This is a genomic window from Chryseobacterium sp. MIQD13 (genome assembly GCF_050496705.1).
Taxonomy (GTDB): domain Bacteria; phylum Bacteroidota; class Bacteroidia; order Flavobacteriales; family Weeksellaceae; genus Chryseobacterium.
In genome coordinates this window covers 1-115,343 of record NZ_JBNWAF010000001.1, presented here as the reverse complement: position 1 = coordinate 115,343, position 115,343 = coordinate 1, and the positions used below count along the sequence as shown (strand labels likewise).

The 115,343-nt window shown below is 35.8% G+C and carries 105 protein-coding genes, 1 tRNA gene and 2 pseudogenes (1 of these 108 running past the window's edge); 42 read left to right on the top strand and 66 right to left on the bottom strand.

Translation table 11 applies throughout. The features are described from left to right. From ACQWU4_RS00540 to ACQWU4_RS00510, 7 genes are all read right to left on the bottom strand, one after another. Positions 1-1,234, bottom strand: the 5' portion of a protein-coding gene (locus ACQWU4_RS00540) for a glycoside hydrolase family 30 protein (protein WP_429933819.1). The gene continues 206 nt to the left of window position 1, outside the view; the window shows 1,234 of its 1,440 coding nt (coding positions 1-1,234); it begins with the start codon at positions 1,232-1,234; its stop codon lies off the left edge, out of view. Positions 1,235-1,276: 42 nt separating this feature from the next. Beyond that, positions 1,277-2,080: a glycoside hydrolase family 16 protein gene (locus tag ACQWU4_RS00535; RefSeq protein ID WP_429933818.1), complete on the bottom strand. Its 804-nt coding sequence runs from the start codon at positions 2,078-2,080 to the stop codon at positions 1,277-1,279. Between the two features lie 75 nt (positions 2,081-2,155). Continuing rightward, the gene (locus ACQWU4_RS00530) at positions 2,156-2,407 is read right to left on the bottom strand and encodes a hypothetical protein (RefSeq protein WP_429933817.1); all 252 of its coding nucleotides are present in this window, start codon (positions 2,405-2,407) and stop codon (positions 2,156-2,158) included. 3 nt (positions 2,408-2,410) lie between these two features. Then, positions 2,411-4,633, bottom strand: a complete 2,223-nt coding sequence (gene bglX / locus ACQWU4_RS00525) for a beta-glucosidase BglX (protein ID WP_429933816.1) — start codon at positions 4,631-4,633, stop codon at positions 2,411-2,413. A gap of 9 nt (positions 4,634-4,642) precedes the next feature. After that, positions 4,643-6,070 carry a glycoside hydrolase family 30 protein gene (locus ACQWU4_RS00520; RefSeq protein WP_429933815.1) on the bottom strand — a complete coding sequence of 476 codons (1,428 nt, stop codon included), beginning with the start codon at positions 6,068-6,070 and terminating at the stop codon, positions 4,643-4,645. 3 nt (positions 6,071-6,073) lie between these two features. Beyond that, entirely contained in the window at positions 6,074-7,513 is a 1,440-nt protein-coding gene (locus ACQWU4_RS00515; protein ID WP_429933814.1) for a RagB/SusD family nutrient uptake outer membrane protein, read from the bottom strand. Positions 7,514-7,523: 10 nt separating this feature from the next. After that, positions 7,524-10,364, bottom strand: coding sequence for a SusC/RagA family TonB-linked outer membrane protein (locus ACQWU4_RS00510; protein ID WP_429933813.1), 2,841 nt, complete (start codon positions 10,362-10,364; stop codon positions 7,524-7,526). A 175-nt stretch (positions 10,365-10,539) separates the two neighbouring features. Between ACQWU4_RS00510 and ACQWU4_RS00505 the strand changes: the two genes are divergently transcribed. The 4 genes from ACQWU4_RS00505 to ACQWU4_RS00490 all read left to right on the top strand — a co-directional run bounded on the left by ACQWU4_RS00505 (position 10,540) and on the right by ACQWU4_RS00490 (position 15,953). Further along, entirely contained in the window at positions 10,540-11,727 is a 1,188-nt protein-coding gene (locus tag ACQWU4_RS00505; protein ID WP_429933812.1) for an MFS transporter, read from the top strand. A 23-nt stretch (positions 11,728-11,750) separates the two neighbouring features. Next, entirely contained in the window at positions 11,751-12,539 is a 789-nt protein-coding gene (locus ACQWU4_RS00500) for an NUDIX hydrolase (protein ID WP_429933811.1), read from the top strand. A gap of 126 nt (positions 12,540-12,665) precedes the next feature. Then, positions 12,666-13,844 carry an acyl-CoA dehydrogenase family protein gene (locus tag ACQWU4_RS00495; RefSeq protein WP_429933810.1) on the top strand — a complete coding sequence of 393 codons (1,179 nt, stop codon included), beginning with the start codon at positions 12,666-12,668 and terminating at the stop codon, positions 13,842-13,844. Positions 13,845-14,006: 162 nt separating this feature from the next. After that, positions 14,007-15,953: a T9SS type A sorting domain-containing protein gene (locus ACQWU4_RS00490; RefSeq protein WP_429933809.1), complete on the top strand. Its 1,947-nt coding sequence runs from the start codon at positions 14,007-14,009 to the stop codon at positions 15,951-15,953. Positions 15,954-16,016: 63 nt separating this feature from the next. Here ACQWU4_RS00490 and ACQWU4_RS00485 read toward each other — a convergent pair whose 3' ends face one another. From ACQWU4_RS00485 to ACQWU4_RS00460, 6 genes are all read right to left on the bottom strand, one after another. Continuing rightward, complete coding sequence (locus ACQWU4_RS00485) at positions 16,017-18,710, bottom strand: PD-(D/E)XK nuclease family protein (RefSeq protein ID WP_429933808.1); 2,694 nt, start codon at positions 18,708-18,710, stop codon at positions 16,017-16,019. After that, a complete protein-coding gene (locus ACQWU4_RS00480; protein ID WP_429933807.1) occupies positions 18,707-19,243 on the bottom strand; it encodes a DUF922 domain-containing protein in 537 nt (178 codons plus the stop codon). Before ACQWU4_RS00480 ends, ACQWU4_RS00485 begins: the two co-directional genes overlap by 4 nt. A gap of 2 nt (positions 19,244-19,245) precedes the next feature. Then, positions 19,246-19,650 carry a hypothetical protein gene (locus ACQWU4_RS00475; RefSeq protein WP_429933806.1) on the bottom strand — a complete coding sequence of 135 codons (405 nt, stop codon included), beginning with the start codon at positions 19,648-19,650 and terminating at the stop codon, positions 19,246-19,248. A 62-nt stretch (positions 19,651-19,712) separates the two neighbouring features. Further along, positions 19,713-20,348 carry a 16S rRNA (guanine(527)-N(7))-methyltransferase RsmG gene (gene rsmG / locus ACQWU4_RS00470; protein WP_429933805.1) on the bottom strand — a complete coding sequence of 212 codons (636 nt, stop codon included), beginning with the start codon at positions 20,346-20,348 and terminating at the stop codon, positions 19,713-19,715. Between the two features lie 98 nt (positions 20,349-20,446). Beyond that, the gene (locus tag ACQWU4_RS00465; RefSeq protein WP_429933804.1) at positions 20,447-21,784 is read right to left on the bottom strand and encodes a M28 family metallopeptidase; all 1,338 of its coding nucleotides are present in this window, start codon (positions 21,782-21,784) and stop codon (positions 20,447-20,449) included. 96 nt (positions 21,785-21,880) lie between these two features. Beyond that, positions 21,881-22,708: a GLPGLI family protein gene (locus tag ACQWU4_RS00460; protein WP_429933803.1), complete on the bottom strand. Its 828-nt coding sequence runs from the start codon at positions 22,706-22,708 to the stop codon at positions 21,881-21,883. Between the two features lie 166 nt (positions 22,709-22,874). Here ACQWU4_RS00460 and ACQWU4_RS00455 point away from each other — a divergent pair, with 166 nt between their 5' ends. The 4 genes from ACQWU4_RS00455 to ACQWU4_RS00440 all read left to right on the top strand — a co-directional run bounded on the left by ACQWU4_RS00455 (position 22,875) and on the right by ACQWU4_RS00440 (position 25,581). Next, on the top strand, positions 22,875-24,068 hold the full coding sequence (locus ACQWU4_RS00455; protein ID WP_429933802.1) for a pyridoxal phosphate-dependent aminotransferase: 1,194 nt from the start codon (positions 22,875-22,877) through the stop codon (positions 24,066-24,068). 175 nt (positions 24,069-24,243) lie between these two features. Then, positions 24,244-24,876, top strand: coding sequence for a peroxiredoxin (locus tag ACQWU4_RS00450; protein WP_260545155.1), 633 nt, complete (start codon positions 24,244-24,246; stop codon positions 24,874-24,876). A gap of 148 nt (positions 24,877-25,024) precedes the next feature. Beyond that, positions 25,025-25,333 (top strand): thioredoxin family protein, encoded by a 309-nt coding sequence (locus ACQWU4_RS00445; RefSeq protein WP_034707328.1) that lies wholly within the window; start codon positions 25,025-25,027, stop codon positions 25,331-25,333. Next, on the top strand, positions 25,333-25,581 hold the full coding sequence (locus ACQWU4_RS00440) for a DUF6952 family protein (protein ID WP_002980002.1): 249 nt from the start codon (positions 25,333-25,335) through the stop codon (positions 25,579-25,581). Before ACQWU4_RS00445 ends, ACQWU4_RS00440 begins: the two co-directional genes overlap by 1 nt. A 445-nt stretch (positions 25,582-26,026) precedes the next feature. On the opposite strand, the gene ACQWU4_RS00435 is transcribed toward ACQWU4_RS00440, so the two are convergent. Genes ACQWU4_RS00435 through ACQWU4_RS00425 form a run of 3 tightly spaced genes read right to left on the bottom strand, consistent with a single transcriptional unit; the run spans position 26,027 to position 28,264 of the window. Next, positions 26,027-26,716: a Bax inhibitor-1/YccA family protein gene (locus ACQWU4_RS00435; RefSeq protein ID WP_429933801.1), complete on the bottom strand. Its 690-nt coding sequence runs from the start codon at positions 26,714-26,716 to the stop codon at positions 26,027-26,029. A gap of 32 nt (positions 26,717-26,748) precedes the next feature. Continuing rightward, positions 26,749-27,186, bottom strand: a complete 438-nt coding sequence (locus tag ACQWU4_RS00430; protein ID WP_429933800.1) for a peptidylprolyl isomerase — start codon at positions 27,184-27,186, stop codon at positions 26,749-26,751. 43 nt (positions 27,187-27,229) lie between these two features. Beyond that, positions 27,230-28,264: an acyl-CoA reductase gene (locus ACQWU4_RS00425; protein ID WP_429933799.1), complete on the bottom strand. Its 1,035-nt coding sequence runs from the start codon at positions 28,262-28,264 to the stop codon at positions 27,230-27,232. Positions 28,265-28,323: 59 nt separating this feature from the next. Between ACQWU4_RS00425 and ACQWU4_RS00420 the strand changes: the two genes are divergently transcribed. The 8 genes from ACQWU4_RS00420 (at position 28,324) to ACQWU4_RS00385 (ending at position 37,487) form a co-directional block, all read left to right on the top strand. Then, positions 28,324-28,674: a 4Fe-4S binding protein gene (locus ACQWU4_RS00420; RefSeq protein WP_429933798.1), complete on the top strand. Its 351-nt coding sequence runs from the start codon at positions 28,324-28,326 to the stop codon at positions 28,672-28,674. Positions 28,675-28,798: 124 nt separating this feature from the next. Beyond that, positions 28,799-29,863, top strand: coding sequence for a 3-phosphoserine/phosphohydroxythreonine transaminase (serC, locus tag ACQWU4_RS00415; protein ID WP_429933797.1), 1,065 nt, complete (start codon positions 28,799-28,801; stop codon positions 29,861-29,863). A gap of 123 nt (positions 29,864-29,986) precedes the next feature. Then, positions 29,987-30,952 carry a D-2-hydroxyacid dehydrogenase gene (locus tag ACQWU4_RS00410; RefSeq protein WP_429933796.1) on the top strand — a complete coding sequence of 322 codons (966 nt, stop codon included), beginning with the start codon at positions 29,987-29,989 and terminating at the stop codon, positions 30,950-30,952. Positions 30,953-30,955: 3 nt separating this feature from the next. Further along, entirely contained in the window at positions 30,956-32,200 is a 1,245-nt protein-coding gene (locus ACQWU4_RS00405; protein WP_429933795.1) for a DUF1015 domain-containing protein, read from the top strand. A gap of 55 nt (positions 32,201-32,255) precedes the next feature. After that, a complete protein-coding gene (locus ACQWU4_RS00400; protein WP_429933794.1) occupies positions 32,256-33,659 on the top strand; it encodes a M20/M25/M40 family metallo-hydrolase in 1,404 nt (467 codons plus the stop codon). Between the two features lies 1 nt (position 33,660). After that, positions 33,661-35,019, top strand: coding sequence for a M20/M25/M40 family metallo-hydrolase (locus tag ACQWU4_RS00395; RefSeq protein WP_429933793.1), 1,359 nt, complete (start codon positions 33,661-33,663; stop codon positions 35,017-35,019). Positions 35,020-35,022: 3 nt separating this feature from the next. Then, positions 35,023-36,381: a M20/M25/M40 family metallo-hydrolase gene (locus tag ACQWU4_RS00390; protein ID WP_429933792.1), complete on the top strand. Its 1,359-nt coding sequence runs from the start codon at positions 35,023-35,025 to the stop codon at positions 36,379-36,381. An 842-nt stretch (positions 36,382-37,223) separates the two neighbouring features. Continuing rightward, the gene (locus tag ACQWU4_RS00385) at positions 37,224-37,487 is read left to right on the top strand and encodes a hypothetical protein (RefSeq protein WP_429933791.1); all 264 of its coding nucleotides are present in this window, start codon (positions 37,224-37,226) and stop codon (positions 37,485-37,487) included. 110 nt (positions 37,488-37,597) lie between these two features. Here ACQWU4_RS00385 and ACQWU4_RS00380 read toward each other — a convergent pair whose 3' ends face one another. The 5 genes from ACQWU4_RS00380 to ACQWU4_RS00360 all read right to left on the bottom strand — a co-directional run bounded on the left by ACQWU4_RS00380 (position 37,598) and on the right by ACQWU4_RS00360 (position 43,351). Continuing rightward, positions 37,598-38,770 (bottom strand): retropepsin-like aspartic protease, encoded by a 1,173-nt coding sequence (locus tag ACQWU4_RS00380; protein ID WP_429933790.1) that lies wholly within the window; start codon positions 38,768-38,770, stop codon positions 37,598-37,600. 141 nt (positions 38,771-38,911) lie between these two features. Further along, entirely contained in the window at positions 38,912-39,949 is a 1,038-nt protein-coding gene (locus tag ACQWU4_RS00375) for a peptidylprolyl isomerase (protein WP_429935062.1), read from the bottom strand. 81 nt (positions 39,950-40,030) lie between these two features. Then, positions 40,031-40,543 carry an FKBP-type peptidyl-prolyl cis-trans isomerase gene (locus ACQWU4_RS00370; RefSeq protein WP_429933789.1) on the bottom strand — a complete coding sequence of 171 codons (513 nt, stop codon included), beginning with the start codon at positions 40,541-40,543 and terminating at the stop codon, positions 40,031-40,033. Between the two features lie 345 nt (positions 40,544-40,888). Further along, a complete protein-coding gene (locus ACQWU4_RS00365) occupies positions 40,889-42,172 on the bottom strand; it encodes a spondin domain-containing protein (protein ID WP_429933788.1) in 1,284 nt (427 codons plus the stop codon). A gap of 105 nt (positions 42,173-42,277) precedes the next feature. Next, positions 42,278-43,351, bottom strand: coding sequence for a branched-chain amino acid aminotransferase (locus tag ACQWU4_RS00360; protein WP_429933787.1), 1,074 nt, complete (start codon positions 43,349-43,351; stop codon positions 42,278-42,280). Between the two features lie 85 nt (positions 43,352-43,436). Between ACQWU4_RS00360 and mnmD the strand changes: the two genes are divergently transcribed. Further along, on the top strand, positions 43,437-44,120 hold the full coding sequence (mnmD, locus tag ACQWU4_RS00355; protein ID WP_429933786.1) for a tRNA (5-methylaminomethyl-2-thiouridine)(34)-methyltransferase MnmD: 684 nt from the start codon (positions 43,437-43,439) through the stop codon (positions 44,118-44,120). Positions 44,121-44,220: 100 nt separating this feature from the next. Then, entirely contained in the window at positions 44,221-44,637 is a 417-nt protein-coding gene (locus ACQWU4_RS00350; RefSeq protein ID WP_429933785.1) for an NUDIX domain-containing protein, read from the top strand. 33 nt (positions 44,638-44,670) lie between these two features. Here ACQWU4_RS00350 and ACQWU4_RS00345 read toward each other — a convergent pair whose 3' ends face one another. Continuing rightward, positions 44,671-45,375 carry a DUF4294 domain-containing protein gene (locus tag ACQWU4_RS00345; RefSeq protein ID WP_429933784.1) on the bottom strand — a complete coding sequence of 235 codons (705 nt, stop codon included), beginning with the start codon at positions 45,373-45,375 and terminating at the stop codon, positions 44,671-44,673. Between the two features lie 51 nt (positions 45,376-45,426). Here ACQWU4_RS00345 and chrP point away from each other — a divergent pair, with 51 nt between their 5' ends. Further along, positions 45,427-46,500: a chryseobasin maturation metalloprotease ChrP gene (chrP, locus tag ACQWU4_RS00340; RefSeq protein ID WP_429933783.1), complete on the top strand. Its 1,074-nt coding sequence runs from the start codon at positions 45,427-45,429 to the stop codon at positions 46,498-46,500. A 326-nt stretch (positions 46,501-46,826) separates the two neighbouring features. After that, entirely contained in the window at positions 46,827-47,477 is a 651-nt protein-coding gene (rpe, locus tag ACQWU4_RS00335) for a ribulose-phosphate 3-epimerase (RefSeq protein WP_429933782.1), read from the top strand. Between the two features lie 72 nt (positions 47,478-47,549). Here rpe and ACQWU4_RS00330 read toward each other — a convergent pair whose 3' ends face one another. The 4 genes from ACQWU4_RS00330 to chrA all read right to left on the bottom strand — a co-directional run bounded on the left by ACQWU4_RS00330 (position 47,550) and on the right by chrA (position 50,343). Continuing rightward, positions 47,550-48,179 carry a hypothetical protein gene (locus ACQWU4_RS00330; protein WP_429933781.1) on the bottom strand — a complete coding sequence of 210 codons (630 nt, stop codon included), beginning with the start codon at positions 48,177-48,179 and terminating at the stop codon, positions 47,550-47,552. Positions 48,180-48,498: 319 nt separating this feature from the next. Next, positions 48,499-48,996: a chryseobasin maturation helper ChrI gene (gene chrI / locus ACQWU4_RS00325; protein WP_429933780.1), complete on the bottom strand. Its 498-nt coding sequence runs from the start codon at positions 48,994-48,996 to the stop codon at positions 48,499-48,501. 34 nt (positions 48,997-49,030) lie between these two features. Beyond that, positions 49,031-50,125, bottom strand: a complete 1,095-nt coding sequence (gene chrH, locus ACQWU4_RS00320) for an MNIO family chryseobactin maturase (RefSeq protein ID WP_429933779.1) — start codon at positions 50,123-50,125, stop codon at positions 49,031-49,033. A 2-nt stretch (positions 50,126-50,127) separates the two neighbouring features. Further along, positions 50,128-50,343 (bottom strand): MNIO class RiPP chryseobasin precursor ChrA, encoded by a 216-nt coding sequence (gene chrA, locus ACQWU4_RS00315; protein ID WP_429933778.1) that lies wholly within the window; start codon positions 50,341-50,343, stop codon positions 50,128-50,130. 189 nt (positions 50,344-50,532) lie between these two features. Here chrA and ACQWU4_RS00310 point away from each other — a divergent pair, with 189 nt between their 5' ends. Further along, entirely contained in the window at positions 50,533-52,377 is a 1,845-nt protein-coding gene (locus ACQWU4_RS00310) for an alpha-L-fucosidase (RefSeq protein WP_429933777.1), read from the top strand. A gap of 79 nt (positions 52,378-52,456) precedes the next feature. Here ACQWU4_RS00310 and ACQWU4_RS00305 read toward each other — a convergent pair whose 3' ends face one another. The 9 genes from ACQWU4_RS00305 to ACQWU4_RS00265 all read right to left on the bottom strand — a co-directional run bounded on the left by ACQWU4_RS00305 (position 52,457) and on the right by ACQWU4_RS00265 (position 61,444). Then, entirely contained in the window at positions 52,457-52,873 is a 417-nt protein-coding gene (locus ACQWU4_RS00305) for a nucleoside-diphosphate kinase (RefSeq protein WP_048507564.1), read from the bottom strand. 731 nt (positions 52,874-53,604) lie between these two features. Then, positions 53,605-54,531, bottom strand: a complete 927-nt coding sequence (gene rsgA / locus ACQWU4_RS00300) for a ribosome small subunit-dependent GTPase A (RefSeq protein ID WP_429933776.1) — start codon at positions 54,529-54,531, stop codon at positions 53,605-53,607. Positions 54,532-54,635: 104 nt separating this feature from the next. Further along, positions 54,636-55,715, bottom strand: a complete 1,080-nt coding sequence (locus tag ACQWU4_RS00295; protein ID WP_429933775.1) for a chorismate mutase — start codon at positions 55,713-55,715, stop codon at positions 54,636-54,638. Positions 55,716-56,142: 427 nt separating this feature from the next. Further along, a complete protein-coding gene (locus ACQWU4_RS00290) occupies positions 56,143-56,721 on the bottom strand; it encodes a hypothetical protein (protein ID WP_429933774.1) in 579 nt (192 codons plus the stop codon). A gap of 32 nt (positions 56,722-56,753) precedes the next feature. Beyond that, positions 56,754-57,839, bottom strand: a complete 1,086-nt coding sequence (gene dnaX / locus ACQWU4_RS00285; protein ID WP_429933773.1) for a DNA polymerase III subunit gamma/tau — start codon at positions 57,837-57,839, stop codon at positions 56,754-56,756. Positions 57,840-57,938: 99 nt separating this feature from the next. Then, the gene (locus ACQWU4_RS00280; protein ID WP_429933772.1) at positions 57,939-58,580 is read right to left on the bottom strand and encodes a TetR/AcrR family transcriptional regulator; all 642 of its coding nucleotides are present in this window, start codon (positions 58,578-58,580) and stop codon (positions 57,939-57,941) included. Positions 58,581-58,586: 6 nt separating this feature from the next. After that, positions 58,587-59,843 (bottom strand): aminotransferase class I/II-fold pyridoxal phosphate-dependent enzyme, encoded by a 1,257-nt coding sequence (locus ACQWU4_RS00275; RefSeq protein ID WP_429933771.1) that lies wholly within the window; start codon positions 59,841-59,843, stop codon positions 58,587-58,589. 406 nt (positions 59,844-60,249) lie between these two features. After that, positions 60,250-60,609, bottom strand: a complete 360-nt coding sequence (locus ACQWU4_RS00270) for a helix-turn-helix domain-containing protein (RefSeq protein ID WP_429933770.1) — start codon at positions 60,607-60,609, stop codon at positions 60,250-60,252. Positions 60,610-60,700: 91 nt separating this feature from the next. Next, the gene (locus ACQWU4_RS00265) at positions 60,701-61,444 is read right to left on the bottom strand and encodes a response regulator transcription factor (protein WP_429933769.1); all 744 of its coding nucleotides are present in this window, start codon (positions 61,442-61,444) and stop codon (positions 60,701-60,703) included. A gap of 82 nt (positions 61,445-61,526) precedes the next feature. Between ACQWU4_RS00265 and ACQWU4_RS00260 the strand changes: the two genes are divergently transcribed. The 5 genes from ACQWU4_RS00260 to ACQWU4_RS00240 all read left to right on the top strand — a co-directional run bounded on the left by ACQWU4_RS00260 (position 61,527) and on the right by ACQWU4_RS00240 (position 66,864). Beyond that, on the top strand, positions 61,527-62,174 hold the full coding sequence (locus tag ACQWU4_RS00260) for a DUF1349 domain-containing protein (RefSeq protein WP_429933768.1): 648 nt from the start codon (positions 61,527-61,529) through the stop codon (positions 62,172-62,174). Positions 62,175-62,948: 774 nt separating this feature from the next. After that, positions 62,949-63,560 (top strand): response regulator, encoded by a 612-nt coding sequence (locus tag ACQWU4_RS00255; RefSeq protein ID WP_429933767.1) that lies wholly within the window; start codon positions 62,949-62,951, stop codon positions 63,558-63,560. 383 nt (positions 63,561-63,943) lie between these two features. After that, positions 63,944-64,906 (top strand): helix-turn-helix domain-containing protein, encoded by a 963-nt coding sequence (locus ACQWU4_RS00250; protein ID WP_429933766.1) that lies wholly within the window; start codon positions 63,944-63,946, stop codon positions 64,904-64,906. Between the two features lie 113 nt (positions 64,907-65,019). Then, complete coding sequence (locus ACQWU4_RS00245) at positions 65,020-66,201, top strand: MFS transporter (protein WP_429933765.1); 1,182 nt, start codon at positions 65,020-65,022, stop codon at positions 66,199-66,201. Positions 66,202-66,447: 246 nt separating this feature from the next. Beyond that, positions 66,448-66,864 carry a hypothetical protein gene (locus ACQWU4_RS00240; protein WP_429933764.1) on the top strand — a complete coding sequence of 139 codons (417 nt, stop codon included), beginning with the start codon at positions 66,448-66,450 and terminating at the stop codon, positions 66,862-66,864. A 64-nt stretch (positions 66,865-66,928) separates the two neighbouring features. Here ACQWU4_RS00240 and ACQWU4_RS00235 read toward each other — a convergent pair whose 3' ends face one another. The 4 genes from ACQWU4_RS00235 to ACQWU4_RS00220 all read right to left on the bottom strand — a co-directional run bounded on the left by ACQWU4_RS00235 (position 66,929) and on the right by ACQWU4_RS00220 (position 71,819). Then, on the bottom strand, positions 66,929-67,438 hold the full coding sequence (locus tag ACQWU4_RS00235) for a thermonuclease family protein (protein ID WP_429933763.1): 510 nt from the start codon (positions 67,436-67,438) through the stop codon (positions 66,929-66,931). 184 nt (positions 67,439-67,622) lie between these two features. Beyond that, positions 67,623-67,751 carry a hypothetical protein gene (locus tag ACQWU4_RS00230; protein ID WP_429933762.1) on the bottom strand — a complete coding sequence of 43 codons (129 nt, stop codon included), beginning with the start codon at positions 67,749-67,751 and terminating at the stop codon, positions 67,623-67,625. A gap of 1,699 nt (positions 67,752-69,450) precedes the next feature. After that, positions 69,451-70,104, bottom strand: coding sequence for a response regulator (locus ACQWU4_RS00225; protein ID WP_429933761.1), 654 nt, complete (start codon positions 70,102-70,104; stop codon positions 69,451-69,453). Further along, positions 70,104-71,819, bottom strand: a complete 1,716-nt coding sequence (locus ACQWU4_RS00220; protein ID WP_429933760.1) for a sensor histidine kinase — start codon at positions 71,817-71,819, stop codon at positions 70,104-70,106. The genes ACQWU4_RS00225 and ACQWU4_RS00220 overlap by 1 nt, the downstream gene beginning before the upstream one ends. Before the next feature lie 487 nt (positions 71,820-72,306). Here ACQWU4_RS00220 and ACQWU4_RS00215 point away from each other — a divergent pair, with 487 nt between their 5' ends. The 6 genes from ACQWU4_RS00215 to ACQWU4_RS00190 all read left to right on the top strand — a co-directional run bounded on the left by ACQWU4_RS00215 (position 72,307) and on the right by ACQWU4_RS00190 (position 80,960). Beyond that, positions 72,307-72,723, top strand: a complete 417-nt coding sequence (locus ACQWU4_RS00215; protein WP_429933759.1) for a hypothetical protein — start codon at positions 72,307-72,309, stop codon at positions 72,721-72,723. 132 nt (positions 72,724-72,855) lie between these two features. Beyond that, a complete protein-coding gene (locus ACQWU4_RS00210) occupies positions 72,856-75,867 on the top strand; it encodes a ligand-binding sensor domain-containing protein (protein WP_429933758.1) in 3,012 nt (1,003 codons plus the stop codon). Further along, entirely contained in the window at positions 75,860-76,474 is a 615-nt protein-coding gene (locus ACQWU4_RS00205) for a response regulator (protein WP_429933757.1), read from the top strand. The genes ACQWU4_RS00210 and ACQWU4_RS00205 overlap by 8 nt, the downstream gene beginning before the upstream one ends. Before the next feature lie 273 nt (positions 76,475-76,747). Next, complete coding sequence (locus ACQWU4_RS00200) at positions 76,748-78,325, top strand: hypothetical protein (protein WP_429933756.1); 1,578 nt, start codon at positions 76,748-76,750, stop codon at positions 78,323-78,325. A gap of 488 nt (positions 78,326-78,813) precedes the next feature. Next, positions 78,814-79,392: a hypothetical protein gene (locus tag ACQWU4_RS00195; RefSeq protein WP_429933755.1), complete on the top strand. Its 579-nt coding sequence runs from the start codon at positions 78,814-78,816 to the stop codon at positions 79,390-79,392. A gap of 263 nt (positions 79,393-79,655) precedes the next feature. Beyond that, on the top strand, positions 79,656-80,960 hold the full coding sequence (locus tag ACQWU4_RS00190; RefSeq protein ID WP_429933754.1) for a T9SS type A sorting domain-containing protein: 1,305 nt from the start codon (positions 79,656-79,658) through the stop codon (positions 80,958-80,960). Between the two features lie 84 nt (positions 80,961-81,044). Here ACQWU4_RS00190 and ACQWU4_RS00185 read toward each other — a convergent pair whose 3' ends face one another. From ACQWU4_RS00185 to ACQWU4_RS00135, 11 genes are all read right to left on the bottom strand, one after another. Continuing rightward, a complete protein-coding gene (locus tag ACQWU4_RS00185; RefSeq protein ID WP_429933753.1) occupies positions 81,045-81,779 on the bottom strand; it encodes a hypothetical protein in 735 nt (244 codons plus the stop codon). A gap of 19 nt (positions 81,780-81,798) precedes the next feature. Continuing rightward, the gene (locus ACQWU4_RS00180; protein WP_429933752.1) at positions 81,799-82,815 is read right to left on the bottom strand and encodes a bestrophin family protein; all 1,017 of its coding nucleotides are present in this window, start codon (positions 82,813-82,815) and stop codon (positions 81,799-81,801) included. Between the two features lie 8 nt (positions 82,816-82,823). Beyond that, positions 82,824-83,483, bottom strand: coding sequence for a potassium channel family protein (locus ACQWU4_RS00175; RefSeq protein WP_429933751.1), 660 nt, complete (start codon positions 83,481-83,483; stop codon positions 82,824-82,826). Positions 83,484-83,517: 34 nt separating this feature from the next. Next, positions 83,518-84,894 carry an aldehyde dehydrogenase family protein gene (locus tag ACQWU4_RS00170; RefSeq protein ID WP_429933750.1) on the bottom strand — a complete coding sequence of 459 codons (1,377 nt, stop codon included), beginning with the start codon at positions 84,892-84,894 and terminating at the stop codon, positions 83,518-83,520. 15 nt (positions 84,895-84,909) lie between these two features. Next, positions 84,910-85,341 carry a nuclear transport factor 2 family protein gene (locus tag ACQWU4_RS00165; RefSeq protein ID WP_429933749.1) on the bottom strand — a complete coding sequence of 144 codons (432 nt, stop codon included), beginning with the start codon at positions 85,339-85,341 and terminating at the stop codon, positions 84,910-84,912. Further along, complete coding sequence (locus ACQWU4_RS00160) at positions 85,341-85,691, bottom strand: DoxX family protein (RefSeq protein ID WP_429933748.1); 351 nt, start codon at positions 85,689-85,691, stop codon at positions 85,341-85,343. Before ACQWU4_RS00160 ends, ACQWU4_RS00165 begins: the two co-directional genes overlap by 1 nt. Positions 85,692-85,785: 94 nt before the next feature. Next, complete coding sequence (locus ACQWU4_RS00155; RefSeq protein ID WP_429933747.1) at positions 85,786-86,541, bottom strand: SDR family oxidoreductase; 756 nt, start codon at positions 86,539-86,541, stop codon at positions 85,786-85,788. A gap of 239 nt (positions 86,542-86,780) precedes the next feature. Next, positions 86,781-87,989 carry a Ca2+-dependent phosphoinositide-specific phospholipase C gene (locus tag ACQWU4_RS00150; RefSeq protein ID WP_429933746.1) on the bottom strand — a complete coding sequence of 403 codons (1,209 nt, stop codon included), beginning with the start codon at positions 87,987-87,989 and terminating at the stop codon, positions 86,781-86,783. Positions 87,990-88,004: 15 nt separating this feature from the next. Continuing rightward, on the bottom strand, positions 88,005-90,851 hold the full coding sequence (locus ACQWU4_RS00145; RefSeq protein ID WP_429933745.1) for a TonB-dependent receptor: 2,847 nt from the start codon (positions 90,849-90,851) through the stop codon (positions 88,005-88,007). Positions 90,852-91,013: 162 nt separating this feature from the next. Next, a complete protein-coding gene (locus ACQWU4_RS00140) occupies positions 91,014-92,117 on the bottom strand; it encodes a helix-turn-helix domain-containing protein (RefSeq protein ID WP_429933744.1) in 1,104 nt (367 codons plus the stop codon). A 207-nt stretch (positions 92,118-92,324) separates the two neighbouring features. Beyond that, positions 92,325-93,197, bottom strand: a complete 873-nt coding sequence (locus tag ACQWU4_RS00135; RefSeq protein WP_429933743.1) for an alpha/beta fold hydrolase — start codon at positions 93,195-93,197, stop codon at positions 92,325-92,327. A gap of 254 nt (positions 93,198-93,451) precedes the next feature. Here ACQWU4_RS00135 and ACQWU4_RS00130 point away from each other — a divergent pair, with 254 nt between their 5' ends. After that, positions 93,452-93,595, top strand: a complete 144-nt coding sequence (locus ACQWU4_RS00130) for a bacteriocin-like protein (protein WP_429933742.1) — start codon at positions 93,452-93,454, stop codon at positions 93,593-93,595. 28 nt (positions 93,596-93,623) lie between these two features. Continuing rightward, positions 93,624-93,770, top strand: coding sequence for a bacteriocin-like protein (locus tag ACQWU4_RS00125; protein WP_429933741.1), 147 nt, complete (start codon positions 93,624-93,626; stop codon positions 93,768-93,770). 186 nt (positions 93,771-93,956) lie between these two features. On the opposite strand, the gene ACQWU4_RS00120 is transcribed toward ACQWU4_RS00125, so the two are convergent. Then, entirely contained in the window at positions 93,957-94,544 is a 588-nt protein-coding gene (locus ACQWU4_RS00120) for a hypothetical protein (protein WP_429933740.1), read from the bottom strand. A 235-nt stretch (positions 94,545-94,779) separates the two neighbouring features. Here ACQWU4_RS00120 and ACQWU4_RS00115 point away from each other — a divergent pair, with 235 nt between their 5' ends. Both ACQWU4_RS00115 and ACQWU4_RS00110 read left to right on the top strand, forming a co-directional pair. Next, positions 94,780-95,532, top strand: coding sequence for a type 1 glutamine amidotransferase domain-containing protein (locus tag ACQWU4_RS00115; RefSeq protein WP_429933739.1), 753 nt, complete (start codon positions 94,780-94,782; stop codon positions 95,530-95,532). Positions 95,533-96,986: 1,454 nt separating this feature from the next. Further along, positions 96,987-98,009, top strand: coding sequence for a terpene synthase family protein (locus ACQWU4_RS00110; protein WP_429933738.1), 1,023 nt, complete (start codon positions 96,987-96,989; stop codon positions 98,007-98,009). A 547-nt stretch (positions 98,010-98,556) separates the two neighbouring features. Here ACQWU4_RS00110 and ACQWU4_RS00105 read toward each other — a convergent pair. The 4 genes from ACQWU4_RS00105 to ACQWU4_RS00090 all read right to left on the bottom strand — a co-directional run bounded on the left by ACQWU4_RS00105 (position 98,557) and on the right by ACQWU4_RS00090 (position 100,884). Next, positions 98,557-98,641: transfer RNA gene (locus ACQWU4_RS00105), tRNA-Ser, on the bottom strand. 129 nt (positions 98,642-98,770) lie between these two features. Then, positions 98,771-99,340 carry a DUF6624 domain-containing protein gene (locus ACQWU4_RS00100; RefSeq protein WP_429933737.1) on the bottom strand — a complete coding sequence of 190 codons (570 nt, stop codon included), beginning with the start codon at positions 99,338-99,340 and terminating at the stop codon, positions 98,771-98,773. Positions 99,341-99,350: 10 nt separating this feature from the next. Then, positions 99,351-99,986 carry an ATP-binding cassette domain-containing protein gene (locus tag ACQWU4_RS00095; RefSeq protein WP_429933736.1) on the bottom strand — a complete coding sequence of 212 codons (636 nt, stop codon included), beginning with the start codon at positions 99,984-99,986 and terminating at the stop codon, positions 99,351-99,353. Then, positions 99,973-100,884: a hypothetical protein gene (locus ACQWU4_RS00090; protein ID WP_429933735.1), complete on the bottom strand. Its 912-nt coding sequence runs from the start codon at positions 100,882-100,884 to the stop codon at positions 99,973-99,975. The genes ACQWU4_RS00095 and ACQWU4_RS00090 overlap by 14 nt, the downstream gene beginning before the upstream one ends. A 141-nt stretch (positions 100,885-101,025) precedes the next feature. Between ACQWU4_RS00090 and ACQWU4_RS00085 the strand changes: the two genes are divergently transcribed. From ACQWU4_RS00085 to ACQWU4_RS00075, 3 genes are all read left to right on the top strand, one after another. Continuing rightward, positions 101,026-101,856 (top strand): sigma-70 family RNA polymerase sigma factor, encoded by an 831-nt coding sequence (locus ACQWU4_RS00085; RefSeq protein WP_429933734.1) that lies wholly within the window; start codon positions 101,026-101,028, stop codon positions 101,854-101,856. Positions 101,857-101,926: 70 nt separating this feature from the next. Then, complete coding sequence (locus tag ACQWU4_RS00080) at positions 101,927-102,511, top strand: FMN-dependent NADH-azoreductase (protein ID WP_429933733.1); 585 nt, start codon at positions 101,927-101,929, stop codon at positions 102,509-102,511. 2 nt (positions 102,512-102,513) lie between these two features. Then, positions 102,514-102,870 carry a nuclear transport factor 2 family protein gene (locus ACQWU4_RS00075; protein ID WP_429933732.1) on the top strand — a complete coding sequence of 119 codons (357 nt, stop codon included), beginning with the start codon at positions 102,514-102,516 and terminating at the stop codon, positions 102,868-102,870. A gap of 63 nt (positions 102,871-102,933) precedes the next feature. Here the strand turns inward: ACQWU4_RS00075 and ACQWU4_RS00070 are convergent, their stop codons facing one another. Continuing rightward, positions 102,934-103,512 (bottom strand): hypothetical protein, encoded by a 579-nt coding sequence (locus ACQWU4_RS00070; RefSeq protein ID WP_429933731.1) that lies wholly within the window; start codon positions 103,510-103,512, stop codon positions 102,934-102,936. A 160-nt stretch (positions 103,513-103,672) separates the two neighbouring features. On the opposite strand from ACQWU4_RS00070, the gene ACQWU4_RS00065 reads away from it, so the two are divergent. Both ACQWU4_RS00065 and ACQWU4_RS00060 read left to right on the top strand, forming a co-directional pair. Next, positions 103,673-106,483, top strand: a complete 2,811-nt coding sequence (locus ACQWU4_RS00065) for a TonB-dependent receptor (protein WP_429933730.1) — start codon at positions 103,673-103,675, stop codon at positions 106,481-106,483. Positions 106,484-106,487: 4 nt separating this feature from the next. Next, the gene (locus ACQWU4_RS00060) at positions 106,488-107,519 is read left to right on the top strand and encodes a phytase (RefSeq protein ID WP_429933729.1); all 1,032 of its coding nucleotides are present in this window, start codon (positions 106,488-106,490) and stop codon (positions 107,517-107,519) included. 131 nt (positions 107,520-107,650) lie between these two features. Here ACQWU4_RS00060 and ACQWU4_RS00055 read toward each other — a convergent pair whose 3' ends face one another. After that, complete coding sequence (locus tag ACQWU4_RS00055) at positions 107,651-107,941, bottom strand: hypothetical protein (protein WP_429933728.1); 291 nt, start codon at positions 107,939-107,941, stop codon at positions 107,651-107,653. 319 nt (positions 107,942-108,260) lie between these two features. Between ACQWU4_RS00055 and ACQWU4_RS00050 the strand changes: the two are divergent. After that, a pseudogene (locus tag ACQWU4_RS00050) lies at positions 108,261-108,500 on the top strand (XRE family transcriptional regulator); the annotation flags it as partial. 461 nt (positions 108,501-108,961) lie between these two features. On the opposite strand, the gene ACQWU4_RS00045 reads toward ACQWU4_RS00050, so the two are convergent. The 9 genes and pseudogenes from ACQWU4_RS00045 to ACQWU4_RS00005 all read right to left on the bottom strand — a co-directional run. Beyond that, entirely contained in the window at positions 108,962-109,267 is a 306-nt protein-coding gene (locus ACQWU4_RS00045) for a hypothetical protein (RefSeq protein WP_429933727.1), read from the bottom strand. 114 nt (positions 109,268-109,381) lie between these two features. After that, positions 109,382-109,711, bottom strand: a pseudogene (locus tag ACQWU4_RS00040) (hypothetical protein); the annotation flags it as partial. Positions 109,712-109,723: 12 nt separating this feature from the next. Further along, positions 109,724-110,164 carry a hypothetical protein gene (locus ACQWU4_RS00035; protein WP_429933726.1) on the bottom strand — a complete coding sequence of 147 codons (441 nt, stop codon included), beginning with the start codon at positions 110,162-110,164 and terminating at the stop codon, positions 109,724-109,726. A gap of 79 nt (positions 110,165-110,243) precedes the next feature. After that, on the bottom strand, positions 110,244-110,378 hold the full coding sequence (locus ACQWU4_RS00030; protein ID WP_429933725.1) for a hypothetical protein: 135 nt from the start codon (positions 110,376-110,378) through the stop codon (positions 110,244-110,246). Between the two features lie 119 nt (positions 110,379-110,497). Then, positions 110,498-111,049 (bottom strand): hypothetical protein, encoded by a 552-nt coding sequence (locus ACQWU4_RS00025; RefSeq protein WP_429933724.1) that lies wholly within the window; start codon positions 111,047-111,049, stop codon positions 110,498-110,500. Continuing rightward, a complete protein-coding gene (locus ACQWU4_RS00020) occupies positions 111,036-112,172 on the bottom strand; it encodes an RHS repeat domain-containing protein (RefSeq protein ID WP_429933723.1) in 1,137 nt (378 codons plus the stop codon). Before ACQWU4_RS00020 ends, ACQWU4_RS00025 begins: the two co-directional genes overlap by 14 nt. A gap of 141 nt (positions 112,173-112,313) precedes the next feature. After that, positions 112,314-112,994 (bottom strand): hypothetical protein, encoded by a 681-nt coding sequence (locus ACQWU4_RS00015; RefSeq protein WP_429933722.1) that lies wholly within the window; start codon positions 112,992-112,994, stop codon positions 112,314-112,316. Between the two features lie 13 nt (positions 112,995-113,007). Beyond that, positions 113,008-114,108, bottom strand: coding sequence for an RHS repeat-associated core domain-containing protein (locus ACQWU4_RS00010; RefSeq protein ID WP_429933721.1), 1,101 nt, complete (start codon positions 114,106-114,108; stop codon positions 113,008-113,010). 364 nt (positions 114,109-114,472) lie between these two features. After that, positions 114,473-115,343: RHS repeat-associated core domain-containing protein (locus ACQWU4_RS00005; protein WP_429933720.1), on the bottom strand; the 871-nt coding region annotated here is incomplete at its 5' end.

Here is a 115,343-nt window from a genome sequence, read left to right as displayed (position 1 = left end):
TTGAAACATGACCTACATAATAGTATTCGTAGGTATAGTGTAATTCTCCGGTTTTGGTATCAGCAATAATTGGCGCAAAGCAGAAGTTTCCGACATGGTTCGGGCCGCCGGTTTCATCCAGCAATACATTCCAGTCTGTCCATAAAGCCGTTCCTTTATTGAAATCATTCAGCATATTTCTTCCGTATAATTCTCCAAGGCTCACGTCATTTATTTTTGACAGATCAAACTGTTCTTTACAACCTTCTGTAAATGCCAGGAATTTATCCGGGAAAGCTCTCTGGGTTTCTGCTAAATTATCAAAAAGCTGGGTTTTATTATTCCATGTTTCATACCAATGATAACCAATTCCTGATGCATATTTTGAAGTTTCGGGATCGCTTAAAGTAGTCGTTGCTCTCTGGTAGATCAGGTCTCTGTTGTGATCCCAGATCATTACTTTTTTATCTTTGTAACCATTTTTCCAGAGTGTTGGACCTAAATTGTTTTTAAGAAACTCTCCTTCTTCTTCAGCCGAATAAATACAGGACTCCCATTTCTGTGTAGCCATCGGTTCGTTCTGGATGGTCAGTCCCCAGATATTGATTCCTCTTTTTTCGTATTCTTTGATGAATTTAATATAATAATCTGCCCAGGTCTGGTAATATTGATTTTCCAGTCTTCCTCCTTTTAGCAGGCTGTTATTTGACTTCATCCATGCCGGCGGGCTCCACGGAGAGAAATAAAACGTAAAATCTTTTCCTATGGTTTTTTGGGCTTCTTTGATCATCGGGATCTTGTACTTTTCATCATGGGCAACATTGAACGTCTTCAAAGCCGTATCATTATCTGCCACATACGTATAAGAATCGCTGGAGAAATCACAGGAATTCATATTGGTGCGGACCACAGTATAGCCCAGTCCATTTTTTCCATAATAAGCCTCGATAATTTCTTTCTGCTTGTTCTTCGGCATCTTATAAAAAGTTTCGGCAGAAGCATCAGTGATGGCCCCTCCTATTCCGATCAGTTTCTGGTATTTAAAATCCGGATCCACAAAAATGCAGGCATCCGTTTCTTTAGGCTGTCCGAATTTCTCAAATTTAATGGTTCCTTTATCTACAAGTTTTTCATTGGTCTTTGAGCCCGTAAAAATGACCTTTGCTGTTTTCCCTTCATTCTTTTTCCAATAGTTCTGTGCATTAGCATTCAGAAACAATCCTACTGTCAGACAGCTTACAATTAGTTTTTTCATAATCTTTTCTTTCTGTTTTTGGACGAAACTGCCCTCTCTTCATTATTTATTTTGATAAACCCTTACATAGTCTATATAATATTTTTGCGGAAATATACTGTCATCTATTCCTTCTTTTCCGCCCCAGAAGCCGCCTACCGCCTGATTTAAAATAATAAAATAAGGCTGATCGAAAGGCCATGCTTCATAGGTTTTTTCTTTATTTTCATAAGTGAAAAACTTCTGCTCATCAATGTAAACATCTATTTTCTCCGGTGTCCAGTCCACTTTATACACATGGAATTTTTCACTTACATCCTTTATGATCAGGGTATCTGTTTTCTGTGTTCCCTGAATATGATTGTATTTCTTCGTATGAACTGAAGCATGAATATATCCCTGATTAAAACCGACATGTTCCATGATATCCAGCTCACCATCATCCGGCCATTCCTTCATATTTTCGCTCATCATCCATATGGCAGGCCAGGTTCCGCGGCCTTTGGGTAGTTTTGCCCTTACTTCCACCGTTCCGTACTGAAAAGAGAATTTTCCTCTGGTTAAAAGTCTGGCAGAAGTATATTTATTCTTTTCCCAGTTTTCTTTTCTGGCTTCAATAACAAGGTTTCCGTCTTCCATCCTGGCATTTTCAAGCCTGTCTTTTGTATAAAACTGAGCTTCCTGATTTCCATAGCCGTCTCCTCCTACCTCATAATTCCATTTTGAGGAATCCGGAAGGCCTCTACCGTTAAACTCATCACTCCAGATCAGTTTTTTGCCGGAGCTTATTTTATTTGAGGTACAGCCAGCAGCAGAAAAAATCAAAATTCCCCCTATTAAAAAGTAAATACTGTTACTGATCTTCATTCTGATTTTTAAATTTTCTAATTTCTATATTCAATATTTTATATCATGCATTGATTCGGTATCGTCAAAAATCTTTCAGTCGTTTTCAAAAATAAAATCCGGATTTACTCTGAAAGTATAATCATTTTCATTAAGTTCCAGAAAACCAATTTTCGACAACTCTAACAGCATGTTTGACAGTGCTTTACTTTTCTCAGTATCTGTCCAATAACAAGATTTAAACTTTGGAAAATTATCCTCAGATATCATTCCCAATTGTAATGCTAATTGGTGCATTGCAATATCAACATCGGTCCATTCTTTCATTCGATCTTTTAATATTCCCATAACTTATTTTATCCAATTAATTCTTTTAGTCTGTACATCCTGAGAATTGGTTCCCACCATAATATCAAATTCTCCTCCTTCCCAGTCATAATTCAGGTCATTATCGAAAAACTTCAGGTCTTCCGGAGTCAGTTTAAAATCAACTTTTTTATTTTCCCCTTTTTTGATGAATATTTTCTGGAAACCTTTCAGTTCTTTTACCGGTCTTACCACTTTTCCGAAAAGATCCCTGATATACAGCTGTACAACTTCTTCGCCATCATATTTCCCGTTGTTGGTAACCATAACACTGATATTTAAAGCCTGATTTCCTTTAAGATTTGTAGCATTTAAAATCATATCAGAATATTTAAAATCCGTATAACTTAAACCATACCCGAATGGAAATTTCGGGTCATTATCAAGGTCAGTGTAAGCTGAAACATAATTTCGTTCTGTAGAATTTTTTGCAGGTCTTCCTGTATTGTAATGATTGTAATAAATCGGGATCTGTCCTTCAGTTCTTGGAAAGCTCATCGGAAGTTTTCCTCCCGGATTTACTGTACCGAACAGAACATCAGCGATAGAATTTCCAGCTTCAGTTCCCAGCCACCACGTATAAGCTATTGCAGGAATATTATCAGCCGCCCAGTTGAAGATCAAAGGTCTTCCCGCATTGATCATTAAAATGATTGGCTTTCCTGTTTTAGCTATTTCTTTCAACAAATCTTCCTGTACACCGGAAAAACCGATATTACTTCTGCTTTTTGCCTCACCACTCATCGATGGACCTTCACCTAAAGTCATGATGACTACATCAGCTTTTTTGGCAGTTTCTACAGCTTCCGCAAACATCGACCTGTCCTGATCGTCCACATTACAGCCCTTTGCATATAGTAAGGTTGAATTTTTATCAAGCTGGTTTTTAATTCCGTCAAACTGGGAAACTATTCTTTGGTTATCGTCTTTAAATGCAATCGACCAGAATCCGTGGTTGGCTACTGTTTCTTTACCAAAAGGGCCGATCAGCGCTACTGTTTTTACTGTTTTTGAAAGAGGAAGCATATTCCCTTTATTTTTTAAAAGAACAATACTTTTGGAACCAAATTCTCTTCCGAATCTCCTGTTTTCCAGATTATCCGTCTGCTCTTTCTGTCTTTTTTCGTCACTGAACCTGTAAGGATCATCGAAAAGCCCCATCTCGAATTTCTTGGTCAAGATTCTGCCTGCTGCATCATTTACCAGTTTTACATCAACTTTTCCTTCTTTTACTAATTTTGGAAGTTCTGCAATATAAACACGGCTTTCCATATCCATATCACTTCCACCCAGAATAGCTTTTTCAGCAGCTTCATTTGCATCTTTGGCATAGCCGTGAGGGATCATTTCCCCGATACTTCCCCAGTCTGAAACCACGAAACCTTTATAATTCCACTTTCCTTTTAAAAGCTCTCTTTGAATGTATTTATTGGCTGTAGCAGGAATTCCGCTTATATCATTAAATGAATTCATGAACGTCGCCACCCCCGCCGCCGCTGCTGCTTTAAACGGAGGCAGATAGGTTTCATTCAATTGTCTTAAGCTCATATCCACGGAATTGTAATCTCTTCCGCCGACAGCTGCTCCATACGCCGCAAAATGCTTAGCACAGGCCATTACAGCATCAAGATTCCCCAATCCTTTTCCCTGAAACCCTTTAATTCTAGCCAGCCCAATCTGGGTTCCCAGATAAGTGTCCTCTCCTGAACCTTCCATTACTCTTCCCCATCTCGGATCTCTTGCAACATCCACCATAGGTGCAAAGGTCCAGTGGATACCATAAGCTGAGGCTTCTGTAGCTGCAATTCTTTCTGATCTTTCTATCATTGCCAGATCCCAGCTTGATGCCTGACCTAAATTGACAGGGAAAGTTGTCCGGTAGCCATGAATAACATCCTGTCCGAAGAGTAAAGGAATTTTCAGTCTTGACTGCTGGGCCAATTTCTGGAAAGCCCTGGTTTCTTCAGCTCCGGCTACATTAAGCATAGAACCTACTTTTCCCTTTTTTATTTCTTCTAAAACTGCAGCAGAATTGGACTGCTGTGGTCCTGTAGCATATTCAAATCCGCTGTACTGGACCATCTGCCCTACTTTTTCTTCAAGCGTCATTTTAGATAACAGTTCTGCTACTTTCTGATCAACTGTTTTCTGCCCTTGGACATTCATTCCCAATGCTGCAATTGCAAGTAAGAAATAAGTTTTTTTCATGGTACTGAATTAAAATACATAAGTCGCTGCCGAATTACCTGAAAGGGTTACGGGAGCCGTTTTTCCATTATATTTGATATTGAAACTTTCATCTGTACTGTTTCCGTTCTGGATGATGAGTACTGTTTTTCCTGCAGGTGTTTTAAAAGCTGCCGTAGAAAGTGTTTCTGTCTGTGTAGAAGCTACGCGCTGTGAACCCGCAGGTACAAATTTGGAAGCGTGTGCAATGATGTAGTAGGAAACATTTCTGGTGAAATTTTCACTGTCGGAAACCGTTATTGCTCCTTTACATTCTGTACAACCTCCATCTGTGTGTGGTTTGTACTGTGGATCATTAGCTACATTCCATTCTAAAGCAATGCTGCTCCAGTTTCTCATGGTTCCGATAATAACGTTTTTAACGTGCCAATTCAAGTCTTCATTAAAAGTTCCCTGTGATCCGGTCCACTGCTCGGTAAAATATAAATTTTTATCCGGAAATGCATTGTGTACAGTTCCTAAAGCTGATACATCCCCTTCATATAAATGGAAAGCTGAACCGTCAATATATTTGTAGGCTTCAGGATCTTTCAGAATATCAAGGGCATATTCGGGTTTGTTGCAGTTATGATCATAAACTACAATTTTTGTTTTGATATTGTTTGCTTTAAAGACAGGACCTAAATGTCCTTTGATGAAATCTCTCTGCTGCTCAGATGGCATATACAGACTTGGATTATTTCCCGGGTGAAGAGGTTCATTTTGAGGTGTAATTGCATCAATGGTAATTCCTTCCTTTTTCATTCCCTGAATATATTTCACAAAATATTCTGCATAGGTTTTATAAAATTCAGGCTTTAAGCTTCCCCCTTTTGATTTTCCGTTATCCTTCATCCAGACTGGTGCCGACCAGGGAGCAGCAATGATCTTAATATTTGGATTTATAGCTAAAATTTCTTTCAGCATGGCAATGAGATCCTTGTCTTTTGCCAAACTAAATTTCAAAAGTGCAGGATCTGTCTGCCCCTCGGGAAGATCATCATAAGAGAAAACCTGGCTATCAAGATCAGATGCTCCGATACTTAACCGCAGATAGCTTATGGAAATTGAATTTTTGTCTTTTCCGAAAAGTTCATTCAGAAGTGCTTTTCTTTTTGAAGGGGAAAGTCTGTTGATTACCTCAACACTTCCTCCTGTTAATGTATATCCAAAACCGTCAACATATTGAAATTTTTGAGTGTCATCAATTTCAATATTCTGCCAGTTATTGGAATTGTTTACAAACTTAACGGGAGCCTGCTGCTGTAATTTTACACTTTCATTGCCTTTGGTAAGCCAATACTGAACATCATTTCCTTTATCCATCGAAACAGAGGTGCACGATAAAGGAAAAAGTACCACGCCGCCAAGCAGCGCGGTACCTTTAAAAAAGAAACTATATAAGTTTTGAAACTTCATATTTTAATAACCTGGGTTTTGGGTTAAATTCTGATTATTATCTCTCTGTCCCTGAGGAATAGGCCATAACAATCTGTTTTGGTTAATGCTCGCTGCATAAGGAAGTACGTTTCCGCTTCCGTCTTTTTGTTGGGAAAGAACTGAAACAGCTGTTCCCGTTCTTTTCAGATCGAACCAACGCTGACCTTCAAAAGCCAATTCCTGTTTTCTTTCTGCCAAAACTTTAGTAATTCCGTCTGTTTCAGAGGAAACTGCCACAGGAGATAAACCTACTCTGGATCTCACCTGATTAATATATCCTGCTGCGCCTGTATAATCTGCCGTTCTTACCGCTGCTTCTGCCTGAAGTAAAACGATATCTGCATATCTCATGATATAGAAATTCTGTGTTCCATCCATTTTACGCATCTTGTACATGAACGGATAGTTATTGCTTGGCCAGTAATTATCGGACCATGCTACCGGTGAAAATTTCACAGAACTGTTTAATCTCTGGGTATCTCCGGCATCTGTAAAAGTTTTAACCAAATCATTAGAAGGAACATTGAATTTTTTCCAGTCAGTCCCCAGGAACATAGAAGATCCCCATGCCCATACGCTTCCTGCATTTCCATCAGCTTCAAAAATAGATTCTGCGTTGGCTTCATGCAGTCCGTCGAAAAGATTATCATAAACAGGAAGTAAATTTACTCCTGAAATATTGGAGGCATTTTGTTTTACTTTTGCCCAATCGGGATTTGGTTTTGAAGCATATGCTTTAGCCAGTAACCCGTAAGCAAAGTTTTTATTGGCTCTATATTTTTCACTTCCAGCAGGGGCATTCGTAATAGCGCCTTCAAGATCGGCAATAATCATGTCATATGCCTCCTGAACCGTTTTTCTTGCAGGATAAACCTGGCTGTATACTTCATCAAAGTTAGCTGAGTTTACTCCTATTACAGCCTTTGTTACCAACGGAATATCTCCCCATAACTGTACGGCATGGAAATAATATAATGCCCGTAAAATAGAAGCTTCAGACTTCATTTCAGCCTTTCTGGCTGAGGTAAGTGCCGGATCATTAATTTCATCTACATAATTGAGGATCATATTACAGTCATTGACGAAACCGTAAAGATATTTCCAGTCTCTCTCTACGTTTGAATTTGTAGCGATAATTCTATATTCATCTTGTTGAAAGTTTTGAACATTATCTGCGCCTGCATAGGAAATATCAGTTTGTGAGTCACCGTTCATTGCATAATCCAGCTGCCAGTATTCATTTCCAAATGCAGAATAAATAGTACTCATCCTCTTTTCTGCATCATCGGCCGTTTTTAATGGATTGATGATAGGAATGCCCTGTTCAGTAATAGGTTCGGTATCTAAAAAGTCATTACAGGAAATAGCTGTAATAAGAACTGATGCTCCGAATAAATAATATATAGCTTTATTAATTTTCATTGTAAATAATTTAGAAATTAGCTTTTAATCCGATAATAAATGTTCTTACCTGGGGATAAGTTCCGTAGTCAATTCCAAAAACAGCTCTTTCTGCACCGGTAGTACCATTATTAGGGCTGAAGGCATTTACTTCAGGATCCATCCCCGAATAATTCGTGATAGTGAAAATATTCTGTCCTGTTAGGTATACATTAAGCTTGCTTACACCTTTGAAAGGGTTTGTAAAATTGTATCCCAAAGTGACAGCTTTTAGTTTCAGATAGGATCCGTTTTCTATAAACCTGTCGGAGATAAACTGTGCAGAAGGTGAATATGCCCTTGGTACATCCGTAATCTGCCCAGCTGTTGTCCACCGGTCTAGTACTGTTGTAGACTGATTTTTATAGTCATTCATCATTTCAAGATCAAATTTTGTTGCATTGAAAATGTCATTTCCTACTGATCCGGTGATCAACATATCCAGATACCAGTTCTTAAGTTTGAAATTATTGGTGAAACCAAATGTAAAGTCAGGATTAGGATTTCCGATATATCTTCTGTCTTCAGGTTTCAAATCTTTATATTCCACAACATTTCCGCTTGCATTCACATACATTAAATCTCCATTGGCAGGGTTGACTCCTGAAGTTTGGTATCCATAGAACATGCCTAATGGCTGCCCTTCTTCAAATCTCACCAAACTGCCCATTCCTTCTACAGTTGCAGCTGGAATTGTTTTAAGAAATGAACTGATTTCTGTTATCTTATTTTTAGCAAATGAAATATTAAATGACGTATTCCATGTGAAATTCTGGTTCTTAAAGTTTATTGTATTCAGAGCCAATTCCAATCCCTTATTCTCAAGTGAGCCCATATTTCTGTAGATCAGGAAATCATAGGTCCCCATTCTAATTTGGGATACAAGATTATCTGTTTTTCTCTGATAGGCATCTACGCTAAGTCTGATCCTGTTGTCTAATACTCCAAGATCCAATCCTACGTTAGTATCCGTTGTAGTTTCCCAAGTTAAATCACCACTGTCCGATTGTGAATTGACATAGACTGGAACACCATTATTCCAAAACGGATTATAAAGATTGAAATGAGAATAGGCCGGAATAGCTGATGCATTACCTGTTTTCCCCCAGCCTCCTCGCAATTTTAATTCACTGATCAATTTGCTCTCAGCTAAGAAGTTTTCTTTGGAAATCAACCATGAAGCCGAAAGTCCCGGAAAGAAGCCCCATTTGTTTCCCGGAGCCAGAGCGGAGTTTGCATTTTCCCTGAAAACACCCATCAAAGTATATTTACCATTGAATGTATATAATGCTCTTCCAAAAAATGAAACCTGTCTCAGAATCTCTTTACGGATATCATAACCCTGGTTTTTTGCAAGGTCATAATTAAAATTGAATGTACCTTCCGGGAAATTATCTCCACTATAGTAATTGCTTTGAAAGTTTCTTTCATTAATCTGTAATCCTCCAAGCAAAGAGAAATCATGAACAGATCTTTTCAAGGTATAGTTAAGAGTATTTTCGAAATTATATTCTTGGAATGTATTGAATTCCTGAGAACCTATCCCAAATTTAGATCTTCCATAACTGGTTTGAAAACCGTCTGTAAACTTGGTATTTCTCGAATCTATCATATCAAAAGAAATGGCTGGTTTCCAGGTAAGGTCTTTAAACAGCCTTACTTCAAGTCCCAAATTACTTAAAAATCTCTGGGTAAGAGTTTTATCTTTTCTAGATTGGTAAGCTACAGGATTTTCCCATGACGACTGATAAGGATTGGGAGCAAACTGTCCTGGCTTATAGCCATCTTTTATTGCTCCTGTTGTCTGGTCATATATTTCCGGGTCTGCTGGATTCAAAATAACCTGATTTCCGTACACGGGTAAGAAATTAGGTGTATTAAATGCACTTAGAACTACTCCTCCTCTTGCTGTGCTCAGGTTATCATTTGTATTCGTAAGATTAGTCAGGAAATAGTTTACGGATGAATTTAATTTTAACCACGGAAGAATCACCGCATCCAGATTCAGTTTTGCAGAAGTTCTCTGGAACCTTGAAGGTTTTATAATACCATCAATATCCTGATAGCCCAATGCAGCATACGCTTTGATGTTTTCATTTCCGAAAGAATAATTGATGTTATAGTTTTGATCAAAACCTGTCTGGAAAACCTCTTTAGTCCAATCCGTATTAATACCTGCATACCGCGGGTTATTGGCTGTAGAAAGATAATCTCCACCCCCGTTCAGTTTAATGTCAGCTAATAAAGATTTATACTGATCTTGATTCAAGACATCGATATTTTTCATAGCTTTTGAGAATCCCCAATACGCATTGAAATTAAGCTGTGGCTTTCCAATTTTTCCTCTTTTCGTAGTAATGATTACCACTCCGGAAGAGCCATTGATCCCATAAATGGCAGTGGATGAAGCATCTTTCAGAATAGTCATATCTACGATGTCATCCGTATTAATTCCGCTGATATCATTGGTCTGTATACCATCAATCACATAAAGAGGAGTTACCGATGACGAAATAGAATTATTTCCCCTGATCTTGATGTCAATATTTGCGCCCGGTTTTCCCGATGCTTGAACAACACTCACTCCGGCAGCCTGGCCCTGCATTGCCTGACCTACATTATATAGTGGTCTGTTATCGAAAGCATCTGCTTTTACAACAGAAGCCGCACTGGTAAGATTCTGCTTTTTTACTGATCCGTATCCTACAAGAACAACTTCTTCTATAGCCTTCTCTTTCGGAACGGTGTCTTTTACCTTGGTCTGTGCACTGAAATTAGCTGTAAAGTACAGCACAGCAACCACTCCCAGGCTTCTTGATATTTTTAAATTCATATACAGTTAGTTTTTAATTCTCAAATTGAGACAATAAAAATATATTTTTTTTTAATTAATTAACATTCTATTCATAATTATTTTAATTTTTCGTTTATTTTTGGGAGTTGAAAGCCCTATATCTTCTTAATAATTCGTAAAATAATCATAAAAAATCAATAAAAAAATCCCCAAAATGACAGCCAAGCTTTCCAGGATCTCCCTTCCCTTAAAAATGACCTTCCTTATTTTTTCAATGGTCTTGAACTGCATGGGTATTGTGATTCTTCAACTTTCGGAGGCAAAAATCACTTATGAAAAGTTAGGCTTTTTAGAATCATTCAAGGACCTGCCTATTGCATTTATTTCTCTTTTTGCTGTAAATTTTATAAGCAAGACTGGTACTAAAAAGGCATTAATCTCTGCTCTGGTCATTGTCGGAATCTGTTCATGCCTCCTTCCTTTTGTAGAGGATTTTTGGTTTTATAAGGTATGGTTTGCCATTATCGGGACTTGTTTTGCTGTTGGAAAGATATGTGTTTTCGGAATTATCCGGAATAATATTTCAGATGAGAAATCGCTTGCTAAAATGATGAACAGCGTAGAAGCATCATTTATGATTGGAATTTTTGTCGTGAATACCGGTTTCGGCTGGCTGATCTCAAGCCGTTATTCCGAATACTGGAAATTCGGATTTCTATCAATATCAATACTTTGTGCAATAGCCATATTCCTGTTTTCAAAGCTAAATATTTCAGAAGCTAAAAAAACAGAAAATAAAAGTCTTATTTCTGAACTTTCAACATTTGCAAAGCCTGCAACAATTGTATTTCTTGCTGTAATTTTCTTTATTGTTTTTGTAGAGCAGGGATTTAATTCATGGTTACCATCTTTTTACAAAAACCACTTGAAAGTCAATTCATTTTTTGCGTTACAGGCTTCCTCCTTCCTTGCCCTTTTTTCATATGCAGGCAGAACACTTACAGCTAATATTATCCAGAGATTTTCATTATCAAAGTATTATATTTTATGTATTTTTCTAATTATCACGGTGTTGTTAATCATTTTAGGAGTTCAGTATTTTAATTCTCTGAATTCCGGCATTATTTTGTTTTTATTTCCGGTGATCGGGCTTTTTCTGTCACCACTCTACCCTGTTATCAATTCAAAAATGATTGCACAGGTTGATAAAGAAAAAATCAACTTATTTACATCTCTGATTGTAATTTTTTCATCACTCGGCAGCTCTGTCAGTTCAATCATTATGGCCGTCTTGTTCGGAAAACAACTGCTAAATTACTATCCGTTGTATATATTACTTGCTGTGTCTGTGCTTTTTACAGTGAGTTTGATATATTTTAAGCTTGCAGGAAAGAAATTATAGAAAATAATTTTATTTTTACTCCCATGAAAATCAAAGACACCAAAAACAAAGAAACCCTTCAGGAACTTATTGATACAAAAGATTTTGTAGCACACGTATCTGTCGACTGCACGATATTTGGTTTTCACAATAACATTTTGAAGGTTTTGCTTTTAAAGTATCACGATCTGGATCTGTGGTCATTGCCGGGAGGTTTTGTATTTAATGATGAAGATCTGCGTGAAGCTGCTGCGAGAGTGCTTTATGAGAGAACCCATCTTCAGGACCTTTTCCTGAAACAGTTCCATACTTTCGGGAGAATAGACCGTACAGAGAATAATGTGCATCAGATCCTTCTCAACAATAAAGGAATTGAAGTTCCAAAAGACCACTGGATCTTTCAGAGATTCATTACGGTAGGTTACTGCAGCCTTATTGATTTCTCTATTGCCAATACTTTTCCGGATGCATTCAACGAAAGCTGCGAATGGTTTGAAGTAAATAAATTGCCCAAGATGGCTTTTGATCATGACAGAGTGATAGAAACCGGCCTTGAATATCTGCGGATGAATATTAATACCGAAGTGGCTGCAAGTAATCTTCTTCCTGAAAAATTTACCATGAAAGATCTACAGTCACTGTATGAAACTATTCTGGGACAGAAATTCAGGAGAAATAATTTCCAGCGCAAAATATTAAGCTTAAATATTCTGGACAGGCTTGAGAAGTTTTACGACGGCTCTGCAAACAAAGCTCCTTATCTGTATAAGTTCAAAAGCAAGGTACACAATGCTGTCAACCAGTATCCTATCTCTAATGATGAGGAATCTTAGGATGCCGTATTTTTATTAAAACCCGTAAAATCCTCTTTATCTTATTGATAATCAAAGGTAATAAAGATTCATAAAAAAATTTTCCAAACCAGCTAAAAGTATTACTTTTAGACAAATCAAAAAATCATGTCATATTATCCTCTTACAAGCATTCCAGACTACTACGGAATTGATGCTTTACTTACTGAAGAACATAAACTGATCCGCCAATCGGTAAGAGATTGGGTGGAAAGTTTTGTAATGCCGCAGATTGATCAGGCCGCACAAAATCATACCGATATTCCCAATTTAATGAAAGAACTGGGAAAAATCGGAGCTTTAGGCCCTTATATTCCGGTTGAATACGGCGGTTCAGGGTTGGATCAGATTTCTTATGGTCTTATTATGCAGGAACTGGAAAGAGGAGATTCTGCAGTACGTTCTGCTGCTTCTGTACAGAGCTCACTGGTAATGTTCCCTATCAATGAATTTGGTTCTGAAGAACAGAAGAAAAAATATCTTCCTAAACTTGCTGCAGGAGAAATGATAGGTTCATTTGGATTGACTGAGCCTAATCATGGTTCTGATCCAAGCTCTATGGAAACCTATTTCAAAGATATGGGTGATCATTATCTGCTGAATGGTGCTAAAATGTGGATCACCAATTCTCCGCTGTGCGATATTGCAGTAGTTTGGGCGAAAAATGAAGAAGGTAAAATACAGGGGCTGATCGTTGAAAGAGGAATGGAAGGCTTCACCACCCCTGAAACTCATAATAAATGGAGCTTAAGAGCATCGAAAACCGGAGAACTTGTATTCAATAATGTAAAAGTTCCTAAAGAAAATTTACTTCCGGGTGTAACAGGATTGAAAGGGCCATTATCTTGTTTAAATTCAGCAAGATATGGAATTTCATGGGGCGTAATTGGTGCAGCAATTGACTGTTACTGTACAGCTGTTCAGTACTCTAAAGAAAGAAAGCAGTTTGGTAAACCAATCGGTTCTTACCAGCTTCAGCAGAAAAAACTGGCTGAATTCTTAACTGAAATTACCAAAGCTCAGTTATTATGTCTACAGCTAGGAAATCTTAAAAATGCTCATAAAGCAAGTCCTGCACAGATCTCAATGGCTAAGCGTAACAACGTGAAAATGGCTATTGATATCGCAAGAGAATCCAGACAAATTCTTGGCGGTATGGGAATCATGGGTGAATTCCCGATGATGAGACATGCAGCTAATCTGGAATCTGTGATTACTTATGAAGGAACGCATGATGTACATTTACTGATCACTGGTTTAGATATTACAGGAATCAATGCTTTTTAAATAAAAGCTAAAAATATACTAAGTGGAGTCCGGCCGAATGGCCGGACTCTTTATTTTACTCACTTTGCAGGGAACTTATATTCAGTGAATAATTATTGATGTACTAATATTATTAACATTTTGTTAAAAATATTTAATTTAATATCATTAAAAAATATTGATATGAGAAAATTATCTGCTCTTTTATTAAGTTTCACTGCTCCATTCTTTTTTGCCCAACAGGCAGGAGATGTTGCTAATTTTGAACAAAAGCTGGATCTGACTCCGCAGGGTGTTGCCAATTTCATTGCCAATAATCTTGGAGAACAAAATGCTCCGGATTTTGTCAGCTACCTCAATGGATTCAACGTAGGGCTTAAAGGTTACAAAATCACTTACTACACCAAAAATGAAAAAAATGTTCTGGTAAAGGCTACAGGGCTTCTGATGTATCCTAATGTCAATTTTAAGCTTTCTACGGTAGTATCTGACCATGGAACTACTGACAGCAGAGATAATGTCCCTTCTAATTTTAAAGGAGCTTTAACAGCCGGATTTGTAGTGGAACTGTCGTATGTACTCAACGGCTACATTCTGATGGCCCCGGATTATGTAGGAATGGGAAGCGGAGACGGAGTTCATCCTTATGTAGATGCTGCTACAGAAGCCGGCGCAACAATAGATTTTGTAACTGCTGCCAATAAAGTTCTTAGTCAGCTGGGAATAAAACGATATGATGAATACTTTCTGGCAGGCTATTCCCAAGGTGCTCATGCTGCTATGTCAACTCTAAAAAGCCTGAATACCTCCAACCCTACCAATCTGAAATTCAAATATGCTTATATGGGAGACGGACCGTATGATTTTTCAGGGGTGACTTTGAACAAAGGAGTTCTGGAAAAAGATTTCTATCCGTTCACTTCTTTCCTCGCCAATGTTCTTCATACCTGTAACAATACCGGCTATAAAACCTATAATACCAGCATTTCAGAAGTTATTTCACCGGAGTATCTGGATAAGTACAATTATCATGTGGTACAGGACAATGGAGGCCTTCTTTGGGGACCTGTCATCTGGAGAAATCTTTTCACTCAAAGCTTCGTTAATGATGTCACCAATAATCCGAATAACAATCTCAGACGATGTATGAAGCCTAAGGATGTATATGACTGGTACAACAAAACACCTATTACTTTAGGGCATTCTACTGTAGATTTGGCTATTCCGCCTGAAAATACGTCTAAAACCATTGATGTACAGCGTGGATATTACTCGTGGTGGGATCTGAACAAATACAAGCTTGAAGCCTTCTATTGGGGACCTTTGGGCCATGTGGGAGGAATTGTACCTTTTACTCTGGCCTCTAATGCAAAATTCAATACACTTAGAAGCGGAGGGCTTCTGAATCAATGGGCTATACTGACTTCAAAACAGCAGGGAAACAGCCAGTCTGAAACTAATACACTTTACTCTTCCCAATTAAAACCGGATCTTGGCAATATGCAGCTGGTGGGAATTACAGATTTCAATCAGGAGAAAGCAGTAAGCAGATCAGGGACAGAAAGCAGCCTATCTACCTTAAAAGACGGTGTTTATCTCTTAAAAGTACAGGAAAATAATGATCAGAAATTAGTTCCGTATGTTAAAAATACGCCTGTAGAAGTTCCTGAAAATGAGATCATACAGTCTGAAAACAATAATATTTTAAAGCTAAAAATTCCTCAGGAAGAACTTGTCACTGTGAATATTTTTGATGAAAACAGAAATCTCTTAAAAGCTGTTTCTCAGAAAGAGTATGCAGAAAATGGCGGAATCAATATAAAAGACATTGATAATCAAAACAATACTTTTGAAATTGTTACCCAATTTTACAATCTGCAGTTCAAGAAAGCACTGACAGGTGGTTCATCTGCCAACAAAGCTGAAATATTCACCCAAAATCATCAGATCGGTGCAAAAGCAGACAATGGTATCAAAAATATCAGTATTTATAATATTTCCGGAGCATTGATACTTCAACAGGAAATTAACAAACCTGAATTCAAATCAAACAATTTGGAATCAGGAGTTTATATCGTTCAACTGATTACTGCCGATGGAAAAACAATTAATAAGAAAGTAAAATTATAAAAGAAATTCCTCAATATATTCTTCATTTCAAATTGAATGCACTTCAGCAACGGAGTGCATTTTTTAATTGGAATAAGGCTTGATATTCTCAATAAAACTAAGATCCGGATTCAGGATTTCCAGAATCAGGTTCTTTACAGACTGCATTGCATCATCAATATTTCCTTTATCAAACTGCAAGGAAACCACTCCTTTTTTAGCTTCAGCAAAGCTCCAGATTCCTGTTTCTATAGGCAATCCCCAGAATTCAGGAAGATTCTGAACCACATAATGGTAAATGCAGAGCTGAAGAGCCTGTTTTCTATCACTGTTATGGAAATATTCAGCCACATTATCCTCATCTATTTTCACCGTGAGATTTTTGATCTTCGCTGTTTTATAGTCAATAATTCTTAAAGTTCCGTTCAGTCGGTCTATCCGGTCAATAAATCCAAAGAAAGAAATTTTATCATTGCTGTCAAGATAAAAATCTACATTTTCAAACCTTTTTTCAATGTCTAAAATCTCCAGTACATTACCCGATTTTACCAACTCAAGATCATGGTTGAGAACATTTTCAATCACTTTTTTGGCAATGGCCCTGTGAATAAAATTCATCCCTTTTTCATAGAATTCAGGTTGGTGTTTCAGCTTCTCAATAGCAATATTAATATATTGATCTATTTTTTTAATTGAATTCTGTAAATCTTTTTCTTTTAAAGCTTTACCTTTAAGTACTTCATAAACTTCTTGAAGTGAATAGTGGACTAAATTTCCGTAATTTTTAACCGAAAGTTCCTCTTCTATTTCATCCGTTTCGGAGGTCTTTAATATCTTGGAAAGATAAAAATCTATCGGATTGTAGAGATAGCTGGTAAGGTGTGAGGCAGATACTTTTTCTTTCCATTTCTGAAGCCTTTCCAGTACAATCGGAGTCTTTAGGATTTCTATCGGTTGTGAAGCAATCGGCTCAGAAGAGTTCTCAATAATGAGGTGTTCTATCTTATGCGAACTCTCCATTTCAATCTGTGTGATAAATCTGCTTTTCTCGCCGGTATTCACCCCAGAACTGAGTGCATTATAAAGCAGATGAACATTTCTGGAATCCTGGATCAGCCTGTAAAAGTGATAAGCATAAATACTGTCATTTTCCAGGAACGTATGCAGATCAAAATACCTTCTGATATCAAACGGAATATAAGTGTTCTGTGAATTTCCCAAAGGAAGTTTTCCCTCATTCACAGAAAGCATGATCACATTTTCAAAGTTCAGAAGACGGGTTTCCAGAAGTCCCATGATCTGAAGTCCGCGAAGCGGCTCCCCCTGAAAATCTATACTTTCGGAATTAACATGCTGGTTGATAAGAATCTCCAGCGTTTCCATTTTAATCTCAAAATCATAAGGACTGAGCTGGTTTTTAATAATTCTGAATGCATTCTCAAAGTGGGAAACGTTTTCATACTGAATATCATCTATATCCAGCCATTTGATCCGCCTGCAGAATTCAATAAGCATATCCAGGTAAACACCTGTATGATCGGCTTTTTTAAGAAGTCCGTAATAAGAAAGACCGCTCAGAAGTTCTTCCAAAAGTTTTTTGGATATATAAACAATGTTCCTCTCCTCTACTTTGGTTCTGAAATTACTGATAATATGCTCATCCTCAGCAGATTTCGGAAGCTCTTCAAGGATCGGGAAGATATCCCTGTAGTAATAAGAAGATTTATTTTTTTCCAGCTGTTTCTGAAGATAAAAAAGCTGTTTTACAGCATTGGAAAATGAAAGATTCTTCAATGGAAATCCCATCGTAATGTTAAGGTTTTCAACACCGTACATTACATCTAAACTTGCAGGAAGAAGATTTTCATCCAATAACACAACTGCAGTATTGGAATAGGTCTTGTTTTCAATTTCTTTGAATATTTCAGGCAATACTTTGGTCTGCGTCACATTTCCGGAAACTTCATATACCTTGATATTTTTAGGCTGGTTAAAATCATCTTCTATCCATTGAAATGCCCTGTTATCATCAAATTCCTTCCACATTTTGTGATTCCTGAGGAATTTTCCCGCCTCTTGTCTTTCATCATCGAAATAATAATGATCCGCCTGAAAGAAACACTGTGCTTTATTCCAACGCAGCAGGCTTCTTACCAGCTTTTCTTCTACCGGAGTGAAAGCATTGAAACCACAGAATACAAAGTTTTCAGAAGTATTTTCTGCAAAATCTAAGATCTTTAATTTAGCAGTTTCATGAATCATTCCCGAGGTTGCCCAATTCTTTTCCCGGAGTTTTTTCTTTAGAATTGGAAGAAAAACATTCATATTCTGCCAGAAATTAAGGAATTTCTTACGCGGAACATCATCATCTTCTCCTAAATCCTGAGCCCATTCTTTAATGCGTTCTTCATCAAACATATACTGCAGAACAGCTTCATCGCTTTCAGAGAACTTCAATATATCGTCCCAGTCTTTCTGAAGAGTCGGAAACCATTTTAAAAAGTCTGCAAAATCATCTTTTGGGATAAGACCAAGGCTCCTGTAGACATCAAATGCAAAAAGCCACAGAGAAATCCCCTGAACCGGCTGCTTATCTGCAATCCTGTCGATCAGTTCCTCTATGGTAAAAAAATTAGGGAGAAACCCTGAGTAATTATTTTCTTCCAGGATCTGCCTGATGAATACAATGGGACGTTTTCCCGGAAGAACGATATTGAACTCCGAGAGGTCTGTATTTTGGGCCAGCAGCTCGTGGATGATTTTATTGAGAAATTTCAAGGGGCTTTATAGCTTTTTAAGTTGTCCAGTTCTTCAGCAATGAGGGTATTGTATTCTGCCTGTTTTTCTTTATTCATCCCATGCTCCGTAACTTTGTCATAGGAAATCTGAAAGTTTTCGTAATCGTTTGATATCTTGCTGTAAACTGCTTTAAATTTTTTATCGTAATCCCCGGAAGTTTTAATATTTTCTGCTATTTCTTTCCTGAATTGGCGTACAAACAGTTCCGCAATGTCAAAATGTTTTTGCTCATGCAGCAAAATATAATCATTTGTCCTTTTGACATCTTTCCAGGATCTGTCCTCGTTAAAAATAGCAGCTATTTCAATTTTAACAGGAGATTTCGGATTGGAAGATTTTACTACGGAATATTCCCAGCCACAATGGGTGTAGGCTATCACATCAGAATTGTTTTTTGTCCTTACAGCGCTTTTAAAATTATCCCAAACCAGCTTGTGATCTTCCTTCCAGATTATTTTTTGTCCGAAAAGAGTATTAATAAAGAGAAAAAAACAGAGTGAAATCAATTTCATTATTATTCAACTACAATTGTTTTGGTGATCCAGCTGTTGCCACCGTTCCAGAATTTAAAAGTATAAGTTCCTGCCTCCCGCGGACTGAATTTGATCTGGTTGATTCCTGTGTGAGTTTCCTGAGTACAGGGACCATCTGTAGTATATTTATAAGCAGTAACTGATCTTTGCAGACTGCTGTCATGAATATAATCATATCCGTAAAACCCTTCGCATTGGGACGAATATGTAGAATACGTCTTAATGCTCTGTATTGAATATACATCCATAGTATCTTTCGTAATCTTTACACTGTCGATTTTGATTTTTCCTATAGACTGCACGGTCTGATAATCATCATCTTCACAGGAGATAAAAACCAACCCTAAAAATAATGCAGAACATCCAATATTTAAAAGTTTTTTCATACCCTTAAATTTACTGATTATTAATAATAATTCAGCAAAAATTATCACTTAATTTTAAAAAATCAAGAGTTAAAATTGCCTTTTGATACATAAATCACTTTTTTAGTATCAAAAAATTCTTCATCAAAATAGTTTTTAAGGTTGAAGATTTCACATTTAATTCCGGCTAATTCTTCAGCAAGATCGCCGCCCTTTAAATACAAAACTCCGTTATGTTTGGGATTAAACTGTTCTTTTTCAAACTTTCCTTTCAGCCATCTCAGGAATTCCGGCATCTGTGTTACAGCACGGCTTACCACGAAATGGAATTTTTCTTTTACTTTTTCTGCCCTGCCATGAATAGCCGTTAAATTTGTCAGCCCGATTCCTTCTGCAACAGCTTTCACAACAGTAATCTTCTTTCCGATAGAGTCCACTAAAGTAAACTCTGTATCCGGAAACAGGATCGCCAGGGGAATTCCCGGAAAACCTCCTCCGGTTCCGATGTCCAGAACCTTTGTACCGGGTGCAAATTCCATTGTTTTCGCAATTCCCAAAGAATGCAGAACATGCTTCTCATACAGCGATTCCATATCTTTTCTTGAGATCACATTGATTTTTTCATTCCATTCATTATACAGCTTTTCCAATTGGGAAAACTGCTCGATCTGCTTCTCTGTAAGATCAGGAAAGTATTTTAATAGTAACGATGCTGCCATATGAAATATTATAATCTGCAAAAATAAGTTTTATTTCTGTTGTATTCAAATGAAGTTGATTTCGGTAAGGCTTTAAATTTAAGCTTACATAAAAGATATTATCTGGCAATACCCGGAATAACGGCAACACTTAAATTTCCGTTTTGATTAACTGCCTGAACCGCAAAAATATAATTGTCTTTAGAAAGCGGAACTTTAACGGAAAGTTCTTTCGTAAATATTTTTTTCTGCCACATTGCACTGTCAGTCTCTCTTACAAGAACATAATATCCTGCTACCGTTCCTGTTTTTGGCTTTTCCCACTGTAATTCTGTAGAATTGGTAAGTTCTTTAACCTTTACTTCTACGTGTTCCGGTTTTGAGGGAGCTTTGGCAAGACTGGCCAGAACGGAAATATTGGCAGCAACATTTCTTTTCAGGTAGTCATAATCTATAAATTCAGGAAGGTCTCCGTATTTTTTATTGTTTTCCGTTCTGATATCCTGATGCTGATGATCGTAATTTTCATAATACTCGGTAAGCCTTACGGAAGGAAATCCCTGACCGACAAAACTGGAATGATCACCTCCGCGCAGAAACCTGTCATTTCTGTAAATCAGTTTTATTTCAAGGTCTTTCACGTATTCTTCTGCAGTTTCTTTTATATATCGGGCCAGCTGCCGGGATTCACTGTCATTTTCAAGCCCCATATTTCTTATAGTCATAGCTTTTTTATCCAGATCTGCATAAGACAGACCTTCACTGAAAACTCTCAGTGTACGGTTATTAACCTCTCCCGTTTCTCCTGCTTCAGGGTTTCCGATCATATCATTATTGAGGACTGCTTCTATCTGGAGATTTTCTTTTTTAGCTTTATCTGCCATAAGTTTAGATCCGAGCAAAGACTGTTCTTCCCCGGAAAAAGTAACGAAAATAACAGATGCAGGAAAGGATGATTTACTTAAAATTCTTGCTGCTTCCATCACGGCACCTACTCCGCTTCCGTCATCATTGGCACCCGGTGCAAATGAGGTTCTGTTCATTACATCAGTAACTCTTGAATCCAGATGTGCAGAAATAAGAAAAATTCTTTTATCATTGGGATCTGTTCCTTTTAAAAAAGCTACCGGATTTCCAAGATTAGTAACCTTGTCTACCCTTTTTCCATCAGGTTGAATGTCTTCCTGCTGCAGGTAAACATCCATTCTTCCGCCTGAATTTTTCGAATATTCTTTAAACTTTCCTAACACCCAGCTTCTCGCAGCTCCTATCCCTTGGTTTTTATCATCCACTGAACTTAAAGTATGTCTGGTATGAAAGCCAACAAGTTTACCAATATAAGATTTTAAAGAATCTGAACTTACTTCAGAAACATATTTCTTTATTTCATTATCTTTTGTCTGAACCTGGGAAAAAGCAACAAAAGGAGCCAGTATTAAAAGGAGGGAATATTTCATACAATCAGTCTTAGATTGTTTAAATATACAAAACATAAATATTTTCGAAACCTTGCTGAGATAAAAAACGACTGCCCGTTGCAATCTTTTTTGTTTTTATTCTTTTTCAATAGGATTATTAGACAGCCTGAGTTTGTTGGCAATCACAGCATCCATATTGGCTCCGCTCTTTTTTAGCTCGTTATAATCGAATTGTGTGATATAGCCGTCTTTCAGCTGCATTTCCATTTTTCCTGCTTTGGAATCAATACTCATTCCGGCAATATCTTCGCCTGAAGAAAATGTATAACCTTTGAGAAGTTTTCTATATGCTTCATTAGTTATCAGCTTATTATTTTTAGGTACAAAATTGGCTAAAGCATTTATTTTTTTAATCTGGATCAGATCGAAAGTATGATCGTTTTCAGAGTCTTTTATCATCACAACAAGCCCCGGAAGCCCGCTGAATTTATATGGTCCGTCATTCACCGGAAAATCTTTACTGAACCAAGCTTCCCATTTTCTCCCTTTGTAATCGGCTATAGCTTTCTGGCAGTTCATATTGTTGATTTTTTTGAATTCATTTTCAATGATCCAGTTTGGAGTGCTATTATCCTTTATAACAAGACTTGCATTTTTAAACCGGTCATAGAAACTGATGGTTTTCTTGGCATAATCTTTTTCAATTGTATAATTCAAATTACGGTCATAGCGTTTACCTTTCAGAAGGGCAGAATAGCTTTTATCAGTAAGATAGGCAGAATCTCTCTCGTATTTTACCGCATTATAGAAATAAGACTTTTTTCCGTCCGTATCCAGATTCATATAGTCTGTCACTACAGAATCTTTTTTCCCTGCATCCGGCTTCATTTTGTATTCGTAAACAAAGCGGTAAGTCTGGGCTGAAATAAAGGACGCACATAATAAAAATAAGAGCCTGTACATTTTTGGGGTGATATGGTTATAAATATTGTTTTAAATAAGACAGCAATCAAGTATTTCCAAATCTAGTGATTAAATTAAAACCTGACAAAAATCTTTTTTCTGGGCCGACTTTTATTTCATTGAAAAACGTTTTTATTATATATTTGTTAAAATTCAAAAAGAGCATATGGATAAACTTTCAGACAGAGTAAAAAGATTAGGTTACTCACAGACTTTCGTAATGTCCAACAAAGCAAGAGAAATGAAGGCCGCCGGCATTGACGTGATTAGTCTTACTCTTGGCGAACCGGATTTTGATGTTCCGGATAATATCAAACAGGCCGCTTTTGATGCGATCAATGAGAATTACAGCCACTACTCTCCTGTTCCCGGGTTTCTTGAACTTCGTGAAGCCGTAGCTTATAAACTGAAAAGAGATAATAATCTTGAATATAAACCAACACAGATCTGTGTTTCCAACGGAGCTAAACAGGCTATTTTAAATGTTCTTGCCTCTATAATCAATGGCGGTGATGAAGTCCTGCTTCCTGCACCTTACTGGGTAAGCTATGATGAAATGGTGAAAATGATGGGAGGAACTTCTGTGATGCTTCCGACGTCTTATGTCACAGATTTTAAAATAACTGCTGAACAGCTTGAAGAAGCTATTACAGATAAAACAAAAGCTATCCTTTTCAGTTCTCCATGTAATCCTTCAGGTGGATATTATACATATGATGAGCTGAAATCTATGGCAAAAGTTATTGCAAAATATCCTCATGTGACGATTATCTCTGATGAGATTTATGAGTTTATCAATTACGAGACGAAAACAACATCCATTGCCCAATTCCCTGAAGTATATGAGCAGACTGCCGTAATCAACGGAATGTCCAAGGCATTTGCCATGACGGGATGGAGAATCGGATATTCCGCCTGTCCTGAATGGCTGGCAAAGGCTTGTGAAAAGATCCAGGGACAGATGACCAGCGGAGCGAATACAGTGGCACAGAGGGCTTCTATTACTGCCTTGAAAACAGATCCTTCCGAATATAAATACATGATTGATGCTTTCCAGAAAAGAAGAGACCTTGTTTATGATCTGATGAAAGAAATTCCTGGATTCAAAGTAGTGCTTCCAAAGGCGGCATTCTATTTCTTCCCGGATATTTCGCATTATATTGGAAAAAACCTGAATGGTACAGAAATCAAAGATTCTGATGATTTTGCCATGTTCTTACTGGAAAATGCTCATGTAGGTTCTGTAGGTGGTGTTTCTTTCGGAAGTCCGGAATGTATCAGATTTTCTTATGCAGCTTCTGAAGAAGACCTGAGAGAAGCAATGAAAAGAATCAAAGATATTTTGGCTCCATTCAACTGATAAATTAGACTGAATAAAAATTAGTATAAAGTAAACAAAAAGCTCTGATTTCAGGGCTTTTTTCCTTTAAATCCATTAAAAACAATTATAGATTTTATTTATCAATGTTGATTTGTTCGATAGATAAAATATTTATATATTTGCACAAGAAAATTTAATATAAAAACAGAAAATTATGTCTTTAGTAGGAAAAAAATTCCCAAATGTAACAATCGATGCTATGTCTGAAATGGGTGACGATCTTAGAATCAACATCCTTGAAGAAGCAACTTCCAACCAGCAAAAAGTAATCTTATTCTGGTATCCTAAAGATTTCACTTTCGTATGTCCTACAGAGCTTCACGCTTTCCAGGATGCTTTAGGTGAATTCGAGAAAAGAAACACTAAAGTAATCGGTGCTTCTTGTGATACCAACGAGGTACACTTCGCATGGCTGAACACAGCAAAAGATAACGGAGGTATCGAAGGAGTAACTTACCCGCTTTTAGCTGATACTCACAGACAACTGGCAAACATTTTAGGAATTGTAGATCAGGATTTCGAATACAATGAAGAAGGAGAAGAAACTTTCACAGGTTCTAACGTAACTTACAGAGCAACTTATCTTATCGACGAAACAGGAAAAATCTTCCACGAGTCTGTAAACGATATGCCTTTGGGAAGAAACGTGAAAGAATATTTAAGACTGATCGACGCTTACACTCACGTTCAGAAACATGGTGAAGTATGTCCTGCAAACTGGGAAGAAGGAAAGGATGCAATGAAAGCAGACAGAAATTCTACAGCAGAATACTTGGCTAAGAACTAATTAAAACTTATATAACAATGTAGTAATTTGAATAATGTAACAATATAACAGTGTAACAATTTACCAATATCTGAAAATTCACTATTTCTTAATTGTTACATTGGTAAATTATCAGATTGCTACATTGTTAAATTTTAAAATTTAACTTATGTACACAGAATTAACAGAAGATACATTACAGAATATCGTAAACGACAATGAAAAAGTAGTTGTTCAGTACGGAGCAACATGGTGCGGAAACTGCAGAATCATGAAGCCGAAATTCAAAAAACTGGCATCAGAAAATGAAGAAATTCCATTCTTATATGTAGATGCTGAAAAGCTTCCTGAAAGCAGAAAATTAGCAACTGTTGACAACCTTCCTACTTTCGCAGTTTTTAAAAACGGTGAATTGGTAAATCAGGTACAGAGCAACCAGGCAGAAAGTTTAATCAATCTTTTTAAAGAAATACAGTAATGAAGTTACCCGTAATCAGACAGTTTTACCAGAATCAGACTCCTGAGAATCTTGAAAAGACGTTAGAGGTTTTGGAAAGCTTCTGCGAATTCAGAGGAACGAGTGAAGAAGACTTAAATGTAGCAGGTGAACTGATCACCAATATCTGTGGTGCTTTGGAAGTACACGCCAATGTTCAGAACGGAATGAGCGAAAAAGACGCTTTAAATTCTTTTGCTCAAAAGGTCTTAGGATCTATTGATAAGTAGTTTTTATTGAATCATCTGAAGATTTAACAGTTAAAAATTACAAAGCACAATACTACTGAGGCTTTCCTCGATACAATATTTTCTCAATTCTTTAATTCCAACTTAAATACACGCTTTAAAGCTTCTGTAGTATACCGTTGCCGATGCTGCTATTTATATTGGTTAAAGAATCCAATTAAAATCCCGGTGATATTTTCATCAGGATTTTTTGGATTAAAGAATATTTCTCTTCATAAGATCAATTCAAACACTAATTTCACGAACATTTTGCACTAATGACGCAAATAACATTAACCTGTAAACAGTGGTATTTGTGAAAGTATTCGTGCTATTTGTATTTAAAAAATAAAAAAATCCCGATGAAAATATCATCAGGATTATTATTTATAAAAGATTGAAATCAAGATTTACAATTCTTCATTTTCCACTTTTCACTCTCATTAAATTAGCTTCTTCTGCTCATTAAAATTCTCAGAATATACCAGAACAAAAGCATAACAGAAGCAAAAAGCTGTAATGAAGCTCCTACATACTGTCCAGTTGTATAAGTGTTTTTAAGCTTGCTTGTTTCATACAGAATACTTGCAGAAGCTAAAAGTACCATTCCTACAGAAAACCAAAGCCCTAAATTGAACCCGAAGATAGCTCCGGCCACAATCAGTCCAATGGAAAGAAAACCTCCGATAATAATGATATTTCTCAAAAATGAAAAATCTCTTTTAGAAGTAAATGCCACCGCAGAAAGTCCGGCAAACATAGCAATAGTAAGCATTGCAGCCTGGAAAATGATATTTCCACCGCCCTGCATTCCTGCTGCGATATAAATCATAGGCATAAAGATCAGCGCTTCCAGAATAATATAGAATCCTAATCCGAAATACTGCGTAGATCTGCTCTGTGAAAGCGACCATTTGGAAGCCAGCATGGAAGCCAGCCAGAATACACCAATGATCAGCAACCATGTGTATTTCTGCCCGAACATCATTGCGATAACCTCTACCGGAACTGTTTTCAGTAAAATAGTTTCAACCCCGATAAACGCAAGGATTGATAAAGCAACATGTAAGTAAGTTTTTCTGTAAAAAGCTGCTTTTTCCACGTCTGAGGAATGAGCAACCAAGACATCTGTCATCATAGTTAGTATTTTTTAATTTGTTTTTGAATACATTATTTTGTTTTTTTCGCCGGCATCACTCCAACAATCTTTCCATCTTCTTCGAATACAGCCATTATCACCTCTTTTGATTCTCCTGCGTATTTGTATTTAATACTCGGAAGGCTGGAACCATCCATCAGTTTATGATACCCTGTCTGCAAAATTTCCAGCTTCTTATTTACATCAAAGCCTTCTTTCACTTTTTTAAGAACATCATCTGTTACGATTGCCTTTACTTTATCAGACAAAAGTGCATCAATAGCTGCACGGTCTGAAGTTTTAAGCCCTTCAACGAACTTAAGAAAATTATCGTTATAAATATTGATTTTTTCTTTATTCAACTGCGCCGGAATGTCTTTCTGAACTTTTTCAACCTTCACTCCCGTCACTTTCTGGGCAAACATCAGCTGTGCGGCAAGAATTGTAAGTCCTAAAAATATTTTTTTCATGATCTTTTGGTATTTAGTGATATAATAAGTTAAGATACGAAAATCAGACCACTTCCAAAAATTTCATCGTATCTACATTATCCGCATAAGTATCCAAACCAGGGTGCTGCGCCTCTCCGAAAGGAATAGAGTTTATTCCAAGCTCATTTTTAGCAACAATACACTGGATATTTTCTTCATTTTCAGCTATGAAATTTTTAACAACCTCCAATGATGAATATCTGCTGAAATTGATTACAGAAAGCGGACTGAAAAGCTTCTCATCTTCTTTCAGCATCACAAAATTATTATCCCAGAACTTATCCTGATTCAAAAGGTAAACCGCTCTGTTATAATCATAATTGTTAGCATACTTATTATGATTGATGATATCCTGAAAACCTAAAAAACTTTCAAACAGCCTGTCGATCACAAAACCTTCCGGAATAAAAATTCTCGTTACATTTCTGCATCCAAGCCCGAAATACCTAAAAATATCTTCGGCCAGAAGCTGAAGTTCTTCAGGTGTTTCATCACCCTTCAATACTGCAACGGAAGTTCTGTTTTTACGGATAATACTTAAATGATCTTTAAAATAATATTCCAGATATCTTGCCGTATTATTACTTCCTGTTGCGATAACCGCATCAAAGTTCTCCAGCTTTTCTACAATTTCAAACTGAACAGTTCCATCTGAAAACTCATTCCATTTTTTTAACAGAAACGGAACCATCTGCTTATCTTTTGAAGATAGCTTAATTAACGGAATATGACCGCTTAAAACAACAGATATCACGTCATGAAGCCCAACCAGAGGAATATTTCCGGCCAGAATCAGCCCTACTCTTTTTGAAGTATGGGAAACGGAATAGTTTCTGAGCCAGTTATTTATATTTTCCTGTGTAAGCAAATTTGTCCACTCTGTAAGAGCAAATTTCTGATTCTCAATGGTAAACCAAGGATTTTCTATTTCAGACCTTTTCAGCAATAATTCAAACGCGTTATCATCCTCATTATAATCCTTTTGATCTTTTGCCAAAAACTCTCTTATATACTCACTTAACTTAATAAGTCCTAAAACTTGATTTTCGATACTCATAATTACTTTTAAATTGGGGAATATTTTGTAATTTTGTGCAAATTTAAAAAAAATTAGCGATGGCTATTAAAATAACTGATGAATGCATTAATTGCGGGGCCTGCGAGCCGGAATGCCCAAATAATGCAATATATGAAGGGGCCGTAGACTGGAAAGCTTCTGAAGGTACTACTCTTACAGGTACCGTAACTATGCCGTCAGGACTTACTGTAGACGCAGATTCTCCTCAGGAACCAGTGAGTGACGATGTCTATTTCATTGTAACAGATAAATGTACCGAATGTAAAGGATTCCATGAAGAACCTCAGTGTGCAGCTGTCTGCCCGGTAGACTGCTGCGTTCCGGATGAAGACCATGTAGAATCTGAAGAAGCGCTGCTTAACAAAAAAGCGTTCTTACACGGTGAATGATAAAACACTCCGTCTCAGCATATTGAGGCGGTTTTTTTAACTATAAATCTGAAATAATCTAGTAAAAAATAAATAATAAACTGCAAGTCCATAAAATTCTTGCACAACCAAAAAAAGTAAAAATATGAGCAAAAAACACAACTTCAGCGCAGGACCATGCATCTTACCACAAGAGGTATTTGAAAAATCAGCAGCAGCTATTTTGGATTTTAACGGAATTGGCTTATCTCTCCTTGAAATTTCGCACAGAAGCAAAGACTTCGTTCCTGTAATGGATGAAGCCCGTGCCATTGTGAAAAGGCTGATGAATCTTGGTGATGATTATGAAGTACTTTATTTAGGAGGGGGTGCAAGCCTTCAGTTTGCAATGGTTCCTTACAATCTTTTGAAAGTTGGTGGTAAAGCAGCTTATTTGGATACAGGAACATGGGCGGCAGGAGCTGTTAAAGAAGCAAAAAAACTAGGAAATGTAGATGTGGTAGGCTCTTCCAAAGAAGAAAACTATTCTTTCATTCCTAAAAATTATACGGTAGGTTCAGAATATGATTATTTCCACTGTACCTCAAACAACACAATCTACGGAACCCAGATGAAATCTTTCCCTGATGTGGATACTTTGATGGTTTGTGATATGAGTTCTGATATTTTCTCAAGACAGCTGGATTTCTCCAAGTTTGACCTGATTTACGCAGGAGCTCAGAAAAATATGGGACCTGCAGGAGTTACTTTAGTGGTAATCAAAAAAGAAATTCTTGGAAAAACAGGAAGAGAAAATATGCTTTCTATGCTTGACTATTCTCAGCATATTTCAAAAGAATCTATGTACAATACACCACCTGTTTTCCCTGTGTATGCTTCCCTTCTTACTTTACAGCATCTTGAAAACAACGGTGGAATTGCAGCTGCAGAAGCAAGAAATGAAGCTAAAGCAAAACTATTATACGATGAGATCGACAGTAACCCTCTTTTTGAAACTTTCTGTGTAAAAGAAGACCGTTCTTTGATGAATGTATCTTTCAAGCTTACAGACGAGAACAAAAAAGAAGAATTTGACAATGCATGGAAAGCTGCGGGAATCAGCGGACTGAACGGACACAGAAGTCTGGGAGGTTACAGAGCAAGTTTATACAATGCTTTACCTATTGAAAGCGTGCAGGTTCTGGTAGATGTAATGAGATCAATCAAGTAATTAAAACAGTAAAAAACTCAAAGATTGAAAAATTTAGAGCAGTTAATTAAAATTTATTAATTTGCGACCCGATTTAAAATTTTTAAATATCTGAATTTTTCAATCTTTAAATCTAAATAACTGATGAAAGTTTTAGCAAACGACGGAATCTCAAAAACAGGAGAACTGGCCCTTACGGAAGCAGGATTTGAAGTCCTGCCGAACAGAGTGGCACAGGATCACGTTATCAATTTCATTAATGAGAATAACGTGGATATTCTTTTGGTAAGAAGTGCGACGAAAGTAAGAAAGGACATGATTGATGCATGCCCTGGTCTGAAAATCATCGGACGCGGAGGAATCGGGATGGACAATATTGATGTAGATTATGCTAAAAGCAAAGGCATAAAAGTAATCAATACCCCTAATGCATCTTCAAAATCAGTAGCTGAACTTGTTTTCGGACATTTTTTTGCTCTGGCAAGATTCCTTCATGAATCGAACCGACTGATGCCTTTGGAAGGAGAAACCCACTTCGATGCCATGAAGAAGTCATTCAGCAAAGCGTATGAACTTTCAGGAAAAACCCTCGGAGTGATTGGCTTTGGAAGTATCGGGCAGGAAGTTGTGAAAATGGGGATAGCATTGGGAATGAAAATCAAAGTGTTGACGAGAAGCCCTAAAACAAAAGTTCTTACCCTGGACTTTTTTGACGGGCAGAGTCTGAATTTTGAAATCACTTCCACCAATGATATGGATGCTTTCCTTAAAGATACAGATTTCATCAGCATCAATACGCCAAAAACGAACGAATATATTATAGACACGCCTCAGTTTGAAAAAATGAAAGACGGAGTCTACATAGTGAATACTGCAAGAGGCGGTGTTATCAATGAAGTAACCCTCATAGATTTCATCGAATCTGAAAAAGTAGCGGGAGCCGCACTGGATGTGTTCGAAAACGAACCTAGTCCGGAACTTCCTTTACTGATGAACCCTGCATTATCCCTTTCTCCCCATGTAGGTGGAAACACCATAGATGCACAGGAGAAAATTGGTGCAGAACTTGCAGAACAAATTATTAAGCTACAAAAAGAAACTATAAGATAAACTATGCCTGTTTTTAAACCTTTCCGTGGAATAAGACCTCATAAAGACTTTGAGAGCACTTTCCCTACCCATCCGCTGGACAATTTCACACAAGAGGAAATTGCAGAGAAAGCTCAAGTTGAAAATACTTATATCAACATGATTAAACCCTATGTTGTAAGTAAATCCAAAGATATTGACCGGAATTTAAGGAAGATCCGTTCAACGTTTGAAGAGCTTCTGGACGAAAAAAAACTGATCCAGGACAGTTCGGCGTATTATCTTTATGAGCAGATCTATCCCAATAAACAGGTTTTCAGAGGATTGCTGGGATTGGCAAGCATTGAAGACTTCTGGAACGGCAAGATCAAAAGACATGAAAGTACCATTCCTCAGAAAAAGGAAAAACTGGCTCATTATCTGGATAAGGTAAGTCTTCAGGCTGAACCTGTACTTCTTACCTACCCTTCCAATTCCAAGATCGAGCTTCTGATGAATCATGAAGAAAAGAATGTCCCTATCTTCAATCATGTAGATTCTATCGGGATCAGACATAAAATCTGGAGAATAGACAACCGTCTTAAGCTTCAGCAGTTCAAAGAAGTAATCGACCAGATCGACTCTTTCTACATTGCGGACGGACACCACAGAATAGGTTCTACTGCATTAAATGCTAAGCACCATAAAGAGAAAAATAAGAGACACAACGGTACTGAAGCCTATAACTTTGTATACAGCTTTATTGTATCCAACCAATCAATCAAAATTCATGATTACAACAGGATTTTAACCGATCTTAATGGTTTTTCAAGCGAAGAATTTTTAAAAGAACTCGGTCAGTATTTCCTTATTCACGAAAAAGGTGAAACCTCTTATTTCCCGTCACAGAAATTCCACATTTCCATGTATCTGGATGGCAAATTCTACTCTCTTCACGTAAAACATGATCTCCGTTCACCGGAAATGTCGCTGGATAATCTGGATCATCACCTTTTAGATAAATATATCTTTAAAGACATCCTGAAAATAGAAAATTCTGACAGTTCTGAAAAGATTTCCTATGTGAAAGGAACTTCCAACCTTCAGGGAATTAATGCATTAAAAGAAAGAATAGATAATGGTGAAGGAAAAGTAGGGTTCGGGATTTACCCTGTGAGTTTCAATGATATGATTAAAATTTCAGATCTGAAACTCAGCATGCCTCCAAAATGTACATTTATTGAACCGAAATTGGTTACAGCACTGTTAATGTACGATATGAAACCTTAATAATTTCCTAATTTTTCCCTACTTTTATCATTGGAAAAAGAAAGGTAAATAAAAAATGAAAAAAATCTTCATTATACTTCCACTCTTTTTGAGTGGATTTTTATTTTCTCAAAAAAAACCGCAGAAAAAAACTGCAAAAAAAACTACTGTAGCCAAGTTCAATTACAACGATGAATTCCGGAGAATCTCAGACGAGATTATGACCAACGGTACAGCCTATGAAAATCTTGGAGAGCTTACCAAAGGTATCGGCCCGCGTTTCAGCGCAACTCCCGGCTATATGAAAGCCGTGGAATGGGCAGAAAAAGAACTCAAATCTATCGGCATTGAAATGATCTGGAGAATGGAAGCCAAAGCTCCGGTCTGGATAAGAGGAAAAGAATCTTTGCAGATAAAAACCGCAAATGGAGACTGGAAAAATATCAGAATGCTGTCCTTCGGGAATTCTGAAGGAACCAGCGGGAAAGATCTCACAGGCGAAATTGTTTTAATCAATTCAACTTCTGAGCTTAATGCCATGTCTGTAGGACAATTGAAAGATAAAATTGTTTTCGTAAATCTTCCAATGGATCCGAAAATCATTAATACAAATGATTCTTATTTAATCACCGCAAAATCTAAATTAATTTCTGCTTCCGTAATTGCCAAAACAGGAGCAAAAGCTTTAATTATAAGATCTTTAACAACAGCTACGGATGATACACCGCATGCAAAAATGGTGTATTACGAACCCGATGACAAGATAAGGATTCCTGCCCTGTCCATTGGAGTAAGATCCGCTGATGAATTGGAAAAATTACTAAAAGGGCAAAAAGTTACTGCCAAACTGAATATGACCGCGCAGTCAAAAGGTGACACTACCAATCCGAATATTATTGCTGAAATTCAGGGTAAAAAAGATTCTAAAGTGATTGTTTTGGGAGCTCAGCTAGATTCGTGGGATTTCGGGGAAGGAGCTATTGATGACGGAACCGGGGTTGCGCAATGCATTGAAGTTTTAAGAACATTCAAGGCTCTTGGTATTGAAAATAATCATACGATAAGGGTTGTTTTTTATGCGAACAGCGAAAACGGAGGACAGGGACGCGAAATGTATGCTGCATATGTGAAAAAGAAAGATGAAAAACATGTTTTTGCCTTAGGAACAGACGCAGGAGGATATTCACCGAGAGGATTTTCCTTAGATATGCCGCCACAAAGAAGAAGACAGGTCTTTGAATGGAAAAATTATTTCCTTCCTTATGGTATTTATGATTTTGACCAGACTGAAGCTATCCAGGATATTTCCCCACTGAAAAAGCTGGATATTCCCTTAGCTGAACTGGTTGTAGACACTCAAAGATACTTCGATTACCACCACTCTGAACAGGATACTTTCGATAAAGTGAATAAAAGAGAACTGCTTTTGGGTGCGGTTGCCATGACACAGCTTATTTTCATGATTGATAAAAACTGGTAATATGAAAAAGACTATCACCCTTTCACTATTAATCTTAAGCATGATTGCTTCCGGGCAGTCTAAAGAAGATTCGATACAGTTCAATAAAATTTCCACGGAAATACTGAACAACGGAAAAGGTTACAATGAATTGAAAGAGCTTACCAAAAACATTGGAAACCGTTTAAGCGGAAGTGAAGCTTATGAAAAGTCTGTAAAATGGGCAGAACAGAAACTCCGTGAAGCCGGAGCTGATAAAGTGTGGCTTCAGGAGGTAATGATTCCTGTTTGGGTCAGAGGAAAAGAATCACTGCAGATTAAAACGGCAGACGGCCAGTGGAAAAAACTGAAAATGCTTTCCCTTGGAAACTCTGAAGGTACAGGCGGAAAAGATGTCTCCGGTGAGATCATCATGGTTAAATCTTTAGAGGAATACGACAAGCTTCCTGCAGATCAAGTAAAGGATAAGATCGTGTTCTTTAACTACCCTTTTAATCAGTCACATGTGCAAACTTTTCTTTCCTACCGTGAGGCCGGAGCCTACAGACGTTCTGCAGCCAATTTAACAGCTCAGAAAGGTGGAAAATATGCTATCATCAGGTCATTATCTTCCGCATTTGATGATGTTCCTCATACGGGCAATATGAAATATGATGATAATATTTCCAAAGTACCTGCGGTGACCATCGGAAATACAACTGCAGATGAACTGGAAGCATTATTAAAAAACAAAAAAGTAACAGCAAAGCTCAATTCCAACTGCGGCATGAAAGGTGAAAAACTTTCTCACTCTGTTATTGGTGAAATTACGGGTAAAAAAGACCAGAGCGTAATTGTAGTTGGAGGACATCTTGATTCATGGGATATAGGCGAAGGTGCCCATGACGATGGAGCCGGAATTGTACAAAGTATAGAAGTACTGAGAACCTTTAAAAATTTGGGGATCAAAAACAATCATACGATCCGCGCTGTATGCTTTGCCAATGAAGAAAACGGAACTAAAGGCGGAAAACAATACGGAAAAACAGCAAAAGAAAAGAATGAAAAACATCTTTTTGCCATAGAATCTGATGCAGGAGGATTTTCTCCGAGAGGAATTTCCCTTGAAATGGATGATAAAAACAGAACACAGATCCAAAGCTGGGTCAGTCTGTTCCTGCCTTATGGAGTTTATAATTTTGAAGGAAAATATTCGGGATCGGATATTGCTCCATTACATGAAATGGGTGTTCCTGCTGCAGAATTAGTTCCCGACCCACAACGTTATTTTGATATTCACCATACGGAAGAAGATACTTTTGAAAAAGTAAACCGCAGAGAACTGCTTCTTGGTGCTTCGGTGATGACACAGCTTATTTATATGATCGATAAAAATTGGTAAACTATGAAAAAGATAATCGGAACTTCATTATTATTCCTTGGAATAGCTGCTTTTGGTCAGTCTAAGGAAGATTCTATACAGTTCAGCAAAATTTCTACAGAAATCCTGAACAACGGAAAAGGTTATACAGACCTTAAAGATTTAACTAAAAATATTGGTCACCGCCTCAGTGGTTCTCCGGCTTATGAAAAATCTGTAAAATGGGCAGAACAGAAGCTACGGGATGCAGGTGCTGATAAGGTATGGCTTCAGGAAGTTATGGTTCCCGTTTGGACCAGAGGAAAGGAATCCCTGCAGATGAAAACAGCGGACGGCAAATGGAAAAATCTGAAGATGCTTTCTCTTGGAAATTCTGAAGGTACAGGCGGAAAAGATATCTCCGGCGAGATCATCATCGTAAAATCTATGGAGGAATATGACAAACTTCCTGCAGATCAAGTAAAGGATAAGATCGTGTTCTTTAACTACCCTTTCAGTCAGTCTTTTGTGGAAACATTCAGAGGGTACGGTGACGCTGCAAAATACAGGGTAACTGCTGCTTCACTAACTGCTAAAAAAGGCGGAAAATTTGCGATCATCAGATCCCTGTCTTCAGCTTTTGACGATGTTCCACACACAGGAGCAATGCGATATGAAGATAAAGTTTCAAAAATCCCTGCCGTAGCCATCGGAGCAACAACGGCTGATGAGCTTGAAGCTATTTTAAAAACACAGAAAATTACGGCAAAACTCAATTCCAACTGTGGTATGAAAGGAGAGAAACTCTCCCACTCTGTCATTGGTGAAATTACGGGTAAAAAAGACCAGAGCGTAATCGTAGTCGGAGGACATCTTGATTCATGGGATGTAGGTGAAGGTGCTCATGACGACGGAGCCGGAATTGTACAAAGCATTGAAGTACTGAGAACATTCAAAAAATTAGGAATTCAAAATAATCATACCATTCGGGTGGTCTGTTTCGCTAATGAAGAAAATGGTGTAAAAGGTGGTATTCAATATGGAAAAACAGCTAAAGAAAAGAATGAGAAACATCTTTTTGCCATAGAATCTGATGCGGGAGGCTTTGCTCCAAGAGGAATTGCCCTTGAAATGGATGATGACAAGAGAAAGCAGATCAAAAGCTGGACGGGCTTATTTTTCCCATATGGGGTTTATAATTTTGAAGGAAAATATTCCGGAACCGATATCTATCCTCTCCATGATATGGGCGTCCCTACGGCTGAACTGGTACCGGATTCCCAAAGGTATTTTGATATTCACCATACAGAGGAAGACACTTTTGATAAAGTGAACAGGAGGGAGCTTCTTTTAGGTGCTACAGCCATGACCCAGATTATTTATATGATTGATAAGAATTGGTAATTTCTTATCTCTTTTAACGCAAAGTTTTACACACACAACATCTTTGATTTTAGAAGTCAAAGATTTCGTCAACAAGTTGACTCTTATGAAGCTATTGGATAAGCTTTTCGCTTTATACAATACGATAACTTCCTTGAATCAACTTGTTGGCTTTTTTGTTGCTTATTTTCTTTATTTTTTTCAAATTCTCTTGCAGATTGAGCACATTTTTATGGAGGTAATTTAATTTTTCTCTAAGCTTAAGCGTTTGAAAATTTTTGTCCATTTTGTAGTTAAATAAACTTCTTCAAAATTTAATTTTATAAGTTTTACAGCAAATTCCTGTATTCCACTTTTCAGGTTTTCACGATCTATTTACAACAAACTTAAAATTACTTATTTATAAAAATACGTTATAAAACTCACTTTGGCATGAAATTCGCAAGCTAAATCACTGAAAAAAAATTATTTAAAGCACAGACGATGAGAAAAGGTTACCGCGGAATCTTCAGTTTCCGCTGAGCCGGATAAAGGCTGTTTCATATTTTTATATGATCCTTTTTCTTTAGATACCGTATGCAACGGAAAAGATAATCCTCTTATCAATTCCATTTACGATGATGATTGTGTACGGTGTCATAAAGCTCATGAATTCCTTTTCAGGATTCAATACTGCTTTTTTTAATTGAAATTTTCTGGGTATTTAAAGCATACCCTGATGTAAAACAATCAAACGGCCATAAGATCATAACCTTAGCCAAAGTTTAACTGTGATCTATTAGCTATTTAATTTATAACGGAAAAATTCCGGACCGCTCTATTGAAGAACGGAAAACAGATGTATAACCCTTAAAAAGTGATTTATGATGAGAGACTTTTTTGAAATGATTTTTAAGAGAAATGAAGATGCCGCAAAAATGAATATCTGGAGCCTGATGCTCTTGTTAAGTTTTGCTGTCTTTTCCGTGCTGGTATATTTTTCATATACCTCGAACCCTGATTTTAACAGCTTAATAGTATACCTTACCGCATTTGCTGCCTACATCGGCTTTGGAATCGTATTTATCAGCTCCCTTACAGGAAAAATGAATTCTTCCCATATGAGGAGGAAGTCAAGAAACATATAACTTTGATTTCTACTTTACTAGAAAGCCGTTCAATATATTGAACGGCTTTTTTATTTATTATATGTCTCTTAATTTTTTAAAAACTATCCCAGTCTCAAGCACTCAAGCTCCTAAACCCCTATTCCTAAAAACTCCTTCTTCTCTAATTTTACCTGCATTTCTTTCCCATCTCTCTTAATTTTAAGATTAATTGCATTCTTTCCATTCTCTACTCTGTTGAGAAAATAATGACAGGCACCATCTTTATCAAGGCCATCGAGATTAATGTCGTTAATACTGATAATAGAATCCCCTACCTTTAATGGAAAGTTTTCTTCCCGGAACACGAAGGCAACCGTTGGTCTTGCATCTATAAAACGGTATCCGAAGCCGAAAGATTCCAATTTTGCAGGCTCATTCCTGATCCGTTTCATATAGATTTTGTTTCCGGACCAATCAAGGATGAAAATAAAGTTTTTAAAGAAATCATTTCCAATAAGGCTTGCATTTCCGGTAGCGATTATTTCATTTGAAAAATTTTTATTGCCCAGAGACAAAGATGCAGTTCTGAAAATATATCCCGGCGCAGGTTTTCCAGCCCCATAAGCGCCCACAGAGTTCGTTCCATAGACTTCTACACTCTTCAGTGCTTTTTGGGCATTATATGCATTATCTGCAATCTTTAACCTTCCTGAAAAACCTGTATCGAAGGTGAGATCTATTTTTTCCCCCTGCAGATCGGTTTCTACAACAGGAGTTTTTTGTGGCCTTGGACTGAATGGAATCACAATATCATAATCTGCAGGATTAAACCGGGCAAGATCTTTTGAGGCTTCAAGTGAATTTTCAGCATAATTAATCTTCCAGAATAATTTTGCCATTTGATTGGCCCCTAGAATTCCGTCAATTTTGAAGCAGCTTAATTCAGACACACTGAAATCCATTACCACAACACCTACATCTTTAAAAATAGCCTTATCAACAATCATTTCCGGCAGAATGGTAAAGATCTGTTCCTGTTTATTTTTCTGGGAATCTTTTACTTTTCCTTTATGTTTTTTTTCCAATCCCAGTTCGGTGTATACTGCCGTAGAGATTACAGTTGGTGCGCCCGTATCAAACAAAAAGTTGTAAGATTTTCCATTGATATTTACCTGTACAAAAGGCAGGTCATTCGCATATCTTAAATTGATCTTCTCCACAGGGTTCTGCAGTTGTACTTCTCCGCTTTTGAAGAATTTCTTTCCCTGAGCAGAAAGGGAAACTGCAGAGACCAGCAGAATTGAGTAAAAGATTTTTTTCATATGAATACTTTATACGAAAATAAGGATTTTACAATAAATTAAAAATATATGTTTTTTACTTTACCTGAAATTAATTTCTAGATGTATAGCAACAAAAAAAGCCATCCTTCCGGACGGCTTTTATATTATAAACAGTTTCAATTACTGTACTTTCACAAGCTCAACATCGAAAACCAACCAAGCGTTTGGCGGGATAACACCTCCTGCTCCTCTTTCTCCGTAAGCCATTGCCGGCGGGATCAATAATGTAGCAGTTTCACCTTCTTTAAGTAACAGGATACCTTCATCCCATCCTTTGATCACTCTTCCCATTCCGATTGGAATTTCAATTGGCTCATTTCTCTTGAATGAAGAATCGAATTCCGTGCCGTCGATCAATTTACCTGCATAGTGTACAGATACATTGTCACCTGCTTTAGGAGCTTTTCCCGCAGATGTTTTTGTGATCTTGTAGTATAATCCTGATTCGGTTTTCTGCATTCCGGCTTTAAGGTTTTCAACCATTTTTTCCTGGTTAGCTTTGAATTCCTCTTCCTTTTTCTTTTTTTCAGCTTCTTCTTTAGCGATATAAGCTTTATTATTTTCTGCGATCTTAGCTTTTCCTTCTGTGAAAGTTTTTGCCGGATCGTAGTTCTTGTACTCATCACCTTTACTAAAAACGGAAACTTTCTCTAAAACGATATCTGTTTTAGGTTTATCCTGAGCTCCTTTTTCTACGTTAGCAATGGCATCAATCACGTCATTTCCTTTCACCACTTTTCCGAAGATCGTATGTCTTCCATCCAACCAAGGTGTAGCCACTTCAGTGATGAAGAACTGGGAACCGTTTGTATTAGGTCCAGAGTTTGCCATAGAAAGGATACCTTTTCCTGTATGTTTAAGGTCGTTTCTCTCATCCTCGAATTTATATCCCGGATCTCCCATTCCTGTTCCCTGAGGATCACCTCCCTGGATCATGAAATCTTTGATCACTCTGTGGAAAATAGTTCCGTCATAATAAGGAACTCCTTTCGCCTTAGCTTTGTTATCTATTTTTCCTTCTGCAAGACCAATAAAATTGGCTACAGTTACCGGTGCTTTTTTGTCTTCGAACTGCACGATCAGGTTTCCTTTAGAGGTCTGAAGGTTTGCATAAAGTCCATCATGAAGACCTTCGTAAGTTTCTTTGTCTACGTTCATTTTTTTATAGATTGGGGTACAATTCATCAGCGAGATACTTGCCGCTGCCAGAATTATATTCTTGTTAAACAATTTCATTATTTATAATGCTTTTAATTTTATGATTAATGGTATGTCGTTGTCTATGTTCTTTTCGTCTCCAAAAGTCCCGTAGGCCAGTGAAGAAGGTACCAAAAGCGTTACTTCCTCTCCATCATGCATAAAACGCAAAGCATTCTCTACCGCTTTCAGCTCATCAAAATGCCCGAATCTGGCATCTCTTCTTTCAAAAGGTTTGTCATAGATCTTGGTTTCATCAAAATCATACAGCTCATAAGAATAAGAAATCGGTGTATTATCCGCTCTTCTTTCTCTCTGATCAAAACCTTCAACAGTTACCCAGTAATTAAGCTGTGTAGGATAATACTTCACAGGCTGGCCACTGATCCATTCCTGAATCTGTCTTCTTTCCAGGGTATTAAGATTTCTCATCCTTTCTTTAGAAACATCCAGGTCTTTCTGGCTCAATACTCCACCTACCGGAGGATGTGCCGTGGGCGCATTTCTGTTACAGCTTAACAGACTTACTATTGATATGAAGAGTATTTTTTTCATAAACTTTTGCGAAAATACGCATTTCGGGGAAATATTGTTCAATAGGTTCTAAAAAATTTAGCAGATATGATGAAGTATATTATATAAATAAGTTTGGGAGAGATTAAAAGATTTAAAAATTAAAGGATTAAAAGATTGTGAAATTGAGTGACTAAGGATTTATCTTATTATAAATGTGGGGGAATTAAAATAAATTCCGCATAAAAACCGCACGGATTTCACGGATTACACAGATATTTTTATTAGAATTTTGAATTTATTAAAGAGGTTAAGAAGCTGAGTAATGGTTTAAAACAAAAAATCACCTCATTTATGAGGTGATATTATATATTTATACTAAAAATTCTATTGAATAGTTACTTTAACCATCTGTGGAAGTGATGGAAGCGTATTGAACTGATTGGGGTTAGCCAGCTGCTGTACCGGCTGGCTTTCAGCCTGCGCCGGCTCCGATCCGATATGGGCACCCGGAAAAGAACTCTCCAGGGTTCCATTATCAAAAAGCCCCATGATTGAAGAGATATCCCCTCTCGTTGCACCGGCTACTCCATTATTTGTCGCAGCAATAAACCAATCATTGGATTGTGCGTACATCATTGCCAATGCAATACGGTCTCCTTTTTGGGCAGATATTACCTGTGAAGCTTTCCCGCCATCATTACCATTTATTCTAGGCAGTAAAACAGCTGTAGCCGGGTCTTTAAGAACAAATACTTCTTTTACTCCGGGTTTTGTTTTAAGAAAAGCAGCTAAAATATCGGCATTTCCTTGCTGGGACAATTCTTTCAGGCCTTGTCCACGATCATTCTCTCCAGTTTTAAAGACAGGATTATCGTTTCCGTTGTATACTACTACCAGTACAGGTGAAAGTGCAGAATTAGAACCTGTAATACCCGTAAGATATTGTTCAAGAGGTGTTGTCTTTCCGGTTTCAGCAAGATCCGTCAAACCATTGGCTGATAATTTTCCCGGCGAAAAAATAGGATCTTCTTTCAAAAGTGTTGTTCCTGAAATATGGGAGACAGCCCAGATTCCGGCACTGACAGGTGTCTCATTGGCTGTACCTCCTGAGGTATTGGTTAGTTTTAAAGTAAATTTAGTTCCGCCATCATGAGTTAGTTCAGCTTTTAACAGTTGGGAAGCAGGAGTAGCTAATGTTATTTCAGTAATATTCTTTGTCACAAGTTCTGCCTCACCCGGGTGAGTAACAGTAGGACCCGGTGTTTGATTGATACGTGTTCCGTTATCCCAAAGCCTGATCTGGGAAGATACATCTCCCGTTACCGGATTGCCACTATTATCGTAAAGTTTTATACCCGGGTTGGAAGGAGCAAAAAACAGGTCATTGCTATTTCCATACATTGCTGCAAAACTTATGGCCTGGCCTTTTCCTGCATAAAACGTAAAAGAAGTCGATTCTCCCGGATTAATGACAGGTGATGATCCAGCATTCATAAAGGTTCCGAACTGTGTCAGCGGTTTGCTTTCAATTACATTTTCGACAGTTATAGTTGCCCTATCATTTACCGCCATTTCATCATCATCATCATCCTTACTGCATGAGGAAACAGCCAAAACACTGATTACAGAAAGCAGACTAAAAGGTAATTTGAACTTTACAAATTGCATAGATTCTAAATTTTCTGAAAAATTACCAATAATTAGCGAGAAAATAAAAAAACCGGCAGAAATTTATTCCGCCGGTCCTATTATTGAATCAAATAAAGTTTAAAATTAAACAGTTTCCAGAACATCTTTTTCAACCACAACTCTCCATCCGAAAGGATCTTCGCTAAGGTTGTTCTGAAGATCTGTAAGGTCTTTTTTAAGAATAGCTGCATAGCTTTCCTCGTCTGACAGTTTTGGAAGCTCCAGTTTTGTTCCCTCATATCCTAAAGCCTGGAATACAGTAGTTACAACTGCTGTACCTACTCCCCAAACTTCTTTCAGAGTTCCGTTCTTCTGAGCTTCTATAACAGTTTTAACAGCTACCGGCTCTATTTTTACCTCGATTCCTCTTTTCTTGGCAAGTTGGATGAAACTGTCTCTTGTTACTCCGTCAAGGATTTTCTCAGAAGTTGGCGGCGTGTAGATCGTATCATTAATTCTTACAAATACGTTCATTGTTCCACTCTCTTCAAAATATTCGTGAGTTGCATCATCTGTCCAGATGATCTGTTCATAACCTTCTTCAATGGCAAGTTGTGTAGGATAGAAAGAAGCTGCATAGTTACCTGCTGCTTTAGCAGAACCTACCCCTCCGTTTGCTGCTCTTGAATAGTGATCTGAAATTTTTACAGAAACAGGTTCTGCATAATAGCTTTTCGCTGGTGTTGCAACGATTGCAAACATATATTTATTGGCAACTCTTGCTTTCAGAGCTTCCTCTGTAGCAAAAATCAACGGTCTGATATATAATGACATTCCTTCACCCTGCGGGATCCAGTTTCTGTCTATATCAACTAATGCTTTCAGTCCGTCTAAAAACATTTCTTCAGTTACTTCCGGCATTGCCAGACGTTTTGCGGACTTATTGATACGTTCAAAATTCTTTTCCGGCCTGAAAAGGAAAACCTGGCCGTCTTTGTCTTTATAGGCTTTCATACCTTCAAAACAAGCTTGTCCGTAGTTTACACCCATCATAGCTGGCGTAAATGGTATAGGACCATAAGGAACCAATTTTACATCACCCCATTTTCCATTCTCATACTCACATATAACCATGTGGTCAATAAAAGTACTTCCAAATGAAAAGTTATTCGGATCAAAGTCCGAAAGTCTGGAGTTCTCCGTTTTTTGAATTATCATTTTTTAAAATTTTTACGATGTTCTACAAATTTAACATAATTTTCTAAATATAAAAATTTTAGAGTAAATTTGACAAAAAAATAGCTTGAAAAGAGAAATTAAGACTACAAACGACGGAAGTAAAACATTGTTTATCAATAATTTAAATGAAAACTATCATTCTCATCACGGAGCGCTTCAGGAAGCAGAACATGTGTTTATCAAAAATGGACTAAATCAGATAAATGATTACGAAATTAATATTTTAGAACTCGGTTTTGGAACAGGTTTGAATGTTTTGGTAACAATTAATGAATATTTAAAAACTGACAAAAATCATGTCATCAACTACTTTTCTCTTGAAAAATACCCGATAAATGAATCCGAAATTAATGATCTTGCCTATTTTGAACATTTTGATAACCCGGAATTCAAAAATATTTATCAAAAAATTCATCAGGCAGACTGGGGAAAATCATCAGAAATCATTAAAGGTTTTAATCTAAAAAAGATTGAATGTGACTTCTTTGACCTGAAAGACATAGACTTACCTAAAATCAACCTTGTCTATTACGATTGCTTTGGTGCGAGAGTACAGCCCGATTTGTGGGAAAAACCACTGTTTGAAATGGTTTCCGACAAAATGTCCGTTAACGGATTATTAACAACCTACTCTTCTAAAGGAAGTGTAAGGCGGATTCTTCAGGAACTGAATTTTAAAGTGGAGAAAAAACAGGGCCCTCCCGGAAAGAGGGAAATGATTAATGCTGTAAAGATGGAATCGGAATAAAAAACAGGAAAGAAAGCAGACCATATAAAAGGTAAATTAACAAATCCGTTATAGGCTTTTTCCACTTATTTCCTTATTTTAGCTATACAAAATATTATATATGATTGATAAGATCAACATTAGAGTATATGCGTGTGCGGTAAAGGATAAAAAAGTACTGACACTGTTTGAAGAATATGCCGGTGAACCTTTAATGAAATTTCCGGGAGGAGGTTTGGAATTCGGTGAAGGACTTATAGATTGTCTTCACCGCGAATTTGATGAAGAACTGAACGTAAAGATAGAGGTTGTAGAACATTTTTATACCCAGGAAGATTTTCTTGTCTCGCGTTTCAGGGAGAATGAGCAGCTGCTTACCATATATTATATAGTAAACATTACTACTGAGGAAGATTTCCTTATCCTCGATCCATGTATTGAGAAAACAGAGTGGATCGACATCGACAGACCGGATAACCCTTTTCCGCTTCCAATAGACAAAATTGTGTTTGATAAATTAAAAGAAAAATTCCTGTAAGCTGTTTACAGGAATTTATATTTATTATCTATTCTATTTTTTGACTTTAAAATCTGATGCTCCGGGATAAGGCTGTAAATAGCCGGAGTTCCAGTTGGACTGAAGCAGGGATTCTATAAACTCATCTGTTCTGTTCTTATGTGGATCATACTGGTCTTTCAGATCAATGTCAGCCATTTTTCCTTTTACATTCCACCAGAAAGCGCTCCATCCGCCTCTCATTTCTTTAATGATCTCGTAGACATTTTTTCCGGTTGCTCTGTTCATCAGTTTGGCAAAAACCTGGCCTTCGGTAGTTGTAAGATCTCTTAATTGTTTTTCATATTGATCAGCAAGCATATTCTGTCTGTCTTTTACAAATTTTCTTTTGGCTTTGCTGTCCATATCTGTCATGTCAGCCTGAATGTCTCTGTATTGCTGAAGCGCAGTGACAAATAACGGATAAACCCTGTTTAGCTTTTTATTAAGGAAGTAATAGTAATTTTTGTCCAGCTGATTATTAAATCGCGGTTTATTGATCAGAACCAGCTCATCCAGTACAACTACAGGCTCGCCGTTAATTTCATAAACCTTCATCTTCTGACGTTCGTCGTAATAGTATTTATTACCGAACTCATCTGTTTTTAAAGATTCAGCGGGATATTGATTAAGAGGTTTTGCAATGATAGAATCCTTCTGACCAAAAACACTGACTCCAAAAAAGAAGATAAAAAGGCAGACAATCTTACTAAAATTCATTATTTTTACACTTATAATAACAAAAATTACACGCAAAAATCATTCCTTTTTATGAAATTTGAAAAGAAATCTTTGAAATTTTTAGAAAAATACTTAAACACTTCTTCTCCAACAGGTTACGAACATAAAGGCCAGGAAGTCTGGATGGACTACATCAGACCTTATGTAGATAAAATAGAAGTGGATCATTACGGAACCTGCTATGGAATAATTAATCCCGATGCTGAATTCAAAGTAGTAATTGAAGCCCATGCAGATGAGATCTCCTGGTATGTCAATTATATTACAGATGACGGATTGATCTATGTAATCAGAAATGGAGGCTCGGATCAGACGATTGCTCCTTCAAAAGTTGTCCATATCCATGGTGAAAAAGGAATTGTAAAAGGGGTATTCGGATGGCCTGCAATTCATACCAGAACCAATCAGAACGAACCAACTCCGAAAATTGAAAATATTTTCATCGACTGTGGCGCCATTTCCAAGAAAGAAGTTGAAGAAATGGGAATCTATGTAGGTTGTATGATCACCTACCCCGATGAGTTCTTTGAAATGAATGACAGATATTTCGTCTGCCGAGCTTTGGATAACAGAATCGGAGGTTTTATGATTGCGGAAGTGGCAAGACTTTTAAAAGAGAACAAAAAAGCACTTCCTTTCGGGCTATATATCACCAATTCTGTACAGGAAGAAGTAGGACTTTACGGTGCAGATATGATTGCCGATACCATTAAACCGAATATCGCTATTGTAACAGACGTTACTCACGACACTACCACCCCTATGATCGAAAAGAAAAAAGAAGGCGATCAGAAATGTGGTGACGGACCTGTGATATTCTTTGCACCAATCATTCACCACACCATCAGACAGCTGATTATTGATACTGCAAAAGCTAAAAAGATTCCTTTTCAGAGAGCAGCTGCAAGCAGATCCACAGGAACAGATACCGATGCTTTTGCCCATTCTAACGGCGGGGTACCAAGTGCATTAATTTCCCTACCTTTGCGCTACATGCATACAACAGTGGAAATGGTATCTAAAGAAGATGTAGGAAACGTGATCCAATTGATCTACGAGACACTTCTGAAGATTAAACCTGATATGAAACTGAAGTATCACTAAAAAATGAACCTTTTTTATGACTTAATCAAGAAACCAACCTTCCTTACCATTGTGAGCATTGCACTATTTGGACTAGGTATTCCACTGATTATTTATCAATTATTCACGGTAAGTTCAAGTGGAAGTTTAGGAATAACTGTAGAGATAATTTTTCTACTTGTTGTGTTTGGGCTATTGGTTATTGACAGGTTTTTAGTTAAAAAAATTGATCATATAAAATTATCTATCATAGAAGTAATTTTGATAACTGCTTATATGGCCTATTATTACACTCATGATCAATCATTTTCAGTAGGATAATAAAAAGTAAAGTATAAAAAGTAAAAATGAAAACGAAGCTTATTGCTCCATCCCTTTTATCCGCAGACTTCGGGAATCTGCAAAGAGACATTGAAATGCTGAACAATTCCCAGGCAGACTGGTTCCACATCGACGTGATGGACGGAAGATTTGTACCCAACATTTCATTCGGGTTTCCTGTGATGAAGACTGTACAGCAGCATGCCAAAAAATTTGTTGATGTTCATCTGATGATTGTAGAACCTGAAAAGTATGTGGATGAATTCATCAATCATGGTGCAGATCTTATTTCCGTGCATTATGAAGCATGTACCCATCTTCACAGAACAATCCACCATATCCAGAGCAGAGGAGCAAAGGCTGGTGTTGTTTTAAACCCTTCCACTCCGGTACTGATGCTTGAAGACATTATTGCTGATGTGGATCTTGTTCTTTTGATGAGTGTAAATCCCGGATTCGGAGGACAGAAATTCATTGAAAATACTTATAAGAAAATTGCTGAGACTAAAGATCTTATCCTGAGCAACAACTCCACTGCCCTTATCGAAATAGACGGTGGGGTTAATCTTGATAATGCTGCCAAACTCTTTGAAGCAGGAGCAGATGTTCTTGTGGCCGGAAATGCAGTTTTCTCCGCAGAGAGCCCTGAAAGAACAATCGAATTGCTTAAGATTTAAGAAAGTTCCGAACTCATTCATATAAAAAGGCAGCCTGACAGGCTGCCTTTCCTCATAAAAATATATTGGTTATTAGTCTACCTGCTGAAAATTAAAGCTCAGATCACCTCCATTATAATTCAGTGAGACGTTGGTAGGAAAAGCCTGAGCTGAAGTACTCATCCATCGGTATTCCAAAAACTTAATGTTCCCTGCAGTAATTGGATATACCGCATCACTATTATCAGGCTTTGTTCTTTTATACCAGTCATTGGAATTCATTGTGATCATATACTTTTTATCTTTCTCCAGAGCCAGTTCCTCTATAGCTTTCGTCATTAGAGTATTTGCAGCCGAAACATTTACCATCTCTGTTCTCAATACTGTTTTAGCTGTATAATCCCAGATTGTTATTTTCAGATTAGGATTTGCATCGGGTAATTTTATGGTAATTGCATTGATTTTTCCTTTTACATTAGGATAAAACGCCAGACCAAATTCATAATTACCGGAATTTATAAAATTCGTTGTCGTATCAAACCCTGCATTTTCATGATATTTATTTAACGGATTTTCTTCCGCATATACGATAGGTTCCGGAACCTGTTCATCATCATCCTTACTGCAGCTTGTTATCAGGAATACTGAATTCAGGATTATTATTGTACAAAGACTTTTAAGAGATAAAGATCTCAAAGTGAAAAAAACTTCTAAATGTTTCATTGGTTTTAATTTTAATAATTGCTGAGACAAAGATTAAAATAACCGGAAAGTAAAACATCAGGAAAAACCCCTTTTTGGTGTGAGTTATTGCACCATTTTTTGGCAGAATACCTAAAAAAAGAAAAAGGCAGCACTTGGGGAGCTGCCTTTCTTCTTGTGGAATTTGAGCTTATGTGGTTATTAGTTTTTTGTCGTAAGACTTTAAATGCTTAAGATTCCATTGGGCTGTTACTGATGTAAATTTCCAAATAAAACCACATATAATGCATCCGTATAAATACTGAATTTATCATTAAGTATTTATACGTAATTAACAAAATTATTCAGGTAACGTCTTATTCCAGATGCACGCACAGATGACCAGAGCAATACTTATGACTGAAAATATAGTCCTGACATCATTTAAAAGATTCCACCTGTTTTCGAAACGATCCCTCATCTGCTTCACCGTTTCCGCTGTAGATCCTCCGATATCAAATTTATCAAGCATATCATTCAAAGGAACATTCCCAGCAACCGTTACTCCAAAAACACCTATCAGGTAAGCAGCAGTTGCCAGCAGAAGGAAAAGAAAAACCGGCTGTTCTCCCCGGAACAGAAAAGCTGTTACCGGAAGAAGCACCGCAGTACCCATAAAGCTCATGAAAAATACAGGATTAAGGATTTCCCTGTTGATACTCTGCATGGATTTCAGATATTCCGTATCGGAAAGCTTTCCCAACCCCAGCACTACAGAGCATGAATAGGCATAGAACAGCCCGGCAATCAAAGCCGTAAGTACGGCAGTAATTAATAAAAAAACCGTTGTCATTTTCATATATTTTGATTTGTGATATATAACAAAAGAAACCCTAGTAAGGATTCCATTTTTTGATAATCTGCTGTGCTGTTGAGATCATTTCTTCATCCCAATTCCCGGGTTTAAAATAATGAAACATCTGATTTTTAACCGAGTCAATATTCGTTTCTTCAAACAACATTTTCGTCAGTTTGGTCTGTTCATCATACAACAGCAGATCTTCTACAGGTGTTGAATATTCTCCGTTCTTTTTATTCCATCCTCTTTTATTTCCGGCATGAAAATCTGAAATCTCAATAATCTTTTTTACACGGTTAAAATCATCAAAAAAGACCTGCTTTTTTATATCTGTATCCAATGTATGCCCTAATCTTTCAATAATGGTATATTCGAGGTTATGACACTGGGATAAAACTTCAGGAAATGTATTTAAAATCTCTTCAGGAATTTTATCATCATGGGTATCTCTTCTCACAGGACTTTTCCCATAAGCACTCTCCTGCCAGCTTCCTCCTGAAAGATGGATTTCTTTTACTTTTTCCAGTGGATACAGGCTGATGATTTCCTGCATGGCAATTTCAAAATTACAGGACTGACAGTAGATATTATGAAGATCGAGAATAAGAAAACCGTCGATATCTTCTACAAGTTTATTGAGAAATTCTCCCTGCTCTTTCACATCATCTACAGAAAATGAAAAGGCAAGGTTTTCAAGTCCTACAGGAACTTCTACAGCATCCTGAAGCCTTTTAAGCCTGTCTTTCCCTATCTGAAGTGTTTTAGAGTGAAGCGGAACAGGCAGAGGAACACCCTGATGAAAATTTTCGGTGTTCATAAATCCGAAGTGTTCGGTAATATGGTTGTATTTTCTGTGTTTGAACTCCTCCTTTAATTTTTTAAGCCAATCTTCCTGCCTATCCGTCCATCTGGCATCAAAAAGAGAGTAATAAACACCGTGGCCAAGAAGTCTGCTATTTTCTGCATAAAAATCCAAAAGTCCGGAAAGCCACTCCGGTTCATCCACATCATAAAAAGTATCGAAAGACCACTCCAATACATCTACAGCATTATTTTGCAGTACAGGAAGTATGGCGGAAACAAAATCTGCTTCCGGCATCATAGCTAATCCTAACAGCGGCTTTTTCATATTTATCCCATTCCACAGGCCGGACAGCCGACGCTGCTTTTAAAAATAGTATCTTTTATGGGTACAAACTTAGTTTGCGCAGTTTTGACAGGCTTAGGAGGTTCTGTCTTTTTAATTACTTTACCTACAGGCTTTTTCACTTTTTTGACAGGCTTTGTTGTCTGTCCTGATACACTTACTGCCAATAAGCTGGCCATTACTAATGCTGGAACTTTCATAATACATTTTTTAATGAAACTTACAATAAGTATTCCATTTATGATTCTGCTAAAAATACAATAATTTATTCAGGAACATTTTCAAATTTAAAATTATCCTGCTTATTTTAATATCAGATATAAGATTTAATGGTATTATCCGGAAATTAGATCTGCTTTATTTATATTTAAGCTAAATTTAAAAGAAAGATGAAAAACAGTTTGGTGAAAGCTATTTTCTTAGGACTGCTAACAGTATCATGCAGTATCAATGCCCAGAAAAAACAATCAGAAGACAAAAAAATGGAATGGTTTAAAAATGCCAAACTCGGTATTTTCATTCACTGGGGGATATATTCCGTAGACGGAATTTCTGAATCATGGGCGTTCTTCAACAATTATATCAGCCACGACAATTATATGAAACAGCTGAACGGATTTTCAGCTTCACAATACAAACCTGATGAATGGGTTGACCTGATCAAAAGTTCCGGAGCTCAATATGCCGTGATCACCACCAAACATCATGACGGAGTTTCACTTTGGAATTCAGAAGCGGAGAAAGCAACTACGATCCCGGCCCACTCTCTGGCTAAAAAAGATGTCTTATCCCCTTTTGTCACCAGTCTTAAAAAATCAGGACTGAAAACAGGACTATATTTTTCTCTTCCCGACTGGAGTCATCCTTATTATGATATTAATACCCGTACAAAAAAGCGGTATGAAATTAAAAATGATTCGCAACGATGGCAGCAATTTGTTAATTATTACCAGACACAACTTGGAGAGCTCTCTTCACAGTATCATCCTGATCTGTTATGGTTTGATGGTGACTGGGAGCATTCTTCTGCAGAATGGCAGACTCCTCAAACTTTAAGCATTTTAAAGAAATACAATCCTGATATCATCATCAATTCAAGGCTTAATAACCACGGTGATTATGACACACCTGAACAGGGAATCCCTGTAATAAATCCACAAAGTAGGTATTGGGAGCTTTGTTATACCATGAATGATTCCTGGGGATACCAGCCTTTTGACAATCATTACAAGACTCCCAATATGATTATCAGAACATTAGCAGATGTTATCAGCATGGGAGGAAATCTCCTTCTTGACATCGGACCGAAATCTGATGGTACTATCCCTGAAAAACAAGCTGAAATTCTAAGAAACCTGGGAAGATGGACCTCAAAAAATAAAAAAGCCGTTTATGGAACCGACCGTGGTATTCCTTTTGAAAACTTTAAAGGAAAATCTTCTGTTTCAGAAACAAAAAAATCAATTTTTCTTTATCTGGAAGAAGCTAAAGATTTTGTAAAGATTTATGGGCTTGGAAGCAAACCGGATGCTGTAAAAATTGTGGGTGATGAAAATGCTAAAGTAAATTTCAGCTTCAGCAATGATGCTACAATGAATATTGATCTGTCTTATATAAAATTTGATCAGGATGTTACTGTGGTAGAACTGATTTTTAAAAATCCTCCTGTTCTTCTTAAGAATTTTGAAGCAGACTCCTATTCCCTCACTGATCTTTTACAAAACAAGAGTAGTAAATTAGCAGTTTACGATATAGCGAATGCTTTGCACAATGGTAAAAACTTACTGAATACTTCAGGTATTACCAGCGACGGGCAAGATATGAAGATTCCCCAACCGGCAAAAACAAACCCGGAAACAGTTCAGTGGATTGGCAAACATGCCGAAGCACTATATGGCACAGGAAAAGGATTACCCGAAGGACACTACTCCGGAATGAGTGCTCTTTCCAAAGACAGACAAACAATTTATCTTTTTGTGGAAGGAACCCCTACAGGCCCTATCGCTTTGAAGGGTATAAAAAATGGTATTTCAAGAATCCGGATTGTAGGCGAAGGATCTATTATCAGTCATGAGGTTTATAACAAACTGTATTGGAGTGAGACTCCGGGAATTGTCTATATTGATATTCCAAAGGAAAGGCTGGACAAAAATATGACAGTTATTGCTGTCTTGCTGGACAAACCTGTAGAATTATACAGGGAAAAAGTCGGTGCCATTGAAAACAACTTATAATCAATCATTTCAAGCCATTTTGGCACAAAAAAACCAGAGAAAATTCTCTGGTTTTTATATTTTTTTTGAGGTGGTTTTCTTAGAAAATTTCTCTTCCTGAAAAATGGAATTGAGCCTCGATAAGAGCGTTCTCGTTAGAATCTGAACCGTGAACAGCGTTTTCACCAATGCTTCTTGCAAACATTTTTCTGATCGTACCTTCTGCAGCTTCTGCAGGGTTTGTAGAACCAATTAGTGTTCTGAAGTCTTCTACTGCATTGTCTTTTTCTAAAACAGCAGCTACGATAGGACCTGAGCTCATGAATTCTACCAACTCACCATAAAATGGTCTTTCAGCGTGAACTTCATAGAATTTTTTAGCATCAGCAACAGTAAGCTGAGTTAATTTTAATGCTTTGATCTTAAAACCTCCTTCTGCAATCTTCCCCAATATAGCACCGATATGTCCGTCTGCTACTGCATCAGGCTTAATCATAGTGAATGTAATGTTAGACATAAATGTATATTTTTTTAATGCCGCAAAATTACAAAAAATATATTTGATTTTAATTTTTTTTTAACATAAAAATAACTTTTATTAAGAAATAGAGAAAAAACTTTGGCATAGTAATTGTTAATTCTATTACGATTCTCATGTTTAATTTGAGTTTTCATGGTTATTAGTTTTTACCCAGCTTCGGCTGGGTTTTTTATTGACAAAAATTCAAATATATTATTGCGGATTTGATAATTTTAAAAAGCTATTAAAAGCATATTAATATATTATTGCTTCTATTTCAATCAATGGAATAATATTAATTTTTTGATATTTTTTCCATCCTTGTTTTTTAATCAGAATCCGGATACCAAAAAATGGTCATTTATGACAAAATAATCAAGGCAAAGATTAGAGTTATTGTAAAAACAGAAGTATTTTTTTCTTCGGATAGAATATTGTTCAAAAAAAAATAAACTTTTTTGTGTGACAGTAAAAGTTGGAAATCTATAATTTAATTTTAACGCAAAGTTTTATTTTGGTTTTGTAAAATTTAAGGCGGCAAAGAAGAATCAATCTTTAATTGATTTGACTAAGCTGACATGTTATCCTGTTATTAAGTTTAAATAACGTGTTTTTACTTTAATGCATAAAACCTGTGCATCATCCATTAAAATCCATGCGAATTCTTCTAGACTAATGGTACAATCTAACTGTAATACTAAAATCTGGCTGTAAGTTTAGGAATATTTTTATTTCTGGGAAGCTTCTTCTGCCTCTTCCATCAGCTTTACATAATTGGCATAACGGGAATACTGTATTTCTCCGGTTTCAAGGGAAGCAAGAACGGCACATTTCGGTTCATTGATATGAAGACAGTTATGGAACTTACATTCTTCCCTTTTTTTGAAGATCTCTGGAAAATAATGCTGAACTTCTTCTTTTTCAATATCTATCATAGCAAATTCACGTACTCCGGGTGTATCAATAACATTACCGCCAAAATCCCAGAAGTGCATCTGCGCAAAGGTTGTGGTATGCTTTCCTTTCAGATGGGAATCTGAAATTTCGGAAGTTTTCAAGTTTAAACCGGGCTGCAAAGCATTGACCAGAGTAGATTTTCCACATCCTGAATGTCCGAAGAAAACAGAAGTTATATTTTTAAGAAGTTCCTGAAGCTGCTCAAAATTCAGTTTGGAATAGGATGAAATTTCCAGAGTCTCGTAACCTATTTCCTGATAAAGAAATTCTATGTCCTTTACAAGCTCTATTTCCTCTTCGTTCAGAACGTCAATTTTATTGAACAGGATTAAAGGCTTAATATTATAAGCTTCACAACATGCCAGAAAACGGTCAAGAAAACCTAATGAGGTTTCCGGATGCTTTAAAGTAAAGATAAAACAGGCAAGATCTATATTGGAAGCAATGATATGAGCCTCCTTTGAAAGGTTGACAGATTTTCTGATCAGATAGTTGGTACGCGGTTCTATTTTCGTGATCCACGCAATACCATCAGACTCCAGCTGAAATTCTACAAAATCTCCTACAGCAAGCGGATTGGTAAGTCTCGTTTTGATCAGTTTGAATTTACCCCGGATCCTGGCTTCGAAAATTTTATCTGTTTCGAATTCCATAACCTGGTACCAGCTGCCTGTAGATTTAATGATTTTTCCTTTCATATAATAATTGGCTACAAATATAAGCAATTAGGGCTTAGGATTTAGGTATCAGAATAAACTCCTCCCTATTTCCTAAGCCCTGTCACTTATTTATCCGTTGATTATTATCTGTTGATCATAATATTGTTCTGTACTTCAATAGACTCTTCGTGGATTGCTTTGAAAACCTTTTCAATAAATTCCTGAGACATACCGGTTTCTTTTGCTTTCTGAGTGGCGTATTCCGTAATCACTTTCCATCTTTCAGGCTGGAAGATTGCGATATCATTCTCTTTTTTAAGTTTACCAATCTTTTCAGAAATCTTCATTCTTTGGGAAAGAAGCTCGATCAGCTGGAAGTCAAGATCAGAGATCAGGGTTCTGTGTCTGCCCATTTCATTATCAAAACCTGCAAGACCGGAATTTCTTACTTTCAGGTTTCCAATTAATTCTGCTAAAACTTCCGGTGTAATCTGCTGTGAAGCATCACTCCAGGCTTCATCAGGATTACAGTGGGTTTCAATGATTGCCCCCTGGTATCCTACGTTGAATGCTTCCTGAGTAACATCTGCAAGACCTGTTCTGTTTCCACAAATGTGGGAAGGGTCTATCAGCATTGGAATATTCGGGAACTGGCTTTTAAAATCAAGAGCAATCTGCCAGTTTGGGTTATTCCTGTATTTTGTTTTCTGGTAAGTTGAAAATCCTCTGTGAATTACTCCCAGATTTTTAATATCCTGTCCTAAAAGTCTCTCCAAAGCTCCGATCCATAAAGCAAGATCCGGGTTTACGGGATTTTTAACGAATACCGGCTTATCGGTTCCTCTTAAAGCCATTGCAATTTCCTGAACTGTAAAAGGGTTTACGGTAGAACGTGCTCCGATCCAAAGAACATCCACATCAGCTTCCAAAGCTGCAAATACATGATGAGCGTTCGCTACTTCTGTAGCCGTTTTAAATCCGTATTCTTCTTTTACTTTTTTCAGCCAGTTCAAACCTATCACTCCTACTCCTTCAAAACCGTTTGGTTTAGTACGAGGCTTCCAGATCCCTGCACGGAAAATAGGCACCGGAGCATTGGTCTCCTTTATTCTTTTGGCGGTTTCAAGCATCTGTGCTTCACTTTCCGCGCTGCATGGCCCTGCGATCATTAATGGCTGTGAAAGCTCGTTGATCCACTCGTTTTTTACATCTTTTAAATTCATACTTTTAAATTTATTGTTTTTTATTTTTCAGATTAACAGCAATAGTCCTTTCATTATAAAATTTACTTTATAATTCTTTTCAAAAAATGCCGTTCAAAATTGTTTAAAGGAATCAGGAAAATAAAAGGACTCTACTTTTCCTGTATTTTTTGGAAAGAAATTCAGTTAGTAATACCAATAAAATCGATAATACGTTCTGAAATTTCTATAATAGAAAGCAGAAAAACTAAAATAACCGCTAAAGAAATTAGCGGGTACAAAATGAGACAGAGATGGGATTAACGATTTTTCCACTGGATTCTGAAACTTCTGTTGTTTAGTTTACATCTGATTTGTTTTTGTCAAAAACTTAATTTTAGCAAAAATCTTTGACAAAGATATAAAAAAACTCAATCTGACAAAAAAAAATTGTGATAAATACAAAAAGTTATGTCAGATCAAACTTCATTAAATCATCAAGATCTTTTAAAAGCGGATTTTTTTCGATAAATTTTTCGAACATTTTTCTTTTGGTAACGACTTCAATTTTCAAGCTATCAAAGTCCCGCTGATAATCTATTTCAATGGCATGGTTGTGAACCTTTGTTTTGAAATGATTGAAAAATTCACCGGCGATTTTGTCAAATTCAGCCTTGGCAGAATCTGAAGGATATAAAACTTTAATGGTATTTTCCCCTGACTTTATCAGCTTAAATGTTTTTACAGCATTAAAAACAAAACTGTTTCTGGTCTGCAGCTGTTTAAGCATGAGATTCCATTCCATCTGCAAATCTGTATCTGTAAAATGGTTCTTGGGAAGATTTTCTATTTTTACGGCTACCGTTTCTTCTTTTACTTCTTTCTCTTCATTATTCAGAAAAGAATTAATGCTGAAACCGGAAGAAATTCCCTGCCTTGATAAAGGTTTTGTAGTTTTTACGGCTGTTTCCTGAATAGTTTCAGGCTGCTGTACTGGCTTTTCTGCTATGGGTTCTTTTTTCTCAGGAGCTTTTTCCGGAACTTTCACTTCCTGTTTCTCACTGAGAAACGGCGCCAGTATTAAGAACTTTTTTTTTTAGTATCGCCTGAATTAGCTGTCAGTGAAGCCAGCTGCATCAATGCAATTTCTACTGTAAGTCTTGGATTTTTGGAGTTTTTATAATTGATATCCGCATGATTGCAGATCTCAACGGCATCAATCAGCTCCTGAGCGTTCCATTTCTGACTTTGTTCTACAAACTTCACTTTAGTCCTCTCCCCGACTTCAATAAGTTCTATTGTTCTGGCATTCTGTGCCATCATAAGATCTCTGAAATGGTTTCCCAATCCTGCAATAAAGATATGGGGATCAAAGCCTTTTTTTACAATTTCATTAAAGGCAAAAAGCACTTCGGGAATTTTGTTTTCCTTGGCCAGATCTACTATATTAAGGTACTGGTCATAATCAAGGATATTGAGAACTTCGGCGGCTTTGGCCAGAGTAATATTTTTCTGGGAGAATGTGGAAAGCCTGTCAAAGATAGAAAGTGCATCTCTTAAAGCACCGTCAGCTTTCTGAGCAATGAGATACAGGGCATCATCTTCGTATTGGATGTTTTCCTTCTTGGCAATGTTTCTTAAATGTCCCTGAATGTCTTCAATGGTAATTCTCTTGAAATCATAAATCTGACAGCGTGATAAAATGGTAGGAATTATTTTGTGCTTTTCTGTAGTCGCCAAAATAAAAATAGCGTGTGCAGGCGGTTCTTCAAGAGTTTTAAGAAATGCATTAAAGGCCGCAGAAGACAGCATGTGCACCTCATCAATAATATAGACTTTATATTTACCTACCTGAGGTGCAAAGCGGACCTGATCTATCAGTTCCCTGATATCATCCACGGAGTTGTTGGACGCCGCATCCAGTTCATAGATGTTATAGGCGAAGCCGTCTTCTGAAACTGAGCCATCCTTTTCGTTGATCTTCCTGGCCAGAATTCTGGCACATGTGGTTTTACCCACACCCCTTGGACCGCAGAAAAGTAAGGCCTGAGCCAGTTGATTTTCTTCAATGGCATGTTCTAAAGTATCTGTAATATGAGATTGCCCTACTACAGTGTCAAACTGCTGGGGACGGTATTTTCTTGCAGATACGATAAAATTTTCCATTGGTCAAAAATAAGAAATATAGTTTTAATCTGAAAATTAAAAGTTTTCAAATTGTCAACAAAAAATTATTTTCGGGTCAAATTGGAAAACTTTTAATGATTATTCTTTTGCTTTTTTAGTCTTGTAGTAATAGTCTATAATCTCAACGATCACTTTTTCAACTTCTCTTCTTCCTTCATCAGTTCTCATATCAATACCACAGAATTCTGTTCCGTTGTATGCAGGAAACAGGTTGAGATAATAAACTCCGGCTGCTATTAATGCCAGCATTGCTCTTACGTTTACAGCATTTTCCCCGAAGTAAGGATCCGTTACATTTTCAAATAAATTGGCAGCCACATCTTCTCTTTGCTTCAGTATATTTTTCAGTATCGGCTTACTTTCAGAAAGTTCCCAAAGAATGATTTTTTGCAGCTCCTTATTTTTCTTCAGACTTTCAAACTGCATAAGAATTCCTTGAGTTAAGGCTTCCTTACCTTTTCCCACATGTATTTCCGCTTCAATATCCGGGCTGAATTTGCTCCAATAATCCTGAGATTTTATGTACTCGTCAATAAGCTTGTCTGTACTTCCAAAGTACTCATAGATAAGCTTTTTGTCGAAACCGGCTACTGCTGCAATCTTACTTACTTTAAGACCTGAGTACCCTTTTACTCTCAAAATTTTACCAACAGCTGCAAGCAGCTTCTGTTTTGTTTTTTCTTTGTCCCTAATGGGGCCTTGCACTACTTTTCTGGGCATAATTTATTATTTTTTTGCAATATGCAATTTTTTATTAATATCATCAAAAACATTGAGCGTTTTGTCAAGATGTTCTTTTTCGTGACGGGCTGTTACTGTCATTCTGATACGCGCATCTTTTCTGGCTACAGCAGGATACATAATAGGATTGGTATAGACTCCTTTTTCAAGCAGAATTCTGCCGATGTCCCACATCTTATTCTGATCTCCTATTTTCACCGGAATAATAGCTGAACAGGTGATTCCGGTATCCAAACCTAAATCATTAAGCCCATTTTTGAAATAATTGATATTATCCCACAATTTATCTTTCCAAAATGGCTCTTCATCAACCAAATCAATTGCTTTCAAAATTCCGAATGAAGAAGGGGGTGCTGTAACTGAGAAAATATGCTGTCTGGACTGGAACTTCAGGAATGATGCTATTTTTTTATTAGCAATCACGTATCCTCCCAGATTACCAAAAGTCTTGCTGGATGTTCCTGTTATAAAATCTACCTTATCCAATAAATCGTCATCCTCAAGGGCTCCTCTACCGGTTTTTCCCATAACTCCAACGCCATGGGCATCGTCTACCATGAGATAGGCATTATATTTTTTTACAAGAGCATATATTTCTTTAGCGCGCGAAGTATCCCCTTCCTGAGAGTATACTCCATCTACAATAACAAGCTTTGTACGGTACGTATTTTCACATACCTTCAAAATGTGTTCCAAAGCTTCCAAATTATTGTGCGGAAATGTTTTTTTATTTGTAAAAGCACATCCTTCATGTACACTTGCATGTACTCCCATGTCTAAAATGGCAATATCCTCTTTCTGCATCAGGATCTGCAAAGTGGCACTATTAGCGGCATATCCGGTAGTAAACAATATGACCTCCTCTTCATTTCTTCCAAAAAAATCAGCAATTTTTTTTTCTATGGCATTATGATAATCAAAATATCCGCCGATAAGGGGTGATGCTCCCGTACCTGTTCCATATTTCTCAATTCCTTCAATAGCAGCCTGTTTTACTTTAGGATGCTGTGTAAATCCTAAATAGTCGCTGGAAACAAAGCTTACATATTCATTATTCTGGTTGGCAATATCTATATTTAATGTCGCATTACTTCCTGAAGTATTTTTCAGTCTGTAGTTCATGTGTCCTCTGGACTTCATATGATCCAGAAATTCGTAGAAATAGTCTGCTCTTTGAGCAATATCGTACTCCGGAATATTCTCAAAATCTTTAAATGTTGCTGTTGTAAAATCAATGGTCATCCTTAATGTTGTTAGTTGTTTAATATTAGTTGTTTGATGAGACAAATATATGATTATTTGAAGCTTATAAATTCATTCGTTACATATAATAAATATTATACATTATTTTATAGACTTCACCTTATGATCTGATAATTAAACTACTTTATTTATTAATATATCTGAAGTAAATTCTTCCGGTTTATCAGTCATTATCGGAATTTAAATTTAACAAAAAAGTAACAACAATAAATCACTATTTATAAATAAATCACAAAAAAAAGACAAATGCTTCACAATTGCCTCATTTCTAAAATATTATTTTCATACCTAACATGAGATATAAAAAATCTCTACAACTTCAAGACTTCCATGGGAGCTCTATGACGGTTTTCTTTCTGCCATTTATAAAAAATGCATCCCGATTTCAGGGTTTAAGTCTACCATTTCTCCTGAATTCTCCCGGGGTAACTCCTGTCATTTTTTTAAAGAATTTGGAAAAATTGGAAGGATCATAAGTGAACACTCTTGCTATCTCTGCAATAGACCGATCTGAACCTGCGATCATTGCCTTCGCTTCATCAATTATTTTCTCATCATAAAAATAGCACGGATGCTGTCCTTTTTCCTTTTTAATGGTATCTGTAAGGTGTTTATGGGAAACCGCAAGCTGCGCGGCAATTTCATTGAGCTCCATAAATTCAGGAACAGCTCCGATGATCACGTCCTGAATATGTTTTTCTAGAAAATCAAAATACTGCCTGGTGATCTCTTCGCTTCTTTTCATTTTATTAGTAAGATTTTAATCTATAAAATTAAGGATAAGAATTAAAAAAACATGGTGACCTTTTCGGTGTCTATTATAAATTGAAAACCTGTTAATAAAAACTATCTTTAAATGCCTGTACGGAATTTTTCACTTTCAGCTTTTCCAGAATGTTCTGGCGATGCCTGCTTACCGTATTGATACTTATTGAAAGAAATCCTGCTATTTCTTTGCTGGCATAGCCTTCCCCCACATATTTTAAAATCTCCAGCTCTCTTTTTGAAAGAATATTCTGATAATTCAGTTTATCTTTTACAATGACTTCTCCTTTTGCCATATTAATGATCATAAAATCAGAAACCGAAGGAAGCGTCTGATCCATTGCAATCTGATAAAGGCAGAGCGCAAATCTAAGTTTACCATTATCGGGCGAATAAATATAGAACATGCGATGCTTTACAAACCTGTATTCATTATTTTTATCTTCCATCCTGATCTTTGAAAGAACACTATAGTCTGCCCGAATTTCCGCATCCATAGAATCCATCAGCTCGTAGAATCGCAATTCATGAATATATTTTTTAAGCCTGTCATCCGGATGGATCTTTTTAATGATTTCTTCTTCCCAGATAGAATTGATCTCTGATGGATTTTCCTGCATATTTAAACCCAATTCCCATGCTGTTTTGGGCTTGTACACATAGCTTTTATCCGACTGCATGTCGCTCAAAACAGATATTGCTCCTTCCATCTCTGCATACATCAATGCTCTTTGCTTATACTCTTCTATATCAAGTTTACATTTCCGGGATGATTGATCCAAAAGCTTGTTGTTCAGTTTTTCTATGATTTCCATAAATGGTTATTTATCAGTATTGGCACAATACGGGTTTAAATATACTTTTGCTAAAATAATAATTTACACCCAGCCAGAGAGGATGAAGAGATTGATTTTAAGCTTAGGTACTGTTTTTCTTATTCAGAAAACACCTGCACAAACACTGGAAAAGATGAACTGGTTCAATGAGCCGGAAAAATGGGAGATCAAAAACAACAGCCTATCAATGACTGTTACTCCGCAAAGTGATTACTGGAGAATTTCCCATTATGGTTTTACGGTGGATGATGCTCCTTTTTATTATACGACTTATGGTGGAGAATTTGAGGCAAAGGTAAAAATCAGCGGGAATTATAAAGCAAGGTTCGACCAGATGGGACTTATGCTGAGAACAGATAAAGAGAATTATATAAAGGCGGGCATTGAATTCGTAGACGGAAAATATAATCTCAGTACTGTAGTTACTCATGGAACAAGTGACTGGAGTGTCATTACGCTGGACAAAACACCTTCCGAAGTCTGGATAAAAGCAGTGAGAAGACTTGACGCAGTGGAAGTTTTTTATTCTTTTGACGATAAAAATTATATAATGATGCGTAATGCTTACTTTCAGGACAATACTCCTGTAATGGTAGGTTTGATGGCTGCCTGTCCTGATGGAAATGGTTTCAGCGCTGTTTTTGAGAACTTCAAAATAAAGCATCTTCCGGATCAGAGAAGACTGAAATGGCTTGAAAACAATAAATAGCGATTGAATTTTTATTCAATATACAGTCAATTTTTATTTACCTCTCTTTTTAAGGGAGGTTTTGTTTTTTTCAGAAGTCTCCTGATATTTTAAATATTATTTAAATAGTATAGAAGCAAAAGGATGAAAGGCATTATTTCACTGTTTATTGATAATAAAACCCACCAGACCTTATTATTATACTTCATTAATTGAATGAATACATGTTAAAATATACTTAATTATAACAAATAATGTGTATAAAATCATTAATTTTACAACCAAAACCAAATCTGTTTAACTACAGGACGCAAAGCACAGAAAAATTTAATGCGAAAAAATTATATTCATTCCCAACACTTAAAAAAACTTCGGCTTGTACATTAATAATATATTTCCGCACTAATCAAACGGAAAACATGGATCATTTATGTTATGAAAGCCCGGGCATTGTTTTTTGTAATTTTGTTTACGAACATTTACAAGCAGCGTCATATTTCCCCATCGTATATTGATGACAATGGATTTCTGCAGAAAACTGCTAAAACCATTGTTATAGACTGCTATGATTTTACACAAAGCCTAGCAGTAATTATCAAAAATAGAATTGTAAACATTGTAAATACAGTGAAAAACAGAATTCTCAATATAATTTGTGGGGACTTTTCGCTGACTGCAATTTACAATAATACCGATGTCACAGCAAAAAGAATCCCTTTTTTATATCATTAAACAAAAACTAACTACAATAACCTTAACGTTGAAAAAAAACTCTTATTAAAAAAGCCAATTTATATGAATGAAAGAATTTTAATTGCTGATGATCACTATGTAGTAAGAGCAGGAACTGCTTTGGTATTAGAGTCTGCCTATCCAAAACTTAAAATAGATTTTGCCGAAAATTATGACCAGGTGAAGGAACATATATCCAATCATGAATATGACCTTCTCCTTCTTGATATTGATATGCCGGGAACACAATATAAGAAAATGATCCCTGAGCTTAAAAGCATACAGGCAAATCTGAAGATTCTTGTCTTTTCAGGGCATGGTAAAGATGTAGCCATACAATATATCCGGGAAGGTGCTGAAGGCTACCTGAATAAGCAAAGCAGCGAAGAAGAGATCAGGGACGCGGTAAGATCTGTTATCCAGAAGGGCTATCATTACCCCAGCGAACTGATTGGGCTTATTATCCAGAATAAAAAGAGTAATCCCGCAGAAAAACTGTCTTCCCGGGAATATGAAATCTTTAAACTTCTGGCTAAAGGATCCGGAAATCTTGAAATCGGAAATAAACTTGACATCCAGATGTCTACTGTAAGCACTTATAAAAAGAGGATCTTTAAAAAACTCAATGTAACCAATATTGCAGAGCTGATCAAGGTACATGAAATGATGCATTAAGGAAAACAGCAGATTAGTGTGAAATTTCCGTACATCCCGCTTTGTTTCTAAGTCTAAATAATTTATCCACTGGAAATAAGGATAATATTCAGACTTTTATAAGATAATTTTATTTTCTTCATTTTTAATTTATATTTGCTTTTTATTTGAGATATAGCCATGATTTATCAGATATGGGAAATAGCTGTAACTGAATATTATAATGATAGCCTTCTTTTAAAATTATCCTTTTCCGGTTAACCGACTTTATAAAATAAATGATGAAAAACCGAAAGTGGTTATAAAATACAACAATCCGAAAACACAAAACATTAAATTGATTTTCCCTGATATTATTTGCTTATGTAGATATTGAAACGAATTTATTGATCCCCGAAACACAGATGCAAAACGTAAAGAAATTAAAAGCTGAAAGAATAGAACTTTACAAAAGAGAACTTATCCATTATTATATTATTCTGATGGCTATTATTCTGTTTGTATTTGCTATGATTTTCACTTTTATTATTCCTGATAAAGTTATGTCCTGGTATCTTTATGGAGGATTATTTCTCATGGTCTACACCTATGTTATCATCCGCAAAAATTATTCGGTGGATATTCTGGTACATACTTATATGATTCTGGCTTCTTTTTACAATTTCTACATTATGCTGGCTTTCTGGAACAATTCTGTAGCAAGTTTTGTCTGGCTGATGCCTATTCCGCTCGCAGCTTATGTATTTTTTTCAAGAAAATGGGCCTTTTTTTATATCATATTTGTGATGCTGAATATCTTTTCCGGTTATATCATTTCTAAAAATTTTAATTTCAATTTTCCTGAGCACAGCCATGAGGATGTTAGAATGACAGATATTTTCCTGGTTATTTCCAATGTAGCAGTTCTTTCCCTCCTTCTCTACTTTAATGATAAAATCCGGCGGGTGGAAATTCAGGGTGAGATAGAAGCAAAGCTGCAGGTAGAAAGTAAGCCGGCAGCATTTTTAACAGAAAAAGACACTTTCTCAGAAGAACTGTTTGGAAAAGTTGAGAATATAATGAAGGAAAAACAGCTTTATAAGGATGTCAGTTTTAACATCTCCAAATTATCTGCAGAAATGGATATCAACAGCGGATATATTTCGAAATCAATACGATATAAAGGCTACCCGAATTTCAGCAATTACCTTAATCTGTACCGGATTAACTGTGTCAAAAAACTTCTTGATGAAAATGATCTGGAGCGTGTAACCTTAATGTATATTTATACTGAAGCCGGTTTTTCAAACCAATCTACCTTTAACAGGGTCTTTAAACAGATTGAAGGTACTACTCCATCCGAATACATCAGCAAGATGCAGCAGTAACAGGTTTAACGACACCTCTTTATCAGCCAAAGCATTTTCAGAACTGAAAAAATATCATGACCTTTACAGGAGTTTAAACTTATAAGAGCCATAGTGCTTTCAACTATAAAATCATGGATCTATCTGAAAAAGCAGAAAAAGGAAGCCGACGTTTCCGGTATATAAAACTTTGTATTTTCTTTTCGGGACTTTCCGTCTTTGCTCAGCTTTATCTTTTTCAGCCGATCCTTCCTACAGTTTCCGAATATTTCAAAACAACCGCCGGAGACAGTTCTCTTCTGGTTTCTTCTTCCACTATCGGTATGGCTGTTGGCCTCCTCTTTTTTGCATTTAAGGCAGACAGCTATTCCAGAAAGAGACTCATGACTTTTTCTCTCGTTTCCTCTGCTGTACTTACTATTATCTCAGCATGGATGCCAAGTCTCAGCCTTCTTATTGCAACCGGTATTTTAAAAGGTTTTGTAGTATCCGGTGTTTCCGCAATAGCACTAGCTTATCTTACTGAAGAAGTACATGTTTCTGTAGTAGGGCTTGCCATAAGCATGTATCTCAGCGGCAATACCATCGGCGGAATGAGCGGGAGAATAGTGGCCACTATCCTGGCAGGTGAATTTGGCTGGAGAAATGCTGTTCTTATTATAGGAATAGAAAGTCTGCTGTTAGGCCTTGTTTTCTGGAAGCTTTTTCCGGAATCCAAGTTTTTCAATCCTCAGGAAACAGATTATTCCCTGAAAGTAAAACAGATGAGAAGATTCCTTACAGATTCTTATATGCTGCGGCTATATTTCATTGCAGCCTTATTGATGGGTTCATTCGTGAGTGTATACAATTATCTTTCCTTCAGACTGGAAGCTCCACCTTTTTCTTTAAGTCATTTTGTAATTGCCTTTATATTTTTAATGTATATTTTCGGGGTATTTGGTACTATGATTACAAGCAGGCTCTTAAAAAGATTCAGCAGTAACTTTATTCTGAAAGCCTCCGTTCTCTTTATGCTTTCCGGCACTGCATTACTACTGTCAGAGAATATTTATGTCATTATTTTAGGCTTAGGATTGTTTACACTTAGTTTTTTTGCTGCTCATACGATGGCCAGCCAAATGACGGCGCTTCATGCAAAGCAGGGAAAATCTTCAGCAACATCTATCTACTGGCTTTTTTATTATTTCGGATCCAGTATTCTGGGAAGCGGCACAGGTTATATTCTGCATGCTTTTTCATGGAATATTTTTATAACCCTGCTTTTATTTTCTGTAGGTATTTCCTTTTTACTTGCTGTAAGGAACAAGGATTAGAAGACACATTTTTTTAAAAACAACAGTACGTACCATATAGATACCACATATGTATAATTAAATTTCTATTATTTTAATAAATTATAGCATAATTTTAACAATACGCCAAGCATTTACGTCTAAAATTAACAAAACATTTAAAAAGAGCCGGAGATTTATTGGAATGCAGGGCATAATATTTGCAATTAAATATTCACCAACACATCTTTCTAATTGACCAACCCATCTTTCTAAACTCAAAATATTATGAATGCAGCAGATCTTAAAATCAGAAACTTAGTTGAATATAAAAACCAGATTTATACTATTTCCGAAATATTTCATGGTGTCAATCATGATTATTTTGTAAAAATTGAAAATGATATCCAAAGTATTTCAGTTCCGGCGGATTCCATCAAACCAATTCAAATAACAGAAGAATGGCTGGAAAAGTTCGGTTTTTTACGAACATACAGTTCGGCACAAAGAATCCGTTATGAAAGACCCGAAACATTTATTAAATATGACATTGATCTAAGTTCAAAAAAAATCCTTGAGGGTTTAAAAATATATGGTAATTCTATTAAATGCAGATATATTCATGAGTTTCAGAATATTTTCTCGTGTCTTTTCGGAAAAGAGCCTGCAACTTCCAGCTTTGGACTATTGAAGACAGAGTCTTAGTTTATTATTTATGTTATCATAAAGAAACCGCTGTAGAAATATAGCGGTTTTTATTTTATCTTTTTTATAACTGCTTCCCCGGTTCTTTTTGGAGCTGATTCTTTTTAGCATTTTCACGTTGCAACTTACGGAAGTCCCATGGTGAAATTGCTTTTTTATCCTGCCACAGGCCCAGCTTTTGATTTTTTGCTGTTTCCTGCATTTTCCCTAAATCAGTATCATCGGAAAAAGAATAATACCACCAGCCATATCCGGCTTTTATAATTTCCGCTGAAAGATATTTTCCTTTGCCATAATATACTTTAGCAACTGAACGCCCATAGCGGTCTTTAGTTGTTTCTGTAAATGTAATCTGCCTCGCAAAAACCTGGTCAGATGTAAATTTTTTGGCATTTTTCCCGAATGGCTGTCTGTTTTCAGGGCAGTCAACTTCCGCTAAGCGAAGTTTCTTTTGTACATTTCCATCCAATAAAACCGTAATAGTGTCTCCGTCTGAAATTCCGATTACTTTGGCTGTTGTTTGTGAGAACAATAAAAAGGGAAAGCATAATAATGCAGAAAGAAGTATTTTCATTACACGAAATTATGTATTTATTTCGAAAACCCGCTACCAGACAGGGTTTTTATTTATTTCATCTTTCGGAAAATCAGGGGTAATGATGTATGGCTGGTTACAGGAAATATTATTTAACTAAAAAGGAGGCTATTTGCCTCCTTTTTTTGTATAAAATGACCATTAAAGGCCAAAGTTAACTTCTTTATATTAATTTGTGTTTTTTTGATGGGTTTTTAAGAAGTTCCTTTAAGGTCATACATACACCTATATTTATTTCATCATTTTTGTGTGTTATAAAATCTACCAATTGTATAATATCCTCATCTTTCATCTGGCTGATTTTATTGGGACAAAGTAACAACATTAAAAGATAAAATTTCTTATAAGTGGCATCGATAATTGTCGATAAACACACAGAATTTTGTCAAATAAAATTGGAAAGAGCAGAAAAGAAAAAAGGAGGTCATTTGCCTCCTTTTTTTAGTATAAAATGACCATTAAAGATTTAGTTAACTTCTTATATTAATTTGTGTTTTTTAATAATTTTTTTTCAAGAAGTTTTTTTAAGGCCATACATACACTTATATTTATTTCATCATTTGTATGTGTCATAAAATTTACCAGTCGTATAATATCTTGGTTAATTCTACTGGAACAAAGTAACAACATTAAAAGATAATATTCCTTATAACTGGCATCGATAATTATCGATAAACACACAGAATTTTGTCAAATAAAATGGAAAGAGCAGAAAAGAAAAAAGGAGGTCATTTGCCTCCTTTTTTTCGTATAAAATGACCATTAAAGATCTAGTTAACTTCTTATATTAATTTGTGTTTTTTAATAATTTTTTTTCAAGAAGTTTCTTTAAGGCCATACATACACTTATATTTATTTCATCATTTGTATGTGTTATAAAATCTACCAGTCATATAATATCTTGGTTAATTTTACTGGGACAAAGTAACAACATTAAAAGATAATATTCCTTATAACTGGCATCGATATATATCTATAAATACACAGATTTTTTACCAGAATTAAAATAGAAATGATGAAAATATCACTAAAGAAAAAAGGAGGCTCGCGCCTCCATTTTTTTCTGTATAATATGACCTACAAAGACCAAGTTAACTTCTCTATATTAATTTGTGTTTTTTTAATAATTTGCTTTCAAGAAGTTCCTTTTAGGCCATGTATACACTTATATTTATCTCATCATTTTTGTGTGTTATAAAATTCACCACCTGCATTAAATCTGCACCTTTATTTGGTTAATTTTATTAGGGCAAAGTAACAACATTGTAAGATAAAATTCTTTATAAAACACATAGATATATATCGATGACGGCATAGATATTTATCCATAAATATTAAAAAGGAGGCTATTTGCCTCCTTTTTCTTGTATAAATGACCTGTAAGATCAAGTTAACTTCTTTATATTGATTTGTGTTTTTTTAATGGGTTTTCAAGAAGTTCCTTTAAGGTCAATACACTTATTATCTCATCATTTTTGTGTGTTATAAAATCTACCAATTGTATACACATCCACATCTTTCATCTGGCTGATTTTATTGGGACAAAGTAACGACATTGCAAGATAACAGTCCTCATAATTGGGATCGATATATGTCGACAAATACACAGATATTTAACGGAAAAGAAATAGAAATAATGAAAATATCACTAAAGAAAAAGGAGGCTCGCGCCTCCATTTTTTTCTGTATAATATGACCTACAAAGACCAAGTTAACTTCTCTATATTAATTTGTGTTTTTTTAATAATTTGCTTTCGAGAAGTTCCTTTTAGGCCAAGCATACACTTATATTTATCTCATCTTTGTGTGTTATAAAACTTACCATCTGCATTAAATCTGCATCTTTATTTGGTTAATTTTATTAGGACAAAGTAACAACATTGTAAGATAAAATTCTTTATAAAACACATAGATATATATCGATAAAACTATAGATGTTTATCGATGAAAACTTCGGAAATGAGGATGCGAGGAACGGATCTTAAAAAATCCTATATTTTATGGTGGGTATTAATAATATCAATAAGCTCGACAAGGTTTTCTATTTTCAACTTATCAAAAATGTTTTTCTTGATTGTACTGACAGTATTTTGCTTTATATCCAGATCATTTGCAATTTCCAGATTTCCATGTCCTTCCGCATACATTTCTGCAATTTGCAATTCTCTTTTGGTTAAACGGCTAAGTGGGTTAATCAGGTCGGGATTTTGGACCATCTGAAGCATTAAGTTTCGGGAAAGGGGTGAAAAGTATTCTCCTTTGTGTACAATATCAGAAACAGCCTGTCTTATTTGTTCTTCTTCACTTAATTTACTTACATATCCACTGGCTCCGGCTTTAATAAATTTAAGCACATACAGCTCTTCTTCAAGCCCCGTGAAAACAAGAATTTTAATATCCGGATTTGCCTTTTTCATTTGTGGCAAAACATGCAGACTGTTTCCATCCGGGAAATGGGCATCGATTATGGCTATATCTACTCCTTTTGACTGGATTAGCTCTACAACCTGCAGCAAAGATGAAGTGTGATATACTTTAGCATTTGGAACAATTTCATCAACCACGATTTCCATTCCCTGGCGTACAATGCTATGATCATCCGCCAAAAGGAATACAATTTCTTTATTTTCAATTGGCACTCCCATTATTTACTGATATTTAAATTGATATTAAATGTTACTTTTGTCCCTTTATGTAATTTGCTTGAAACAGATATTTCACCATCAAACAGTTCTACAATTTCTTTACATAAGTTCAATCCCAGGCCGGCACCAAAATTTTCAATTTTATCTGATACCATTCCCTGATAGTAAGGTTCAAAAATTTTCGCCAAATCAGATTCGGAAATCCCTACCCCGCTATCGCTTACCGTTGTTATCAGAGAAATATTATTTTCGTCTATCTTTTCGGTAGCCATGGCAAGGTCAATCTGTCCATTTTCCGTAAACTTATTGGCATTTCCCAGAATATTCATAAATATCTGGTTCATTTTTATGTTGTCTGAGTTTACCATTACATCCTCAGGTATCCTGTTGGTTACCATAAATTTATTGTTCCTTGTTTCTATATAAGGCGTAATGGCTGTTACAATAGAATCTATTTCATCTTTCAGGTTAAAGGCCACGTTTATAAGTTTCTTTTCAACTTCCTGGTTTTTTGTGTATTCCAGGATTTGCTGTGACTGTATCAGCAAAGTGCTGTTGGTAAACTTTATGGATTTCAGATAGTCCTTTGTAGTTTCATCCTTTGAGGTTCTGTTGATTTTATCAATAAAAATATTGATAATTTTCAAAGGCGACATCAGCTCGTGGCTCAGCATTCCCAATATTCTGTTTTTGAAATTAAGGTTCTTTTTAATCTCTTTATTTGCAGCATTAAGCTTTGTTTCGTAGATGAATGCCAATCTCGTAAAGTACATGATCAGGATTGACACTATGAACATTAAGATCATTAATCCAAGTACGAGATATGTCCTGATTTTATTATTATTTGAGCTCTGCTCGTTGTATTCTTTTTCCAGTTCAGATTTAAAATCTTTAATGGCTTTTTCATAAACATTGATAAGCCTGTTGCTGTAAACCAATAACTTACTGAAATTACCATAAAATTTAATGTTTTCACGCTGATTCTGAGCTGTAGACAACTGATTCTGAACTGTTGTACGCTGAATTTTTTTAATTTCAGTTGTATAATGCTTATCCATAGCATTTACCAGACTGTCCATCCTTACTTTTATTTTAGAAAGATTGGCCTGTTTTTTATTATTCATGGTAATAACAGTGCTTTCTTTCTGCACGTTTACCTTACCTGATATAGCGTCTCTTAAACGTCCCATCAAGCCTTTTTTCTTAACGGTATCAGAATAGGTCTGAGTCTGTATGTTCAGGTCTTCAAAATCATCATTATTCTTATATTTCTCCAGTTCAAAATGCTGATCCTCGATCTTTTTTACAGGAGGATTCCGGGAGGTCAGATATACAGAGTCTATAATGGTTTTAAGCTTTACAATTTTCAGGGTATCTTTTTTCTGCTGGGCCAGCCTGTTTTTCAATCCTGGATTTATATTTCCATAATCGTTTATTTTTTCGAAATTGTTATTAAGCTTTTTAAGAGATTCAAAGTATAATTTCAGATCTTTATCGTCCTGGCTGATGATGTACTTCTGAAAATAATTCTGTGCATCCATGAAATCTTTTCTCGAGTTATCTGTTAACCCGCCCAGCATCCTGCTTTCATCCAGTTGGTCCTTGATAAATTTCAGTTTCTTTTCATTGACAAATTCGTTATAAAAAAATATGGCTATGATAACCTGTATTAATAATATACACGCGATCAATGAATAATGAACAATCTTTCTCAATTTAAAATTTAAGAATTTATATTTCATATCTGTTTATCAGCTAAATTAATTTTCTGATTATTTAAGTCTTTCTGGTTTTAGTTTTTTAAATGATATAATCACATTACCAAAAGCTTAGTAATTATCATATACCATTCCAATGGCAAAGTTAAAGTAATTTTTGTCTATTTTTAATAGTAAATATCCGATAAATATTAGGAATTTAATTCTGTCTCAAATCACGAAAACCTAACAAAATTCCAAGATTTCACTCAACGCAGGTATTTTTTTTGATCCAAACATAGATATTGGAAACAATAAAGGTTAGTTTTTTCTAAGTTCATAATTTTTCTTTTAATTAAAAATAGTTCTAAGTTTCTATTTTATACTGAAGTTTAACAGAGTTTCATTATTCTCTGAAATAAAATCAATCTCAGGTTCTATGCTAAAAGAGCGCCATATTATCTTAATCCGGAATATTTTTTTAACTTAACATTAAATTTCCATCATGAAAAGCTTAACATTCTTATTTTTTTTATGTTGTTTTTCTTATGCTGCGGCACAAAAACAATACAGCCTGGAACTCAATTTTCTAACTGACAGCAATGAACAGGCTTCTGATGTTCAGGTAACTTTTATTAAAGAAACCCAAGACGATGCGGTTATCATTAATAAAGTAAATACAGATAAAAAAGGTGTTTTAAAATTAAAACTTACTGACGACTATTTTGATAAAAACGGCTCACTGATTATCCAGGCTTATTATCATAATCAGAAGGCCTATTATCTTGATTATTACGAGAAAGTTTCAAAAAAACAATTTCCTTTCAAAAAAACGGTTATACTTGAGCATATTGTCCCGCCGACCCTTGAAGAGATCAACAGTATGAATCCTCCTCCTCCGCCACCGCCCCGAGCTAACTAATTTTGTAACTCAAAAATCTTATAATCATATTACGTTTTATTCATTTTTGCCAAATATTAAAAAAAAACATTTTATCATTATTATTATTACATATTCGATGATAACTTTGTAACAAAATTAAATAAAAGTTTTGTGCAAAAATATATTTCCGTTATTCTTCTTTTCATATTTTCTGTTTTTTATACGCAACAATATAATATTCAGCTATATAACACAGATAACGGATTGCCGCAGAATAGTGTAAAGGATATTATAAAAGACAAATATGGCTTTATATGGCTGACCACTGAGAATGGAATTGTACGATATGACGGAATGAAATTTCTGGTTTATAAAAATCTTCCGCTGAACAGCCAAAGGTTTATGTACTTCTATGGCCATCCTGAAAAAGACAGTATTTTTACTACGGGAGATTACGGAAGAACCGTTCTTATACATCAAAAACTGCCCAAAGTAGCAGACGGGTCAAAAGAAAATTCGAATTTTATATTTAAAGATAATCTCAACTATTTTTTATATTGCTCCAATTACAGCTATACGACATCGCCCGGTATTCATCTTTATTTCCGTCTTCAGGAAGGCACTTATTTTATAAAAGAAAATTCCCTGAAATACATTGACGCCATTTCAAAAAAGGAAGAAAGTCTGAACATAAAAGCAATATATAAGAATACTGCAAGGATATTTGTGATCAATAACTCAGTATTTTTTATTGATTATCAGTCAAAAAACATTCAGAAAATTGAAAAGGGGAAAATTACTGATTATTATAACGAACCTTTACTGACGGATATTAAAAGTAAAATTTACTGGAGCCGGATTAACAATCAGGTTTTTATAGTCAATAAAAACAATATTTACCGCTGCCATTTTGAAGGGAATAAATTCAAAATAGCAAAGGTTGTACAACTTGAGCATATTGCTGAAAACATCATCAGTATTTATTTTGATCATGTTTATAAAAAACTTTATCTCGGAAGCAGTACCAATGGTTTGCAGGTCATCAGCTTTTCAGATTTCACTGCTATCCAAAGGCATTCCTCAAAACCTGAATCTGTTTTTTATACCACTCTACCCTACAGCAATTCTTCGGTAATTACCACTTTCGGAGAAATCTATAATCACAACGGACTTACAGAGGACAAAAGCTTTAAAAGCATTACCCCATTCTTCATGGCTTATGACGAGAAAAAAAATCTTATTGCACGCAAAGCCATCGACCTTATCATATATCAGAAAAAAGAGTCTTATAAGAAAATGGCTATTAAGAAGGATTTCTTTTTAATAGATTTCTTTTTTGATACCAATAGATATTACGCTTTAGAAACCCAACCCAAAAAAGACGGAACTTCGGAATATAAGGGAACTCTTTTGGTATATGAAGACCTGTCTTTCAAAAATGTGAAGAAAAAGTTTTTCTTTAATAATGAGCCGTCCAAATTCCTAAAACTTGACGAGGATCATCTGCTGGTTGGAACCATAAAAGGATTATACAAAGTTTCGCTGAAGACCAATACCATACTCAATTTAAATCCCGGTAATGAGCTATCTGTCCGCAATATTATTAAATCTAAAGACGGTAATGTCTGGATAACCACTTTAGGAAAAGGATTTTACCTGTTAAAAAATGACCGCCTGATCAGAATGCCATACGATGCAAACAACAATATTTCTTCTTCTCATACTATTTTAGAAGATCCGCACGGTTTTTTTTGGATTCCTACAAACAACGGGCTTTACAGGGTTCCTGAAAGTCAGCTGTTGGAATATGTTCAAAATAAAAAATTCAGGGTTAATTATTATCGCTTTTCAAAGGATTCAGGTTTTAAAACCAATGAATTTAATGGTGGCAGCAATATCTGCGGCAACCGATTAGAAAATGGGGAATTTGTACTTCCCTCTTTAAATGGCCTGGTTTTCTTCAATCCGCTGAAAATAAAAAGCTATTATCCCGAAAACATCTACATAGAAAGAGCTGTTGTTGATAAAAAGGAACATTATTTTAACAAAATCCTAAAGCTGAAACCGGAATCCAACCGCATAGATATATTCATTGATGTCCCTTACTATTCTAATCCTGACAACCTTGTCATGGAAGCAAAACTGAGCGGAATGCCCAATGCTAACTGGGAACCTATTGGAAAAGACGGAAAATTTTCTATTTCAAATCTTACTTACGGAAACCATTCTTTTATTGTAAGAATACTGGTTTCCGACAACGGAAAATATATTTATAAAAAGATAAATATTATCATACCGCCTTATTTTTACCAGACTATATGGTTTAAAATATTTATATTTTCCATTGCCCTGCTCCTTTTATACTTTCTGGTAAGGTGGAGAATCAGTTTTCTGAAAAAGAAAAATCATGAGCTGGAAAAAATCATCAGCTCCCGAACGAAAAGCCTCTCCGACACAGTAGAGAAACTGGAGATTACCAAAGTAAAGCTTCATAAAGAAATTGAGCAGCAAAAGAAGCTTATCGGAACTATTACCCACGATATTACAACTCCGGTGAAATTTATTGCACTCACTGCGAAAGAAGCACTGAACAAAAATGGTTTTAGCAAACAGCATAGTGAGAAAATTCTAAGCTCTATTTACAAATCATCTGATCAGCTGTACAATTTCACCATTACCTTAAAAGAGTATGCTGACATCTATACTCTTCACCGATCCGTAAAGACAGAGCTATATTCATTGCATAAGCTTATAGAAGAAAAAAAGGTGCTTTTTAATACCATAGCAGAAAACAATAATACAATTATAATAAATAATGTGGATAAAGCATTATCCGTATGGATCAGTAAAAATATATTGTCTGCAATTGTTCACAATCTGCTGGATAATTCTGTAAAATTTACAAAGAACGGCTCGATAACAATAGAAAGCAAGGTGGAAGGAAATACTGTCATCTTACTGATAACAGATACCGGGATTGGAATGGAAGAAAAGAAAATAGAATATTATACAAAGCTTCAGGATAATATTGAAAATGAAAAACTATTACTGCAGAAATACGGAATGGGCCTTCACCTCGTACTGCAGCTCCTGCAAATGATAGAAGGTAAAATTGTCTTCAGAAAAAATAACCCGGAAGGAACTTCAGTCCAACTGATTTTAATGAATAAAAAAGATGAGTAAGAATATTCTTATTGCCGATGACCACGACATTGTTTTGGTGGGAACAAGCATGATTTTAGAGTCAAAAATACAAGATGTAATTATAGATCAGGCTGAAGATTACCCGGAAGCTCTGGACAAAATTTCCAGGAAGAAATATGATCTTGTTATTTTGGATATCAATATGCCGGAAAGCAAAAATAAAAAAATGATCTCCGAAATTAAAGCACTGGACTCCGATATAAAAATACTGATATTTTCCGCCTATGAAGAAGAGGTAGCAGTACAATATATAAGAGAAGGTGCCAACGGATATATCAGCAAACTAAGTAAATCAGAGGAAATTTCAGACGCCGTAAATACAATATTTTCCGAAGGATTCTATTATCCTCCATCCATTGTACAGCAGTTGCTTCAGGAATCTCCGTTAGATTCTATAAAAAATTTATCCGTAAGGGAATATGAGATCTTTATTTTAATGGTACAGGGTAACGGGAATTTAGAGATATCGAATAAAATGGGGATACAGATGCCTACGATCAGCACTTATAAAAAAAGAATTCATAATAAATTAAAAACCAATAATTTAGCAGATCTCATTAAGCTATACCAAACCTATATTGCCTGATTTCTAATAATCAATATCATAAATCATAGCGTGTAGAAAATTTTCTACACCAGCCTTTATTTTATTCTACGAAACACATTGTTTTTTGTAGCAGTATTTCTATATTTTTACAATATCAATAAATACATCACAAATTTAAAGCCAAAATAAAGATAAATTAATAATATTTTAAACTTTATTTAATTTAAAATTAATAAGTCAGGGAGCATAGTATATAAATATTATGCTATACATAATTATTGAATAAAATATAAAATATTAAAACCAGGATAAATGCTAAAAAAAATTACAAAATCAGGACAAATACTAGCGCTTATAACCTCATCTCTTGTCTTTGCACAAGCAGGAAACGTGGGAATAAATACTCCCAATCCCGGATCTACAATAGATATTAACGGATCGGTAGCCGCCAGTTACACTGCAATAAATGCTGCATCTTACAATTTGAACTCATCAGACTTTCATGTTTCTTACAACGGTACTGCTAATGCTATATTCAATCTTCCGGCTGCCATCAGTGGAATCGGAAATTTTAAGGGACGAATGTACACCGTCAAGAATAATACAAATTTTACAATTACTGTCAATCCTTCAGCACCCGAAACCATCAATGGAAATACCAGCATTACGATTCCCTCAAATCAAAGTGCACAGTTGATCAATACAGGGCTTACAGGTGCCAATTCTACATGGGAAGTTGTCACAATGGGCTCTTCTTCAACGGGGGATTATATCATTGTAAAACCTAATACAGTTCAGTCTATTTCTACAGGATCAGATGTAGCGTTCGGATCCGTAATTGCTTCCAATAATATTACTTACAGTGCGGGAGTTTTCAATTTAAAAGCCGGGAAAACCTATGTACTGCGGTGTCAGCTTCATGCTACTGAATTCTCACTTGCAGGCGGTTTTTTTATCTATGAATGGGTTGATGCATCCAATAATTCTGTACTTTCCTCCAGTACTACCGGAGTTGTTGATGCAATAAACAATTACCCTGCTACAACTATAGGAGGCCAGCCGGAAGCTTATGCTATCTTCAGACCTGCTGCTGATACATCTGTGAAAGTAAGGCTTGGAGGAGCCGGGACAGCCCAATTAAACGCGGGTATAGGATTTATGTCAATTACAGAACTTGAAGGAGGCAGTGGCAGCGGAACTACCATCATCAATAATAACATCACAGCCAGCAATGGTCTCTCTATGTCAGGTACCGATGTTAAATTAGGAGGTACCCTTTCCCAGGCAACCAATATTGCCACTGGTGGAAATAATTTAAGCATAGACGGAAGCGGAAAAGTTCTGATAGGCACAAATGCAGTTCCGGCAGGAGCAGCCAATTCTAAAATTGTTATAGATAATGGTATCACAAATGGTGCATTGCAGATTAAAGACGGCACACAACAGCTAGGCTATGTACTGACCAGTGACGCCAATGGTTTAGCTACCTGGTCCTCCACTGTTACCACTGCATTTGCCAACAACTGGACAGCTTATTCGGGAACACTGGTTAATCCTTTTACCGGAGCAACAGGAGGTGGAAATCTGGCAACAGGAATCTCAGTGGTAATCCCTGCCAAAGGATGGTACTTTTTCCGTAGTGGAATTGCCATAAATTCTGACTGTAATGATTATACATTCTATATCAATGGGATCGGAGATGTATGGAAGAGCTATTGTACCTCCAATACAGCTGTTTTTATGACTCCAAGAGATCAGAACCGGGTATTATATTTTTCCAATCCGGGAACTTATACGGTTTTAGCCATTAAAACCAATGGAATCATTCCAGGCAGTTTTAATGCCGGAAATCCAAGTTTCTATCTGGATTTTGTAAAGTTTCAGAATTAAAGAAAATCACGTAAAGCATGATTCTAAATACATAAAGTTGAAAACTGGACTGCTCCAAAACTTCCCTCAGTTTTATAACAGTTCATCAGACAAATTTCTTAACAAGCTATTTCTTAACTCGTTAACCCTACTAAATATGATAAAAAAATTGTTTTTTCTGCCATTATTGGTGGTTTTGAATAGAACTTTAATGTATTCTCAATCCGGCAATACTAGGTATAAATACCGCAGCTCCGGGAAGCAAACTTACTGTTAACGGTTCATTTGCTGCCACCTACAAATCTACAGCAGCAAGTGGCCCTGTTGACGCTGATGATTATTATATAGCATACAGCGGCGGCAGCAATGGTACTTTAACTTTACCTGCTGCTATAACAGGAAATGGTAATTTTATAGGAAGAACCTATCATTTTAAAAATACAGGCACGGCAACTCTCTCTATTGCAGCTGCCGGACCAGAACTGATCGATAATCAAAGCGGTGCAGGAGTGCCTTCTGTAGATGTTCCTCCAGGTTATTATGCTTTTTTCATAAGTAAAGGAACAGTCACCAGTACCACATGGGAACTTATCCTGCTTTCAAGTTCCGATAGTCTTCCGGCTGCCGCATCTACTTATTCTTTTTCCACTATAAGCACCACAACCAGACAGACTCTTCCTGCTACTATTAGCGGTCCTTATGTTGCCGCTGAAATTAATTATCCCCAAGGAACAGTAATCAATACCGGAAATGTAATGAATACCGGGAATGGCAGATTTACAGCCACTACAAACGGATATTATATGTTTTATGGCTCCACACAGTTTGACAATGGTGCCATTGCAGGAGCTCCCAATTTTTCCTGGGCAGTATTATACCTTATAAAAAACTTCAGCACCACTCCCAATAATATCCTGGTACAATCTTATCAGCCAAGTCCGGGCATATTGGTAGGTACGAATGTTTCATGCATCACCTATTTAAATGCCGGAGAAACAATCAGTATGGCTTCCGCTGCGGCTGTAACCACCGGTAATAATTATCAGGTAGTGGTAAGTTCTTTTTACGGTTATAAAATTGCTAATTAACCGTATTATAATACAAATTAGTCAATCCCCCTTACTATCATTATGCATACATGATGAGAAAGAAAGCAATTTGTTCCCAAACAAAGAGGGGGATTCTAATTTTAGATTTGATTTCAATTTCAGTATTCATTTTTAAAACTGGTACTTTAACAAATACTGGCTTATATGTCTAAAATCCATGTAAGTAATTCAGATATTCTAACTACAAACATTTGCATTGCATCACAAAAGAAGAGACCTTCACTGGGTAAACTTTTTGTTATATGGGAAAAAATCAACTTATTTCAGCTTGTTTGCTGCTAAGCAGCATTGCTTTAAATGCCCAAACCGAATTTACAGTGGTTTCCGGTATGGGCACAAGATTATATGACATCAACAGTAACGGCAATGCTGTGCATTCAGGCGGATATTATAGCTATAATACAAGCACAAGCACAGCTATAGAATCTGTAGCAAGTGCAACCAACCGACTGAATAATACAGGAAATATTGCAGGAAGTATGCCTTTTGTAGCTACTGATGGTTCAAATCTGGACCAGGCAGCTTACCGAAAGAATGGAAACTGGACAGCTATTGGTTACTTTCCCGGAGATACACCCGGAAACAGCTGGTTTGGAGAGGCAAAAGGAATCTCAGAGAGCAGTGTATATGTAACCGGGCAAATGACCTCATCCAATGCCGGAAGCAGTTATCCTTTTTTATATAATACGGAGTCCGGTGCTCTCACAAAGCTTACCGGTGACCTGTTGTATACAAATGCACGAGGAGCTGCTGTAAATGATAACGGAGTTGTAGCGGGATGGATTGACCGGGAAGATATTTTTGGAATGGGAACTTTCAGGGTGCCTGCTTATTTTGATACAGGCGGAACCCTTCATTATATAGATTTTGGAACTCCTGAATACGGTGAAGCCAATGATGTAAGCAATGCCGGACTGGTGGTAGGAAATAAAGGCAGTAAGGCATTTATATATAACATCAATACCGGGATCTATCAGTCTTTTGATGCTCCTGCAGGCTATACAGATGCAGTATTTGTATCTGTGTCTGAAAATGGCGCTGCTGTCGGATATTGCGGAATGATCGGGGACAGAGAAGTTATTATTTATCATCCGTCATTAGGTCCCGCTCCTGTTTTACTGACTGATCTTTTAACTGCTCAGGGTATTACATTAAATACGTTTGACGGAAAGCTCGGTACAGGCATGGGTATATCTTCGGATGGAAAATACATCTGTGGATTTGATAATTCAGTCCCGCCTATTTTTGCTGAGGGATGGGTAGCCAAATTAGGGGAAACCGTACTTGCCGCAAATGATATAAGAACAGCACCTCAAAACCTTCGGGTTTATCCTAATCCTGTGAAAGATTTTCTCCATATTTCCGGTGAAAAAGAGATAAAATCTGTATCTGTGTATTCAGCTGAAGGCAGATTGGTTCTTCATAATATCACCGTTAATAGCAAAGAAGCCAAAATTGATTTATCCGGATTAGAAACCGGAAATTATTTTGCATCTGCAACTTTGGATGATGGAAGTATTAAGTCTTTTAAAATTCTGAAAAAATAAAATCATTTTCTACCTTTTCTTTTAAACTGTTTACAGATTGTGTTACTCTGTAAACAGTTTTACTTTTTAACAGACGGCTCCCGGTTATCCGTAATATTCTTCCATCAGGTTTTTCCGTTCCCGGGTTTCAAGGTTGATGTATTCAAACTTTTTATACTGGCAGAATGATCCCATATCTTTATCCCCATTAATAAAAATACCGCCTACAAGAATCACATATTTACAAGGATAGCTGGTCTCTTTTACCAATACCTCGATCCGTTCGTCTATAGCTTCGTACATGACCTCTGTTGCTTCAAAAATCTGATTTTCTGCATTCAGTATTCTGTCTTTGCTGCGGAGAAAAATTTGTTCAATAGTATTCATCTGAAAATCCAGTGAAGTAATATTTCCTTCTATGATCTGTCCCGCTGCCAATTTTCCCAGTGCACCTTTTGCAGCACCACAACACGCAGAACTGCTGCTCTGCCCTATCCTGCTGATCTCTCCTATTTGTCCTTCGTTGGTAATCCCGATGTGAGGAGCATAAAAAATAATCACTGCTCCATCTTCCGGAACATGATGGGCAAAAGCTCCCATTCCAGTAAGTCCGGCAAAAGGGAAACCGTCAAGTCCTCCCAAATGAAAGGGACCAAGCATTTCATAAGCTCTCGGCGGGTATTGTATGGCATTAACATCATCACAGCACATACTGTCTGCATGCATCAGCTGATTGGGTTTTAATTCCAGATGATTTTCAATCGTATCTAATAACCGATTGACAGTATCAATAGACGTTAAAGCCTTTGGATACCATTTTCTTACAGATTCTAAACTCATAATTTTATTTTTTTGTGTTTTACATGACAATATTATTCACAGGCTGTATAGCAGGCGGAAGTTCTTTTTCCCCCAGCATTTCGCGAAGATCAATTTCTATATTCCTGCTGATCTGGGTAACAGGAATATCATTGGCATTTCCTTCAAACGGGTTTTCCGTACTTTCCCCTATTTGCTCCAAAACCAGAAATACCCAGCCTAAAAGTACACTGAACGGAATGGTAAGCCAAACTATATTATCGCCAAATTTCTCAGTCATTTTTGAAAACTCTCCTAAAAATCCTAACGGAAGCAAAAAGCACAAAGCATTCGTAAAGTAAAGATTAATACTTGAAAACTGTCTTGGGTAAGGAAAATTCTTGATTCTTTCACATTTTCCCTGCTGATCGTATAGTTCTTTGAAATGGGTTTCAAGTGCAGTATAATTATAATCTGAAATTTTACCTTCTTCATTTAATTTTCTCAACTGATCAGATTGTAATGCAATAATCTGTGTCGCTCTGTTTTTGGTGGAAAGCACATACTCAAGCTCACTATCGCTTAAAAATGCTCTGAGTTCATCTTCAACTTTACTTTCCCACTCAGGAACTTTATAGTATTGCAGGTATTCTTTATTGTAGCTTTTAGTTTTTACATGTTCCCAGCTTTTCGTTTCCCTGAGCTGAAATCTTAATGCAGTAAGCCATGCAAAATGACGGTAAATGATCTGTTGATGTAAAGCAGCCTCTTCCTCTTTATCATCTGATCTTATAAAATCCTTTACCAGAATACCGAAACTACGGCTGTTATTGATGATCGCCCCATAAACCTGACGTGCTTCCCAGCTTCGGTTATAGGTCTGGGTATTTTTAAATCCTGAAATAAAAGCTGCAGCTGTCCCAAGCAGTGCTACCGGAACCCAGGGAATGGCCAGCCATTTCCAGCCCAGGAAATAAAACAACAGTGTCGGAACGATACTTAAAATAAGCATTTTATAAATTTTCGTCCTTGTCCACGGAATGAAATGGTAAAGCTTATAGTGTGAGCCTATATTCATAAATAATTTTAATTTTTTGATGAAAATTTACTGATCAGTATCCCTACCAGTACAACAGTATAAAACTGGCCGGCAATTCCGACAAAGGCTGTAATCAGTTTTGTAACATGGGTGTTGGGAGTAATATCTCCAAAGCCAATACTTGTAAAGGTAATGGAACAGAAATAGACCAGATCCATAAACGTAAGTGCGGGTGATGATATATCAACTCCTTTAAAGGATGCCGTATCCCGGTACTGGAAAAACTGCAGTGAAAAAACCGAAATTTCTATTAACAGCATATATCCGCATATGGAAGCAGAGATAATATCCGTATTGATATACCCCGGCTTTATCAGAAACCTGAGTACTTCCACAAAAAGAAAGCAGAAAAACACTACATAATTGATATTCAAAAATGTAAAATACCATGAAACATCTTTAAATAAAGGAATACCAACAGGTAAAAGCAAAATAAGAATAAAGTGCAGGTTTCTGAACCAATGCCTCCAACTATGCTTTCCTGTAAATAAAAAAACAGAGCCCAATCCTAGCATCAGCATATTAACCGGCCATACGACACGGGTATAAAAATCCATATCTGTAAGGAATATTCCTACAAATAAATGCTGCATCAGAGCCAGTAAAAGTATTTCGTATTTCCTCTCCTGTAATTTTTGAATAATCATTTGTGGTTTTAATAGAAATTGAAACTAATCATATTTATCCAAAAACACTCAGGTTTTTAGCAATATCTTTATTGGCATATGGTGGAAAAACATCCAACTCAAGATCGGGATTCCCGATTAGCATGGCTTTGGTATTGCTTAATGCATCAAATCCTGCTTTTCCGTAATATTTTCCTATCCCGGAATATCCTACTCCTCCAAACGGAAGACTGTCTATCCAGCAATGCAGGTTGGTTTGATTGATGCATCCACCCCCAAATGAAACTGAGTTCAGGAAATAATCAATATTCTCCTGGTTTTTACTGAAGATATAGGCAGCAAGTGATTTAGGTTTTCTTTTGATGATCTCCACAATTTCTTTAAAATCAGAATAAACCATTACAGGCAGGACGGGACCAAAAATCTCCTGCTGCAATGCTGGATCTTCCCATGTACTCGGATATAGGATCGTTGGTTCCACATACCTGCCCTGAATATCATACCTTCCGCCTAAAACTACTTTTTCAGGGATGATATAGGAAGCTACTCTTTCTGCGTCATGTTCACTGATCATTCTTGCAAAATCGGGACTTTGCTGTGGATCTTCACCGTACATCTTTATTGTTGATTTTTTCAGTTTATCAATAAAAACATCTGCAATACTTTCATGTACATATACATAACCCGGAGCAATACACCATTGCCCTGAAATAGCATTGTGTCCCCATGCAATCCTGTCTGCGGCAATATCCAGATTTGCAGTTTCATCTACAACAGTGGGATTCTGGCCTCCCAATTCTAAAATAACCGGGGTAAGGTTTTCTGCAGCTGCTCTCATTATTACTTTTCCTACGGCTGAGCTTCCTGTAAAAAAAATGAAATCAAAGGGGAGCTCCAGTAATTCGGTGATTTCTTCCCGTCCTCCAGTGACAACATTAACCGCTTCCGGCTCAAAGTATTCAGGGATAAGTTCAGCAAAAAGCTTGGCTACGGCAGGTGTCGTATTGGCAGGTTTAAGGGTCACAGGATTTCCGGCAGCCAAAGCCGCAATAGCAGGATCTAAAAGCAATAAAATAGGTGCATTAAACGGCCCTATCACCAGTGTTACTCCAAAAGGCTCTTTGTAGATGATTCCTCTATTACCTGTTTTTTCAAGCCCTTCAGGTATGGCAACCTGTTCCGGATCCATTAATTTCTGAAGGTTTTCTTTGTAATATTTTATATTACCTAATGGTACAGTGATCTCAAAAAGCTGTTCAAAAGGTGGTTTATTAAAGTCTGTTTTTAATGCCTGGCAAAATACATCCTGATTTTCGACAAGCATTTTTTCCAGCCTGTTCAGCTGATCTATCCTCCACTCATAGGTTTTGGTGGCATCTGTGAAGAAAAATTCTTTCTGTATATCAAAAATGGGCTGATATTTATTCATCATTTTATGTTTTTAGTTTTAATTGGCCTGTCCTATATCAAGACGTGAGATCTTTCCATCCGCATCGAAATGAAATTTAAAATAGGTTCTGAAATCTCCCCAGCTTTCCGTATGGAAGTTTCCGTAAATATCTTTTCCTTCATTCTCTACTTTATCAATGCTTGTAAAGCGTTCGTGCCCACATGCATCTTTTACAAATTTTTTAAAGTCTCTCGGATTTCTGTCATCATATAATTTTGCATCTGCTGTGAAATAAGTCAGAAAAGTCTGACTGTCTCCTTTCTGCCATGCATCAAATACTTCTTTTACTGTACTGTCTGTTAATTTACTGGTATCCATTTTATTTTCTTTTTGTTGTGTCTTGCTGATTGTATTGTTTGAAGAAGGGTTCTGCTGCCCGCAAGCAGTAAAACTGAGCATACATATGGCAATAATTACTATATTTTTCATTATGCATTTTTTAAAGGGTATTGCAGGTAAATAATTACCAGATTCAGCAATAAGAACGGAAGCTCGATAAGAACTCCTTTCAGGTCTTTATCCAAAAGATGCAGGCAAATAATGAGTAAAATCCCAGCAGCCATCAAAAAATTTCCCCATAGAAAGGTTTTCGGAAATAAAATCATCAAAGCTGCAATCATAGTAATGGCACCGTTTATTGCCAGTGCAGTTTTGTTAAATCCCCATTTACCAAACATTTCCATCATTTCAGGTTTTCCGGCAAACATGGCGTATCCCTGTTTAATCCCCATAAATACGGCTATAAGGATCAGTACTGAATTAATAATTCTGATAATCATAATTTTAAGTTTTAAAATAAAAATGGATAACGGATTTCATTTAAAATCACAATTATCCATTTTCCAGTTTAGTACTTCTAAATTAATCAAATTTTTATCTTGTAGTATATCCTCCGTTGGCAAAAATAGTCTGCCCGGTGATCCACCAGCCGTCAGTCACTAAAAATTCTACCAAAGGAGCAATATCTTTGATATCAGTCAATCCGCCTAAAGCCGCTGCTGATTTGTGATAAGCCACTGCATCGGCAGTTTCCTGACCGTAAAAGAAAGGGGTATCCATTGGACCCGGAGCTACCGCTGTTACAGAAATTCCTCTGTCACCGAATTCTTTTGAAGCTGCTCTTGTAAAATGCTCTACCGGTGCCTTAGCTCCTGCATAGGTTGAATATAATCCTGTGTATGCAGCCAATAAGGAAGTAACAATAGTACAGATCTTACCATTATTGTTCACTTTTTTACCTGCTTCCTGAAGGAAAAAATACGCCGATTTTGAATTAACCCCGAACATGGTATCATATTCAGATTCAGTGGTTTCTACGAACGGCTTTTTCAGTACCATCCCAACAGTATTGATGGCAATATCAACTCCTCCGAAAGTTTTTACAGCTTCATCAAAAAATTTTGTAATGTTTTCCACTTTAGTAAGGTCTCCCTGGAATAAGAACGCCTCAGCTCCCAGAGCTTTTACCTCGGCCAAAGTTTTTTCACTTTCTTCTCTTGAGCTTTCGCTGTTATAGTGAATGGCAAGTTTCACCCCTTTTGCCGCAAAATCTTTACTTAATAATCCTCCAAGGTTTTTTCCTCCTCCCGCAATAAGTACTACTTTTCCATTTAAATCATTTCTTGACATGATAATGTTTTTTTAATTGTTTTAGTAGTACAAATATGGGGAGTCTGAATTTTCAAACCATGGTGAAGTTTTCGGGAGTTGTGTCGAATTCCGAATTCCTTTTGTCTATTTTTCGGATACGCATTTACTTTAAATCACTCAGCAACTATTTATACGATAGATTTTTAATTTAAGGAGATATTTTTACAGAATCTAAGAATTATTAAATCCTATTTTTTATAAGTTCATTTGAAAACAACTTATTTAGAACATTTTTTTGGCGCATTCACAGGATTGCATCTTGCAGTTTCTCCATTAGGCATCGTTACATAATAATCTGTTCCATAAGCATTCCCTTCTTTGAAAAAATCTGTGGAAACTATTTGCGCACCACTGCTGAATGCCGCTTTTTCCCTTGTTCTGTCATTTACTTTTGCTTCGTATGTTTCTATATCCGATCGGGTTCTTACAAGATAGCCTTCTTTTACCAGCTTTTGAATTTCGTTTTGTCTTACAATTGCGTTGTCATACAATATAAAAGCAGAATAATCTTTTCCGGGGGCAGATTCTATGAACATCATCCTTCCTTTAAGACCCGGGTGTCCTGCCAAATAAGGCGATTCATTATTGCTGATTCCTGCACTTGACGGTAATAATACGAAAACAAATTTCCCTTTTGAGTCTTTTACCGTTGGCCAGTTATTATGTGTTACAGCTTCATTGAGCGTATTATATTTTCCTTTAACATCATCAGGAGCAATAATTTTATTTCTTCCCAACACGGAAAGCACTTCCTGATCCAGTTCATCAAAAGCTTTCTGATCAAATTTGAGAACTTCGGCGGCTCCGGGGAAAATAGGCAGACCGGAGTCTTTAGCTTCAATCTGGATGAAGACCGGAATATGATCAGGATTTTTATCAGACCAGTTTTTTAAAGCCTGAAGTGCCTTTTTAAATGTTGTGTAATGGGTCCTGAAATCAATATCAGCCATATGCAGTACTTTAAAACCGGGTTTATCCAGATCTTCTGTAGAAAAAGGAGCAAGATCCGTAACTCCCTGCTTTTTCAGCATTTCGTAAGAAGCAGGTTTGTTGAATCTGTTTCCTGTAGGATCATAATATACATCTATTTCAATATTTCTCATCCCGGCATTGAGCTGCTCATTAAAATCAGGGTGATTGTAATTCAGAGCTTCAGAAAAATCAAGACCGTTGGGATGATATTCCTGAAATTTGGCTTTTTCCTCTGCAGACATATTATCAAAAAAAGAACCTTTGAATTTCTCCATAATCCCGGTTGCCAGTTTGAGAACTTTTGGATCTACAGGCTGTGCATAACTGTTGTGGGTTCCCAGTACCTGAATCTGGTTTATTCTTAAATCTTTCGGATATCCGCTAAACTCTTTTTTATTCTGGGCCATAGCCATTACCGATAACAATCCGAATGTGGATATTATTATTTTTTTCATGTTGAAATATTTAAATTAAAAGTTTAATGAAACTCCCATCTGTCCGCGGAAGCCTGTATAGGAAACACTTTCTGTTCTGGTTTGTTCTCCGTGATAGAATCTGTTAGGCTCATTCAGTAAATTATTGAGCTCAAGAAACAGCCTTATCTTTTTTGAAAGAGCATAAGAAGCCGTAGCATCCAGTGTAAAGTTTTTGTCAAACCACTGATAATGTTCAGGACCTGCCAGAGAACGGATTGCATTGAGGTATTTTCCTTTGTAATTTCCGGCAAGCCTGATCATCAGCTTATCGGTTTCATAAAAAATACTTGCATTGAAAATATGTTTTGCCTGTTTGGGTAATGTAGTTTCAATTTTTTCTACAACTGTTCCGTTGTATACAGGGATTTCCGTTTTTGAATCTACAAAAGTATAGTTTCCTTCAAATCCGAAATGCTGCAGGAAGCCCGGCAGTTCTGTAAAACGCTTGCTGAAATTGGCTTCCAGACCAAACAGCCAGCCTTTTTCTAAATTTCCCGGTGAAGTTTTAAGATATACCAGTCCATTTCTCTGCTCCGTCGTCTGATCCTGATAGATGATACTGCTAAGTCGTTTATAGAAGCTTCCTACAGAAATAATTCCCAGGTTTGAAAAATATTTTTCAAACATCAGGTCAAAGCTGCTGGCATAAGTTGGCTTCAGTGCAGCATTACCTTCTGTAATGGTCTGGAGGGCATCATTGATCTGTAAACCGGGATTAAGATCACTGAAATCCGGTCTTGCAAACGATCTTGTATACGAAGCTCTGAAAATAGTATTTTCATCCAGATTATATTTCATATTCACCATCGGCAGGAATGCATTGTATTTATTTTCTTTTTCAACAGGTTCTGCAGCCGTGGTATTTCCTTTTATTACAACACTGTTTCCTTTAAAATTAGTCACATTATATTCATTTCTGAATCCTCCTATAACGGTAAATTTTTCACTGAGCCTGAAATTCCCCATCAAATAAGCCGAATACACATTTTCTTTTCCTGAATATGATGCGGCAAGGTTACTCGCCGTATTTGCACCCTGTACATTGAACATTGTATTACCAGCCATAAATTCCGGGGTATACATCTGATCAATCTGTCCGTTGGTAATCTGATTGATTAATACATTGTTGTAAGGCTGGCCTAACGGGTTCAGAAATCCTCCATTATAGGCAAAACCTTCTGTCTGCAGCTGATTGAGATATAAAAGCGGGGCTGCTCCGGGAATTCCCAACAGTTTTGAGGGCATCCAGACGTAAACACTTGATGCAAAATCTTTGTCTTTATCTACCAGTTTCCCTCCGGCTTTTAAGTTGATTTTATCATTAAGTTTATAGCTGAAATTCAACTGTGCCCTGTAATCTCTTTCACTGTTTTTATTTCTGCTGATAATGGTTTGATAGAGGTAAATCTGAGAAGGATCCAGTGCGTTTAAGTTATGAGGCAGAACAACATCGGAAGCATCACCAATACCGTCAGGAGAATCCATTGCCAGGTATTTCAATCCGTCGGCTGACAGGTTTCCATAGGTCATATTTTGCCTGAACAAAACGATCGGGTATCCTCTTTCGTCTTTGCTTAAATTTTCGGGAGAATTAAACTGAAAACTTGATCTTGATTTTACCAATGACCAATCCAGTTTTAATCTATCGGATAATTTGTGTTCACCGCCCAGGTCAAAAGAATATAAGTCTGTAACGTAATCTGAATGCCTTGCCTGTAGCTGGACATTTTTTGTATTGAAATTAAAATAGGTTTCACGAACATTCTGTCCGTCAATATATTGACTGTATAATCCTTTGAAATAAAGCTTGTTGTTTTTATTAATCTGATAATCCAATGCTCCATTGAAGCCCAGAGTTCTTCTTTGTGCAATATAATCCCTCAGCTGCAACTGATTGATCGCAAAAGATTTAGACTTATCTTTATTATTGAAATCATAAACCATCTGGAAATTATCAATTCCGGTATCTCTGTTCCATATTACCGCAGAAGTGATAAACCTTAACTTATCAGTTATTTTATTTCCATAAACTACGGAGGCATTATAGCTGGGAGATTTGGACTGGTTGACAAAACCTCCTGCCACATTTACAGACAGCGTTTCTTTATTAACAGCTGTTTTTGTGATAAAATCTATTGTTCCCCCGATGGCATCTCCATCCATATCCGGAGTCAGAGTTTTTGATAATTTTACAAACTGAATTAATTCTGAAGGAAAAATATCCATCTGCAGCCCCCTGTTGGCGTAATCTCCACTCGCACTCGGCATTCTGTTTCCATTAAGTGTAGATGAGCTCCATTGGATAGGTGTTCCTCTTACGGCAGCAAAACGGCCTTCACCCATATCTCTTTCGATGGTTACAGCTGGTAATCTCTGGATAGCTTCTGCAGCATTTCTGTCCGGAAGTTTTCCAATAGCATCTGAGGCTAAAACATCAGAAATAGTTTCAGAGTTTTTCTTAATGTTCAGTGCTCTGGCTTGGGAAGGCTTGTAGGCAGAAGTAATGACCACGCCTTCAATGTTTTTTGTCTTTTCTTTGTTTTCCAGAATAATAACTCCCAGATCTGCCATTTTTGGATCGGAAGAGGTATCAATATCGACTGTTTTGTCGGTATACCCTTCATACATTATAATAACAGAAGCAGAACCCTCGGGAACAGTAATATTGAAATTTCCCTGGTTATCCGTGAGAACGAAGGTCTTTTTGTCATTAGTTAAAACTTTTGCCTGCGGAAGCTTCCCTTGTGAATCTTCTATCCTTCCGCTTACCTGAATCTGTGCATAAGACTGTATTGAAAACAAGGATAAGGCAACGGCTAAAGTTGATGTTAGTTTTTTCATTTTTACAGATACTTTTTATCTGCCACAAAACTATTCCGACTTTGATTTTGAAAAGTTCATCTTAATTCAGATGAACTTATTTCTGCAAACTGAACAAATAAATAACTGACTATGAGTAATTTGTACTATTTTAACTATTTATTAACAGATAAAAATTAAAAGTTAATAATCCTGATGAAATTCTTTTTTCCTAAGAATTTTCTTCCGGTAATCATTAGGATTGACCCCTGTTTCCTGTTTGAAATATTTATAAAAAGTAGCCTTAGATCTGAATCCACAATGGTAATAAAGCTCACTGATCTGCAGCTCCGGGTTTTGATTAATCTGTTCAATAAACTCTTCAATTCTGTATTTATTGATAAGATCATAGAAGGTTGTTTCAAGTCCTTCGGAAATGCATTGGGATAAATGGTTTTTAGAAATATGGATCATTTTAGAGATATCGTCCATATTCAGATCTTCTTTTGTATATATTTTTTTGTTTTTTAAAAGTTCAATTAACCGGTTATTGGTATTTGTGATATAATCTTTACTCAACACAGAATTTTTGTATTTTCTATTTTTCTTTTCCTCTGCTGTTATTTCTGTAATTTCATCTATAGTTATCTTACTATTTTCATCATTCACTACAGAAGTCTGACTGTCTATTTGAGTCAGGCGAATCAGAAAAACAAACTGTATAAAGAAGGAAAATGTGTAAATAACCCTTAAAAGTTCCCTGTCTACCAATTTCCCATATCCACATACTAAATAGGCAATTACCAGTGTAAGCACAAAACATAAAAACTGAATAAACAGCTTCTGAAATACATTATCCTTACTTCTGTTCCTGATTTGTTCGGTAATAGTAATCACCAGATAACCAATCCAGTAAAAGGGATAAATTTTGAAAATCCATAAATAAAACTGATGAAAACTCCGAGATTCCGAACCTATAAACAAAACAATAACGTTGCAGATGAACACAACGAAGAAAAGAAGAAAATGAAAATAACTTTTCCAGCTAAAATTATATTTCAGTAAATGTCTTCCTGCAAGAAACAAAAGCGGACCTTTTATAAGTCTGAAACTTGACGGATACTGGTCAATTAAAAAAGTATTTCCATTCCCTAAATTAAAAATAAAATATTCACAAAGAATATCTAAAGTTACCGTGACTATATAAAGTATTAAAAAAATATTTTTCTTTGAATTCTCTTTTTTAATCAAGAAAAATGACAGAACAGCTTCTAAAATGACGGCTAAAAAAGCCCCGGAAATTTCCATAATGAATTGCTAAAAATTTTCGGAAAAATAATCTTTTTAAGCAAGAATAATCTGAATGATGAATTAATAAAACATTAAATATAGCAGTTCTAAGAGTACATAATAAAACAGATCTATTATCCAATCAACTTTCCCAAAACAAAAAGTCTGCAATTACAAAAATTGCAGACTTAAAATTTTCTAGAGATTTAGAAAAGCTGTATTAAATTATTTTAAAAAATTGTTCAGATAATTCAAAATAACAGAGGTCTGCATCATCAGGCTTACATGTCCCTGTCCCGGAACTATGGCCAGCTGGGATTTCGGCATAGGTGAAAAGTCTGCTGCTATGTTGCCCCCCAACAATTTGTATGTTTTTATCAGCTCCATTTTATCCAATCCGTCATTGTCACCGGCTATGATCAGCACAGGGGAAGAAATTTTTGAAATCTTGGTATCACCAAGGTCAAATGGTGTTCCGGCAGAAGCAATCATTTGTTCCAGAAATTTTGTCCATTTTGTTTTATCAGGAGCTACGGCATCATATGCGGTATGCATGGGACTGCTGTCAAAAAGAGAGGGCTTCATTGTTTTAAAAGCACTGTTTATTTCCGGAAGCCAACCGCTGCTTTTGTAGGTAGAAGAGATGATCACCAGATTTTTTAACCGCTTAGGACTTTGAATAGCAAACTGATAAGCCACGGCACCACCAAAACTATACCCCACAACATCGGCATTCTCAATTTTCAGGTGATCCATTACCCCTTCCACATCACTTGCCAAAGTGGTATGAGATAGTTTTCTGTCTGAAAAGGGAGTGTGTCCATGTCCCTGCAATTCGATCGCAATTACTTTCCTGTTTTTTGAGAGTTCGGGGATTAATTCGCCCCAATTCATATCAATCGTCATGAAAGCACCATGCAGTAAAACAACAGGTCTGCCTTCACCATATACTTCGTAATAAACTTTGATGCCATTCACAGGTGCATAACCGCTATCAGAAGGTTTTATTTTCTGCCCATACAATTGTGATGCTGTCAGCACAATGATCGCCAATATCAGCAATGACTTAAGGTTATAAGATTTAAATGAGTTTTCCATAATATTATTTGGATTTGGGTTAATCAGAACTTTTTATCAAAATTACCTAGTTATCATGAAAGCAAACTTGTCACAAGACAAGATTTTAGCCGAATGAATTTTATTATGCAATAAATACCTCTTAGAATCTTTTAAACATTATACTTTACGGAATTTCAGAATTTTTAAAATAAAATATTAATAAGCATTTTCAGAATAATTTTACTTTAGTTGATAAAAATTGATTAATTTCGAGTACAACTAAACCTATTATTATGAAAAATTTAAAAAAATTCAGTAGACAAGAAATGAAAGCAATTAAAGGTGGAATTAACTGCACAGGCGGTCAATTATGCTTAATCAACGGAAAATGGGAATGCAGACCATACGACGGATGTGGTGGTGGAAACCAGCCTTAAATTTTCAGTTTAACCAAATTACTTTATTATGAAAAATTGCAAAAAAATTTCAAGAGATCAGTTGAAGAACATCAATGGTGGAGCTTTAACCTGTTCCCAAGCATGCTGTCCGCCTCCGGGAATAAAGAGATGTCCCTGGGTGATTTGTGTAGCACCATGTGATATATTAATTTAACTTTTCACGAATTAATACAAATAAAAAGTCTTAGAATCTTTGATTTTAAGGCTTTTTTTAATTTAATGGAAAATGAAATATTCAAACTGAATTATTAACTGCAGAGTTACATGAGAATTTTTACTTTTCCTGATTTTAATCTACAATCCCTCCTTTTTTCTTTTTATACCTTCTATAATTGAAAAGTTAGATTTTAAATATTTCAAAGAGATTGGGATCAATTCTCAAATCTGGTCTAAAAAGTACAATTCCTTTTATAAAATGAGCCAAGAGCTGTTTACCGTTCGTTATTACAGTGTCACCTTCAAAAAAAACAGCTTTTCTGACCGCCATTTTTGATTCTTCATCATAGATATAAAAGCATAAATCAGAATATGCCTCGCTTTCGGGAGGATTATAAAAAAATACATCGTACCGCTCATTCTGAGGAGCTGTTTTTAAATCATTATAATTTATCGTTTTTATCAGTTCCTCATTTCTGTAATGGTGTAACCCTTCTCTGTCAACGATTACGTGTGTTACCTTTTTTTGCGAATTGTTCTTAAATTGGATTATTAACAGCCAGGTTATAAATATGATCAGCAAAATGGCAATTATAGCAAGCAAAATCCTTATTTCTAACCTAATTTTTGTGACTCCACCTAGAAATATCATACTTACAGCAGTTACCAGTATCACTAAAGACATGGTTATTCCAAAAATCTTTATAAACAGGGTAAATATTTTGGAATGTTTTGACTGGATGGTTGGGAATTGATTTACGTCAGCTAACATGATAATACTATATGATAAATCCTGATAAAATTAAGAAAAAATAATTACTTAAAAGATCAGATCCAATAGACTCTACAACACATCAAAAATTAACATAAAAAAAGAGATCCTTTTAATTGAAATCTTAGTTATATATTCGGAAAAACACACATTCATTTCTTTTGTTTGGACTATTATATTTATAATATTGAGTTGGAAACATATTTTACTGATCACATTATAAAATTCAAAAATCATGAACGAACAAAACAATATAATCAGAAAGCATGGAAGGCATACTTACCCAAAAAAGAAAATACTTTGCCTGGTATCAAATGCTGCAATGCTTGAGGGTATGCAGGTAGGCTTTTTTGCTGAGGAAATGACCAGACCATTCTATGATTTTGTAATTGCTGGCTATGATGTAGATGTAGCATCACCTAATGGGGGTGCAGTAGTTTTTGATGGGCATAGCAATCCTGAAAACCCCAACGGTGCTTATCCTAACGACCTTATCAGTATAGGCTTTGTACACCACACAACATTTGGCAAATGGATGGAAAATACAATTCCGATTACTGATATAAATGTTGCTGATTACGATGCGATTTGCGTAGCTGGTGGTGGTGCACCGTTAATTACTTTTAAGGATGATGTGAAGCTACATCAACTAATTGCCAATTTTTACGAAGCAGGAAAAATTACTTGTTTAATCTGTCACGGAACATCATTACTACTATGGACAAAACTGAGTGACGGAAAACTTTTAGCCGATGGGAAAACCTGGACAGGATTTGCGGATAGCGAAGAAGAAATAATCAACCAAATGTTTGGAAAAAAAGTAAACGAGTATACGATAGAAACCGAAGCCCGAAAAAACCCAAATACTAATTTTGAGGTTGCCGGCCCATTAGAACCTTTTGCCGTAAAAGACGGAAGACTGATTACCGCGCAGCAACAGCACAGTAGCTATTTAGCTTCTCAACTGGTAATAGAAGCCTTGTCTTGATAGGCTTTATGAAAGAAACTGAGATCATTGTCCCAATCTTTCTGCAATTGGAATGATATTTATCCTGCTTTTAGGTGTACTGCGTGTGAGAACCTAAGATGTTTTCATTTTTGGCTTTACCTCGTTTTAACATAAATAAATACTCGCCGCTTACATTCAGGGGATACACGCATTATTTTGTATAGTGATATAAAACTATTGAAATAGCTTACTCTTCAGATCATAACGACGTACAGAGTAATGAGGCATTTTGGGCTGATTGGTATTTACAGTGTTATTGGAACACTTAAAATTGTTCAAATAGTCTACATTGTTATAACTCAAATCAAAAATGATCAGTAAGGTATTGGTAACCGGTATTTATCATTCATTTTATATTGTAATATGGACGCATTTTCTCACATCAGGGTTATAGTAAGTATGATTTTGGGCTTTGGTATTGCTCAATTACTGAAGAATATAGTCAAATTAATAGACCATCCCAAGAAAAGCAAATCCGTTTACTGGTTACATTTATGCTGGGTATGTTATATTTTTATTTTAATTGTTCTCTTTTGGTGGTGGGAACATCGGCTTGAAGCCGTTCAGAGCTGGAATTTCATTACTTATTTATTTCTAATCGTCTATACAACATTATACTATGTCTTATGCGTTCTAATTTTTCCTGACAATATAGATGAATACAGAAATTATAAAGATTATTTCTTTTCCAGAAAGAATTGGTTTTTCTTATTCCAGATACCTCTTTTTGTAATAGACTTTGGAGATTCTCTTTTAAAAGGGAAAGTTTACTTTCATTCATTACACTGGACCTATCCAATAAGAAATATATTGCACATATTTCTTTGTGTCATCGGAATTAAATTCTCAAATGAAAAAATACAAATCGGTATTTTTTTCATCTTGTTTGTCTTTGACATTCTGTTCATAGCCCAGAATTATTTATACTAATTTTATAAAAACATATTTATATTATAATAGTTTGTTTGAATAAGTAATTTCAATGAATGACTAAGAAAATTATAAGACATTTTCTCCTCCTATATTTAGCAGCTTAGATTATCCAGGTTGAAAAAACATTAAAACCTATATGCTGATTACTAAATTTATATTGACACAACAATTTTAAGAGATAAAATCATCTTATTCCAACAAAACAATTCCAGCCAACTAATAAGCAATCTCAAATAAAAAAACTTATTATTTTCATTTAGTTCACAATTTTAGATAAAATTTAATTTTTCACATTAAATTCAAATTATTTTTAAATAAAATATCATCATATATATTTATATTTAAAAAATAAAACAAATAAAAAAAATTAATAACTAAAACAAATGAAAACAAAAAATAATACTGTAGAAATGCCACTTCGATTTTATTTACGCCGTTATTATGAACCTTTTCAGTATAAGTGTTGTCCTCATTATAATAAGCAATTAGCAAAAGAATTAATGAGCTGGGCAACAAAAATTGGAAAATTCAAAACTGAGGACAATGCAATACACACGATAGGTTGTGATTTGGTTTATTGGACTGCTTTGTGTTTTCCTTTAACCAAGGACAGAGAAAAATATGTCTATCTCAGCAATTATTTCCAACTTTACTGCATTCTGGATGATCAGTCGGATGAACCTTGGGGGGAAGGAAAAGGAGATCCGGAAACAATTCAAAAATACTGGGACAAAGTAATTTCCCTGATCGAAACATTGCGAGACGAAACACCTTTGCCAAAAAGGCTGCTGCGTAATATTGCTTTATATACTTCAGCCCATTCTTATCAAAGACTTATATTTAATCATATGAAAAAAATATTACGATCGGGAACACCTTCTTTTCGTAAAAGATATATTGATCGTTTCATAGAATATATTGAAAACGCAGCCACACAAGGGCATATGCGCGGAAACGAACAAAATCTCACAGTTGAAATCTATAAACAATATCGTATCACTTGTATAGCCTGCATCACAAGCTTATTAATGGCAGAATATCTCTATGAAATAAATTTAACCGATGAAGAATACCATCATCCCATTATAGAGAAACTGGAAAAAACCTGTACATGGCAGGTAACACTTACAAATGATCTTTTTTCTTTATATAAAGAATGTAAAGAAGGCAAATTGGAGAAAGTAAATAACATTATACCTATTCTTGTTTCCAGCGGAATGACACTTCAGGAGGCTGTAGATGAAACATGTACACAAATTGAAACAGCACATCACGAGTTTATAAAAATCCGGAATGAATGGTATAATAGCGGGGAACAAATTTCTAATGATGTACGCATATTTGTTACAGCGATGGAATATTTCATGTCCGGAAATACTCAATGGCACCGTATGAGTAAAAGGTATCATGGAAAAAACTTTGAAGATATTGTCACTTCAGGTTACCTGGAATGGAATACTAATGGAACAATATATACAAAAGATTTTGAGCAGATCAATGATCCAAAATATATCCAATTTTGATAAAGTAACCTTTGTTTTTGCTTGGTAAAATGTCAATTAAGCAAGATTTGAATTTTCATTTTCACACTATACGATGTATCATTTTAAGCCTTATCTCTGTAAAAGTGATATAGAATCAATTTAAGGCGAAAAAAACAGAGGCCGTTCGAGCTGATTTAAAGATAACATACTTTGAAAAAATTATAAAAATTGAGAGGCAAAGGTCTATGTATAAAACCGCCGCCTTCTTGACGAAAAGGAAAACGAATTTTTTGAAGGGAGATGGGTCTTAGATTTCAACTCTGGAAATAATTTCATCGAAAAATTTCCTGTTATTTTGATAAAGATTTAAAACTTCATAGCTAACCTGCTAAATCCTGTCTGAACTTGCTTTGTAATTAAGTTATGAAAGTGATTAAGCAAAGGAATTACAATAATACCTTAATTGTTTAAAAACTTTTTAACACATTTTTATATAGAATAATATATACGTTATACCTTTGTGGGGAATAAATTCTGTAGAAAACAAAAAACCTACTGATAATCAATAGGTTTTAATTTTAACTTGCGGAGAGTGAGGGATTCGAACCCCCGGACCTGTTACAGTCAACAGTTTTCAAGACTGCCGCAATCGACCACTCTGCCAACTCTCCTGAATAACGGCTGTACCGTCGTTTTCAGTGGTGCAAATATATAAAGTTTTTTGAAACTGACAAAATATTTTTTCCGCTCTTTATAAAAAATATTGAATTACAGTATAAAATGTTTTGCAAACAGGAAAATTACGGAGTCAGTATCCATCCCGTTTTTATTCTCCATGCTGTATAATCTGGATCTTTTCCATCTATTTCGGCTATATTTTCTATGTCAGAAATCTTATCAAGTTCTTCCTGTGAAAAAGGCAGCAGATTAACTTTCATACGTTCTTCATTCAGATTATTTTTATTCTCCACCGGATAAGGTATTCTTTCTGAAATCAGCTGTGTACCGTACCGTTGCGGCTTGCTCTGAAAAACCTGGATCCTGTCATACAGATAAGCTATGTTTAAAGGATTGATATCACTTCTATGTTCAGTCATCATTTTGTAACATTCTTTCATAAATTCAGGCTCTCCTATAGAATGCTGAATAACCAGCCATGCAGCGTCACTGGCTTTCTCCCCTACTTTAGAAATTGTAGGAAACCCTATTTTTTCAATGATTTCCCGAAGTCTTTTGGCATTTTTTCTGTGGATCAGCTCCATTTCCGGATGATACCCGTTGGAAAGCTTACCCTCAGAAGAAAGTTTTTCTCTCACCGACAGATCTTTTTCAGCCAGCTCAATTAATTCTTTTGAAAATGCTTCGTTCATATTTTAAAGTTTAAAATTTCAGCGTATTTAGCTCCGTAAAGTTATGTTTTTCATATATTTTATCAACTTTTCCGTTCTGCAGTACCGCTATTTTATCACACGTATGAAAAAGGGTTTCAATAATGTGGGAACTTATGATGACAACCTTGTTTTCAGATTTAAGCTGTTTAATAATGTCATAAAGAATATGTACACCTTCAAAGTCCACTCCGTTAAAGGGTTCATCAAGAATATTAACAGGTTTATCCAGCATCAGCATCCCGATTAATGCCAGTTTCTTTTTCATTCCGCTGGAATAATACTGTACATATTTCTGCAGTGGAAGATTGAATTTTTCTGTAAATTCCCTGAAGTCAATTTCTTTTTTGTCTAAAAAGTAAGATAAATATTCTTCTCCTGTGATGTAAGGATAGAAATAATTTTCCGTTTCCAGATAAGAAACAGAGCTTCGTTTCAAAGACCTGTTCTGCCAGTTGACGTCTCCTGAAAACCGGATACTCTGGTACAAAGAATCAAACAGGGTCGTCTTCCCTGCCCCGTTCTTTCCAAGAATACCCACTATATTTCCTTCCTCTATGGACAGGTCTACTCCATTCAAAACCTTCTGGTTCTTGAACTCAACCTGTAAATTTTTAATCTCCAACATAAGTTCTGATATTTTGTTCTGCGTTTTTTATATTATTTCTGAGCACAAGCAAAGCAGGAATGACCGTCATACTATAGAAAATGTATTCAATATAAACACTGATGTTATAATATCCCCTCTTTTCTTTGTAATGATAAAGTTTATACTTTCTGGTGATAATCAGAAGAAAATACAGATTCATGAAAGCAAGATAATACAGTAAATATAAACTGCTGTAAAGGTTCATGATCAAAAAAAGAATGTAAACCGGCAGCAAAAGCGCATTGAAAAACAGGGAGTTCTTTCTGATTTTCTCTTTTAAATTTATTTTTTTAAAACCCATTTCCAACATTTCTTTACTTTCATACGGCTCATAGATATCCGAAATATAATCCATCAGAAAAATTCCGGCTATAATCAGTGATCCAGGATGATATGATGAAAACAGTACAATAGTATATCCGGCGATAGAAAACCAGGTATTCTTCCTCAGGAAACTTTTCCATTCAAACAGGTCATCCGAAATAAAATTCCACTTCAGTGCAGGGTTCAGTTTAGTTTTTGGAAAGAAAAAGGCAAATACCATAATCAGCAGGTACGTAGCCCAGCCAATCTCTTCCGGTTTATAGTGAATATTTCCCAACAGGAAAACAGTATAAATCAATGCAGATTCCAGTACGATAACCGCCCGCCAGCTCTTTTCAAAGACTTTCTTCAAAAAAGGAATATCTTTTCTGCTGCTATGAAATGCAAGCACCATCATAAAAAATAAAAACGGATAATAACGATCAGAAGGAAGTTTCACAATGATCAGAACAATGAAGATCAGTAAAAACGGGATACTCACTTTCAAATCCAGGTTAAAAATCCTGAATATCTGATAAAATCTGAACTTTAAATGGTTAACTATACTTCTCAACAGGCTTAGGTTTTATATATAAGTATGGAAAACCCCAAAAGTGTAACAATAATTTTTGATTTCTTTATGGATTAAAAATTCAATAGTTTTCAAAAAAACTGTCACGTTTTATTCGTTAAGTTTGTCTTCAAAAGAAATATCATGCAGGAAAACTACAGCAGACTGCTTACCTATGCCTACAATATCACAGGATCATATGAAGATTCGCAGGACCTTGTACAGGATGTTATAGAAAAATATATTTCTTTGGATAAATCCGGAATCAGAAATGAAACTAATTTCTTGATCAAAAGTACAGTTAACCATGCCATCAACTTTAAAAACAGACACAGCAAAAAAATGGTCTATGGCGAATGGCTTCCTGAGCCCTTGTCTTTTGACAATGCAGAGAATAAGCTGATCAGAGAACAAACTGCCCGCTACACACTTCTCGTCCTTTTAGAAAAACTGAATGCCCGGGAAAGAGCCGTTTACATTTTAAAAGAAGCCTTCGATTATTCTCATCAGGAAATAGCCGAAACTCTTGATATTTCTATTGATAACTCACGTCAGTTACTAAGCCGTGCCGGAAAACAGCTGCAGCATATAAAATATGCTCCTGACACTGCAGATTCTACTGATACTGATATTCTTCACCAATACCATCAGGCATTGAGTGAAGGAGATATTCCCGGAATCGAAAAACTTTTGATTGATGACATCAGGCTTTCCTCAGATGGTGGAAAACGTGTCCGTGTCATCAAAGCAGTAGAAACCGGCAAAAAGGCAACTGCATCGCTTCTTGCTTATGTACAGCAGCAGTTTCTTACAGGAAAGCCCTTTACTTTTGCAGTTTTCAATCATCAGCCCGCTTTATGCTTCTGGCTGGGAGAACGCATTTATAACTGTCATATTTTAGATATTGACCAGAGTGGCCTGATCCGAGAAATCTATTCTATTGTAGATCCTGAAAAACTAAAAAGGTTGTATTAAGGAAATATTTAAATTTTCTTTATTTTTTGTTACGTTCCCGAGTACAGGTGTGTCTTTAAAGAAAAAAGATATGAACACACTTCTCCGGATCGACAGCAGTCTTAGACTCAACGATTCTTATTCCCGCCAGTTGGGCAACTATTTTGTAAAACAGTGGATGGTAAAGCATCCTGAAAATCGTATTATTCATAGAGATTTGATTAAACAGCCTACACCTCACCTTACCCAGCAGACAGTAAATGCATTTTTTAATGAAAGTTTATCTTCTGAAGACCTGCCCCTTTCCGATGAGCTGATTGAAGAGCTTTACAAAAGCAATGAAATTCTTATTTCCTGCCCTATGTATAATTATGGAATTCCCTCTTCGTTAAAGGCTTATTTTGACCTTGTAATCAGAACCAGGAAAACATTTACCTATGATAACGGAATCAGAGGATTACTTTCAGGTAAAAAGGCACATATCATTTCTGTCATGGGTGGTATTTATTCTTCATCCGGAAACAGAAATCCTCTTGAGATCCATTTAACCAGTATCTTAAACCATCTTGGGATCACCGATATAAACTATTTTCCTTTGGAAGGAACTGCTGCTCCGGATCAGCTTTCAGAAAAAACAAAATTAGTAGAAACTTCAATTTTTAAATATTTAAATTAATTATGGAAAAGATCAGGCAAACTATAGAACAGTTCATCAAAGGTGGCGACACAAGCAATACAGAACTTCTGGAACAGGTTCTTCATTCAGATTATCAAAATATTCAGGATGGATTTTTTGACAAGCCTGGAATTTTTGTTATTTCGAAGAAAGAGTATATTCAATTGGTGCGAGACAAAGTTTTTGGTGGCAGACCCAGAACTATTATTTATCATACTTTGGAACAGAAAAATAATATAGTCTATGCACGGGTTTCCCTGGAAAATCCTGTGCTCAGGTTTTCATCACTTATTACCTGTGTCAGGGAAAATGAGGAATGGAAGGTAATTACGAATATTCCGTCAATAGAACAGAAATAAAGAGAGAAAAAGCTGTATCAAAAAACTACAATTACTGATTTTTTGATATAGCTTTTCAAATATTTAATGGTAATTCTTTATCATTTCACCATATTTTTCCATATAAGTTCTGAACATTTCTGCGCGGGTTGATAAGTGAAATATTTCATTACCATTAATCACCAGCTTTTCGGGAGCTTTCCCGTTGCAGTGCTTTCCTCTGGAATACAATGCTTTATCCAGTTCTTTAAAATTTTCCTCCGCCTCTGCTTTCGATGAGAATTCATATACCCGGATCACAAAATCAGGATAAAAGTCTTTAGTTCCTTTTTCCGGTTTGCTGCTTCTAGCAAAATATTTTCTTATGCCATCACCTCCTATTATTTTTATGCTGTTTTCTTCACAATTATTATAAGAAATTCTATCTGCTTTTTGAAGTTCAAAACTGAATCCGGCTTTTTCCAATTTTGTTTTCAGATTGGTAATAAGTTTCATGTTATCCGCAGTATTTTGAGTATAGACAGTGTCATATACTGTCTTCTTATTAGGCATATCTTCGATAGACAAAGTTTTATCCTCATCTTTTTTGAACATATCATTTTTACTTCCATTGCATGAAAAAACAAATGTGAGTAATGTAAAATACAAGCTGTAGCTTTTCATGGAATATTGTTTTTTTTACAAATTACAAAAAATAAAGGTCTGATAAAAGATTCTTTTATGCCTGATCGTTCATAAATCCTTAAAACAACCGTAACCTAAATTTCAAGCCTTTCCCCAAACAGACGTTTAATTTTGTCCAGACCTAATATACTGTAATAAAGTGAAGAAAATTTTTACCTCTGTTTTATTCTGTGTGTCGATCTTTTTTTATGCACAGACCGGTACTGTTTCCGGAAATATTAATGACGATTCCAAATTATCGCTGCCCGGCGCAAAGATTTCCCTGATCCCGGGAAATATCTATACAACTTCGGACGATCACGGTAATTTTATTTTCCTGAATGTACCTGCAGGAAATTATACGATGATTGTAAATTATCTTGGCTATGGTATCAGTGAATATCAGGTTACTGTAGAGGCTGAAAAGAATACAAGGCAGAATATTATTTTTGCCAGAAAAGAAACAGCCATTGCTGAAGTAGTAGTAAGCGGATCAACTCTGAAAAACCAGGCAAGAGCATTAAACAAACAGAAAAATAATGCCAATATTACCAATGTGATCTCATCTGACCAGATGGGACGTTTCCCGGATGCCAATATTGGTGATGCTTTGAAGCGTGTTCCCGGAATTACCATACAGAATGATCAGGGTGAAGCAAGGAATCTTATTATCAGAGGACTTGCCCCAAACCTGAATTCTGTAACATTGAACGGTGACAGAATTCCGTCTGCTGAAGGTGACAACCGTAATGTTCAGATGGACCTCATTCCTTCAGATATGATCTCCACTATCGAAGTTAATAAAACCCTGACTCCGGATATGGATGCTGATGCCATTGGTGGTTCAGTAAATCTTATCACAAGAGCTTCTCCTAACGGTCAGAGGATTTCAGCAACACTGGCAGGCGGTTACAACCCGATCCGTGAAAAGGGAAATTATACATCGGGATTTGTCTATGGAAACCGTTTTTTGAATAAAAAGCTAGGGGCTGTTTTCAGTTTTTCCTACAATAACAATAATTTTGGTTCAGACAATATCGAACCTACGTGGAGTATTGCTGATGATGCAGCACAAACTGCCTATATCAATAAAATGGGAGTCCGCTATTATAATGAGCACCGTATAAGGCACAGTTTTGATCTGAATATGGATTATGAATTTAATTCAAAAAATAAAATCTATGCTTCAGCAATGTACAATTTCAGAACTGATAAGGAAAACAGGTTTGCATTAGGCTATAAGGTAAAACCTGTTTACAATGATGATGAAACAGAGATTACAGGCTGGAAAGGAAGCATTACGAGACAGAATAAAGGCGGAGATTCGGATAATGACAATACACGTCTTGAAAGACAGAAAGTACAGAATTATGCTTTAAGAGGGGAACATCTTCTGGGATCTAAAATAGATCTTGACTGGTCCATGAACTATGCCACAGCCAGTGAAAAAAAGCCTCATGAACGTTATATAGAATTTGAAAACGGGAAGATGAATTTTTCTTCAGACCTCAGTGACCCGCGCAGACCTATGATTACTCCTCTTTCTGCAGATAATCTGGGAGTTTATGAGTTGAGTGATCTTTCGGATTCCAACAGTTTCACCCAGGAAAAAGAATTCGGGGCAAAGGTAAATGTGCGTTTTCCTTTTTCTGTGATTGATAACCAGAAAGGAAGGCTTCGTGCGGGTTTGCGTCTCCGTTTAAAGGAAAAGGAGCGGAACAATGATTATTATGCTTTTGAGCCCTTGAATGATATGGGAAGTCTTTTGTCTGTTCCTACGGTTCATTTTGACGGTCAGAATTTCCAGCCGGGAAATTATGTTCCGGGAACTTTCGTTGATCCTTCCTATCTGGGAGGTCTTGATCTGTTCAATCCCAATTTATTTAAAGGCGAACTGAAACCTGAAGAATTCCTTTCAGGCAACTACAATGCAAAGGAAAATATTTATGCCGGATACATCAGATGGGATCAGGATTTCAGTGATCAGTTCTCAATGATCGTAGGGGCGCGTATTGAAACTACAAAAATTGATTATACCGGAAACTATGTGCTGGATGAAGAGGATCTGGCAGGAAAGATCAACCGTACAAATACTTATACCAACGTACTTCCGAATTTATCTTTCAAATATGTTCCTGTTCAGGATCTTGTGCTTCGTGCAGCATTTACAACAGCTTTAGCACGTCCGAATTATTATTCACTGGTTCCCTATCTCAGTGTGATTTCGGGAGATGAAACTATTGCAGCAGGGAATCCGGATTTGAAAGCAACATATGCTTATAATTTCGATTTTATGGCAGAGAAGTATTTTAAATCTGTGGGAATTCTTTCAGGAGGCATTTTTTATAAGAACCTTAAGGATTTTATTTATACCTATTCAAGAAAAAATTATACATCGGCTGATTTTGCCAATGATTTTGCAGGCCAAACCAACCCTATTCCTGCGGGAGAAAGCAACTGGAGTTTTACACAGCAACGTAATGGTGATAATGTAGACATTTACGGCTTTGAAGTTGCTCTTCAACGTCAGCTTGATTTTATTCCGGGAGCATTCTGGAAAGGTCTTGGTATCTATGTGAACTATACATATACCAAGTCAAAAGCAAAAGGCATCACAAATGAAGATGGTGTGGAAAGAACGGATGTAGGTCTGCCGGGAGCTGCACCTCATATGTTCAACGGATCTCTTTCCTGGGAGAATAAACGTTTTTCTGCAAGGGTTTCCATGAACTATGCTTCTTCTTATATTGATGAACTGGGCGGGAAACCATTTGAGGACCGTTATTACGACAAGCAGGTTTTCCTTGATGCAAATGCTTCCTATAAGATCACCAGTCAGCTGAGAGTTTTTGCAGAGGCTAATAATTTAACAAACCAACCGTTACGGTATTATCAGGGAATCCAAAGCAGAACTGCCCAGGTGGAATACTACAGACCGAGATTTACTTTAGGATTAAAATTTGATTTTTAAAAACATGCGAAAATTACCATTGATTATAGCAGCTGCGGTTTTACCTTTCGTAGGAAGCTGTACTGTACAACATTCAGAAAAAAAAATAAAACCTTCTGTTATTACCGAAACGGTGATGCATGATACGGATGATCCTGCCATCTGGATCAACCCCACAGATGCTTCAAAAAGTATTATCATCGGGACAGATAAGGATACTGACGGCGGACTTTATGCTTTCGATCTGAACGGCAAAATCGTCAATAAAGTTTTAGGATTAAAACGCCCGAACAATGTAGACCTCGAATATGGTTTCATGTTAAATGGAAGGAAAATGGATATTGCTGCGGTTACAGAAAGAGAAACGAATACTGTTAAACTTTATAGTCTTCCCGACCTTAATGAGGTCGGTGGATTTACTGTATTTGAAGGTGAAACAGAACGTGGTCCGATGGGAATTTCGATGTATAAAAATCCTATAACAGGAGAAATCTATGCTGTTGTAGGAAGAAAGTCCGGTCCGGCCGACGGTTATCTGTGGCAGTATAAACTTTCTGAAAAAGATGGAAAAATAACGGGAGAAGTTATTCGAAAGTTTGGAAAATACAGCGGCCTGAAAGAAATAGAAAGTATAGCTGTGGATGATGAAGCAGGCTACATTTATTATTCTGATGAACAGTTAGGAGTGCATCAGTATTATGCGGATCCGGACAAAGGAAATGAAGAGCTTCTGGTTTTTGGAAAGGGAGATTTTAAGTCTGATGTAGAAGGAATTTCCATCTATCCTACTTCAGCACACACGGGTTATATTCTGGTTTCAAATCAGCAGGCAGATACTTTTAATGTGTACCTGAGAGAAGATCCGGCTAAGGGAAGAATTGCAGAAATCCCGGTTTCTACCCGTGAAAGTGATGGTTCAGAAGTCACAAATATTAATCTAGGGCCTCAGTTTCCAAAGGGTGTATTTGTTGCGATGAGCAATGGCAGGGTTTTTCATTTTTATGACTGGAGGGTTGTTGAGGAGAGGATTATGGCGGCTCAGAAGCTTAGAAAATAAAGAAGTCCTATATCAAATTTATTATACTTTAATTAAACCACTGTTTTTAGCAGTGGTTTACATTTTATGAAGGATAGAATCGCTTCCGAAACATTTGCAAATACCTATATAAGCAGGGATTGTGGAAACAGTTATGAATATTGGGCGATGAACCGAAAGAGATTAGATATTTTACTAAAGTCGTGACCTACAGCCTCTCTTTCATTTTTTAAAATTTTCTGAAGAAGCTCCCAATCCTCTTCCAGACTTCCTATTGTTAAATTTATGGGATCTTTATAGACATCATATAATTCTTCGTCAGGGATATTCCAATATAAGTCTTTATGTAATATAATTTTGTCATCAGAAGCATCCAGCTTATCCATCAAAATGGAGAGGATTTTCTTTATATCTTCCTTTTGAATTTCAATAGTATTTTCCATTTTTTTAATTTAACTAAAGTTTAGTAAATCTGAGGAACACCTGTACTTTTCTGGCAAAACTTATCCCTGTCACTTCCACGATAGCCGTTATAGTGATCAATATAATGTTTTTTTTGTGGAACCAGACCATATTATTAAAGCATTACCCAGTTCTCTACCCGTCTAAAGGTATTATACGAACTGTCTCCGGATACTTGTATAATGGTCTTTCGGCTCTCTCTAAAGACCCGGAGGTAGTTAATGAAGCCTATTTACCCCCTTAGGTAAGGGGGTATTTGCTCTTCGGAAGGGTCTGCGGCCACTTCAGGAAGTGTGTTTAGATTCTTTGGAAATTCCTGTAGAGGCTTTTCAGAATTTTGATGAGGAACAGGCTGTGAATATTATTTCTAATACATTCGGAGAACATGCTTTTAGTAACTCTTTTAATTATGGCACGATAAATTTTCACCCAATAGAAAAGTTAGTTTCCCTTCATGAAGAAAAAATTGCTTTGTATGAGCGTATGCTGAAGGAAAAGGATGAAATGATGGAGAGACTGGAAAAGTTACTTAATAAATAGAAAACTATAATAAAGAAACCTCGCATCTTGCGAGGTTTTTTTTTCTCAAAGTTGTTGACTTCAAAAATATAACGTTGAAAATCAACACTATATTTTTACTGCTCCATAATCATACATACTCGTTTTTCTGGATTTCTTTGCCACTATACTTTTAGTATTTCTTATAAGTCACATTAAGTTTGGGTTAATATGTATGATTATCATTCAATTATCCATATTTTAATTGATAGAGCATAAACAAGCTGTATGAAAATAAACTTATAAAAAAAAAATTCAATAATAATTTGATATAATACCATTCTTTTTTAATGATATTTTTTTTATTTCTTAGAATTCCGATTGAAACAATATTTAAGGAAATCGAAATTACAAATAATATTACATTTGTAGTGTCTAATTTCATTTTAGAAAAAAAGTATGCAAATGTGAAAACTGAAAAAACGTAAGAGAAATATATAATATTATTCATTATCAGTAGGTATTATTTTTTTAACTTCATTTAAAACATTAAAACGATAATTATTATCTATAGTAGTGTGCCAAGTCTTATCGTCTGTTTTCACATTTGTAATTTTAGTAGTTGTATTACCAGTTGTCGGTTCAATTTGTGTACCTCCAACGAAAGGATTGTTGGTTTGACGATAATTTTTAACCTCTACGGTATTAGATTTTACAAACCTATTAGCAGCACCAGTAGGGTCAGATAAATCCAAAGTAATTATGTTTGAACTTTTATTGGCTGCCACAATTGCATTATCTGTACCCATACTGTGCCCTACAATAACTAATTTACCATCTGGACTTTCCGCCCTAAAAGCTTCAATTGATTTTATAAGATCATTTGTAGTTCTTGAGTTTGAAGATGAGTCAAAGACAGCTACTTAGGTACCCTCCTGTCCAGAGTATCTTTCCACTAGTAAACTGGAAAAACTATTTTTATCTGGATGTTTTGATTGTGTCTTTCCTGGATCAGGGTTTCCATCAAAACCTTGCACTGCAATAATCAAATTTTTGGTTCCTTTATTAATTTCAACAGGCTCCAGCCCTTCAAGTTCTCTTGCGTCAATAACCCTGTTACCGCTGAAAGCATAAGGAGACCAAGTAATATATTTTTCCGCCAAAGGATCAATATTAAAGAATCTTTCCACATCTGGCATATAATTTCTCCATTTAAAACTATAAAAACCAGTCTCCTGTAACTCTTGCCCTTGATACTTATAGTTCTATAAGCATTCCATTATAGGAAAATATTCTGAAAATGTTACACTCCATTTATTATCAAAGTTTCCGTTAATAATAATATAATCAATTCCTTTTTTTAAATTAAACTCCATCTTTTCTTTTTTCTTAGACATAATCTTTATCTTTCTATTTCCTTTAGAAATTTTAATTTCTCTATACCCACAGGTATAGTTATCAAAATTATATTTTTTACCATTAATAGTGATTACGTCGTCAATAAAAGCAGCATTATTAAAAAACAATAAGACTTCGCTATCTTTTTTAAGAAATTCTTTTGAAGTATTTTCCAAATAAAATTTGTATCCTATACTATCCGTTTTTGTTGCTTGCGTTTTGTTTTGATAATAAAAATCAATATTACTTTGCCCCAAGCAACTACTACAAATGAATAATATGCTTACTAAAAAAAATATTCTTTTCATTTTATTTATTTTTTAATCTGAATGAATTTGCCTTAAATATTTGTAATTCTGATACTCTCCAGATCCAAAATAAGCATTCTCAATTTTTCAGATGATTCATCCCAAATGGATAATAGTCGTTGGCATCTGTTATTTCAAGACTTCCTGTGCTACTACTCCTTCCATAGCTTATCCTCACATTTCCTAAATGATCTTTATACTGGTAAATGTACATTTTTTCTCTAATAATTGGTGATTGTATGTAATTTTAAATAAAATATAGCATTGAAAATCAATGCTATATTCATTACCAACATGTTTGAAATATGACTAGTGTTTGGAACAAACTCAATTTCATTCATCGTCTTCTATATTCTCATACCTATAATCTGTCAAAACTAGTATTCCAAAATATTTCCATTCAAACTCATCTTGATAATTAATTCTTAATATCAATGTTTTCTTTGTTTTTTGGAGTATTTCTATAGAATTAATTATTTTATGATGAGAAGGATATCTTCCATCTCCATATGGCGAAGTAGCTTTAAAACTATTAGAATTTTCTCTTGTTAAAACAAATCCATCAAACATTCCTAATTTTATTTCCTCTTTCGATTTATATTTTTGGTTGTTCAAACATAATATTGTTTGTAAAACTTTCTTTTTTCTATCGTATTTGTACAAAATTCCTTTGTCAGAATCATATTTTAAATACTCATATTCCATTTTCGAAGTGTCCTCTTGAAAATAATCAAATATTCCTATATCAATCTTTTCATTATTTAGCACTCCTGACTTATAGCTTACTACAATTGGTTCATAAAACTCCAATACTTGTGCTTTGACATTTCCTGCAAAACATAATAATAGGATATATATAAATATTTTCTTTTTAATTTGTTCCATTAGTTTTCTTTTTTTCTTCTTCTCGAACATTAACGAGCTGATTAACTATTTTATCTGAATTAGTACCAGGTGCTCTTGGAGCAATTAACTTAAAATCTTCAGATCCATACTTAGTATGATCCATATCAGCATCTCCGGTTCTATTTTCTATATGAGCATCCATCTCGTGATAAACAGACTCCGCTAAATCATAATTACTGTATCCCGTTTTTTTCTCAACACCTTGCTTGTTTTTAAATGTTGCATTGTATCTTGAATCACTACTCTTTTCTTTGAAAAAATTTTCATTTAAGGAAATCAAATGTACATTTTTATCGCCCGATTGAGATATATCAAGATTATTAAATTCTGAAGCATTAGAATATCCTTCGGGAATTGATACCTTGCCATCTTTTGCAAGCCCTAAAGATTTAACGTCAGCAATTGTTTCTGCTACCGTTGTTGAACTAGTACCAAAATTTTTAGAATTAATATATATATCATCTGTTTTACTATTTCCATATTTATCCCAAATTCTCTTACCCTCAGCCGTCTTATAAAGCACCTCTTTTGAAGCTTTGAAAGACCCATTTGCAGTTAAAATAATAATATCCTTACCTTGCCTTCCGTCTGGATCAATAAATCTCAAAGGATTATTAAACGCATAATTATAAGGACTATGTCTTCTCATTTTCTCAGCTAGTGGATCAACTACTCCCCATCTACCAATATCAGCCATGTACATTCTCGCTCCATAATCATACATTCCTGTTTCTTGCAATTCTTTACCGTTGTATTTGTAATTTCTATAATTACCTGCCCCAAAATAAGCATTACCTGTTTTCAGATGATTCATTCCGAAAGGATAGTAATCATTAGAATCGGTTATTTCAATGCCTCCTGTACTATTATTTTTTGTATAACTTATTCTTACATTACCCAAATGATCTTTATACTGGTAAATATATATTTTTCTCTGGTAATCGTAAAATCCTTCTGCTGTAGGAAAGAATTGTAATTCAGGATTATGAGGATTCTGAACAATTGGATCTATTGGGGTGGGATCAATATCAATAGGAGGACCAATTGTAAATGCCTGCATTTCTAATGCCTGATTGGTTTCCAGCGGGGCTGTCAAAAACATGTCAGATATTCCACCTCCTGAAGATGTGGTATTCAGGTACAGGAAACCGTCAAGATAATCGGTGATTAGATTTAAATAAAAAAATAGCGTTGAAAAATCAACACTATTTTTTATCTATGTTTGAAAGATAACTATTATGTTTTAATTCGATTGAATTTTTAAGATTTTTAAATTATTTATACACTCTAAAAAAGCTTTTTCTTTATCTGGCTTCAAGTATGGTATTTCTCCATTTATACCATTTTTAATCTCGGAATACTTTATTCTAATCACTCCATAATTATTTATCTTCTTATTTATAAAATAATAGCTTTTAGCATAAATAAAAGGTTTTGGAGTATATTGATCTATCGCTAAACATTTATTCAACTCGTTAACTTTATTCTGAATTACTATTTCATATCTAAAATATTCATTTGCATAATTCTTCTTAAAATCTTCCATAGAAATAGCTTTTGTATATAAGACAAAATTTCCATCTTTAACTTTTGCATAAGAAAGACTGTCAATATTTAGTTTATAAGGACTATTTGTAATCTCACAAACATCTTTATTATCAAGAATAATAATTCCATTATAGAATCCTTCTTCATCATGAAAACCATCTTCTATATAAACAGAAGAATATTTCTTTTCAGGATTTATTTTACAAGATTTAGCCCCCAGTAATCTATATTTTGCTATTGCATCTTCTATTCCTTTAGTTTCGTTTGAATCTAAGTTATTTAATAAATATTCATTCATATTCATAAGAGATTCTTTTTGCTGAGAAAAACATGAATGGAATAAGGTAATAATTAATACTAAAACGATTTTTTTCATAAAATTTGAATATCTATTGTCCTCTATTTTTAAATTTAGCCCAATTATACATTGCTGCAGCACCATAATAATTATATCTACTCTGCAATATAGTATTATTCACATTTCTTACCTCCGTAATACTCGGTATAGGATTTAGTTGGCTGCCATTTGATTTAAAATAAATACTACCACCAGCATTATCGATCAATCTACTACTACTTGCTGGCAATAATTTACCAGCACCATCTATAATTGTTCTATAATGAGTTCTTAAAGGGAGTCCTGTTTCTGCTCTTACAATATTTTCAACGTGAGTCCCATAAATTTCAGCTGTTGTAGAGTCATCTCCAAATCTTACCGCAGATTCAGCTGTTTCTCCTAAAGCAAAATTACCATAGACATGCCCCATCTCATGTGCAATAGTTGAATATAAAGGAGAATATATATCATCTTTTCCAGAAGTTGTCCAACGACCTTTTCCTGACGAAGGATTTAGATCAATAATATTACTTATTCCATGCCTTACTTTTGAGTCTCCAGCTGTATAATTAAAATTAATATCTCTTTTTTTTCCATCCTTACCTTCTTCTTGATCAAAATAATCTATCATTGTATTTCCTATAGATGTATTATTATCTAAATAATTCAGTCCTGCCACAGTTTGTGTAACATAATCTGATAATTTTGTAGAGCTATCTATATTTGCCCATTTTCCGTTTACTTGGTGCTGAGTTGCTCCATTACTATACCTATATTGAGCACCATCCTGATCATTGATGTAAATCCATTCACCATTCACATCAATAAATTTGATCGGATTACCTGCAACATAATTATATGGTGATAAAGAAAAGTAATTTTCACTATAATTATCCACAACACCCCATCTTCCAATGTCTGCCATGTACATTCTCGCCCCATAATCATACATTCCAGTTTCCTGTAATTCTTTCCCATTATATTTGTAGTTGTACATACTAGCTGTCCCAAAGATCGCCTTCTCACCTCTGGGAACATTCATCCCGAAAGGATAATACTCATTCTGATCCGTAACTTCTAACTGTCCGCCTGCATTCCTTTTGTAGCTTATTCTTACGTTACCCAAATGATCTTTATACTGATAAATATACATTTTTCTTAGATAGTCGGTAATTTCTTAGATTCAACTAAAAAAATATATCGCTGAAAGTCAACGCTATATTTTTTTGCCAACATATCTAAAATATAATACTATCCATACATTAGTTGATAAACTATAAATGGAATATAAATAAATAGACATAAAAATAGGATATTAAATAATAAATGAACGAAAAACCAAACTCGTTTTTTTAATATGTCTTTTCTGTTCAATAATAGAACGCAAATTGAGGCAATGTTAAATATTATTGAAATTGAAAATAATATTATAGTTCTAATATCAAATTTCATTGATGGGTAGAAAACAATCAATGTAAAAAGCGAAAAAATATGAGATAAATAAACTACTTTAATCATTATTTTGTTGGGATTACTTGTTTAACATCATTTAGAACATTAGGACTATAGTTTTCATCAATATTTGTGTGATTTGTTTTACTATCTGTTTCGGTATTAGTTATCTTTGAGGTTGAATTTCCTGTTTTTTTAACAACCTGAGTTCCTCCTACAAATGGGTTATTCGTTTGATAATAATTTGTAGCTTCTGCAACATTTGACGGTATTTTATTATCAGCTACTCCAATTGGATCTGAAATATCAAGTGTAATTAATTTGTCAATTTTCACTTCGGGATTATCCTTAGAAACAGTAACACCATTATCAGCTCCTAGGCTATGACCTACAATAATTAACTTTCCATCAGGGCTTTGTTTTCTGAAATCTTTTATGGATGTTGAAATATCTTTTGGTGTTCTTGAAATCCAAGATGCTCCAAACACTGCCACTTGAGTATCTTTTCGAGAACTGTACGCTTCTAAAAGTACGGTAGCAAAACCATTTTTGTCTGGTTTGACCTGTGTTTTTCCAGGATCAGGATTTCCATTATCCCACCCTTGAATAGCAATTATCAAATTTTTCGTTCCTTCGTTGAATTTTACAGCTTCTAATCCCTCTAGTTCTCTCGCATCAATAACTCTGTTTTCAGAAAAATTGTAATGTGATTGATAACTATATTTTTCTGATAGAGGATCTATATTAAAAAACCTTCCAACATCAGGCATATAATTTCTCCACTTGAAGCTATAGAAACCTGTTTCTTGTAATTCCTGCTCCTGATATTTATAGTTTCTATAATTACCCGCCCCAAAATATGCATTCCTAGTTTTCAAATGATTCATTCCGAAAGGATAATAATCATTACTATCTGTTATTTCAAGAGCTCCTGTG

Excerpts from the sequence above, each read along its gene's own strand:
- ACQWU4_RS00500 (WP_429933811.1), top strand. The coding sequence starts at position 11,751 with ATGAAAATCAAAGACACCAAAAACAAAGAAACCCTTCAGGAACTTATT.
- chrP (WP_429933783.1), top strand. The coding sequence starts at position 45,427 with ATGAAATTTGAAAAGAAATCTTTGAAATTTTTAGAAAAATACTTAAAC.
- ACQWU4_RS00390 (WP_429933792.1), top strand. The coding sequence starts at position 35,023 with ATGAAAAAGATAATCGGAACTTCATTATTATTCCTTGGAATAGCTGCT.
- rsgA (WP_429933776.1), bottom strand. The coding sequence starts at position 54,531 with ATGAAAGGAAAAATCATTAAATCTACAGGCAGCTGGTACCAGGTTATG.
- ACQWU4_RS00075 (WP_429933732.1), top strand. The coding sequence starts at position 102,514 with ATGGAAAAGATCAGGCAAACTATAGAACAGTTCATCAAAGGTGGCGAC.
- ACQWU4_RS00045 (WP_429933727.1), bottom strand. The coding sequence starts at position 109,267 with ATGGGTACAGATAATGCAATTGTGGCAGCCAATAAAAGTTCAAACATA.
- ACQWU4_RS00140 (WP_429933744.1), bottom strand. The coding sequence starts at position 92,117 with ATGGAAATTTCCGGGGCTTTTTTAGCCGTCATTTTAGAAGCTGTTCTG.
- ACQWU4_RS00295 (WP_429933775.1), bottom strand. The coding sequence starts at position 55,715 with ATGAATTTAAAAGATGTAAAAAACGAGTGGATCAACGAGCTTTCACAG.
- bglX (WP_429933816.1), bottom strand. The coding sequence starts at position 4,633 with ATGAAAAAAACTTATTTCTTACTTGCAATTGCAGCATTGGGAATGAAT.
- ACQWU4_RS00440 (WP_002980002.1), top strand. The coding sequence starts at position 25,333 with ATGAAGTTACCCGTAATCAGACAGTTTTACCAGAATCAGACTCCTGAG.
- ACQWU4_RS00510 (WP_429933813.1), bottom strand. The coding sequence starts at position 10,364 with ATGAATTTAAAAATATCAAGAAGCCTGGGAGTGGTTGCTGTGCTGTAC.
- ACQWU4_RS00215 (WP_429933759.1), top strand. The coding sequence starts at position 72,307 with ATGAAAAGCTTAACATTCTTATTTTTTTTATGTTGTTTTTCTTATGCT.
- ACQWU4_RS00505 (WP_429933812.1), top strand. The coding sequence starts at position 10,540 with ATGACAGCCAAGCTTTCCAGGATCTCCCTTCCCTTAAAAATGACCTTC.
- ACQWU4_RS00265 (WP_429933769.1), bottom strand. The coding sequence starts at position 61,444 with ATGGAAATCATAGAAAAACTGAACAACAAGCTTTTGGATCAATCATCC.
- ACQWU4_RS00020 (WP_429933723.1), bottom strand. The coding sequence starts at position 112,172 with ATGTTTTTGACAGCCCCGCTGGAAACCAATCAGGCATTAGAAATGCAG.
- ACQWU4_RS00070 (WP_429933731.1), bottom strand. The coding sequence starts at position 103,512 with ATGAAAAGCTACAGCTTGTATTTTACATTACTCACATTTGTTTTTTCA.
- ACQWU4_RS00270 (WP_429933770.1), bottom strand. The coding sequence starts at position 60,609 with ATGAAAAGAAGCGAAGAGATCACCAGGCAGTATTTTGATTTTCTAGAA.
- ACQWU4_RS00310 (WP_429933777.1), top strand. The coding sequence starts at position 50,533 with ATGAAAAACAGTTTGGTGAAAGCTATTTTCTTAGGACTGCTAACAGTA.
- ACQWU4_RS00160 (WP_429933748.1), bottom strand. The coding sequence starts at position 85,691 with ATGATTATCAGAATTATTAATTCAGTACTGATCCTTATAGCCGTATTT.
- ACQWU4_RS00385 (WP_429933791.1), top strand. The coding sequence starts at position 37,224 with ATGATGAGAGACTTTTTTGAAATGATTTTTAAGAGAAATGAAGATGCC.
- ACQWU4_RS00475 (WP_429933806.1), bottom strand. The coding sequence starts at position 19,650 with ATGAAAAAACTTTTAAATATTGGATGTTCTGCATTATTTTTAGGGTTG.
- chrA (WP_429933778.1), bottom strand. The coding sequence starts at position 50,343 with ATGAAAGTTCCAGCATTAGTAATGGCCAGCTTATTGGCAGTAAGTGTA.
- ACQWU4_RS00115 (WP_429933739.1), top strand. The coding sequence starts at position 94,780 with ATGAACGAACAAAACAATATAATCAGAAAGCATGGAAGGCATACTTAC.
- ACQWU4_RS00260 (WP_429933768.1), top strand. The coding sequence starts at position 61,527 with ATGAAGAGATTGATTTTAAGCTTAGGTACTGTTTTTCTTATTCAGAAA.
- ACQWU4_RS00055 (WP_429933728.1), bottom strand. The coding sequence starts at position 107,941 with ATGGAAAATACTATTGAAATTCAAAAGGAAGATATAAAGAAAATCCTC.
- ACQWU4_RS00280 (WP_429933772.1), bottom strand. The coding sequence starts at position 58,580 with ATGCCCAGAAAAGTAGTGCAAGGCCCCATTAGGGACAAAGAAAAAACA.
- ACQWU4_RS00455 (WP_429933802.1), top strand. The coding sequence starts at position 22,875 with ATGGATAAACTTTCAGACAGAGTAAAAAGATTAGGTTACTCACAGACT.
- ACQWU4_RS00480 (WP_429933807.1), bottom strand. The coding sequence starts at position 19,243 with ATGAAATTGATTTCACTCTGTTTTTTTCTCTTTATTAATACTCTTTTC.
- ACQWU4_RS00205 (WP_429933757.1), top strand. The coding sequence starts at position 75,860 with ATGAGTAAGAATATTCTTATTGCCGATGACCACGACATTGTTTTGGTG.
- ACQWU4_RS00030 (WP_429933725.1), bottom strand. The coding sequence starts at position 110,378 with ATGTACATTTACCAGTATAAAGATCATTTAGGAAATGTGAGGATAAGC.
- ACQWU4_RS00345 (WP_429933784.1), bottom strand. The coding sequence starts at position 45,375 with ATGAATTTTAGTAAGATTGTCTGCCTTTTTATCTTCTTTTTTGGAGTC.
- ACQWU4_RS00445 (WP_034707328.1), top strand. The coding sequence starts at position 25,025 with ATGTACACAGAATTAACAGAAGATACATTACAGAATATCGTAAACGAC.
- ACQWU4_RS00135 (WP_429933743.1), bottom strand. The coding sequence starts at position 93,197 with ATGGAAAACTCATTTAAATCTTATAACCTTAAGTCATTGCTGATATTG.
- ACQWU4_RS00380 (WP_429933790.1), bottom strand. The coding sequence starts at position 38,770 with ATGAAAAAAATCTTTTACTCAATTCTGCTGGTCTCTGCAGTTTCCCTT.
- ACQWU4_RS00400 (WP_429933794.1), top strand. The coding sequence starts at position 32,256 with ATGAAAAAAATCTTCATTATACTTCCACTCTTTTTGAGTGGATTTTTA.
- ACQWU4_RS00155 (WP_429933747.1), bottom strand. The coding sequence starts at position 86,541 with ATGTCAAGAAATGATTTAAATGGAAAAGTAGTACTTATTGCGGGAGGA.
- ACQWU4_RS00460 (WP_429933803.1), bottom strand. The coding sequence starts at position 22,708 with ATGTACAGGCTCTTATTTTTATTATGTGCGTCCTTTATTTCAGCCCAG.
- ACQWU4_RS00450 (WP_260545155.1), top strand. The coding sequence starts at position 24,244 with ATGTCTTTAGTAGGAAAAAAATTCCCAAATGTAACAATCGATGCTATG.
- chrH (WP_429933779.1), bottom strand. The coding sequence starts at position 50,125 with ATGAAAAAGCCGCTGTTAGGATTAGCTATGATGCCGGAAGCAGATTTT.
- ACQWU4_RS00235 (WP_429933763.1), bottom strand. The coding sequence starts at position 67,438 with ATGAAAATACTTCTTTCTGCATTATTATGCTTTCCCTTTTTATTGTTC.
- ACQWU4_RS00375 (WP_429935062.1), bottom strand. The coding sequence starts at position 39,949 with ATGAACGTAGACAAAGAAACTTACGAAGGTCTTCATGATGGACTTTAT.
- rsmG (WP_429933805.1), bottom strand. The coding sequence starts at position 20,348 with ATGGCAGCATCGTTACTATTAAAATACTTTCCTGATCTTACAGAGAAG.
- ACQWU4_RS00465 (WP_429933804.1), bottom strand. The coding sequence starts at position 21,784 with ATGAAATATTCCCTCCTTTTAATACTGGCTCCTTTTGTTGCTTTTTCC.
- ACQWU4_RS00350 (WP_429933785.1), top strand. The coding sequence starts at position 44,221 with ATGATTGATAAGATCAACATTAGAGTATATGCGTGTGCGGTAAAGGAT.
- chrI (WP_429933780.1), bottom strand. The coding sequence starts at position 48,996 with ATGAAAATGACAACGGTTTTTTTATTAATTACTGCCGTACTTACGGCT.
- ACQWU4_RS00145 (WP_429933745.1), bottom strand. The coding sequence starts at position 90,851 with ATGAAAAAACTAACATCAACTTTAGCCGTTGCCTTATCCTTGTTTTCA.
- dnaX (WP_429933773.1), bottom strand. The coding sequence starts at position 57,839 with ATGGAAAATTTTATCGTATCTGCAAGAAAATACCGTCCCCAGCAGTTT.
- ACQWU4_RS00490 (WP_429933809.1), top strand. The coding sequence starts at position 14,007 with ATGAGAAAATTATCTGCTCTTTTATTAAGTTTCACTGCTCCATTCTTT.
- ACQWU4_RS00175 (WP_429933751.1), bottom strand. The coding sequence starts at position 83,483 with ATGATTATTCAAAAATTACAGGAGAGGAAATACGAAATACTTTTACTG.
- ACQWU4_RS00425 (WP_429933799.1), bottom strand. The coding sequence starts at position 28,264 with ATGAGTATCGAAAATCAAGTTTTAGGACTTATTAAGTTAAGTGAGTAT.
- ACQWU4_RS00360 (WP_429933787.1), bottom strand. The coding sequence starts at position 43,351 with ATGATAATTCAAAAAACGGAGAACTCCAGACTTTCGGACTTTGATCCG.
- ACQWU4_RS00435 (WP_429933801.1), bottom strand. The coding sequence starts at position 26,716 with ATGATGACAGATGTCTTGGTTGCTCATTCCTCAGACGTGGAAAAAGCA.
- ACQWU4_RS00080 (WP_429933733.1), top strand. The coding sequence starts at position 101,927 with ATGAACACACTTCTCCGGATCGACAGCAGTCTTAGACTCAACGATTCT.
- ACQWU4_RS00200 (WP_429933756.1), top strand. The coding sequence starts at position 76,748 with ATGCTAAAAAAAATTACAAAATCAGGACAAATACTAGCGCTTATAACC.
- ACQWU4_RS00025 (WP_429933724.1), bottom strand. The coding sequence starts at position 111,049 with ATGGAACAAATTAAAAAGAAAATATTTATATATATCCTATTATTATGT.
- ACQWU4_RS00395 (WP_429933793.1), top strand. The coding sequence starts at position 33,661 with ATGAAAAAGACTATCACCCTTTCACTATTAATCTTAAGCATGATTGCT.
- ACQWU4_RS00250 (WP_429933766.1), top strand. The coding sequence starts at position 63,944 with ATGCAAAACGTAAAGAAATTAAAAGCTGAAAGAATAGAACTTTACAAA.
- rpe (WP_429933782.1), top strand. The coding sequence starts at position 46,827 with ATGAAAACGAAGCTTATTGCTCCATCCCTTTTATCCGCAGACTTCGGG.
- ACQWU4_RS00190 (WP_429933754.1), top strand. The coding sequence starts at position 79,656 with ATGGGAAAAAATCAACTTATTTCAGCTTGTTTGCTGCTAAGCAGCATT.
- ACQWU4_RS00405 (WP_429933795.1), top strand. The coding sequence starts at position 30,956 with ATGCCTGTTTTTAAACCTTTCCGTGGAATAAGACCTCATAAAGACTTT.
- ACQWU4_RS00165 (WP_429933749.1), bottom strand. The coding sequence starts at position 85,341 with ATGAAAAATATAGTAATTATTGCCATATGTATGCTCAGTTTTACTGCT.
- ACQWU4_RS00305 (WP_048507564.1), bottom strand. The coding sequence starts at position 52,873 with ATGTCTAACATTACATTCACTATGATTAAGCCTGATGCAGTAGCAGAC.
- ACQWU4_RS00185 (WP_429933753.1), bottom strand. The coding sequence starts at position 81,779 with ATGAGTTTAGAATCTGTAAGAAAATGGTATCCAAAGGCTTTAACGTCT.
- ACQWU4_RS00095 (WP_429933736.1), bottom strand. The coding sequence starts at position 99,986 with ATGTTGGAGATTAAAAATTTACAGGTTGAGTTCAAGAACCAGAAGGTT.
- ACQWU4_RS00130 (WP_429933742.1), top strand. The coding sequence starts at position 93,452 with ATGAAAAATTTAAAAAAATTCAGTAGACAAGAAATGAAAGCAATTAAA.
- ACQWU4_RS00430 (WP_429933800.1), bottom strand. The coding sequence starts at position 27,186 with ATGAAAAAAATATTTTTAGGACTTACAATTCTTGCCGCACAGCTGATG.
- ACQWU4_RS00120 (WP_429933740.1), bottom strand. The coding sequence starts at position 94,544 with ATGTTAGCTGACGTAAATCAATTCCCAACCATCCAGTCAAAACATTCC.
- ACQWU4_RS00230 (WP_429933762.1), bottom strand. The coding sequence starts at position 67,751 with ATGAAAGATGAGGATATTATACAATTGGTAGATTTTATAACACACAAA.
- ACQWU4_RS00535 (WP_429933818.1), bottom strand. The coding sequence starts at position 2,080 with ATGAAGATCAGTAACAGTATTTACTTTTTAATAGGGGGAATTTTGATT.
- ACQWU4_RS00035 (WP_429933726.1), bottom strand. The coding sequence starts at position 110,164 with ATGAAAAGAATATTTTTTTTAGTAAGCATATTATTCATTTGTAGTAGT.
- ACQWU4_RS00365 (WP_429933788.1), bottom strand. The coding sequence starts at position 42,172 with ATGCAATTTGTAAAGTTCAAATTACCTTTTAGTCTGCTTTCTGTAATC.
- ACQWU4_RS00100 (WP_429933737.1), bottom strand. The coding sequence starts at position 99,340 with ATGAACGAAGCATTTTCAAAAGAATTAATTGAGCTGGCTGAAAAAGAT.
- ACQWU4_RS00515 (WP_429933814.1), bottom strand. The coding sequence starts at position 7,513 with ATGAAAATTAATAAAGCTATATATTATTTATTCGGAGCATCAGTTCTT.
- ACQWU4_RS00125 (WP_429933741.1), top strand. The coding sequence starts at position 93,624 with ATGAAAAATTGCAAAAAAATTTCAAGAGATCAGTTGAAGAACATCAAT.
- ACQWU4_RS00010 (WP_429933721.1), bottom strand. The coding sequence starts at position 114,108 with ATGTATATTTATCAGTATAAAGATCATTTGGGTAACGTAAGAATAAGC.
- serC (WP_429933797.1), top strand. The coding sequence starts at position 28,799 with ATGAGCAAAAAACACAACTTCAGCGCAGGACCATGCATCTTACCACAA.
- ACQWU4_RS00085 (WP_429933734.1), top strand. The coding sequence starts at position 101,026 with ATGCAGGAAAACTACAGCAGACTGCTTACCTATGCCTACAATATCACA.
- ACQWU4_RS00180 (WP_429933752.1), bottom strand. The coding sequence starts at position 82,815 with ATGAATATAGGCTCACACTATAAGCTTTACCATTTCATTCCGTGGACA.
- ACQWU4_RS00495 (WP_429933810.1), top strand. The coding sequence starts at position 12,666 with ATGTCATATTATCCTCTTACAAGCATTCCAGACTACTACGGAATTGAT.
- ACQWU4_RS00520 (WP_429933815.1), bottom strand. The coding sequence starts at position 6,070 with ATGAAGTTTCAAAACTTATATAGTTTCTTTTTTAAAGGTACCGCGCTG.
- ACQWU4_RS00015 (WP_429933722.1), bottom strand. The coding sequence starts at position 112,994 with ATGAAAAAAATCGTTTTAGTATTAATTATTACCTTATTCCATTCATGT.
- ACQWU4_RS00225 (WP_429933761.1), bottom strand. The coding sequence starts at position 70,104 with ATGGGAGTGCCAATTGAAAATAAAGAAATTGTATTCCTTTTGGCGGAT.
- ACQWU4_RS00370 (WP_429933789.1), bottom strand. The coding sequence starts at position 40,543 with ATGAAAAAAATACTCTTCATATCAATAGTAAGTCTGTTAAGCTGTAAC.
- ACQWU4_RS00245 (WP_429933765.1), top strand. The coding sequence starts at position 65,020 with ATGGATCTATCTGAAAAAGCAGAAAAAGGAAGCCGACGTTTCCGGTAT.
- ACQWU4_RS00410 (WP_429933796.1), top strand. The coding sequence starts at position 29,987 with ATGAAAGTTTTAGCAAACGACGGAATCTCAAAAACAGGAGAACTGGCC.
- ACQWU4_RS00240 (WP_429933764.1), top strand. The coding sequence starts at position 66,448 with ATGAATGCAGCAGATCTTAAAATCAGAAACTTAGTTGAATATAAAAAC.
- ACQWU4_RS00170 (WP_429933750.1), bottom strand. The coding sequence starts at position 84,894 with ATGATGAATAAATATCAGCCCATTTTTGATATACAGAAAGAATTTTTC.
- ACQWU4_RS00275 (WP_429933771.1), bottom strand. The coding sequence starts at position 59,843 with ATGACCATTGATTTTACAACAGCAACATTTAAAGATTTTGAGAATATT.
- ACQWU4_RS00330 (WP_429933781.1), bottom strand. The coding sequence starts at position 48,179 with ATGAAACATTTAGAAGTTTTTTTCACTTTGAGATCTTTATCTCTTAAA.
- ACQWU4_RS00530 (WP_429933817.1), bottom strand. The coding sequence starts at position 2,407 with ATGGGAATATTAAAAGATCGAATGAAAGAATGGACCGATGTTGATATT.
- ACQWU4_RS00110 (WP_429933738.1), top strand. The coding sequence starts at position 96,987 with ATGAGCTGGGCAACAAAAATTGGAAAATTCAAAACTGAGGACAATGCA.
- ACQWU4_RS00150 (WP_429933746.1), bottom strand. The coding sequence starts at position 87,989 with ATGAAAAAAATAATAATATCCACATTCGGATTGTTATCGGTAATGGCT.
- ACQWU4_RS00060 (WP_429933729.1), top strand. The coding sequence starts at position 106,488 with ATGCGAAAATTACCATTGATTATAGCAGCTGCGGTTTTACCTTTCGTA.
- ACQWU4_RS00255 (WP_429933767.1), top strand. The coding sequence starts at position 62,949 with ATGAATGAAAGAATTTTAATTGCTGATGATCACTATGTAGTAAGAGCA.
- ACQWU4_RS00420 (WP_429933798.1), top strand. The coding sequence starts at position 28,324 with ATGGCTATTAAAATAACTGATGAATGCATTAATTGCGGGGCCTGCGAG.